The sequence below is a fragment of the Novosphingobium sp. genome (assembly GCF_027489515.1).
GTDB lineage: Bacteria > Pseudomonadota > Alphaproteobacteria > Sphingomonadales > Sphingomonadaceae > Novosphingobium.
Map to the genome: position 1 here is coordinate 1 of NZ_JAIXZS010000083.1, position 115,343 is coordinate 115,343.

The window sequence follows — 115,343 nt, forward strand, 5'->3', positions numbered from 1 at the left end:
AGCGACTGGTTGAGCGCGTTGAAGCCGATGTAGGTGAACAGCGCGACGATCCACACCAGCAGCGCGCCGATATAGCCGAACTGCGGGCGCGACTGGATCATCTGCGGCAGGCCGAGGTGGGGCCCCTGTGTGCAATGGAGCGCCATCAGCACCGTGCCGAAGGCGCAGCCGCCGATCACCGCAAGGCTCGACCAGAACAGGTCCAGCCCGCCGACCACACTGATTGCGCCCGTCGCCAGCGTGGCGAGGTGGGCATCACCCATGAACCACACCGGCCAGAGATGGTGCACCTTGCCGCGCCGTTCGGCGAGGGGAATGTAGTCGATCGAGCGCGTTTCAACCAAGGCCATGCAGAATGCGTCTCCCCCCTGTGCTGACGCCTGTCTTCAGCCTGGCATCCGGATCTGGCGGCCCTGTCCCTCGGGCAGTGGCAGATGCGCCTGGCCTGCGACAAGGGCCTGGGCGGCCCGCAGCATTCCCTCGGGTGCCGGCGCCGATTTCTCAGCCGCCGCATCGACGTGAACCAGCATGTGCTCGGCGGTGGCGATCACCACTTCCTCGGCACCGCGCATCATTTCGTGGAAGAGGTGAAGCCGCTTGCCATCGGCGGCAAGCGCCCGGGTGCGCACTTCGACGCTATCGCCCAGCCGGGCCTGGCCGAGGTGGCGGATATGCGTCTCGACGGTGTACCACGAATGGCCCGTTGCAACGTAGTCTGCGCCCGCACCGATGGCCGCGAGCACGACATCGGTGCCGTCACCGAAGAGCTTGAGGTAGCAATATTCAGTGAGGTGTTCGTTATAGTCGATCCACCCGGGCTGGACCGGGGAAGCGATGGTCAGCATCCGCCCGTCGGCACGGATCGAACCGATGGCAGGCGCCGCACTTTTGCCCGCTTCCGCCAGCCGTGCCCGGTGCGCGCGGGCGATCTGGCCCGAGGCGAAGTCATTGCGTTCAAGCGCGTGGGTCAGGTCGACAAGGCAATCGTCGCGCAGCTTTTCGTAGGTACGCAGGTCGATCCCGCCGGCCTGCTCGTCCGACTGGCGGGCGATCGTCTCGATCAGCTCGTCCGTCAGCTTCGGGCCGATCAGCTTGGTCCACGGCCATTCCATCGAGGGCCCGAACTGGTGCAGGAAGTGGCGCATGCCCTCCTCGCCGCCCGCCAGCCGATAGACGAGGAACGTGCCCATGAACGACCAGCGCATGCCCGCACCGAAGCGCACGGCGTCGTCGATTTCGGAAGCCGTTGCGATTCCGTCGTTGATCAGCCAGAGCGCCTCGCGCCAGACGGCCTCGAGCAGTCGGTCAGCGATGAAGCCGTCGATCTCCTTGCGGACATGGAGGACCTTCATGCCGATGCGCGTGTAGACGGCGGCGGCGATGTCCCTGGTCTGCTGGCTGGTCTGGTCGCCGCCGCAGATCTCGACGAGGGGGAGGAGATAGACGGGGTTGAAGGGATGGCCGACGACGAGCCGGTCAGGCCGCGCCATGCCCGATTGCAGCTTGGAAGGGAGCAGGCCCGAGGTGGATGAGCCGATCACCGCATGTGCGGGCATCGCCGCATCCATTTCAGCGAGCAGGCGGATCTTTAGATCCTCGCGCTCGGGCAGGCTTTCCTGAATGAAATCAGCCTCTCGCACCGCATCCTGCAGGTTGGTTGCGAAGGTGATGGAGCCCTCTGGTGGCAGCGCATTGCCGAACAGCCGTGTCAGCGCGCGGCGGGCATTGGCAACGACGGCAGCGGTCTTGCGCTCGATTTCGGGATCGGGGTCGTAGATCGAAACGTCGATGCCGTTGAGCACGAAGCGCGCGGCCCAGCCGGCGCCGATAACGCCGCCGCCGACAATGCCGACCTTACGGATGTCTGGGGTCATCGGGCCGGTCCTTCAGCGCTTCTGCAGCTTGAGCTTGGTGCGGACTTCGGCAGGGGTGAGGATGCGCGCGCCCATGCCCGTCAGGATTTGCACCGCGCGCTCGGTGAGCTGCCCGTTGGTGGCAAGCTGACCGCGCCCGAGATAGAGGTTGTCCTCCAGCCCCACGCGCACGTTGCCGCCAGCGAGTGCCGCCATGGCGACGAAGGGCAGCTGGTTGCGCCCGATGGAAAAGCCGCTGAACACTGCGCCCGGCGGCAGCTGGTGGACCATTGCCATCGTGGTGAGTGGATCATCGGGCGCGCCATAGGGGATGCCCATGCACAGCTGGATCATCACCGGATCGTCGAGCAGCCCGTCGCGGATCATTTCCTTCACGAACACGAGGTGGCCGGTATCGAACACTTCGAGCTCTGGCCGCACGCCGAGGCGCTGCACTTCGGCCGCCATCGTGCGCAGCATGCCCGGCGTGTTGGTCATCACGTAATCGGCTTCGGCGAAGTTCATCGTGCCGCAGTCGAGCGTGCAGATCTCGGGCAGCAGTTCCTGCACATGGAGCAGCCGCTCCATCGGGCCGACCATGTCGGTGCCGGCAGGATCGAGCGGGAAGGGGTTCTCGCCCGGCCCGAACACGATGTCGCCGCCCATGCCGGCGGTGAGGTTGATGACGACATCGGTATCGCTCGCGCGGATGCGTTCGACCACCTCGCCGTAGAGCGCGACATCGCGGCTACCCTTGCCAGTCTCCGGATCGCGCACGTGGATATGGGCGATGGCGGCGCCGGCCTTCGCCGCCTCGATCGCGGCATCGGCGATCTGCGCGGGCGTGATCGGCAGGCCGGGGTGCTTGTCTGCCGTGTTTCCCGAGCCGGTAACGGCGCAGGTGATGAACGTCTCGAAATTCATGGGGCTCCCTCTCGGCCTTTACCGAAGAGCTTAATGGGGACGGGCCGGATTGGAATGCCGAATTGTGGGGATGCCGGAAATTCGGGGACGCTGTGAGTTTTTGTAATACTGCGCCCTGGCCAGATGATTACACCCGCAGCATGCGCGCCATCGCGCCGAGCAGATCGCGGGTGAAGGCCTTGGCAGTCGCGGCCTCGGCCATCGCATTGAAAGCGTGGATCGCGCCCGGATAGGAATGAAGTTCGACCGGGACACCCGCCTTCACGAGGCGCCGGGCATAATCGAGGTCCTCGTCGAGGAACAGGTCGAGGCTGCCGGTGCCGATCCATGTCGGCGGGAGGCCAGCGAGGTCTTCGGCGAGCGAAGGGGAGAACCAGCCCTTGCGGGGATCATCGGCGGCGTATTCGCCCCGCAGGCATTCCCAGCCGAACCGGTTGTGCGCGCGGGTCCAGACGAATTCGCCGGTGACCGGATTGCCATAAGGGCAGGCCTCGCTGCCGGTGCGGTGATCGAGCATCGGATAGGTGAGGAACTGGGCGGCAAGTGCCGGGCCGCCCAGATCGCGGGCCATGAGCGCGGTTGCCGCAGCCAGCCCGCCGCCCGCGCTTTCGCCGGTAATGCCGATGCGCGCGGAATCGATGCCGAGTTCGCCGGCGCTGGCGGCCAGCCATGTGAGCGCGGCGTAGCAATCCTGCTGCGGGGCGGGGAAGGGGTGCTCTGGCGCGAGGCGGTACTCGACCGAGGCGACCGGAATGCCGAGCGCTGCCGCCATGCCCGATGGCGCCTGCTGCATCGAGCGGGCCGAACCGATCACCATGCCGCCGCCGTGGACGTGGAGCAGGGCCGGGCGGTCTTTCGCGCCGGGCGCAGGATCATACCAATAGACTTCGAGCGGACCGCCTTCGCCCTCAATCACCTTCACCTCGGGCGCGATCGGTGGCGCACCCACGAAGGCGAAACGACCCTCGGATTCGATGCGGATCGCCGGCAGCGCCTCGCGCGTGAAGGCGTTGTCAGGCAGCACGTCGATCAACGGCAGAAAATCCGGATCGACCAGATGGCGGGTGTTCATGCAGGCATCCTCGCGTGATGGGCTTTGCGCTCCTTCCCCTTTCATCGCGGGGTGGCTGCCGCTCGGCAAGGGCAAACTGCGGGGTCGATGGCGTGCGTGCGTTTCGCACCGTGACGCGGCGTTTTGCGGCGGTTGTCTTTGTGCGGGCGGCGGCGCACAATTGGCGCGCAGCCGGCAAGCGGCTCGCCCGGGAGAGACCATGACGACCGTTCGCCAGGCGACTTTCGCCCTGCTCGAAGCCTATGGAATGACGACGGTGTTCGGCAATCCGGGATCGACCGAACTGCCGATGTTTCGCGATTTTCCGGATCATTTCCGCTACGTCCTGGGTCTGCAGGAATCGGTCGTGCTGGCGATGGCCGATGGCTTTGCGCAGGCGAGCCGCAATGCCGCGCTGGTCAATCTCCACAGCTCGGCGGGGACCGGCCACGCGCTCGGCAATCTCTTCACCGCCTACAAGAACCAGACGCCGCTGGTGGTGACGGCAGGCCAGCAGGCGCGCTCGATCCTGCCCTACGAGCCGTTCCTCTTCGCGCAGCAAGCGACCGAATTTCCGCAGCCCTTCGTGAAATGGGCGTGCGAGCCCGCGCGTGCCGAGGATGTCCCGGCAGCGATTGCGCGTGCCTATCACGTTGCCATGGAGCCGCCGTGGGGGCCGACCTTCGTTTCGGTGCCGATCGACGATTGGGACCGCGAATGCGATTTCGTCCCCGCGCGGCGGATGTTCGCCCGCAATCCCGGCGATCCGGCGGCGCTGACCGAGGTGGCGGCAGCGCTGGCGAAGGCGGAGCGGCCGGTAATCGTGGTCGGCGCGGGTGTCGGCCGAGATGGCGCGTGGGATCAGGTGATCACGCTCGCTGAACGCCATCAGGCGGGCGTCTGGGTAGCGCCGCTTTCCTCGCAGTGCAGCTTCCCGGAAAACCATCCGCTGTTCCGAGGCTTCCTCACTGCCGGGCGTGAGGCGATTGTCGAAAGCCTTGCCGGGCATGACCTGATCCTCGTGCTGGGCGGGCCGATGTCGCTCTATCATGTCGAGGGTTTCGGGCCGCATGTGCCGGAGGGTGCGGCCCTGTGGTTCATCGGCGATAATCCGGTCCATGCAGCGTGGCTCCCCGAAGGCAATGCGGCGGTCGCCAATTGCAGGCTGGCGCTGGAGACCTTGCTCGTGGGCCCGGCGCCATCGAAGCGCGCTGCGCCGCCTTTGCTGGCGCCTCGGCCAAGGCTCGACGGCCGCGTGATGACTGATGCCTACCTGCTCCAGCAGATCGCGGAGCTGCGCCCCGCCGGCTCGATCATCGTGGAGGAAGCCGCCTCGAGCCGGGGCGCGATGCACGACCGGCTGCCGATCCTTGCGCGCGACACCTTCTACACAACCGCAAGCGGCGGGCTGGGCTACGGCCTTCCGGCGGCGATCGGCACGGCACTGGCGCGAACGGGCGAGAAGGTCATTGCGGTGCTGGGCGACGGGGCCAGCATGTACGCGATCCAAGGGCTTCATGCCGCCGCGCAGATCGGCACGCCGGTGAGCTTCCTGATCATCAGGAACGGCCGCTACGAGGCGCTGCACAGCTTCGGCCGCCGCTTCGGCATGCAGTCGCTACCGGGAACGCAGCTGCCCGAACTCGACTTCTGCGCCTTGGCGCAGGCGCAAGGCGTGGCGGCGCGGCGGGCGGAAACGGCAGCCGAGCTTGATGAAGCCCTCGCCTGGTCGTTTGCTGCCGAATTCCCCAGCCTCGTGGAGGCCGTGGTCGACTAGGGAGAACCTTGCCATGACGGTGCCGAGCCCAATACCCACGGGAGCGTTCATTCAGGTCTGCCATGTGGTGGACAATCTCGAGGCAGCCTGCGCGCGCTACAACACGCTGTTCGGCATGGGGCCGTTCATTGGCGGCGGGAACGGCGTGCTCGGCAACCACGTCTATCGCGGCCAGCCGGCAGAGCCGATCCGCATCCGCGGCGTGTTCGCACAGAGCGGCGATCTCAACATCGAGCTGGTCGAGCTGGTCTCGACCGGACCAAGCGCGTTCCATGACATGTACCCCAATGGCTAGCAGGGCATCCACCATATGGCGGTGTTCTGCGAGGATTATGAGGGGACGCGCGATCGCTACGTCGCGGCTGGGATGCCGGTGGCGAGCGAGTTCGTCGTCAGTTTCGGTGCGCAGATCTGCTACATCGATGCGCGCGCCACCATGGGGCACATGATCGAGCTATACCCGGAGAGCGAGATCATTCGCGGCATGTATGCCAGGGCGCGCCATGAGGCCGAGACCTGGGACGGCAAGCAGCTGATCATTCCCTGGTAGGCCAGCAGCCCTCGGCGAGGAAACGCGCCATGCGCGCTTCTTCCGCGCCGACATCCATGCCCTGCGCGGCCAGCCATTCATCGCTGTAGAGTGTTGAGGCATAGCGCTCGCCGGAATCGCACAGGATCGAGACGATCGCCCCGTCTTCGCCGCGAGCGGCCATCTCGCTCGCGATGCGCGCGCAGGCGACAAGGTTGGTGCCGGTCGAGCCGCCCACGCGCCGCCCGAGATGGCGGGACAGGGCGCGGACTGCGCCGATCGAGGCGGCGTCGGTCACCACTTCGGCGCGGTCGATCACGCTGGGCACGAACGAGGCCTCGACGCGGGGGCGGCCGATGCCCTCGATAAGGCAGGCCTCCCCACTGCCGGTGTGCGCTGCGCGGTCGTGCCAGTTGCGGTGAAACGCGGACGATGCCGGATCGGCAAGGCACAGGCGGGTAGAATGGCGATAGTAGCGCAGGAAGCGGCCAATCGTCGCCGATGTGCCGCCCGTACCCGCCCCGCAGACGATCCATGTCGGCACAGGATGCGGTTCGCGGCGCATCTGCGTGAAGATGCTCTCGGCGATGTTGTTGTTGCCGCGCCAGTCGGTCGCGCGCTCGGCAAAGGTGAACTGGTCGATGTGATGTCCGCCGCATTCGGCTGCGATGCGTGCCGCAACCGCGTGGACGGTGCCGGGATCGGAAACGGGATGGCACGTGCCGCCAAGTGCCTCGATCGCGGCGATCTTCTCGCGCGCGGTCCGTTCAGGGATCACCGCGATGAAGCGCAGACCGAGCATGCGGGCGAAATAGGCTTCGGAAACGGCGGTCGAACCGGAGGAGGCCTCGACCACGGTGGTTTCCGGCCCGATCCAGCCGCTGCACAGCGCATGGAGAAACAGCGAGCGCGCGAGGCGGTGCTTGAGGCTGCCGGTGGGGTGGCTGCTCTCGTCCTTCAGATAGATCGCGATGCCCGGAAGCGCCGGCAGCGGCACCGGCAGAAGGTGCGTATCGGCCGAGCGCGCATAGTCCGCCTCGATCCGCTCGATGGCCCAATGCACCCACGGCTGGTTCTGGCGCGCTATGGGCGGCGATTGCGGGGCCTGCATGTTCGATCCTTCTGCCTGTTACAGCAGGTGCCCGCTTAGGCGAGGGGCGAGGGCGGCTCAAGGCCGGTTGCGGACTTCCATGCGCTCTGCAGCGCTGCGGGCGTGCCCGTGCCGAAGACATGCCGGTCAGGCCGCACAAGTACGGCCTCAGCCTTGTGGCGGTCGAGCCATGCGGCAAGCGCGCCAGCAAAGGGCATGAGAGCAGCGGCTTCCAGCCCGCCGCGCGCGATCAGCACGGCACCATGTCCCAGCCGGTCATCCAGCTTCGTACCGTCGCTTGCCACGCCTTGCGGGAAATAGCTTCCTGCCCCGGCGCTGCCAGCGAGGATCGCACCGGCCAGAATCGGCGGATAGCCCGGCGGGCCCGACGGCAACTTGCCCAGCGCACGGCCGATGCGCAGCTTGGTGTCGCGCAGGAAGGCGGCCCAGCGGCTGGTGGTGCAGACCATGCGGCCCATCATGATCGCCATGCTTATGGTCGCGCGCAAGTGCGGTTCGCGCTCGGGCTGGTAGCTTTCGAGCAGCCGCTCCGGCGCGCCGTCCCGGATCACGGCGGCCAGCTTCCAGGCAAGGTTCGCCGCATCGCGCAGGCCCGAGCACAGGCCTTGCCCGGCAAATGGCGGGGTCTGGTGCGCGGCATCGCCAGCAAGGCAGACGCGGCCCTTGCGCCATTCGCGGGCGATCCGCGCGCGGAAGGTATAGACCGCCTTGCGCTCGATGCGCACCGCGCCTTCGACATTCCACGGCTTCATCAGCTTGGCGATGAAGGCATCCTCGCTCACTTGCTCCGGCGTTTCGCCCGGCAGGATCCTGAACTCCCAGCGGTGGCGGCCTTCGCCCATCAGCACGCACGTTGTCGGGCGCTTCGGATCGCAGATCTGGAGATTGGCGGTGGGTAGCCGCGCGGGATCGTTGACCAGCGTATCGACCACCAGCCAGGGTTCCTCGAAATCGAGATCTTCGAATACGATCCCGATCGCCTTGCGCACGGGCGAGCGCGCACCGTCCGCGCCGATAAGCCATCGGCTGCGGATGGTGCGCGGACCCTCGGGCGTGGCAAGTTCAGCGGTGACGCCTTCCGCATCCTCGATAAAGCGGCCAAGTTCCCAGCCGCCATGGAGTGCGGCCTGCGGGCAGGATGCAAGGCTGGCGCGCAATGCACGTTCGACCGAAGGCTGGTGGATCATGTTGGCGCCCGGCCAGCCGCCGGGGCCGATGCGGTCCGAGCCTTCAAAGCACAGCAGCAGGTGGCCGCGCGCATTGCGGAATTCATAGCGCGCGGCACGGCGGCTGGTCGCCATGACGGCATCGGCAGCACCAGCTTCCTGAAGGATGCGCATGCCTTCGTGATCGATGTGCGCGGCGCGGGGGAGTGGGTAGATATCCCGCTCCTTCTCGGCGACGATCACCGTTACGCCGCGCTGCGCCAGCAGGATGGCCAGCGTAATGCCAGTCGGTCCGCCCCCGGCGATCAGGACATCGCAATCGAAGGCCACGGTCCCGTCAGCCCTCGGCGACCATGGTGGCCTCGATATGGCCCAGCTTGTCGATCTCGCAGCGCACCACATCGCCAGCCTTGAGGAACTGGCGCGGGTCCATCGCCGCGCCGACACCGCCGGGGGTGCCGGTGAACAGGCAGTCGCCCGGCTCCAGTGTCATGCCGACGGAGAGGTGCTCGACCTTCTGCCACACATTGAAAACGAGGCGCAAGGTATTGGAATCCTGCCGCTTTTCGCCATTCACGAAGCAGCGCAGGCCAAGCTCGTGCGGATCGCCAACTTCATCTGCGGTGACGATCCAAGGGCCCATCGGCGCGTGCGTATCGAAGCTCTTGCCCAGCGACCACTGCGGCGAGGCGTGCTGCCACATGCGCTCGGTCACATCATTACCGACGCAATAGCCGAAGATGGCCGCAGGGGCATCGGCGGCAGAGACATGTTTGCCGCCACTGCCGACCACCGCGACGAGTTCGACTTCGTAGTCGGTAGTCATCTGGTCCCTGGCGATGACGATGTCGGCATAGGGCGCATTCACGCTGGTCTGCGCCTTGGTAAACCACACCTGCCGTTCAGGGGTCTTCATATTGGATTCAGCGATATGATCCGCATAGTTCAGGCCGATTGCGAAGATCTTGCCAGGGCGCGGGACGGGGGCTTCGAGCGTAACCTCGGTGAGCGGCAAGCCGCCACCTGCTGCCGCCTTGGCGGCGAGGCTCTCCTTGAGTGCGTGCCAATCGCGGATCAGGTCGATCATCGTACCCTCTACGCCCGTGTCGATGATCCGGTCGTCGACGACGATGCCGGTGCGGGTGCGGCCATCGGCGGTATAGGTGGCGAGCTTCATGCGGGGGTTCCTTCGGGGTTGCGGCGGAAGAGGCGGAGCACGCGCAGGCGCAGCGCCATGATGAAAGCGACGAGGCCGACTGGCGGTGCGAGTCGGCCAACCTGCATGGGATGAGGCGCGCCCCATTGCACCGCAAGCAGCGCCTTCATGGTCTGCTTGTTGGGCGGATCGGCAGCGGTATAGAGATCACCGTCGGTCCAGTGTTCAAGCTCGTTGCCGAAGGGATCGAGCCAGTAATCGAAGATCTGGCTGCCCATGATATGGCGCCCCACGCCCCACGCGGGTTTGCGGCCCGCGGCCTTGAGGTACTGATGGCCGAGCATCAGATCGTCGAGATGCGCGACCTCGAATGCGGCGTGGAGCAGTCCGGGCGGGCCCGGCAATTGCGCGAGGAACAGGGTGTGGTGATCGCTGGGCTGATCGCCGCGATCACAGCGCAGAAAGGCGCCGAGGGGCACGCCCTTGGCCGCTTCCACTTCGTCCGAAGTCAGCAGGCCGAAGCGCGCCTTGTACCAGGCTTCCGAAGCGCGGAAGTTGCGCACACGCAGCACCGCGTGGCCGATGCGCTGGATATGCGCTGGCGCGCTTTTGAGCCGCACCGGCGTACCCAGGCGGGGCTTGGCTGCGGCGCTGTTGCGCGGTGGATCGGCGCAGGAGAGGTCGGGGGCAGCGCTGTCCTGCCCGGCCACGACTTCGACCCGGTATCCATCCGGATCGACGAGCCGCACGATGTGGCCGCCGCCGGGTTCATCCAGGGTTTCGACAGGAACGCCTTCGGCGCTGGAAAGCGCTTCGAGATCGGCGAGCGATGCGGCGCGCAGACCGACGGCAAGAAAGCGCGCTTCGCCGGGTTCCGTGACATGCAGGAAGGGCCTGCCGTCGCGGCCACGGCCATAGAGTCTGCCGCCTTCCTCGAATGTTTCGAAGCCGAAGTCTTTCAAAAAGCTGCGCATTTCCGCCAGATTCGGCGCAGCGAAGCGGACATGTGCGATGTCTTCGATTCTGATCACCGCCACGGTGGATTCTCCCGGCTGGCTCGCGGTTGGTGCGATGCGAGTCGCAGTTGACTATATGGTCAAATATCTTGCTTTTGACCATATAGTCAAGTAGAGGAGGTACATGACCTCGCATTCCACGTCCTCTTCCCCCGCGCTCTCGCCCCGGGCAGCGCGCACCCGCGCTGCGCTGATCGCTGCCGGCTTCGAACTGCTCGCCGAAAAGCCGATCGATGCCATTCCGATCGATGATGTCGTGGCGCGGGCATGTGTGGCAAAGGGTAGTTTTTTCAACCACTTCTTGGATAAAGCTGCCTTTGCTTCCGCCATCGGAGACGAGGTCCGGCTCGAACTGGAAGCGCGGATCACCGCAGCCAATGCCGGCGTGGCCGATCCGCTCGCTCGGATCGCCGGGGGGATGCGCACGGGCGCGCTGTTTGCGCTGGCCGAGCCCAAGCGCACGATTGTCCTGCTGCGCAGCCATGCAAGCTCGACGCTGAGCAGCCACCCCCTGAACCGCGGGCTGGTTGAGGACATGGCCGCAGCGCTCGCGGCGGGTCTGGTGCGCGAGGAAGCGCACAGCGGCGGCGTGCTCTACTGGCTGGGCCTGTGCCAGATCCTCATGGCCAATCTCGTCGAGCAACGGCCCGCAGGCGATGCGGCGCGCGCGGCGCTGGGCACGATGCTGGTGCTGGGGCTTACCGGGCTGGGCGCAGCGCCGGAGCGCGCGAAGGCCATTGCGGGCGAGGCCTGTGCCAGCCTCTAGGTACTGACGGGGTCGCGCAGCACGACAGTGAGGTGGACCTTGAGCATCTCGACGGCATCGGCATTGGCAAGCCCGCGCGCCATATCGAGCGGGGCGTGCCAGTAATCACCGGCCGCGACAGGGTACGCTGCGTCTCCCAGGGTGGCGAGGCCGCGACCTGAGATCACGTAGTAGAACTCCTCATAAGCGCCGGTCCCATTGCGGTCGTCGGCATAGTGGACATGGCTGCCCTCGGCTGCGCCGGGCGGGATTTCGAGGATGAGAAAGCGTGTGGGCGCGCCCTTTCCGTCGAAACGGAAATGGCGCAGGGTGACGCTGCCGGGGCCGCCGCGCATACCCTGCAGCACTTCGCAGCCGTCGCGCTCGTTCTCGATCGGCCCGGTGGGCATGCGCTCAGATCGAGCCGAGCTTCATGAAGAACGACCAGCGGTCCGTGCGCAATTCATCCGCGGTCATCGACGCAAGGTCCTGCAATTCCGCCCGCAGCGCGGTGCCGAGGCGCTTGATCGTCTCGGCGTGGTTGCGATGCGCGCCGCCGACGGGTTCGTAGATCACGCGGTGGATCACGCCGAGTTGCATGAGATCGGGCGCTGTCATCTTCATCGCTTCGGCGGCATCCGGCGCGCGGTCGTTGCCGCGCCACAGGATCGAGGCGCAACCTTCGGGTGAGATGACTGAATAGACCGAGTGTTCGAGCATGAGTACGCGGTTGGCGCTGGCGAGCGCGACGGCACCGCCCGAGCCGCCTTCGCCGACGATCACTGCGATGAGCGGCACGCCGATCTCGAGGCACTTCTCGGTGCTGCGCGCGATGGCCTCAGCCTGTCCGCGCGCCTCGGCATCAACGCCGGGGAAAGCACCGGGCGTGTCGACCAACGTGATCACCGGCAGGCCGAAGCGATCGGCAATGTCCATCAGGCGGATCGCCTTGCGATAGCCTTCGGGCCGCGCCATGCCGAAATTGTGGCGCAGGCGCGTGGTGGTGTCCTCGCCTTTGGCATGGCCGATGACCATGACTGCCCGCCCGCCAAGCCGCGCGAAGCCGCCGATGATCGCTTGATCGTTGCCGTACAGGCGGTCGCCGCCCAGCGGCTGGAATTCCTCGAAGAGGCCCTGAATATAGTGGACAAAGTGTGGTCGCGACGGATGCCGCGCCACTTGCGTGCGCTGCCAGGGCGTGAGGCGCGCATAAAGATCGGCGAGCTGGCGATGCGCCCGCTCGTCGAGCATCAGGGCTTCAGCTTCCCCGCTGCCACTCTCGCGAAGCGCTGCAGCGCGCTTCGCGAGAGCTTCGATCGGCTTTTCGAACGCAAGGTATTCCATCAAACCGTCATCGACATCCCGCGATAGATGCGCGCACGATAGCGCGAATCCTCGGCATCCGGGAGGGGGGTGCCGACAAGCAGCACGGCGCGGGCAAAACGCTTCACTTCTTCCAGATGTTCGTCGAGGTCGCGCGGCTCTTCCGAGCGGACTCGGCGGGTGAGGTTGATCTGGTTGACTGGCGCGCCGTGGACGAGGCGCTCGTTCTCCACCGCGAGCGTAGCGGTGAACGAGTGCAGGGTCGTCTTGATGAAGTTGGCAAGCGCGAAGGCCGGGCTCTTGTCACCCATCGGCACATCGGGCGAGACGAGGACAAGCTGGCAATCATCATAGAGCGAGGCCTTGCGGGCAACGCGGAAGTGATTGGTCAGATTGTCACCAACCAGTGCGCGGAATTCCTCGGGCGTCAGCAGCGCATCGGTGGCGAAGAGCCGGTTCGGCAAGGGCTGCATCGGGGTCGAAACGATCGTGGTGGGATGGCCCCAGCGGCGGATCGCCTCGTCCATTGCGGCCTCGACACCGCCTTCCAGCCCGACGTACTCAAGCGGCGGGTTCTCGATATCGTCGAGCTGGTCCTTCAGCGCGGTGAAGGCGCCTTCGGTGCCTGTCATCATCACCACGCGCGCGACGTGGCAATCAGCGATGAACTGGCGCGCGGTCTCTGCGAGGTAGTCGGTGAGGTGCTCACCGATCATCCACACAGTGCGGCCGCGCATCTGGTCGAGCCGTTCCTGCTTGGGGCTTCCGAACAGTTCGCGCTCGGTGGTCGAGCGTTCGACGCTGAGGCCGCCCGATGGCATGAACGTCTCGCCCGAGACGGCGCGGTCGGCGAGGAAGAATACCGTCGCCTGCGCCACATCGGTCTCGGTCGGCATCTTGCCAAGGAACAGCTGCGAGAGCACGCCCGTGCCGACCTTCTTGGCTTCGACCGCGATCTTGTCGCCGGGGAGGAAGGGCTGGTCTTCGGGCGGGGTCTTGAGCAGCCAGTCGCGGTCGGCTTCGGGCGTGGCGGGCCGCTCGCTCCATTCCGGGCTGTCGAGGAAGTAGCCCGCGCCGCGCAGGCGCGCCACGAGCTTGGCCGCGATATCCGGGGTCATCAGATAGCGATCCCAGGTGCACACGCCGTCACCTTCGCGCGCGCACGCCAGAGCCAGTTCGCGGATCTCGCGGGGGTTGTTGGTATCGTGCGACATGCGGACGGTGTCGTTGCGCGCAAGGCGGCTTAGCAGCGCCTCGACCCGCACCCCGCGCCGGAGCGACTTCACCGCCGCCGCGTGGATCGCATTGAGCCGCTTGTTGGCTAGGATCAGCTTGCCGCGCCGCTCGAACAGGCCCGGCTTGCCGCCGGTGCCGGCAAGGCGGTCACCATCAACAGGGCCGGGGGCGATCGCGTTGAACTGCACTTCAGGCCCCAGGTAGCGGGCCATCGATTCCACCATCGCGCGCTGGCCGGATTTGGAAACGGCGTAGTCGGCGCGGTTGGGATAGGCGACCGCGAGGTACTTCTCGCCGCCGAAGTAGGACGAGACGTTGAGCACGTAGCCCGACCCCTGCGCCTTCATGATCGGCACCACGTGGTGCATCAGGATGAAGTTCGAGATGAGGTTCGCGTCGAGCGTGTAATTCCAGGCGTCGAGGCTCATGTCGACGACCATCTCTTCCGCGCCCGCAACACCGGCGTTGTTGATCAGGTAGTCGATCCGCCCGAAGGCCTTGATCGTGGCATCGACAGCGGCTTTTAGGCTGTCGAGGTTGCTCACGTCCATGCCGGCCATGGTCTGCACGCGGCGTTCAACGCCCGCAAAGCCGATGTCCTCCAGTTCGCTGACGATGCGCGCGCGGGCAACCGCGAGTTCGCTCTCGCGCCGGGCGACCATCATCACCTTGCCACCGGCAAGCGCGAGGAGGCGCGCAACCTGGCCGCCGATGCCAGCAGAACCGCCGGTGATCAGCGCCACCTTGCCGAGGTGGAGGCCGGTGATGTTCTCGCTGAAGCCCGCCATCGCCTTGCGCGCACCCGTCGCCTCGCCAATGCTGCGCGGCACGTAGAGCGTGACTTCGGCGATCTTGCTTTCCTTGATCAGTACGCGTGCGGCATGCCCGGCAGCAAAGCGGGTGTTCTCGCTCTCCGCATTGGTGAAGCGCACGATCTGGTTGCCCCATTCGCCCTGGCGGCGGCGACCATGGGCCACGTCGATCTCGCTCTCGTCGCGCCAGATGCGGATCAGCTGCTCGATCGCGGCGCGCAGCACGTTGGCATAGACGTTGTCCTTGCCGTCGCTGGCGTTCGACATGAAGATGAAACGCGGCGGCTGCAGCAGCGAGCCATGGCGCTTCCAGTAGCGGCTGAGTGTCCGGGCAAGCGCCATCGCGCCGACGAGTTCGACATCCATGAAGGTGTCGATCATGTCATCCTCGGCATCGACGAGGCGCCCGCCGAATTCCTGCAGGCCATAGACCGGCATGAAGATCGCGCCGGTGATCGGCGTGTTGTTCTCGGTGTAAGCCGCGAGCGCCGCCTCGATCGTGGCGGGTTCGGTGCGGTTGAAGCGCACGATGGTGAGCGCGTCCCCGATCCCTTCCGCCTTGGCGCGCGCCTGTGCGATGGCAACGTCGGCCTGGCGCGGCACGCCGAGGAGCACGCTGGTGCCGCAGTTGATCTGGATCTTGGCGATCTCGAGCGCTTCTTCCCAGCCTTCACCGGCTGCGATGAGGATCGCGAGGCCCGCGCCGTCCATCGAGCGCATGGTCGGGCGCGCAAGGTAGGTCGAGCGCTCTTCCTTGCGCACGGTCATGCCGTGGGTCACTTCGAAATCGTGCCCGTTGTAGGCAGCGGATTCGTCGCTGCCGAGGAACACGCAGGTCGTCGCGATATCGTCCGGCACCGGGAACGTCTTGGCCTTGGGCGCGCCGCCGGTGCTGCGCTCCAGCGACATCATGTCGAAGAACGTGTTCGCCGTGGTGCCCTGCTCATCGCCGCGCATCGTATCCATCGCCGCGAAGACGGTGCGGATCCGCTCGCTCTCGATGGGGCCGGGGAAGACGAGATTGACGCGGATGCCCCGGGGGCCGAGTTCCAGCGAGAGCTCGCGCGACCACGCGTTCATCGCTGCCTTGGGGACGACATAGGCCGCACGCGCATAGTAGGGCGTGCGCGAGAAGATCGTCGAGACGTTGATGATCGAGCCGCCTTCTGGCATCGCCGCAGCGACGGTGCGGGCAAGGTTCCAGGCAACCCCGAAGATGTTGCGCATGGCGGCGGGGACAGTCTCGCTGTCGGTCGATCCGCGCTTCTGCAAGGCAGCGAGTTCCTCCTCGTCGAACGGCAGTTGCTCGATCGGCTGCTTCGGGCCGGCGGAACCAGCGTTGTTGACGAGAATGTCGATGCGGCCAAAGCGGCGGACGACATCGGCGACGGCATCGCGCACCGATTGCGGATTGCCGCCATCGAGAATGACCGTGGCAAGGCGCGTCGCATCGACGCCGCTTGCCGCGCGCATCGCTTCCGCTGCGGCTTCGAGGCGGGCCTCGGTGCGGCCGGTCATGACGACGGTGGCGCCCTCGGCGAGGTAGTGGCGCACGATGTAGCCGCCGAGATTGCCGGCGGCGCCGGTCACGAGGGCGATCTTGCCGGCGAGACGGCCAGTAGCCGTGGTCGTGGCTTGCGGTGCGGGATCGATGGTCTTTGCCTTGGCCATGTCACTCTCCTGAAAAATGCGCGCGACGTGCAGCGCTGGATTGAGGTGGAATCTGGCCTGGGGAGGGCAGCTGGGAGGTGGGTGCCGCGCTAATGCGGCGCGGTCGATCGGTGGGGCCTGTTATGCATCCGCGCCCTCCGCCTGTGTGACCGCCCAGGCTTCGAGCAGCGCATCGCGGCTGCGCAGGCCCATGGCGGGAAGGGCGTGGTTGACGACATAGGTCGCGCCGGAGTGGCGGTTGTCCCACATCGACTGGTGGGCTTCGGGGAGACCGTCCCAGCTGACGACTTCGGGTTCGGTCACTTCGAGGAGGCCCGCCGCGATCATGTCGTTCATGCGCGCAACTTCGAAGGCGTTGCACAAGTGCGTGCCGAGGATCGAGGCAGTGGGCATGAGGATCTTGCGCTGGCGGGTCCAGACCTGCGGCGCGTAGAAGGTGAACCGGCTGCCGGTCAGGTCTTCGGCGAAGACGACGCGGCCGGTGAAGGGCTTCACCAGCGAGGTCGAAACGCCGAGCGTGTCCTGCCCGGTCCGCTCGAACACCAGATCGGGCGCGCCGCGCGGGTTGTCTGCCGAGCGCAGGATCTTGCCGATGGCCGAGCCGAACGGCTTCATCACGCGGTCCTGATAGTCGCGCACTGCGGCCTTGAAGACTTCGATATCGGCCTTGGCATCCGGCAGGCGCGGCATCGTATCGGGCCAGAGGAAGTTGCCCCCCTCGCGCCGCCGGATGCTCTCGAGGCTGACGATGCCTTCGATCGCGTCTTCGAGGCCCAATGAGCCGAGGAACTCGCGCTGGCCGTCGGTCGTGGTGGCGACAACGCTGCGTGCGTTGAAGCGGCGGGCGGCCTCGATGATTTCGAGGCCCATATCATCGAGCAGCGCGTCGGAGCCGGGGCCGTAGTAGATCAGCACCGCCTCGCCGCCGCGCAGGGCAGCGCGGCGCAACATCTCTTCGGGGCTCGCCTTGCCGGGCTTGCCCATGAAGCTGAAGTGATAGCCCGAAGACGCGCCGTAGAAAGCGAGCGTGCCGTTTTCGGCAAGGAGCTGGAAGCTGCGCGGGAAGGCCGTCTCGCCTGCATGGCTGACGACGTAATCCGCCAGCTTGCCGCCGTTGAGCGCCTTGTATTCTTCGACGAGCGGGGCGCCAGCGGCTTCCCACGCGCGAGCCTCGGAGGCGTCTTCCGGCACCGTGGTGTAGAGATCGGCGAAGCGCGGGTCCTTGCGGTTGATCGCGCCGACGGCTCCCTGCTGGCCGGTGATGAAGGCGGCACGGTCCGGGCTCGAGACGAGACCGCTGACCTGAAGACCGGTGCGCACCGAGGAGCGCAGCGCATCAAGCCCGGTGCCGGTGGCGGCGCCTTCAACGAACAGCGTGCGGCCCGGCGCGATCTGCAGCGTGGTGAACAGGCAGCGCGAGATCGTGCCCAGGTTCAGCACATAGCTGCCAGCCTGCTCCAGCGTGAGGTTCGGCGGGACCTTGTGCATTTGCGGTGCCTGCACCGTCAGGAACTGTGCGTGGCTGCCCGTTTCGGTCTCGTAGCCCTGGATCGAGAAGTCCGCGAACATCGGATCGTTGCCGACAGCGGGCGAGAGCAGATCGTTGGTGCCCGAATAAACGGTGACGAGATCGCCGACCTTGACGCGGCCCTCGGCGCGGGTCTCGCTGCCGAGCGCGGCGACGAGTGCGATGCCGCCCGATCCGGTGATCTGGACGTCCTCTTCGTGGCTATCGAAGGGAGAAACGGGAATGCCGGTCAGCGCCCAGATGTCGTTAAAGTTGACCTCGCTGGTCAGCATGTAGAGCAGCGCTTCGTTGGGCGCGGGCTCTGGCACTTTCACGATCAGCTCGCGCTCATGCGTCGCGGGTGGGCCGAAGCGCGGTGCGCCGGTATCGGGATCGCGCGCGATGCCGAAGGCATATTGCCATTCGGGGATCGCGGTGACGCCGGGATAGAACGGTGCGCCGACCGGGAGCAGATCGCCGCTTGCTTCGAGATGCGCGGCGCGGGTCTCGTGCTCGCTGTCGATCCACACGCCGTCGCGGCGGACGGGGAGCGGGGGGCTGACTTTGTCCATGAACTGGCGGATGCCGGTCTTGCCGCCTTCGGGATCGATGATCGCCTCGGCGAATAGCTGTGCCTCACGCGCCAGTCCTGCCGACATGCCTTGTTCAAGGCCGGTCCGAACGGCGTCGAGCGCGCGTTCTCCTGCCTTGCCGCGTCCTGCCCATTCAAGCTGGCGGAGGATGCGCTGAACATGGGTTCCTTCGCTCAGCGCCTTATCAAGGCTGACTGGTGATGGTTGTTCCCATCTTTCTATGGCCTCTTTGCGCTTGGCAAAGGCTTCCCCAAGCACACTGGACTCGCCTTCTTGCACGTAGCCGCGGATGAACCAATGGGCGACGCTCAAGGCGTCCAAAGTCCCGCCAGCAACGCAATCGACCAATCCGATCTCGCCCGCTTCGTCGGCGCTGATCGATCGCCCGCCCAGGATAAGTTCGAGAGCATCAATCAAACCATCATTGATATCAGCCCTATCGCAAAGCAGGCGCGGCAGCCGCTGCGTGCCGCCATACCCGGGCAGCAGGCGCAGGCGGATTTCGGGCTGCCCGAAGCGCGCGGTCGGCTCTGCGATGCAGAAATGGCAGGCTAGCGCAAACTCCATGCCGCCGCCCAGCGCCACACCTTGCACCGCCGCGATGCAGGGCTTGCCCATCTGTTCGATCTTGCGGAAGGCGAGCTGCGCGTTGTTGGGCAGGACCAGCGCTTCGTCGTGGCTGTGGATTTCCTCCAGCATCTGCCGGATATCCGCGCCCGCGACGAACGAACTCGTGCCTTCGCCGGTGAACACGACTGCGACGACATCGTCCTTGCGGCTGAGATGCTCGACCACGATCACCAGTTCGTCGATTGCGCGTTCGTTGAGCGCATTGACCGGCGGATTGGTGACGGTGACCGTGGCGACACGCTTGCCGGGGGCTACGGCGTTGTACTGGATCAGGAAGTAGCGATAGCGCTCGAATAGCGATTGCTCTTCGGAAAGGCGCTGCTGGCGCTGCCAGGCGTCGATCGCGGTCTTGAGCTCGGTCAGGCTTTCGGGGTTGCGCAAGGTGGTGACATCGCCCAGCTCGCCGCCCTCGACCAGCGCGCGGACCATGCGGCGCATGTATTTGCCCGAGCGGGTTTCGGGGAACTGGCTGACCTCGATGAAATCGGCCGGCACCGCGACCGCGCCCTTTTCGGTGCGGACGAGATTGAACAGACGCTGGCGGTCTTCCTCGGTCAGCTTGCGGCCTGCAACGGGGACGACGAAGGCAAGTGGGGTCAGCCCCTTCTCGCGGTGCGGCGCGCCGACGACGAGAACATTGCCGACCGGCGAATTGGGATCGAGCGCCTTGTCGCGCAGGACCGCGCCTTCGATTTCCTCGGTGCCCATGCGGTGGCCCGAGACGTTGATGACGTCATCCGAGCGGCCGTGGAACGAGAACGAGCCATCGGGATGGGCAATGGCGAAATCGCCCTGGGTATAGGCCCAGGCGCCCTGCCAGCGGCCCCAGTAACCGTTCTCCCAGCGGCCAGCATCGCCCTTCCAGTTGCCCTGGACGGAGCCATCCTTGACGTGGAAGTTCTCGACATCGCCCCAGATCGTGCGGGCGAGATAAGGGTAAGGCGCGGCGATGACGATTTCGCCCTTTTCGCCCGGTTCGGCGCGGCGCCAGCTGACGCCTTCGCTGCCGGCACGGGTGAACGGGGACGTGCCGGGGGCGGCGTTCTCATCCTCGACCCACACGTCGCCGACGATCCACGGCAGCGGGAAGGCGTGGGCGTCGGGCTTTAGCGGGTAATCCGCGTTGCCGTAGAAATGCGTCCAGGCGATGCCGCCGTGTTCGGTGGCCCAGTAGCTGTTGATGTACTGGCGGGTCACGTGCTCCATTCCGAAGGCCTGCACGGAGGGGCTGGTCGGCTCGGCGCAGAAGGTTGCCACGCGCAGGTGGCTCATGTCGTAGCGCTGCACGTCCGCGAGGTTCGACGGATCGGACATGATCGACTTGAGGAAGGTGACGCCGGCCTTGAAGATCGTGATCTTGTGGCGCTCGATCATCGAGGCGAAGCGGCCCGCGTGCGGGAATACAGGCGAGCCTTCGGAGACGACCGTGGTGACCCGCGACAGGAGTGAGGCGGAGATCTGGTAGCTTTGGCCGGTGATCCAGCCCGGATCGGCGACGACGAACATCGTGTCGCCCGGGCGCGCATCGAAGGCAACGCGCATCGATTCCGCGATGCCTGCGGTGTAGCCGCCATGGACGTGGACGATGCCCTTGGGCTTTCCGGTCGAGCCCGAGGTGTAGATGAAGAACAGCGGGTATTCGGAATCGACCGGGAGCGGCTTCGAGGAGGCCCAGATCGCGCGGACGAAATCGGCATCCGGGAGCGCCATCAGCGCGTCTTCGCTGGTAACGCCTGCTTTCTCGAGGATCTTCTCGAGCGCCGCGTCGGTGAGCTCGTGGCTCCAGCGGTCACGCTCGGTGCGCCAGACGATGTCGGGCTGTGCGGTGTGGCGCACGACGATCACGGTATCGACGCGCGGCGGCAGAGTGACGAGGCTGGAGGCGATCGCGAGGCGCACGCGCGCGGCATCGCTGGCGCCAATTCGGCCGGTTTCGCCGAGCTTGATCAGCGCCCGGCCCACGCCGCGCATCACGTCCGAGCGTTCAACGGTGACTTCGCCCGCCAGCGTTTCGGCGACCGTGTCGGTGATGACGGCAGCATCCGCCGCATCGAGGCCAAGGTCGGTGGCAGCAAGGACCGCAAGCGCGGTCGAAACAGGCACGTAGTTGTCCAGCGCGGGATCGGTGTAGGCGGTCTTGAACGCGGCAACCTGCGCATTGCGGTAGCTGCCGTCCGAGGTGACGATCACGCGCGCCCCGGCGTCCGCAATTCGGTCTGACAGGGTCTTGTCGCTGAAGCCGCCGAACACGGCGGTGTAGACGATGCCCAGCCGCTTGGCTGCTTCGGTCCAGAAGATCTGCGGCACGATGCTCGGCATGTTGAGCGCGATGCGGTCGCCCGCCTTGAGGCCGAGCCCTTCCAGGGCAACGGCGCACTTGGCGACTTCAAGCAGCAAGCGTTTGCGGCTGACGGTGAAAGTATCGACCGGGGCGCCGCGCCCGCCATCCGCGGCCATGTCCCAGCGGTCGCCTTCAAAGATCAGCGCGGCTTCGGCGCCGTGTCCCGAAAGGACATGGCGGTCGATCTCGTTGAAGGCGGCATTCGTGCGCGCGCCGGTGAACCAGCGCCAATGCGGCGGCGTGCTATCGTCGAACGCCTTGGTCCAGGGAACGAATGTAGCGGGGAGTTCGGGCGTGACGGGGGCGCCGCTACCGGCATCCCATCCGGTCCATGTGCCGCTCTCGCTCTTCGTAAGCCACGCGCCATCTGGCCCGCAATTGGCGACGAACCAGTGAATGCGCCGGGCGGCGATATCGCCGTGAAACGCGCCGGGATCGGCGAGCGCGGCAGCGCGCATGGCTTCCCAATCCGCGCGGGTACGCACTGGATTGATTTCGGCCTGCGGGGCCCTCTCGATGATCTGGGCCTCGGTCATAGCCGAATCGCCTCTCCCTTTTTGATATGCCGAAAGAGAGGGAGCCTCATCCTCGAAGACTTGGCAATATCATCACCCTTAGGGGCTGGAACCCGCAAGAAACTGCGAAAAAACGGGCAAAATGGGAAATATCGTTTGTTTTTCGCACCATGCCCGAAATGGAGGTTTCAGGCAGACTGGTTCGCGCTTCAGGTTATGTTATAACCATATGGGTTATGTTCAGGCATGTCCGAGCAAGCCCTGTCGCAGCTGTTATCCACAGGATAAGTGACGCTATTTTGTCCGGAATGTAACTTTGCATTGTCGTGCTCCGGCGCGGCATGGGCACCCATCCACGCACCGAAATCGAAGGGTCCGGTTCGTTTCCGCCCGGTAAAAATGCCCCTTGGGGCATGTGCGACGAGCTGAGCGAATTACGCCGTCTGTTGCAGCATAGACGCACTTTTCAGCCGCGATCAGCGTGTTTCGATCCCGAGCTCGGCCTCCATCATCCGCCGCATTTCGAACTTCTGCGCCTTCCCGGTAACCGTCATCGCAAAACTTTCGACCACACGGACGTAGCGCGGGACCTTGTAGTGCGCGATCCGGCCCCGGCAGTGCGCGAGGATGCCGTCCGGCGCGAGAGCGGCACCTGCGCGGGCTATCACCCAGGCGCAAACTTCCTCACCGTACTTCTCGTCGCTGACCCCGAAGACCTGCGCATCGGCAATGTCTGCATGGGTCAGCAGGAACTCCTCGATCTCGCGCGGGTAGATGTTCTCGCCGCCGCGAATGATCATGTCCTTGATACGGCCTGTGATGCGCACATAGCCCGCTGCATCCATCGTCGCGAGATCGCCCGAATGCATCCAGCCATCGGCGTCGATCGCCTCGGCGGTCTTGGCCGGATCGTCCCAGTAGCCGAGCATCACGGCATAGCCGCGCGAGCAGTATTCGCCCTGCTCGCCGATCGGCAGCGTCTGTCCGTCCGGCCCGACGATCTTCGCTTCGGCATGCGGGTGTACGCGCCCGACAGTGCCGACGCGCTCTTCCAGAGGATCATCACGTGCGGTCTGGGTGGTGAGCGGGCTCGTCTCGGTCATGCCGTAGCCGATGGTGACTTCGCGCATGTTGAGCCGCCCGATGACCTCGCGCATCACGGTGACGGGGCAGGGGGACCCGGCCATGATGCCGGTCCGCAAGGTCGAGACATCGGTGGTTTCGAGTGCGGGCTGGCCGAGTACGGCAATGAACATCGTCGGCACGCCATAGAGCGCTGTGCAGCCTTCGGCGGCGACAGCCTCAAGCACGGCGGCGGGATCGAAGGCTTCACCGGGATAGACCATGGCCGCGCCGCTGGTGAGTGCGGCGAGATTGCCCAGCACCATGCCGAAGCAGTGGTAGAGCGGCACGGGAATGCAGATGCGGTCGGCCTCAGTCAGGGCGATCGTCTGCGCGGTGAAGTAGCCGTTGTTGAGGATGTTGCGGTGGGTGAGTGTGGCGCCCTTGGGAAAACCGGTCGTACCGCTGGTGAACTGGATGTTGATCGCGTCATCCGGCAGGAGCGGTGCGGCCGCGGCGGCGAGCGCTTCCGCATCCGCCGGAACATCGAGCGCGGACCACGGGAGGAAGCCTTCATGCACCTCAGCGCCGATGGCGACGATGGCGCGAAGCTGCGGTAGCCGCGCCGGGCCGATCTCGCGCAGCATGGCGAGATAATCACTGCTCTTGAAGCGCGCGGCGGTGACGAGCACGCTGCAGCCGACCTTGTTCAGTGCATATTCGACCTCGCTTGCCCGGTAGGCCGGGTTGATCGTCACGAGCACGGCGCCGATCCGCGCGGTGGCAAACTGGATCAGCGTCCATTCCGCGCAATTGGGCGCCCAGATGCCGACGCGGTCGCCCGCTGCCACGCCGAGGCGCAGCAGACCGGTCGCGATCCGATCTACCGCCGCATCGAGCTCGGCCCAGGTGAAGTGCAGGTCCTGATGGCGCGAGACGAGCGCCAGTCCATCGGCCCAGCGCGTCGCCGCCTCGCGCAGCGCCGTGCCGATGGTGGTCTCGAGGAGAGGCCGGTCGGTCGGCCCCTTGGCATAGGACAAACCGTTCACGCCTTACGTCCTCAGAACTTTACGCCCGCCGTCACGCCGTACATCCGCGGATTGCCGACGTGGTTGTAATCGAGCCCGAAGCCGGTGAGATCGATCCGCGAGGTAAAGTAGAACTTGTTGCCCAGATTGCGGGCCCAGGCCGAGAGGCTGTAGCGCCCATCAGTGCTGTTCCAGTCAAGATGGCCGCCGAACAGCGCATAGGACTGCTGGCGCAGGCGCGGGATGTTGATGTTCTCGAAGAACTGGCTCGACTGGTAGGCCACTTCCGGGTGGAACGAGATCGCGCCGAAACCGCCCTCGACCACCGTCCAGTCGAAGCTGGCGTTGAAGGTCAGCGACGGGGCATTCGACAGACGGTTGCCGGCGACATTCACGCCGCTGACGATGCCGTCCTGGATCCGGGTCGAAAGCAGGCCGAGACCGCCGTGGAAGGTGAAGCTGTCGGTGGCGCGCACCGTCAGCTCGGCCTCGGCGCCATAGAGGCGGGACTTGGGAATGTTGAGCAGCTGCTGCGAAGCATCCGCCGGGTTGACGTTGATGAACTGCTGGTTCTTGTAGTTGTAGTAGAACGCTGCCGTGTTGAGCGTAATGCGGCGGTCCCAAAACTGCATCTTGGCGCCGGCTTCGAACGCGGTGACCTGTTCGGCCTTAGCCACGCCGAGCTCGGCCGGGCTGAAGAAGGCCTGCGCGTTGAAGCTGGGTGCGCGGTAGCCGCGGCTCACGCTGGCATAGAGCAGATCGCCGCTGGCGAGCTTGTAATCGAGCCCGATCTTGCCCGAGACGTTGTCCTGCTTGAACCCGAGGTTCGACAGCGGGATGAGATTGGCGATGAAGCGCTTGTCGATGCCGAGCGCGTCCGAGCGGAAGCCGGTCTGCTCGCCGTCATCGTGGGTATAGCGCAGGCCGCCGCGCAGGGTGAGCGCGTCGGTGAGCTTGTACTTGAGGTCCGAATAGAGCGCGTAGCTCTTCTTGATCTGGTCGAACTGGTTGCGGACGCGGCAGGCGACCGGGAGGCCAGCTGCGCAGTCCGCCGAGGTGACCTGGCCATCGCCGTCGAAATCGGTATCGAGCAGGACTTCGAGCGTGCTCTGGTTGTAGACCTTCTCGCGGTTGAAATAGGCCCCGATGATGAAATCGAACGGCCCGCCGGTGTTGCTCGTCAGGCGCAGGTCCTGCGCGAACTGGCTGGCCTGATCGAAGTAAGGCACCTCGAGCACGCGGGCGGCGATGCCATCGGTATCTTCCTTAAAGAACAGATAGCCCTTGTCGTAACTGGTGATGCTCGTGATCGCGAGAGTGTCGCTCACGTCGATGTTTGCCGTCAGCGCCACCGAGGTGGTCTGCGCGCGGCGCTTCTGCGGGACGTTGGAGGCGATCTGCCACTGCGACAGGCCGGGCCGGTTGACCGCTTCGGGCTGGGCATAGATGCCGTAGTTCTGCGGGCTCTGGCGGCTGTGCGAGGCGCGCAGGGTGAGCTTCACGCCATCGGTCGGCTCCCACTTCAGCGTGCCGCGGACCGCCCATTCGTTGGTGCTGGCAAGATCGGGATTGCCCTTCACGACGTTCTTGAACCAGCCATCGGCGTTGGCGTACGTCGCCGCCACGCGCAGCGCCGCCTTGTCGCCCAGCGGAACGTTGACCGCGCCGTTCACATCGACACGGTTGTAGTTGCCATAGCCGAAGTTGACGTAGCCGCTCGTTTCGCCAAGCTTGGCATCGCGGCTGATCAGATTGACCGCGCCGCCGGTGGTGTTCTTGCCGTACAGCGTGCCCTGCGGCCCGCGCAGCACCTCGACCCGCTCGATATCGTAGAGCGCGATGCCCAGGAACGCGAAGTTGCCCTTGTAAACTTCGTCGTAATACGTTGCGACCGGGCTCGACTGGTTGAGGCTGAAGTCTGACATCGAGACGCCGCGCAGCGCGAAGATCGGCGTGTTGTCGCCCACGGTCGAGGTGAGCTGAAGGTTGGCGACCTTGTTGACGAGGCTGTCGACGCTGGTGATGCGCGACTTGGAGAGGGTATCGCCGCCGATCGCCGAGATCGAGATCGGCACGGACTGCAGGTTTTCCGAGCGCTTGGCGGCGGTCACGACGATCTCGCCGGCGTCCTGGACGTCGGTTGCGGTGCCAGCCTGCGCGGCCTGTTGGGCAAGGGCGGGCTGCGCCGCCACCATCAGCGCCAATGGGGCAGCCAGCGCGGCGCTGGCAAGAAAGACGGTCCTCATGATCATTCCCTCGCTTCTTTTAAATTTACCCTGATTATTGTTATTGGCGTCCATGCGTCTTGGCAAAACCGGCCACCAGACGCGCTCTTGTCGCGGCGCGTTCGAGGCGGAGCGGATTCTGGCGCAGGCGCCCGATTTCTTCGGCTGTGTAGGGCTGGAAATCCTGCGGCACATGCGCGGGATCGAACCGGAACAAGGTCCAGTTGACGAGATTGGCGAGGCGGTCGTCGGGCAGATCGACGGTGGCCACGCCCGGCACGCGGCCGATGAATTCGCGCCCGCCCAGCACGGTGAGGAAACGCGCGACGGTCCCCTTCATCGGCGGGTTGGACCGGTCGTCGCCGCTGCCATCGGGGCGGTGGCAGCCCTGGCACTTGAGCTGGTAGTCGGTGCGCGCCTGATAGGCATCGCGCACGCCCGGGATGGCCGCTTCATCCGCCCTCACTGCCGCGCTCGCCGCCAGCGCAAGGCCGAGCGGCGCAGCGGTGACAAGGGCGAGGCGGCCGAACGTCATTGGCCGCCGGCGCCTGCGTGAAGCTTGCCGACATCCTGCGCGGAGAGCGCGGCGCCGCTGGCCCGGATCGCGGCGAGTTCGCCTTCCGCGAAGGGCTTGAAAGCAGGGCCGGTCCGGGCAATTTCGGTGCCGACGTGGTTGAGCACGGCCGCCACCGAGGCATCATCCAGCGTCGCCTGCGCGGGCATGACCCCCGCATAAGGCTTGCCGCCGACCTTGATCGGGCCGCTCACACCGCGGGTGACGACGAGCGCGAGATAGCGGCGGCCCGCTTCGCTCGCGGCCATCACGCGAAAGTCCTCGCCCAGCGGCGGAAACACGCCGGGCACGCCCGCACCCGTTTTCGTGTGGCACGCCGCGCAGCGGGCGTAGATCGCCGCGCCGTCGGGTGCTGCACGCACCGGCAGCGTCAGGCCGGCAGCGAGCGCGGCTGTGGTCGCCGCAAATGCGAGAGCCGCGCGCTTCACTTGGCTGCCGGAAGCGCGACGCCGATGACCGCGGCCACCGAGCAGTTGTAGACCGAGCTCTCCGAGCCGAGGCACCAGTTGTAGTCGTTGTTCGACTGCGGGCGGACCTGCGGGCGGTCGCCCTCGTTGCGGTTGCACAGGCACTGCCCGCAGCTGGAGACGCCGCAGCAATCATTGTAGCTGATCACATAGGCGCGGCCGTCTGCCGGATTGGTGCAAGTGCCGATCTAGGTGATCGGCGACATTTCGGTGCCCGGCGGGCAGGTGTTGACCGAGCCGCCGCAGCACGAGCAGAGGAACCCGTCGATTGCGCAATAGCGCCAGTAATCGCACGAGGCCTGATCGCCCAGGTCCTGCTCGAGGCCGGAGACGATAGCCGGGCGCGATGCACCTGCTCCATGCGGGCCATGGGGTGCTTCGGGGGCAGGCGGAGTGGCTGCGCGGGCGACGGGCAGCAGCGGAATGGATGCCGCGCCCGTCATCCCGGCGCCCAACCACGCAAGCAGCGAGCGGCGCGATGTTCCCCGGGCAATCCCGCGCGCAAGGTTTTCAGTCAGCTTGTCGAAACGCGCCATGGATCAGGCCTCCTGAGTAGCTTGGCGGCGGGCGAGAAATTCCTGGATCGAGGCGACGCCCCGCTCCTTGGCCTCGAAGAGGCTTTCGAGATGTTCGCGGCTGTTGACGAGGCCCAGGGAGGCGACGCGGCCTTCTTCATCGAGCAGCACGGCATACGGCAGCTTGGAGACCCCGAAGGCGCGGCCGAGCGCTTCGGAAAGGACCACCGGCATCGTTTCGAGACCGTGATCGCGCACCATCGCAAGATAGCCCGGCTTGCCGCCGTCCCCGGCCACAACGATATCGAGCCAGCCCGCTTCGGCGCGCGCGGCGCTGCGCACGATCGGGAGCAGCGACTTGCACATCGGGCAATCGGGCGATGCGAAGAACAGCAGCTGGCTGCGCCCATCGCGCTGGCCGCCGATCGCAACGCCGATACCGTTCATGTCGGCAAGCGTCATCGGCGTAGCCTTTTCGCCCAGCGCCACCTTCTGGTGCAAGGTAAGCGCGCCGGCGGGGGCGATCCGTTCATGCAGCACTCCGACCTGACGCGCGAGCGCGGCGATCAGCAGGGCCTGTGCGATCACGGCTGTCCACAGCAGGATCTGGCTGGTCAGCATCATGCGGTTCTCCAGTATGCTGTGGGGATGGCGATGAGTTCACTGGCCCCGAGGTAGAGTGCGAGGAGCCCGGCTGCCGCAAAGGGCGCATCGAGCGTGAAGGGGGCAGCAGGGAACAGCGCGATGATCCCCGCGAGCGCGGCAAGCCCAGCAGCACGCAGCACGAGCGCTGTGGTCACCGGCTTCGTGCGCGCCGCAAGATCGCAGCCGCAATCAAGGCTTTCGCCGCGCCGGCGGGCGAGGGCGAGAGCATAAGCACTCCACACCAGCGCCGCGATCAGCGCGCCGACCATGCGCAGCGGCGCAGCGACGAGGCAGGCGGCCGCGACCAGTTCGAGCGTTCCGGCGAGGATCAGCAGCAGCTGGCCCGGCACCGGACCAACGCCCGCCAGTCGCGCCGCCGCCCCGGCCAGCCGCTCGCGCGCGGTGGCCTTGTGTAGCGCCGAGGCGGCCAGCAGCGCCGCGCAGAACAGGACCAGCGCGGCCATCATGGCACCTGGATCAGGATCGGATTGGCCGCCACGGTCGCTCCCAGCGAGCGCACGAAGGCGCCGCTTGCCGCGTCATAGACATCGATTTCCCCGCTCGCCTGCGCGGCCACCAGATGCGGCGTGGTTTCCTTCGTCACTGCGATGGCGAGGGTCTGCCCTTTCAACGGAATGCGCAGGGTGCGCGCCTTCTTCGCCGGATCGACGACCCAGACTTCGGTGCCGCCATCCTTGTGGCTGCCTTCCTTGCCGTAGGGGCTCATCAGCACATAGAGCTTGCCGGAAGCATCGGCATTGATGACCTGCCAACCGCCGGGGCGCCATTCGGGCGCGCCGCCATCGGCGGTGCCGACGCTGAACGAACCCGGCAGTGGTCTCGCGACGGTGCCGGAAAGGTCAAAGCCCTGGATCATGCCGTGGAAGCTGACGAACCACGCCGTCGTGCCGACCATGGCTGGCGTGCCAAACAGCGGCTGGTTGTCGATATCCTGCACCTTGGGCACCGACTTCGACGATGCGGTGGCGCCGTTGGCATCCAGCGTCACGCTGAACAGCGAACCATCGGCGCAGAGGCTGGTGAAGCCGCGCGCGCCGGTGGGATAGATCTGCGAACAGCCGGGAAGATCGATTTCGCCCAGCACCTTGCGGGCATCGAGATCGACCACGGTGACCGATTGCGCGGGAGTGAAGTTGGCAACAAGCGCCCACTTGCCGCCATTGGTCAGCTGGAACAGGTGCGGGTACGTGACCGACTGCTGGCGCTTGCCGCCGGGCAGCACTATCTCGCCCTTGGGCTGGAGCGTCGTCATGTCCCAGATGGTGATCGCGTCGGTCCGCTCGCCGCGGGTCAGCCGGGTGTAGAATGTCTCGGCCGTGTAGATCTCGCCCTTGTCCTTGGCGATGAACGCGTTGGCAAACTGCGCCGCGCGGACGAGACCTTTGAGCGGCTGGACCGGATTGGCCGTATCCACCACTGCGATGCGGCCATCCATGATCGCGTTGAAATGGAAATCGTGCACCGTCACCCAGCTCTGCGGCCAGACGGTGGGAAGCTTCGCGACGCTCGGCAGGCTTTCTTCCGCCAGCGGCTGCGGGAAACGGCTGTCGGCCGCTGCAGCAGGCGAGGCGAGCGCTGCGGAGAGGCACAGAGCAGATGCGAAAACAGGCGCGATCAATCGCATTCTATTCCCCTTTCAAAACGGGCGGACCCCGCTTTCCCTGCTGCAGGATGGCCCCTTGGGCATAAAATTGTCAACTGTCCTAAATTGGACGATGGACATAAATTCGTCTTGCGTTAGGTTGATCCCAATCTGGCAAGGAAATGCGGGAGTAACGGATGGATGGCATGCCGAAGCTGGTCACCGATCTGCTCATGCCCGATCGCGATGGCGGCTATGCCAAGGGCTATGAGACGCGCGAGCTTATCCTTCGCACCGCGCTGCACATCCTGATCGAAGAGGGCTACCGCGCCATGTCGATGCGCCGGATCGCGGCTGCTTGCGGCATGCGCCTCGGCAACCTGACGTACCATTATCCGACGCGTGAGGATCTCGTTCGTGAACTGCTGAATGCAGTGATCAGTAGCTACGAGTTGGAGTTTGGTGCGATTGTCCATGCACCGGGGCTCGCGCCGGAAGAACGGCTTATGCGGCTATGCAGCCTCATCATCGAGGACATCGGCAGCAAGAAAACGACGCGGCTGTTCCCGGAGCTGTGGGCACTCGCGAACCATGACGCGTTTGTCTACGAACGCGTCCACGAGCTTTACGACCGCGCCCGCGCGCCACTGGTGGAAATCATCGCGGAAATGCGGCCCGATCTGTCGGAAGCGCACCGGCTGGATCTCGCGCTGTTCATCTCCGCCTCGATGGAAGGCCTCACCGTTTTCGCAGGATACCAGATGCCGTTTGCGCAGCGGATGCCGGCGGTGGAGCAGATCGCGATCCGCTCGTTCATCGATATCGTGCGAAGCTACCTTCCCGTGCTCTGAAAGCACAGGTGGCCCCGATGCGGTGAAAGCATCGGAGCCACCGTGGTTGGCTGAATGACAGGGGATCAGAGAACCAGATCGGCAAGCTCCAGCGGGGTTGTCCCGTCGATGCGGATGGCGAAATCGGCCGTCCCGTCGCCGTCGGTGTCACCCAGAAGCAGCATCTTCGAGGTGCTGATCTTGAGCATCAGTTCCCCTGCAGCGCCCGTGAAGCGGTCGGTGCCGATGAAGCTGAACGCCTGATCCCCGGCAGTGCCGCTGTCGGCATCGATGCCCGAAAGATCGATCACATCGCCCTGCGCGTGGCTGAAGTCGGTAATGCGATCCACGTTCCTGAGGCCAAGGGCATCATTGCCGTTGAAGATGAACTGATCGGCGCCGAGGCCCCCGGTCAGCCGGTCCGCTCCGGTGCCGCCCGCAAGTGTGTCGTTGCCGTCACCGCCGTTCAGCCGGTCATCGCCCGCGTTCCCGTTCAGCGTGTCATTGCCCAGATCACCGTTGATCCGGTCGTTGTCCGCGCCGCCGGAGATGCTGTCATCGCCAGCGCCGCCGAAGATCTTGTCGTTGCCTCGATCGCCGCGCAGCGTGTCGTCACCGAGGTCACCCTTGATCGTGTCGTCGCCCGATCCGCCCGAGGCATCGTCGTCGCCTGAACCACCGGTGACGACATCGTCGCCACTGTCGCCCGAGAGATGATCGTCTCCGTTGCCGCCAGAAACCGAATCGTCGCCCGTGCCGCCGCTCACGATATCGTCGTCATCGCCGCCACTGACCCGGTCATCTCCGCGCCCGCCGTGGATATCATCGAAACCGCTACCACCGGAGAGAGTATCGTTGCCGAGATCGCCCGAGAGCGTGTCGTCACCGGCATCACCGCGCAGATGATCATCGCCGCCACCACCGCGGATGTGGTCATCGCCGAAGCCGCCACGGGTGTCGTCGTTGCCGTCGGTGCCATCTACGCTGTCGTCGTCGCTGCCGTCTTCATCAAGGTTATGGCGTCCGCCATGCTGGTGCAGTTCAGGGATCAGATCATCGCCGCCGTGACCGCCGCCACCACCGCCGCCGCCGTTACCCGTGTCGATGGGCGTTCCATCCAGCGTCGTGAAGCTCGTCACCGGCTTGGTATAGAGCGAGGGATCATCGGTTGTATCGGCGGTCTGCCGGAACACCTGGAGCCGGATGTAGTTCGCAAAGGTCGAAGTCAGCGTAACGTCGCCGGTGCCCGCGTCGAACGACAGCGTCTGGTTGAGCTTGAGATCCTCGGCCTCGAACGTGCCGGCATCGTTCTGCTCGAACCAGTTGATCGTGTCGCCATTGACGACAAACTTGTAGAGATCGGACATTGCGTGGTTCCCCTTCCAAAAACGGCCCGGTGGCGAGGAAGCCCTCCTGGCGCGGTGTTCGCAGCTACAACGCGGCGCGCCGCCGACTTATTCCGGCCCGATCTGCATTTTTTGCGTGGCGATTGGTCTATTATGGTGCCATTCTGGTTAACGGCCCTTCTCGGAAATCGCATATTTGCGTTCTTTATCATAAACTTGCGTTGTCCGTCGCGCCGTCACTCGGGTAAAGTTTGTAAATTTATCTTTGCACCCCGCGAATAGACAGGCCGCCCATTCGTTGAGACAAACGGAGGCATGATGGGTGTAGCGACAGAGAGATGCGGAGCAGACGCGGTGCGCACGCGCATTGTCGCGTTTCTGCCGCGCCTTCGCCGCTTCTGCCGCGGCCTGTGCGGCGGCGACGTCGACCGCGGCGATGATCTGCTGCAGGCCGCAGTCGAACGCGCGCTGGCGCGGATCGAACAGTGGCAGGAGGGCACCAGCCTCGAGAACTGGCTGTTTCGACTGACCACGAACTTGCACATCGACCAGTTTCGCAGCCAGAAGAGCAAGGGGATCAAGGTCGATGTTGAAGCGGCGTTTGAACTGCCGGGCGATGACGAACTGGAGCGTCTTGAATTCCGCTCCGAGCTCGAAGCGGTGCGCGACGCGCTGGCGGCGATGGCGCCGGAGCTCAATGCGGTGATGACGGCGGTTGTGCTCGATGGGCAGAGCTACCGGGAAGCGGCCGATCTGCTCGGCATCCCGATCGGTACGGTGATGAGCCGGCTCTCTCGCGCGCGGCACTTTGTCGAGGTCTACGTGCGGCGGGGACCCGAAAGGATGGTGGCGGCATGACGCGTGATGAACTGAACCCGGAAGGCGCAATGCCCGATGACGAAACACTGGCCGCCTGGCTGGACGGCGCGCTGGATGCGGAAGGAGCTCGACGCATGACCGAACTTGCAGCGCGGCATGAAGCCCTCGCCCGGCGGGTGGAGCGGATGCGCCATGTCGATGATCTCGTGCGGCTGGCCGTGCCCGCTGAAGAGGCGGTGCCTCCTGCGCTGCTGGAGCGGCTAGGGCTCGCTCCCGCGGGAGAAGCGAAGGTCGTCAGCCTTGCCGATGCCCGGGCAGCGCGTGCGCAACCTGCGGTCGCGCGGCGATCGGGGGGCGTGCTGCTGCGGATGGCTGCGCAGTTGGCGCTGGTAGCAGGCGTCGGGCTGGCGGTGCTCGTCCTCGCGCGTCCCGCCGAGCGCGTGCAGGATCCGGCTGCGGCCTATCGCGCGCTGGGTACGTCGCCCGGTGCCGCAGCCCGCTCGGCAAACGCGCTGATCCGCTTTGCCCCCGGTATCGCGGCGTCCGAGGCAGACCGGATCGCCCGAGGCGCAGGGATCAGGCTGATCGGCGAGCCCAATGCCGCCGGCGCGTGGAAGGCGGTGGTTGAACCGGGGCGCCGTGCGGCTTCGCTGGAGGCGCTGCGCGCCGACACCCGAGTGATGATGGCCGAACCGATTGACGGTAAAACCCCGTGATCCGCAGCCTCGCCTTGCTCGCCGCGATGCTGCTGGCCTTCGGCACCGCAGTGACCGTCAGGGCGGCCGAAGCACCGGCGGCAGCGGACGTGGCCGGAACCGGACGGGTCATGGTGATGCTGCGGCTGGGAGCGGAGCATTACCGTGCCGGCGGTGACTATGGCGGCGCCTATGGCGATGCGATGGGCGAGCAGGCGCGGCTGCGGCTTGCCCGCAGGATCGCGCGCGAGCACGGCCTCAACGTGGTCGAGGCCTGGCCCATGCAGCTGGTCGGGGTCGATTGCGTCGTCATGGAAATCCGCGACGGGCGGAGCCCTGATGCGGTTGCGGCCGAGCTGACGGCTTTGCCGGGCGTCGCCTGGTCGCAGCCGCTCAACGAATTTCACATGCAGGCCGCCGCGCCTGCGCCCGTCTACAACGATCGGCTGGCGGCGGCGCAGCCCTGGCACCTTGCGCCGCTACACAAGCTGGCAACCGGCAAGGGCGAGACTATCGCGATCATCGACAGCCGGATCGATACGAGCCACCCGGATCTTGCCGGCCAGATCGCGACCATGCGCGATTTCACGCCGCCAGGCCGCGCTGCGCCCGAGCGGCATGGCACCGGCATAGCCGGGATCATCGGCGCGCGCGCGGGCAACGGCATGGGCATAGCGGGCGTCGCGCCCGGCGCGCGGATCCTTGGCCTGAGGGCCTGCTGGGAGCGGCCCTATGGCGGCACGACCGTGTGTGACACACTCAGCCTTGCCAAGGCGCTCACCTTTGCGATCGAGAACCGCGCCGACGTGATCAACCTCTCGCTGACGGGGCCGCAGGACCGCCTGCTCGAAGGCCTGATCGGACTGGGTCTAGCGCGCGGAGCCACGATTGTTGCGGCGGTGGACGCGCAGAATCCGCGCGCCAGTTTTCCCGCTTTTGTTCCCGGCGTGGTTCCGGTTGCGGCGGCGCGCTTGTCAGGCGGTGAACCGCCTGTCTACATTGCACCGGGGCAGGATGTGCCGACCACGGAGCCGGAGGGGAAATGGAGCGTCGTCAGCGGCAGTTCGTTTGCTGCGGCTCATGTCAGCGGGCTGGCCGCCTTGCTGCGCCAGCTTTCGCGCAGCGGGCGAGGCGCAGCTTCGGGTTTGCTGCTCGGACCGCGCGGCGTGATCGATGCCTGCTTGCTCGTCGGACGGACCGCGCGGCTTGATGTCGCGGCGTGCGAGGTTGGGCACTGAGGCAGGGCTGGTCCTGATCGGCCTGCTGGCGCTTGCCACGCCCGCACGGGCGCAGCTGGCAGGCTCGGTCAGTGCCTCGTCAAGCGAGATGTTTCGCGGCGAGAGTATCAGCAGCGGCGATCCGGTGCTGGCCGCCGGGATCAGCTTCGATACGCCGGGCGGCTTCTTCGCCGGGGCAAGCGCAAGCCTTGCGCTCAACACCGAAGTGCCGCGCATAAGCGCCATGGTGCAATACGCGGGCTTTGCCACAAGGCGCGGGGCGGTTTCGCTGGAGCTGGGGCTGATCCACCGCAGCTATGCCCGGATCGTCGATACCGATTACCGGCGTGGGTTCTTCGAAGGCTATGTCGGTGCTGGCGTGGGCGGGGTTCGCGCGCGAGTTTATGTTTCGCCCGATTACCTGCGCGATGGCCGCGCTTCCTATTATGCCGAGGTAGGTGCTCCGCTGCTGCGCCATGAGAAATGGCGGCTTGAGGGCCATGCCGGGCTTTCACTGATCCCCTATGACAAGGGGACTGGTCGGCGCGGCTTGCGCCGCTATCGCGACTGGCGCCTGACCTTGTCGCGACCGGTCGGGCCGTTGTTCCTCACGCTCGGCGTCAATGGCACCAACTATCCGGTCTATAGCGAGACCGGGCGGGGGCGCGTGTTCGGCTCGGTGGCTTATGCGTTTTAGGGTCAGGACCTACTAATCGCGCCTTCGAGGTTTGAGGCAAAATGGCTCAGTGCGAGGAAGGAAGGCGCAGGAATATGTCGATATTTCAAGGCTTCCTGACGAAACAATGAGCCATTTTGGTCAAATCCCGGAGGGACGCTGGAATGGCTTCCATCTCAGGCAGATACTTGCTTGGAAAGGCAACCAGCCTTCCCTGCGCAAGTATCCGCCCGATATGTTCGCCATTCCAGCGCCTCGACGGCGCGATTAGTAGGTCCTGACCCTAGGATGTGCTGCCTTCAAGGATCTGCAGCGTCTTGAGATCCGAGTGGAAGTCGAGTGCATAGTCGCCGCCTTCGCGCCCGATGCCCGAGATGCCGATGCCGCCGAACGGTGCGGTAAGATCGCGCACGAGGAAGGTATTCACCCAAACCGTACCGCCGCGCACCGCACGGCCGACGCGGTTCGCGCGCTCCTCGCTGCCGGTATAGACGATGCCGGAGAGGCCATAGGCGGTCGAGTTGGCCAGAGCGATGCCTTCGGCTTCATCCCGGAAGGTCTGGAAGGTAAGCACGGGGCCGAAGACTTCATTCTGAACGACTTCACTCTGGTTGTCCCTGGGCACGATCAGCGTCGGCTCGATCCAGTTGGCGCCCTCCTTCCAGCGCTTGCCACCGCGTACGATGGTATCGCCAGCTGCCCGGGCCCGTTCAATGAAGCCGAGTACGCGCTCGGCATGGACGGGATGGATCAGAGCGGACATCGTTGTGGCGGGATCGCGGCTGTCACCCATGACATGCGCGTCGGTATAGGCGTGGAACTTCGCGAGGAATTCATCTTTCACGCTTTCCTCGACGATGATCCGCGTGCCGGCCATGCAGACCTGTCCGCTGTCGTCGAACTGGCCCGCAGCCTTCTTCGCCGCCGCATCGATATCCGCATCGGCGAACACGAGCAGCGGCGATTTGCCGCCCAGTTCGGCGGTGAACGGTACGATGTTCTCCGCCGCCGCCTTGCCGATGATCCGCGCTGTGGGGACCGAGCCGGTGAAGCTGATGCGCTTGATCCGGGGATCGGAGGTGAGTGCATTGCCAAGCTCTGCACCCAGGCCCTGCAAGATGTTGAACACGCCTGCCGGGAAGCCTGCTTCCTCGATCAGGTCTGCCAGCACGGAGGCGGAGAGCGGCGACCAGTCGGCGGGCTTCAGGATCACCGTATTGCCAGCCGCCAGCGCCGGGGCGCACTTCCAGGTGGAAAGCATGAACGGCGCGTTCCACGGCGTGATGATCAGCGCCGGACCTGCGGGCATGCGGATCACCCGGTTGAGCGTGCCGCGCGAAGACCAGACACGTTCTTCACGGCCCGTCGCAAGGTCCGCATAGTTCCGGAAATTGGCCGCGCCGCGCAGGATTACGCGCAGGCGCAGGCTTTCCAGAAGCATGCCCATGTCGAGGCATTCGACCATGGCGAGCTTTTCGACATTGGCCTCGATCAGGTCCGCCAGCCGGTGCAGAAAGACACCGCGCTCTGCAGCCGACAGTGCCGCCCAGGCCGGAAATGCTGCGCTTGCCGCATCTGCAGCAAGCGCAGCCGTCTGCGCGTTCCCGCGCGCCATGTCAGCCAGTTTGCGCGACCATTCGAACGGACAGCGCGTCTCGAAGGTTCCGGGCGAGGTAACTCGCTTGCCGCCGATGAAATGGTCGGGCGAGACGGAAACCCCGTCGATATCGATGCGGCCAGCCATGGGGGTCCCGTCAGATGTAGTGGATGTAATAGGCGAGCTGCTCGTCATCGCTCTTTTCGGAGACGATGCGCACTTCCTCGCGCTTGATGGCGATGAAGTTGTCGATCAGCTCCTGCCCGATTGCAGCGGAGAGCACGGTATCAGCCTCCAGTGCATCGAGCGCGGCGGTGAGGTTGTGCGGAGTGTGGCGATCGGTGCTGATCGTCTCCAGCCCGTCGTTCACTTCCTCCGGCGGCAGCTCGTAACAGTGTTCGAGGCCGAGCAAGCCTGCCTGAAGCATGGCTGCCATTGCGAAATAGGGGCTGGCCGCGCAATCGGCCATACGGTGCTCGATCCGCGCCGCAGGGCCCGTTTCGGCCGAGACGCGCACGGTCACGCTGCGATGGTCGATGCCCCAGTTTGCCCAGTAGCCCGAAAGGCTGGCGGGCTGGAGGCGGGCGTAGCTCTGGGTGATCGGTGCCATGATCGCTGCGAGGGCTTCGTGATGCTGCAGCATGCCAGCGATGCAGGCCTTCATCGTGTCCGAAAGCGTGCCGCTGGCGACATCGTTGGCAAACGCGTTGCTGCCGTCAGCCTGCGTGAAGCTCAGGTTGAAATGCAGCCCGCTGCCGCTCTTGTCCGCAAAGGGCTTGGGCAGGAACGAGAGCAGGTAGCCGCGCTTGTAGAGCACCTCGCGCGCCATTTGGCGGAAGAGGAAGGCATCGTCTGCTGCCTTCATCGCGTCCGCAAAGCGCAAGGTAAGCTCGAACTGCGGGGCATCGTATTCCGCGTTGATCGATTCGATCGGAATGCCGCAGGCGGCCGCCGTTGCCCAGATTTCCTCGATGAGGCCGGCGGGATCGGCGAAGGGGCCGGTGCCGTAGACGAAGGCGCCGGGGGTGTCATAGGGAACCCAACCGCCATCCGGCCCACGCTGGAAGACGTAGCCTTCCATCTCGATGCCAACCATCGGATCGAGCCCGCGCGCGCGCCATGCTTCGATCGCGCGCTGCAGGGCGCTGCGGCCGCACAGCGCAAAAGGCTCGCCTTGAAAGCGCAGCGCGCCCAGCGCGATCTGCGTGTTCGGCTCCCACGAGGGGCGCAGGTCTGCCGGGTCGAACGTCACTTCCATGTCAGGCAAGCCGGTCAGCAACCCGCCGCCGGGCGCGGCCACCAGCGCCTTGTCATACGTCACCGCGAAGGTGCCGACGCACATGCGCGCATGGCCCTTTGCCGCTTCGCTCATCGGCACATATTTGCCGCGCGCAAGATTGAGCTGATCGGCAAAGAGAATGCGGCAGCGCTCGAAGCCTTCAGCGCGCACCTGACCCGGTTCGATCTTGGACATGCGGTTCATCTCTCTCCCCTTCAGCGCGCGCTCACGCGGACCGGCAGATGTTTTATGCCGTGAATGAAATTGCTGCGCAGATAGGCATGGTCGGCCACCTGTTCGATGCCCGTCAGCCGCTTCGCCAGTTCCTGCATGACGATAGCGACTTCAAGCTTCGCGAGCCACATGCCGAGGCAGATATGCGGCCCGCCCTGGCCGAACGAGAGGAACGGATTGCGCTCGCGGCCAAGGTCGATGCGGTAGGGATCGGCAATCGCCGTCTCGTCGCGGTTACCGGAGATGAACCACAGCAGCACCTTGTCACCCTCGCGCACGTGCTTGCCGTGAAACGTGAAATCGCGCGTGGCGGTGCGGCGGAAATGGGTGGTGGGGGAGGCATAGCGGATCATTTCGTCCGCTGCGCCTTCCCAGCTTGCGAAGTCGCCGGTCTGCAGGCGCGTGAGCAGCGCGGGATCGTTGGCCAGCGCGTGGATGGTCGCCGAAATCGAGTAGCGGGTGGTGTCGTTTCCGGCGGCAACAAGCAGGCAGAAGAAGTTGCGAAACTCGTCGCGCGACATCTGCGTGCCGCTGTTGGTGGGCTGTCGCACGAGATTGAGCACGCCTATTTCCTCGCCCGCATCCATGCGGTCGAGCAACTTGTTGGCATAGTCGAACAGGTCCATCGCGGCGGGCGAGCGGAACGGCAGCATGCGGTAGGCATCGCTATCCAGCTGATCTACCACGAAATCGGTATAGTCGGGATCGGCGTTGGAGATCAGCGCATCGCCTTTTTCGACGAGCCATGGTCCGTCCTCCTGCGGCACGCCCATGATCTGCGCGAGCATCTGCATCGGCAGGCGCCGCGCGATGCGGTCGACTGCGTCGAACTCGCCTTCCTCCAGCGCAACATCGAGCAGATTGGTCACGATGCTGCGGATCTGGTCCTCGAACTGGGCGACGGTCCCCTTGGCGAAGGCCTTGGAGACGAGCGCGCGAAAGCCCCGGTGGTGGGGCGAGTCGGTTTCCTGAAAGGTCTTGCGCGCTTCGACTTCCTCGGGGCTTTGGTCTTCCATGCGGATGCCGCGCGCGGAGGAGAGCAGGTCAGCTTGCCGGTTGAGTTCGAGCAGATCGGCGTGGCGGGTGACCGACCAGTAGCCCTTGTCGCCATTTGCCATTTCCGACCACGCCATCGGGTCTTCGCGGCGCATGCGCTCGAAAGTGGCAAACGGCGCGCCGTCGTTGAAGGCATCGAGCGAGGACAGATCGACATGGGCGTCGGTCTGGCGCGAGAATGCAAAGGGCATGGGAACCTCTCCTGTTCGTCTGCCGTGCTAGTCCCGGGTCGCTCACGGGACTTGGCATAACCGGACAGAGTGGGGTGAGGGCCTTCTGGTCGGGGCGAGAGGAGCCTATTGAGGCCACGTCAACAACCGCAGGGAGCCGCAACATGGGCGAAATCATCGGAGCCGGTCTGGTCGCGCATGCGCCAACCATCATGATGTCGGAGGCGGATCGCTACGAACTCAACGAAGGCAAGGAAATCAGCCTTGTGCCGGGATTGCGGAGATTGAAGAGCGAAGTGCTCGATGTGCTGAAGCCCGATGTGATCGTGCTATTCGATACGCACTGGTTCACTATCGTCGAGTTCTGCATCGCGGCCCATGCGCGGCGGACGGGGCTCTATACATCCGACGAATTGCCGCGCGGGATGAAGCAGATTCCCTACGACATTCCGGGTTGCCCGGAACTGGCCCATGCAATGGCGCAGCGCGCCAGCGAACACGGCGTGCGCACCACTGCGAACGATGATCCCTATCTGCCGATGCACTACCCCACGGTGAACCTCTCGACCTTCCTGCAGGGCGAGGAGAAGTGGATCTCGGTCAGCCACGCCTATTCGGCCGAGCCGCACAATTTTCTCGGAGTCGGTGCCGGGATCGGACAGGCGATCCGCGAATCCGACAAGCGCGTGGTGCTGATCGCAAGTGGTTCGATGAGCCACCGCTTCTGGCCCTTCGACCAGATCGCCCAGCATGAAGCTTCGGACCCGATCCACATTTCTTCGGCAGAAGCGCGCGAGGCGGACCTCGAACGCCTGCGCTGGTTTGCGGAAGGCAATCACGCCGCAGTGATCGACACGATGCCCGACTACCTTCGCCATGCGCCCGAAGCGCGCTTCGGCCACTACCTGATGATGGCAGCGGCCTGCGGCGGGCACGAATGGAAGGCCAAGGGGCGCCAATTCTCGGACTACGAGAACGCGACTGGCACCAGCCAGGTGCATGTGTGGTTTGATGTCTGAGGTCCGAGACCTCACCGCTTCTTCATTCCCGCCTTCGTGGGAATGAAGAAGCGGGAAATCAGAGAACTTTCGCCTCGATCCACGCCAGTATCTCAGCACGGCGGGTGCGGTCGTCAAGTACGTCCTCGTCAACGCCAAGCTGCCATGCGAGGCCTGCGTTCGCCGGATCTGCCGCCAGCGCTTCCAGCTTCTCGCGGTATGCCACGAGCTCCGCCTCATCGGCAAAGAACCCCTGTGCGACCATGTCTTCGGCATAGAGCGTGTAAAGCTGCACAAGCTGCCCCAGATCAAACTCGGGGTGATACTGCACCGCCCAGACTTCGCTGTTTGCCAATGGAATGACGGCCGCCTGTATCTCGCTGTGCGCGTTGGAGGCGAGGAGCGTCGCACATTCCGGCAGGCGGATCACCTCGTCGTAGTGGATGCAGGGCGCATCGAACACAGGCGCCTTGCCCTTGAACATCGGGTGGGTGCGGCCCGTATCGTTGAGTAGGATCTTGCGCGCAAAGCCCACTTCGCGGCCCTTGGGATTGAAGGCGACCTCGCCGCCCGCCGCGACAGCCGCGATCTGCAGGCCCCAGCAGGAACCGAAGATCGGCAGGCCCGCCTCGGCGGCTTCCTTGAGCAGCGCAATCTGGTTGGTGACGGCAAACTCGTCGTCGTAGGCATGGAGCGCCGAACCAGTCACGACAAAGCCCGCGTAATCTGCCCAGGTACGCCCGTCCGGGATCGTCTCGCCCTCGTCGGCGCCGTTCAGCACGTCGAGCGCGATATCGGGGTAATGCGCGGCAATCGCTTCGATGTAGATCTCGCTCGAGGTACGTACGCCGAGTTCATGGGCGCGGGCGCGTTTTGGCGCGGTGTTGCCTTCAAGCAGCAGCAGTCGGGTCATATGAGGTCCTGCAAATCAGTGCGCGGTGCCGGCAAGCTTTGCGCGGAACGCCTGCGGGGAAATCCCGCTCCAGCGGTGGAAGGCGCGGGTGAAGTTGCTGTGCTCGGCATAGCCCAGCCTTAGCGCGATCTGTGCGATCGACAAATCTGGCCGCACGCGAAACTCGAACACCGCCTGCCGCATCCGGCATTCATCGAGCACTTGCTGGAATGAAGAGCCCTGTTCGGTGAGCTTGCGGCGCAAGGTGCGGCTCGACATGCCCATCTCGCGCGCAAAGCGTTCCTGTTCGATGGCGCAGGAATTGAGATCGCGCAGCACCATCTGGCTCAGGCGGTCGACCAGCGGCGTCTCGCGCCGCTTGGTGACGATCGAGCGGGTGAGCTGGCGCACATCGCAGGCACCTGGCTGCGCGGATGGCAGCGCCAGATCGAGCAACGCCGCCGGAAAGCGAATCTGGTTGGTATCCGCGCCGAACGTGCAGGGCGCGCAGACGACCTTGCCGATATCGCCGCGCATTTCGTGGCTTTCGGCCTCGAACGCGAATTCGATCTTGTCCCAGCCGCCACGCGTCCCGCGCTTCAGAATCTGGCTGACGATCCCCAGCGTGAACATCGCATCGTGATGGCGCGGCCAGATATCGGGATCGAGAATGCGATAGCTGACCGAGGCCATGTCGTCTTCGAGGCCGAGGCGGATATCGGTGCAATCCTGCAGCAGCGAGAAGTAATCGACCAGCCGCCGTAGCGCCGAACCTACGCGTCCCGCCGTGTTGATCGCATCACCCAGCGGCCCCAGCGCGGCGAGATCGTAATTGCCACCCGCCAGCCACGGGATCGCGACATCGCGGGTGCGGGCGACGACGTCTTCGGAAAAACGCACGAATTCCGCAAGCGGCATCGAATCCGGCGGCGGGCCATCGCCGAGCATGGGTGCAGTGCCCCGCTCATCCGGCGTGATGTCTTTGAGAAAGCTCTCCCAGCCGTTCATTGCGGCTGCGCGTACGGTCGCTGGTGCCATGCTGTCTCCCCGGGCACTCGTGGACTTCTTGTCGTGAGCCGAGGCTAAGCGATTCGGCCTTGTATGATATTGATCCAAATCATCAAATCATGATCAAAAAATTCGTGGGTTTGGGAATGGACGCAGCCCCCGGAATGTCCGATCCTGCCAAGCGGGCGCGCTCCTGCCATGCAAGGGCACCGAAGACAGACGGGGAGACACATTGCAGATGGCGACAGCAACGCCCGTTCGGCGCGACATTGACGTCAATGGCTGGCCTGCGATCCTCTGTGCGGTGATCCTCGGCACGATCGGCGTGCTCTCGTTCATCATCCAGCCCGGGATCGTGCAGGGTTATGTCACGCAGCTCAAGGTAGACGAGGCGACTGCGGTCAATCTGGCGGGCGTCGAGATGCTCGGCGTTGCGCTGGCTACGATCATCATGGCGGTGTGGGGTACGCGGATCAATTGGCGCTGGGTCGTCGCCGGCGGGCTCTTCGTCGCTGCGGCGGGTGATCTGGCCTCGCTCGCTGCACCGCTGGGTGGGCGCTTCGAGTTGGCGCGCTTTGTTGCCGGACTTGGCGAGGGGACAATCACCTCGATCAGCTTCACCTTCGTCGGCGTCACCATCCGCGCCGAGCGCAACCTTGCGCTCTATCTCACTCTGCTGCTGACGTATGGCGCGTTCGGGCTGTGGTATCTGCCCGAGTTTCTGGGCAGTCATGGCCTCGATGCCATGTTCATCGGCTTTGCCGTGCTCTCGCTCGCCGCGCTCGGCACCCTGCCATTCCTGCCGCATGCCTATTCGGCGGAGGAAATGGTCAATCCGGAGGCGCGGCAGCTGGCAACGCCGCTACTGGTCGTCGCGCTGGCCGGCGTGCTCGCCTACAACGTCGCGCAAGGGATCGCCTGGGCAGTGCTGTTCCTTGTGGGGATAGGCGCAGGGCTGGCGGAGCAGTCGGTGGCCGATGCCCTGTTCCTTTCGCAGATCCTTGCAGTCGGCGGCGCGCTCGCCTCGGTTTTCCTCGCCGGACGGGTCAACCGCAATGGCGCGATCGCCTTCGGCATTCTTGCGGGTGCGGCGAGTATCGCGCTGCTCATCGGCAGGCCCAGCCTCATGCTGTTCGTGGTGGGCGTCTGCGGCTTCAACGTGCTGTGGAACTTCGTCTTGCCGTTCATTCTCGGGCGCGTCTGCGATTTCGACGAGAGCGGGCGGATGATGTCGTTCGCGATCATGATGCAGATGATCGGCCTTGGCGGCGGCCCGCTGATCGCGGCGCAGCTTCTCGATGGCAGCGGCTATCGTTCGGCGGAGCTGCTGTGCGTCGCGCTGTTTGTCGTCAGCTATGCCTTGCTGCTTGTTCCCATTCGCAGACATCAAGCGCTATCCGCGCTGCCTGCAACCTGATTTTTGCCCGGAGACTTGTTCGTGTTTGAAACCGTGCCCGAAGGCACCGGCCTTGCTGTCCACAACCCCGCCACTGGCGCGCTGATCGCGACCGTGCGCGATTACGCTGCTGCGGAAATCAGCGCGATCATCGATGCTGCGGATGCCGCGCGCCCCGCGTGGGCCGCCGAAACCGCCAAGGCGCGCGCGGCGGTGTTGCGCCGCTGGTACGGCCTGATCATGGAGCAGCAGGAAGAGCTCGCCGCGCTGATCACCGCCGAATGCGGCAAGCCACTGGCGGAGGCGCGGGGCGAGGTGGCCTATGGCGCTTCGTTCATCGAATGGTTCGCCGAGGAAGCCAAGCGCGCCTATGGCGAGACGGTGCCGACCTTTGCGAACGGCAAGCGCGTGCTGACGATCAAGCAGCCGGTGGGCACCTGCGCGGCAATCACGCCGTGGAACTTTCCGATTGCGATGATCACCCGCAAGGTCGGCCCGGCGCTCGCGGCTGGGTGCTCGATCGTGGTCAAGCCCGCCGAAGCGACGCCGCTGTCCGCGCTCGCGCTGGAGACGCTGGCGCGCGAGGCCGGCATTCCCGCAGACCTGTTCCGTGTAACCCCTTCCAATGATCCGGCAGGTGTTGGAACCCTGTTCTGCCGTCATCCCAAGGTGCGCAAGTTGAGCTTCACCGGCTCGACCCGCGTCGGCAAGATCCTGATGGCGCAGGCGGCCGAGAATGTGACGCGGCTCAGCCTCGAGCTCGGCGGCAACGCGCCCTTCATCGTGTTCGATGATGCCGATCTCGATGCCGCAGCCGATGGCTTGATGGCCTCGAAGTTCCGCAACGCCGGGCAGACCTGCGTCTGCGCCAACCGCGTGCTGGTGCAGGAAGGTGTCTACGATGCCTTTGTCGAGAAGGTCCGCGCCAAGGTCGCCGCGCTGGTGGTCGGTGACGGCGCCGCGCCGGGCACGACCATCGGGCCGCTGATCAATGCGGCGGCAGTGGAAAAGGTCGACAGCCTCGTGCGCGATGCCCTGGCTGGTGGCGCGACCGCGCTCATGGGCGGCAATCGTTCGAATGCGGGTGCGGGCTTCTTCGAACCAACGGTGCTCACCGGCGTGCGCGGTGACATGGCGATTGCCACGTCCGAAATCTTCGGCCCTGTCGTGCCATTGATCCGCTTCAGCGACGAGGCTGACGCCGTGCGCCTCGCGAACGATACGCCCTATGGCCTCGCTGCCTACTTCTACGCCCGAGATGTGGGCCGCTTCTGGCGAGTGATGGAAGGCCTCGAGTACGGCATGGTGGGCGTCAACGACGGCATCCTGTCAACCGAAGTCGCGCCGTTTGGTGGCATCAAGCAATCCGGCATGGGGCGCGAAGGATCGCGCCACGGCCTCGATGAATATCTCGAACTCAAATACTGCCTCATGGGAGGAATTGGCGCATGACCAGCAACACCGAGCTTTGGGCCCGCCGCGAAGCCGCCGTGCCGCGCGGGGTCTCCTCGATCCATTCGCGCTTCTTCGAGCGCGGCGTGAATGCCGAAGCGTTTGACGCGGAAGGCAACCGCTACATCGATTTCGCGACCGGCATTGCGGTATGCAACACTGGTCATTCGGACCCACGCATTGTCGAGGCGGTGAAGCGGCAGCTCGATCAGTTCTCGCACTGTTCGTTCCAGGTGACACCCTACGAGAGCTACATTTCGCTCGCCGAGCAACTGAACGAGGCTGCGCCCATCGAAGGGCCGGTCAAGACGATCTTCCTGACGACCGGTGCCGAGGCACTCGAAAACGCAGTGAAGATCGCGCGCATGGCGACCGGGCGGCGCGGCATCGTGACGTTCCAGGGTGGCTATCATGGCCGCACCTTGCTGACGCTGGCGATGACGGGCAAAGTACTCCCCTACAAGGCCGGGTTCGGCCCGCTGCCCGGCGATGTGTTCCACACGCGCTTCCCGATCCCCTATCATGGGTTTGACGAGAAGCAGGCGGTGGCCGGGCTGGATGCGCTGTTCGCCTCGACCATCGAGCCGAGTGCAGTGGCGGCCATCGTGCTCGAGCCGGTGCTGGGCGAGGGCGGCTTCTATACGGCGAGCTACGCCTTCTTCCGCGCGCTGCGCGCGATCTGCGACAAGCATGGCATCCTGCTGATTGCCGACGAGGTCCAGTCGGGCTTTGCGCGGACCGGACGCCTCTTTGCCATGGACTGGGTGCGCGAGGCGACGGGCGTGACGCCGGATATCATGACCATCGCCAAGGCCATGGCGGGAGGCTTCCCGATCTCGGGCGTGATGGGCAGAGCGGACATCATGGATGCACCCGATGCGGGCGGGCTCGGCGGCACGTACGGCGGCTCGCCGCTAGGCTGTGTAGCTGGGCTCGAAGTGCTCAAGATCATCAAGGAGGACAACCTCTGCGAACGCGCCGTCACCATCGGCGACACGATCAAGGGCACGCTACGCGCGCTGCAGCAGGGCGGCATGCGTGTGATCGGTGATGTGCGTGGGCCCGGCGCGATGGTCGCGATGGAACTGGTCCACGATGGCGACCCTGATCGGCCCAATCCGGAATTGACCAAGGCCATCGTGCAGGAAGGTGCAAGGGACGGGCTGCTGCTGCTCTCCTGCGGGATGCGCGGCAATGTCGTGCGATTCCTCCCAGCGCTGACCATGCCGGATGACCTGCTGGGCGAGGCGATGGACCGACTGACCGGCCTGATGCGGCGGGTGGCCGGCTAACCATATTGGAAAGAGGGACTGTCCCTATTTTTCGCTGAGACGCTCACCTTTGCGGTAACGTCCGGGGGAAAGACCGAAATGCCGGGCGAAGGCGCGGGTGAAGCTCGCGCTTTCGGCAAAGCCCACGTCGAGCGCGATCATGCTCACGTTGCGGCGGCTGGTGCGCAGCAGGCGCGCGGCGGTTTCCATGCGGTGGGCTGCCACCAGCGCGCGCCAGCCGCTGCCTTCGGCGGCAAGGCGGCGGTTGAGCGTGGGCACCGACAGGTCCAGCTGCTGCGCCACATCGGCAAGGCTTGGCGGAGCATCGAACGGCGCCGCTTCGATCATGGTCTTGACCTGTTCGGCTAGCGATGCATCGCTTCCGCGGCCCGCGAGGCGCTGGAGGTGCTCTTCGATGATCGGATGGAGGCTCGAGCTGAGCACCCGGCCGCGCAGTCCAAGGTAACGGTCTTCGAGCGTGAGCGTGTTGCAGTCCTGCTCGAAGAACACGTCGCACCCAAAGTAGTCGCGGTAGCGCGCGTAATCGCCAACGCGTTCGTGTTCGAAGCGGACTTCGCTGAGTTCGACATCGCCCCCGGTGAACTGGCGCGCCAGATTGAACATGGCGGCGATCGAATATTCGGCATCCTGCCGGCGCCGGGTGAGCGACTGGTCGAGCACCTGATAGGTGAAGGTCGCCCAGCCGCCCTCATCGGCGAAGTGGTTGCGGCTCGCCTGCTGCATGGTCGAGAGATAGCGGGTGAAACTCGCAAAGGCCGTGCGCAGATCGGGCGCGCTCAAGAACAGAAAGCTGAGCGGGCCGAGGCTTTCCGAACCGGCAAGGCGCCCGGTGTGGAGCCCGAAGTGGGGGTTGCGCACCAGCTCCGCCGCATCCTCGAAGAACGAAATGAAATGCGCGAGCGGGATGAGGCCGTCGGGGTCCTCGAGAACCTCACGCGTCACACCGATGCGCGCAAGCAGGCCTGCCGCCGAATGACCGGTCAGCTCGACACAATTGGCCACATGGCGCAGGAACTGCGCGGCGATCTTTGGCTCGGCCATGGGGCCCAGCCTATCAGCCGCGCCGGTACTGGCAAGGCACCGCTACTTCTTGTCGAGCGCTGACTCATAGAACGCGGCGCCCTGGCCGCCTGCGGCGCGGATGCCGCGGAATTCCCAATCGCCGCCCATCGCGGTGGAGATCACTTCCTCGGATTCGGTCGGCTGAGCACCGCAATCGTCGCGGATCGGGGTGGGGCCGTGGACGATCGTGTTGGTGAGTTTGCCGAGGCCTTCGACTTCCACTTCCACGACATCGCCGGGCTGCACGGGCCGGCTATTGGCGGGGGTGCCGGAAAGCAGCACGTCGCCTGGCTCCAGCGTGATCGTGCGGGCGATATCGGCGACGAGGTAGTGCATGTCCCACTCCATCTCGCTGGTATTGCCGTCCTGCTTGACCTCGCCGTTGACCAAGGTGCGGATCTGCTTGTTCCGGAAATCCCAGCCCGTCACGAGGCCGGGGCCGATCGGGCAGAGCGTGTCCGAGCCTTTCACGCGCAGCATCGAGCCTGCGTCGGTATCGCGGAAATCGTGGAGACCGTAGTCGTTGGCGACCGAATAGCCGAGGATGTAGTCTGCGGCTTCCTCGGGTGAGATGTTGCGGCACGAGCGGCCGATGACGATGGCGATCTCGCCCTCGTAGTTGAGGTACTTGCAGCGTTCGGGCCGCACGACCGCGGCCTTGTGGGTGTTGAGCGCCGTGATCGGCTTGTGGAAATAGGTGGGCGCAGGCGGGAGCTTGGTGATGAACTCGTTCACGCGGCTTTCGTAGTTCAGGTGCACGCAGATGATCTTGCTGGGGTTGCAGGGCGCGAGGTGTACCGCTTCGTCAACACCCACGCTGCGGCCATCCTTCGTGACGAGTTCGTCACCGTGGCGGGTGGTCAGGATGGGGTAGCCATCGAGCAGGATGCGGCGGTATTCGGTGGTCATGGTGAGGCCCTCTGATACTTGCTTGATCTAGCCCCTAGCGCGCCCGGCCGCCACAGGCATTGGCCGCTGCGGCCAAGCTTGGCCGGAGAAGCGCGCTAGAAGCACTGACACGCATCGAGACGAGGTAATGATGAGCAACCTGAAGGGCCTGTTCTATCCGCGCACGCCGACCGGCAAGGCGAGCATCGTGCCGCCGGTGCCGTGGCACTATTCTGGCGAGCTCATCACGCTGGAATACCGCACGGACCCCGCGAAGATCGCGGCGCTGCTGCCCGAAGGCTTCACGCTGGCCGAGGAAGACCCCGGCGCCGTCGCGGCGATCTGGGCGGACTGGCAATCGACCTCCGACGATCCCGCTCAGATCCTCGACCCGGTGCGGGTGCAGTACAAGGAGATGTTCATCGTCGTGCGCTGCCAGTTCCAGGGCAAGACCTGGTCGCGCTGCGTCTACATCTGGGTGGACAAGGAATTCGCCATGCTGCGCGGTCAGCATCAGGGCTATCCGAAGAAGCTCGGTTCGATCCAGATGAGCCGCCCGGTCTACGTTGGCAAGGCGGGGCCGCGCCTCCAGCCGGGCGGGATGTTCGGCGTGACGCTGGCGGCGTTCGACCGGCGGCTCGCGGAAGGGCGCTTCACGATCACCGAGACGGCGGAGAAGCCCGGCTTCGTCAACGGTCTGCCGATGGTGCACAACCGCTGGATGCCCGCCATAGAAACCGACGGAACCCAGAGCCTCGACGAAGTCGTCACGATGTCGAGCTACGACGTGGACTTCGGGCGCTGCTTCAAGGGCGACTTCGACCTCACCTACTTCGATTCCCCGGTCGAGGAACTGCTCGATATCGCGCCGCAGGAGAAGATCGCCGGGTACTGGCACGAAGTCGGCGTCTCATGGCGGGCGGGGACGACTTTGGCGCGCAACAATCTCGCCTGATCAACGCATTACCGCACCTCCCTTCATCACCAGTTTGATGGAGTGAAGGGCGGTGAGGTCGCGGGTTGGGTCACCCTCCACGGCGATCAGATCGGCAAGAAGACCAGTCCTCACCGCGCCGCGATCCTTGAGGTGGAAGGCCGCAGCATTGCCCGAAGTGGCGGCGATGAGGACGGCTGCGGGGCTCATGCCTTCGGCGGCCATCGCGGTCATTTCGCGCATGTTTTCGCCGTGGGCGAAGACGCCGACGTCGCCGCCCATGCAGATCGGAACCCCGGCGGCGAGCGCGGCGCGGAAGGCGGTGCGGCCTTCGGCGACTCCGGCGGGCGGGTGTTCAGGATCGGTCCAGCCGCGATAGCGGGCGATGGCCTCGCCAGCCGCGAGCGTGGGGCAGAAGGCGATGCGCTTGGCGGCCATCGCCTTGAACACGGCTGGCGTGCCTTCATCGCCGTGTTCGATCGTATCGACCCCGGCGGCGATGGCGCGGCGCATGCCCTCCGCCGTCACGGCGTGGACGGCGACGGTGCGGCCAGCATCGTGTGCGGCGGCGGTGGCAGCGTCCATTTCGGCTTGGCTGAAGGTCGGCAGGCTCGGTTCGCCCGGTCGGTAGTGGTAATCGGCATAGAGCTTCACGACGTCTGCCCCGGCGGCGATCTGGCCGCGCACCGCGCGCACAACGCCTTCGACGCCGCTCGCTTCCTCGGCGCCCTGGGGGACCGCGACGCCGGGTTCGAAGCCCTTGGGGCCATAAGCCCCCTCAGCGACGATGGCGCGGGTGGCGACGAGGAGGCGCGGGCCGGGGGTGAGGCCGCTGTCGATGGCTTTCTTGAGCCCCACATCGGCGTACCCTGCGCCTTCGGTGCCGAGATCGCGCTCGGTGGTGAAGCCCGCGCGCAGCGTGGTTTCGGCGGCTTTGGCCGCGCGGATGGTGCGCAGCGCAAGCGGCTCGTGGAGGACCTGATCGTCCCACGGCGTTTCGTTGTAGGGGTGGAGGAACAAGTGGCCGTGGCCCTCGATCATGCCGGGCATGAGCGTCTGGCCGGGCAAGTCGATGGTCGCGGTGCCGGGCGGGACGGTGAGGTTGGGGCCGACGGCGGCGATCCGGCCATCCTCCACCAGCACCTGCCAGCCCGGGTGGGGTGCAGGATCGGTGCCATCGAAGACTTGCGCGGGGCGCAGCAGGGTGCGCTGTGGTTCGGCGTTTGCAGTGGCGGGGAAGGCGAGAGCCAGTGCCAGGGCAGTCGAGGTCAAGGCTTTCATGCGCGGCGCTCCCCGTTCGAATTCAGGTCAGGTTGACACAGTTGACACAGTCCTGAGGGAAAACTCCGGAGGGCGCTTCCGGCGGGTGTGCTCCCGGCTCGGCGAGGCGTGCGAGTGGCAGAATTGCGCGGGTTTCTGGTCATGCGCGCAGTGTACCGCAGTGTCGGCGTGTAGGACAGAGGCGTCGGGGGGATGCTTGGCTGCGGAGTACGGGGCGGCGGGGGGCTGCTTTGGATGGTTTCAGAGCAATCGCGGTCATTCAGCTAGCACCCCCATTGCGGTCGTGAGCTAGGTTCGGCAAACCTGTGCGAATGGAAAAACAGATAGCAAAACGCTTGATTGACGCAGTGCTGGCGCTTGACCCCCTTCTTGGCGAAATCGATGTAGTGATCTCTGACGTTTCGGACGAAACCGAACGGAGGGCTTTGGCAAAAAGGCTTGGCGACATTTTCCGCCAGTTGAATGAGGCATTCATCATTCCTGTCGGTCGTGCGTATCCTGACTTGGCTGAGCGGGACTGATTAGATCAACCGACCCATTTCCGCTTTCCACCCAATAGCTGCCTTCCGGCCTTTAAGTACTGCTACCCAAAACCGGCCGTCACACCGGACTTGATCCGGGGTCCCGCTTCCTCGGCATACGGCGGGTTGTGGCGAAGAACCGGGACCGCGCGTGAAACTCGGGGGTGATGGTTGTGGCGGCTGCTCTGATGCTGTGTGAGCCGCGAGAGCCCACCCCAAACCCCTCCCGCATGCGGGAGGGGCTTCAGAGCTTGTTGCGGCGTTCGGGCTTTGGCTCGAGACGCCAAGGGGATGCAAGGGTGATAACCCTTGCCCGCCGGAGGCTTACGGCAATGGCCCGTCCGGTAGACCCAGCGCCGCGCGATCGGCGGTGGCGCCGGCGAGGTCTATGCCTGCCAGCGCCGCGCGGGCCTGTGCATCGAGCAGGCGCACGCGGGCGTCGGTGGCGGCTTCCTCGCGCATGTTGAGCAGGAAGAAGTCGCTCGCGCCAAGGTCGAAGCGGCGGCGTTCCGCGGCGGCGAGGTCGTCGGCGAGGCGGGCTTCGTCGTCGGCGAGGCGGGCGGTTTTGGCGGCGCCGTCGACGGCGATGGCGATGCCTTTGACCTCGACCGCGATCTGCTCGCGCACGAGTTGCTGGCGGGTGCGCAGGCCGTCAATTTCGGCGCGGGCCTCGGCGATCTTGCCCTTGGCGCTGCGGCGCTGGAGCGGGACGGTGAAGCGCACGCCGACGATGGCTTCCTCGCCGTCGCGCGATTTGCCGCCGGGGCCGGTAGCGCCGACATCGTAGGATAGCTCGCCGCGCAGATCGAGGCGGGGCTTCAGTTCGTTTTCGGCGAGTGCGAGCTTGAGTTCGGACTGGGCGAGGCGGGCGCTGAGGGTCTGGACATCGGGGCGGTCCATCGGCTGGCCAGGGCGCGTGGGCTTGAAGCCGGGGAGGCTGGCGGGCAGGCGCTCGGGGCCGGGGACGATGCGCTCGCCGTTCTCATCACGGTAGAAGAACGAGAGCGCGTTGGCGGCGGCGCCGAATTCCTGTTCGGAGCGTACGACGAGCGCGCGGCGGCGGACAATGTTGGTATCGGCCTCGGTGAGGAGGATGGCCGGGCGGGCGCCCAGCTGGACTTGCCGCGCAATGCCGGCGCGGCGCTGTTCGGCCAGATCGAGGAGCGCCTGATAGGCCTTGAGGCGCAGGCCGGCGGCGACCCAGTTCTGGTAGGTGGCGGCGGCGCGCGCCTGCACGCCGATGGCGACCATCTCGCGTTCGAGCCGCGCGGCGTCGATATCGCGCGCGGCGATGGCGATGCGGCCGCGGCGCTCATCGATGGCGCGGTCGCGCAGGAGCGAGAACAGGCCGCCGATCTTCAGCTCGCCGAGCCGGTCGGTGTAGGCCTTGTCCTCGTAGATCGGGAATGTACCGCTGCTGACGCGGTAGCCGCCGTAGATCGAGCCGCCGTTCTGCGTGAGCGGGCGGCTCGCCTTGCCTTCAAGATAGGAGCCCGAATAGTAGCCGAGGACGCGGCTCTGCGCGTCGATATCGAACACGGTGTCGAATGCGCCTTCGGCCGACAGTGCGCGGCCTTCGGCCTGGCGGACGCGGGCCATGGCCTCGACGATCTGCGGTGCCTGCAAGGCTGAGCTCGCGAGGACCTCTCCAATCGTCAGCGGGCCGGAGGCGGGAATTGCCGCCGGTGCAAGCTCGGGCGAAGTCTGCGCGGCGAGCGGCCATGCGCAGCCTAACGCGAGCGCCGCGAGGAGGGGACGGATCACGCGCATGTCAGGCAGGCCCCGTCACTTGGGCTTGCCGGCCTTGCGCACCGTGGCATCTTCGTCCTTCGAGACGCCGTAGTCGTCGCCGCCCTTGGCGCCCTTGCCGCTGATCGAATCCTTGATGTCCTTGCTGAATTCGAGCGGGAAGTCGTTGAGCTGGCGCCACAGTTCGTAGCCGACGCGGACGGTTTCCATCTGGATCCAGCCGCGCACCTTGGCGCCGAGCTTGGTGAAGCGCAGGTCTGGCCAGGGCTTCTTGCCGGGTGCGGGTTCGACAAGGACGCGGAACAGGCCGCCCGCGTTGGAGGTTGGATCGACCGCGCGGACGCGGCCATCGAAGATACCCTGTGCGACCGAGGGCCAGCCGCTGAACTGGATCGCGGGCCAGCCTTCGAATTCGAGGCGGACCTGCTGGCCGGGGCGGACCAGCGCGATGTCGCGGCCGTCGATATAGAGCGCGACGGCGCGGGTTGCGGTTTCGGGGGCGACGGTGGCGAGGATCGAGCCGGGCGAGACGACGCCGCCGCTGAGCGCGGCGTTGACCGTCTGGATGCGGCCATCGCGGGGCGCGCGGACGACCTGCGAGGACTGGCGGGCGAGCTGGACGTCGATGCGCTGGAGCTTGGCGCGCGATTCGGCGAGCTTGGCGCCGCCCTCGGCCACCTTGATCTGCGCCAGTTCGACATCGCGGCGGGCGATGAGGCCTTCGCGCCACAGCGCCGACGCGCGATTGACATCGAGCTGGGCGGTTGCGCGCGACTGCGTGACGGCGGCGATCTCGGCCTCGATCTGCGCGCGTTCGGCGGCGAGGCGGGTGAGGTAGTCCGGATCGAGATCGACGACGCGCGCGATGGGCTGGCCGGCCTTCACCTGCTCGCCATCCTTGACGTACCATTCGGTAATGCGCCCGGAGACGAGGCTGGATACATCGGCGGCGCGATCATCGGGATTGAGCGCGACGACGAGACCATCGCCGTTGGCGGTCTGGACCCACGGCACGAAGGCCATGACGAGCGCCGCGGCGGTGATGGCGAGCGCGACCAGCCAGGCGGTGATCACCACCACGCGCGGCGCCTTCATGCCCGCGAGCGTCGGGAAATGATCGATATGCTCAAGGCGATACGGCACGCCCATCTCCCTTCAACCGGTCTTCCCGTTCCTTGACATGGGCCGCGAGTTCGGCGGCGGACGCAAAGCGGATCTGCTGCTGGCGGCCAAGCCACAGCCAGCCATCGAGCGAAAAGGCGCCGGGGCGCGCGGTGCACTGGAGCACGGTGGTGCCGGCTGCCTTGAGGCGTTCGAGCACGCCGAACAGCTGGGCGGGCGGCATGACATCGAACACCGGCGCCAGCACGAGCACCTTGGGGCAGGCGAGGAGCGCGTTGGCGAGCTTCAATTCCATCACCTCGCCCACGGTGAGCGGCCAGCCGGACGAGGCGAGCGGCGTATCGAGCCCTTCCGGCAGGCTGGCGATGCGCTCGCTGAGGCCGACGGCGTCAATCGCATCGAGGATGCTTTCGGATGTGGCATCCGAGATCGCCAGATTGAGGTATTCGCGGATGGTGACTTCGACGATCGTCGGGCGGTCAAGGACGATGATCTCGGAGCGCAGCATGTACATGTTGAGGCCGCCGAGATCCGAGCCGCCGACAGTGACAAGGCCGTGTTCGGGCGCGACGTGGCGCTTGAGCAGCATCGAGAGCGTGCGTTCGACGCCGGGCTCGGGCACGGTGACGAGGCGTTCGCCGGCAGCAAGCGAGAAGTTGAGGTGCGTTTCGCCGAGCTTCACATCCCGCAGCGCAATCGCGCCGTCGCGCGGGCCCTGGGTGCTGGGGCGCGGGAGCTTCTCTTGCGTGATGGCATAGAGCAGCGAAAGCTCCTCGCACGAAGCGACGAGATCGTAGAACGTGTCGAGATACCAGCCGAGCTGGCCGACGCCGTAAAACACGCTGGAGAGGATGAGCTCGGCACCGACGAGCTGGCCGATGGTGAGCTCGCCCCCGAGGATCAGGTTTCCGCCGAGCGCCAGCAGCGCCGCCGAGGCGGTCGCATAGAGCATGAAGAAGGCCAGCGTCTGCGCAAAGCTGTAGCGGAAATACGCCTTGTGCTTGCTGATATAGTTGGCGGTCATCGCCTCCGATCGGTCCATCGCGAAGCCGACATGGCGGCTCGACTTGTAGAAGCCGTTGGAGCCGCCGACGCTTTCGAGCCAGCGCGCGGTATCGTGCTTGGCGTGGCTGAGCGCGACCGCGCTGGTCATCGAGCCGCGCGACCAGAGCAGCCAGATGACGAGGAGCGCGAGCAGCAGCACCACGTTGAAGGCGAGGAAGAAGGGGTGGTAAAAACTGGTGACTATCAGACCCACCGCTGATTGCAGGACGATGGTGAAGCCGCCGATGAGGAGGCTCGGCACCGATTTCTGCACCACGGTGAGATCGAAAAAGCGGTTGAACAGGTCCGCCCGGCGCGCGTCTCCGAAAAAGGGATCGCGCGCGTGGACGGCGCGAATGGTGATTTCGGCGACGATGCGGGCGAAAAGGCGGCGCTCGAACAGCGTCATGATGTAGACGCGCAGCGTGCTCAGCATCGCCACCACGAACAGCAGCGTGAAGAGCAGGCCCGCCAGCGTCCACAGCTGCGCGGGGAGCGCGGTGTAGGCCACGCTGTTGATCAGGAGCTGGACCGAGATGGGGGTGGCGAGCGACAGCAGGCCGATGGCAATGCCATAGACCGCCGCCAGCCGCAGATAGCCGGCGTCCGGCCCGATGATTTCGGCCAGCCAGCGTATTGCGTCGCGCAGTTCGACCCGCGATGGTGCCGCCATGAAGTTCCCTGAGAGCTCTGTGATCCGATACCGGTAGACCGTATCTAGGACATTGTGCGCTGCAGCGCCAATTACAACTCTTGTCTGTGAGCTATAGGCTGTGGTTATATCCCCCGATGATCACGGTCCGCCAGCTGCAGTATCTCGTCGCGCTCGCGGATGAGGGCTCGTTTGCCGAGGCGGCGCGGATCAGCCATGTCTCGCAGCCAGCGCTGAGCCAGCAGGTCAAGGCGCTGGAGGAGCGGTTGGGGGTGCGGCTGCTGGAGCGTTCGACCACAGGCGCGATCCTGACCCCGATCGGGCGCAGCATCGTCTCCAAGGCGCGCGGCATTCTCGGCGAAGTGCGCGGGATCGAGGAACTGGCGCGCTCTGCGGCGACGGGGCTGACCGGCACGCTGCGGATGGGAACGACGCCGACGCTGGGGCCCTACCTGCTTTCGCCGATCATCGCCGATCTCCACCGCGCCGCGCCCGGCCTCAGGCTCTATGTGCGCGAGGGGATACCGGACGAGCAGGCGCTGCAGGTCTCGCGCGGGGAGCTTGACGTCATGCTGGGGCCGCTGCCGATCCGGGGTGATGATCTTGAGATCGAGCCCTTGTTCCGCGAGCCGCTCGATCTGGTGGTGGCGGTGGACAGCCCCTTGGCGCAAGGGCCGGTGGCGCCGGCGGCGCTGGCGGGGCAGGTGCTGCTCTCGCTCGACACGCGCCACCACCTGCACCGCGAGACGCGCGAAATCGCCGAGGCGCACGCCATGGCACTGAGCCCTGACTACGAGGGCACGAGCCTTGACAGCCTTCACATGATGGCGGCCTCCGGCCTTGGCCTCACCGTGCTGCCGCGGCTCTATCTGCAGAGCGATGTGGGCGGGCTATCCGGGCTTGCGGTCGTCGATGTCGAGGGCTGGCGCGCGCACCGCTCGGTGGCGCTGGCCTGGCGCCGCGGCACGAGCATGGAAGCGGCGTTCCGCGTGATCGCAGAACACGTTCAGCGCTCGGCGCGGCGGATGCTCGAGCGAGAGCTGGGTTAGGGTTGCGCCGGGGCCTGGGGTGCTTGCCACCCGCCGCCGAGCGCTTTGAACACGCTGATCTGGGCGTCCGCACGGTCGGCCTCGGCTTGCGCCAGCGCGGCGCGTGTCTGCGCGCGCTGGCGTTCGGCGTCGAGCAACTGGAGGAAGCTGTCCGCCCCGTAGTCGAAGCGAGTGCGCGAGAGGCGGGCGGCGTCGGTGCTGGCAGTCATCGCGCGGCGCAGGGCGCCTTCGCGCGAGGTGGCGCCGCCGGCGCGGGCGAGGGCTTGTTCGGCTTCCTTGAGCGCATTGAGGATCGCAGCGTCGAAGCGCGCAAGCGAGCCTTCGGCCACTGCCTTGCTCTGCTCGACCCGGGCGCGTGCCGCGCCATTCAGCGGGAAGTTCCAGCTGATCAGCGGGCCGACCGAATAACCGACCGAGCCCGAGTTGCCGAGATTGCTGAAGCGCGTGGCGCCCAGGGATACGCTGCCAAGCAGCGTGATCGAGGGATAGAGCGCGGCAGTTGCGACGCCGATGCGCGCGGTATCGGCAGCGAGCGCGCGTTCGGCTTGCCGCACATCGGGGCGGCGGGCGAGAAGCGCCTGCCCGTCACCGACAGGTAGCGGTTCGCTTACGGTAGGTACGGCACGGCACTTGGCGGCAGCGCTGTCGAGGATTGCGGCGGGGGGATCGCCGGTGAGAACCGCGAGCGCATAGAGTGCGGCGCGGCGTTCAGCTTCGAACACCGGGACTTGCGCGCGGGCCTGTTCGACGAGAACGGTCGCCTGATCGACTTCGGCGCGGGTGCCGCGTCCTGCGGCAAGGCGGCGCTCGGTAAGATCGAGCGTGCGGGCCTGCAGCGCCTCGGTCTCACGCGCGACATCGGCCTGTTCGCCGAATCCGCAGGCCGAAGCATAAGCTCGTGCGGTTTCAGCGGCGACCGAGACACGCGCGGCATCGACGGCGGCTTGCGCGGACGCTGCATCGGCGCGCGCGGCCTCGATCGAGCGGCTGACACCGCCGAAGAGATCGGCTTCGTAGGATGCGTCGAAGCCCACGGTGAAGAAATCGTTGGTGATCGCGCGCCCGAATGCGGGGATGACCTGACGGCTGTGGCTGTACTGTGCGCTGGTGGTCGACGTGGGCAGGCGCGCGGCGCCCACTTCGGCAAGTGCCGCACGGGCCCGCTGGAGATTGGCGGCGGCGATGCGCAGATCGGTGTTCTTGGCCAGCGCCTGCGTGACGAGGCGGTCCAGCTCGGGATCCTTGAACAGCTGCCACCATTGGTCCGGCAGCGGCGAGGGCGTGACCGTGCCGTTTTCGAGCGCTTCGGTGAGGCGCACTTGTTCGGGCGGTAGCGCGGCAGGACGCTGGTAGTCCGGCCCCACCGCGCAGGCCGAGAGGATCAGCGCAGGGAGCAAGGCGGCAAGACGCTTCATGCCTCGCTCTCCGGAGCGGCAGGAAGCTCGGCCGCGGGCTTCGGCTTGCGGCGCAGCCAGCGCCCGACGCGCTCACCGAAATTGCGGCTGATGATGTAGAACGAGGGCGTGAAGAGAAGGCCGAAGCCGGTCACTCCGATCATCCCGAAGAACACCGCGATACCGAGCGCCTGGCGCATTTCCGCGCCGGGGCCGGTGGCGATCACGAGCGGCAGGGTGCCGAGGATGAACGCAATAGAGGTCATAAGGATCGGGCGCAGGCGCTGGTGTGCGGCGCGTTCGGCCGCGGCGCGGGGTTCCAGCCCGTCGTCTTCGCCCTGCCGGGCGAACTCGACGATCAGGATCGCATTCTTGGCGGCAAGGCCGATCAGCACGACGAGACCGATCTGCGTCAGGATGTTGTTGTCGCGCCCCATGATGCCGACGCCGACGATGGCGGCAAGCAGGCACATCGGCACGATCAGGATCACCGCCAAAGGCAGCACAAGGCTTTCATACTGCGCGGCAAGCAGAAGGAATACGAAGACAACTGCGAGGCCGAAGACGAGGCTGCCGGTGTTGCCCGCCTGCTGCTGCTGGAAGGCAAGCTCGGTCCATTCATAAGTGAACCCGGCGGGCAAGTTGGCCTTGGCGAGCTTGTCCATCGTGATGAGCGACTGGCCCGAGGAAAAGCCGCGCGTGGTATCGCCCTGAAGTTCGGCAGCGGGATAGAGATTGAAGCGCACGACGCGGTAGGGACCGCTATCGTTCTTGAGCGTCATCACCGCTGCGAGCGGGACCATCGTCCCCGAAGAAGCACGCGTCTTGAGGCGGAGGATATCGCCAATATCGTCGCGGTAGGGCGCGTCCGCCTCTGCCGTTACGCGGAAGGTGCGGCCGAGGAAGTTGAAATCGTTGACGTAGGTGCTGCCGAGATAGGTGCCGAGCGTGGAGAACACGCGCTCCACCGGCACACCGATCTGCTCGGCGCGCTCGCGGTCGATATCGGCCTTGAGACGCGGGGTCTTGGTGTTGAAGGTGGTAAAGACCGAATTGAGCCCGGGCTCCTGATTGGCGGCCATCATCATCTTGAATGCGGCGCCTTCGAGCGCGGCATAGCCGGCGCCGGAGCGATCCTCGATCATCATCTTGAAGCCGCCGCCAGTGCCGATACCGCGCACCGGAGGCGGCGGCACGACGATGACATTGCCCGCGGTAATGCTGCCGTAGGCCTTGCGCAGCTCGTTCGCGACCTGATCGGCAGAAACGCTGCGGTGGTCGAAATCCTTGAGCGTGATGAAGATCGCGCCGGCGTTGGGAGCCGTTGTGAAGGTCGCGCCGTCAAAACCGGCGAAGGCAATGGTGGCCTTCACTGCCGGGTTGTCACGCGCGATCTTGGCGGCGGCCTGCACGATCTCGTCGGTGCGCTGGAGCGAGCTGCCCGGCGGGAGCTGGACGACGCCGATCAGGTAACTCTGGTCTTGCGCCGGGATGAAGCCGGTGGGCGTTTCGTAGAACCGCCAGCCGGCGATGGCGAGCAGCAGGACATAGGCCACGCCGATCATGCCCAGCGAGCGCACCAGCCGCGCGGTGAGGCGGCCGTAACGCTGCGACAGCGTTTCGAAGCGTTGATTGAAGCCGCGCGCGAAGCGGACGGGTAGGCCGCGCCAGCCCTTCGGGCATGGCGTTTCATCATGATCGCGGGGCTTGAGGATCAGCGCGGCGAGCGCGGGCGAGAGGGTCAACGAAACGAAGGCCGAGATCGCGGTGGCGCTGACGATGGTGAGCGCAAACTGCTTGTAAAACGCGCCCGAGATGCCGGGGATAAAGGCGGTGGGGATGAACACCCCGCAGAGCACCAGCGCGATGGCGATGAGCGCGCCGGAGACTTCATCCATCGTCTTGTGCGCAGCCTCGCGCGGGGAAAGGCCTTCCTCCTCCATCAGGCGCTCGATGTTCTCGACCACGACGATCGCGTCGTCGACGACGATGCCGATGGCAAGGACAAGGCCGAACAGCGAGAGGTTGTTGAGGCTGAACCCGAATGCCGCCATCGCCGCGAAGCTGCCGACGAGCGAGACCGGGATCGCGAGGATCGGGATGATCGAGGCGCGCCAGCTCTGCAGGAACACCAGCACCACCAGCGCGACGAGCACGATCGCTTCGAGCAGGGTGTGCTGCACGGCCTCGATCGAGGCGCTGATGTACTCGGTAGGGTGGAACGGCACCGAGTAGACGAGACCGGGCGGGAACGACTTGGAGAGCTCGGCCAGTTCGGCATCGACCGCCGCGGCCGTCTTGAGTGCGTTCGAGCCGGGAAGCTGGGTGACTGCCAGACCGAACGAGGGGTAGCCGTCGCGATAGGCGTTAGTGCCGTAATCCTGCGCGCCAAGCTCGATGCGCGCGATATCGCGCAAGCGGGTAAGCCGGCCCTCGTCGTCGCGCTTGATGATGATATCGCCAAACTCGTCGGTGGTGGTGAGCCGTCCGGTGGTCTGGATGCCAAGCTGGAACGCAGTGCCGCCCTGGTTGAACGGGGGCTGCCCGACCGAGCCTGCGGCGACCTGCGCGTTCTGGGCACGGATCGCGGCAATGATCTCGTCCACCGTAAGGTTGCGGCTGGCGGCGGCATCGGGATCGATCCACACGCGCATGTTGTAATCGCGCCCGCCGATGATGCGCACGCCGCCGACGCCGGGAATGCGGCTCAGCCGGTCGAGCACCTGCAAGGTCGCGTAGTTCGAGACATACTGCTGGCTGAGCGACTTGTCGGGCGAGTAGAGGTTCACGACCATGAGGAGATCGGGCGAGTTCTTGCGCACCGTCACGCCGATCTGGCGCACTTCCTCGGGCAGGCGCGGCTCTGCCGTGGCGACGCGGTTCTGCACCAGCACCTGTGCCTGATCGACGTTGGTGCCGGCCTTGAAGGTGACGGTGATCGAGACATTGCCGTCGCCCGTGGAGGACGACTGCATGTAGATCATGTTCTCGACGCCGTTGATCGATTCCTCGAGCGGGGCGGCGATGGTTTCAGCAAGCGTTTCGGCGGTCGCGCCCGGGTAGTTGGCCGAGACGACCACGGTGGGCGGCGCGATTTCCGGATACTGGCCGACGGGCAGCGAAGGATAGGCGATCGCCCCGACGATGACGATCAGGATCGACAGCACCGCCGCGAAGATCGGACGGTCGATGAAGAAATGCGGCAGACGCATTACTTGGCCGTCGCCTCGGCCGCAGCAGGTGCCTTGATGGCGTTGGAGGCAGGGGAATCCGCCGCCGCGCGGGGCTTCAGCGGGATGACCTTGGCATCGACGTCCATGCCCGGCTGGAGCCGCGCAAGGCCATCGAGCACGACCTTCTCCGTCGGCGCAAGGCCGGTCTTGATCACGCGCAGACCTTCGACCAGCGGCCCGGTTTCGACATTGCGCTGCACTGTCTTGCCGTCCTTGCCAATCACATAGACGAAGCGGCGCGTCTGGTCGGTGACAATGGATTCATCGGGCACAAGCAGCGCGCTGTACATGCCCGAGCCCAGCAGGCGGGCGCGGCCGAACATGCCGGGGACGAGAAATCCGGAAGGATTGCTCACCTCGGCAAAGGCGCGGATTGTGCCGGAATTGCGGTCGATCGCATTGTCGACGAACTTCATGAGGCCGTGCCAACGGTAGCTCGTCTCGTCCGCCAGCTTGATGTCCACCGGGTTGGGGGCATAACGCGAGGATTCGCGCTCACCGGCCTGCGCCTGGCGGACGTACTTGAGGTAGAAGGTTTCCGCGCCTTCGAAGGCGAAGCGGATCGGATTGACCGTGACGACGCGGGTCAGCACCGTCTGCCCGGCGGCCACATAGGTGCCGATCGACACGCGCTTGTCCGAGACCCGGCCACTGATTGGCGAACGGATCGTTGTGAAGGACAGGTCGAGCGTCTTCGCTTCAAGGCTGGCGCGGGCGGCCCCGGTGGCGGCGACGGCGCTGCGCAGGTTCGCTTCCTTGGTCTCGAACTCTTCGCGGCTGATTGCCTGCGCATCGACGAGTTTCTGCGCGCGGGCCAGTTCGGTGCGGGCGTTGGTGAGGGCGGCCTGCGCCTTGGCGAGATCGGCGCGCGCCTGTTCGGCTGCGGCGCGATAGGGGCGCGGATCGATAGTGAAGAGCACCTGACCCTTCGACACTTCGACGCCCTCGCGGAAGTTCACGCTGACCACCGTTCCCGAAATGCGCGGGCGGATCTCGACGTCCTGTACTGCCTCGAACCGGCCGACATAGTCGTCCCAATCGACCACCTGACGCTTAAGCGGCACGGCGACGGAAACGTGGGGCTTGGGCGGAGGCGGCGGGGCTGATGGGGAGCAAGCGGCGAGCGCCGCAGTTGCGAGAAGGGGGGGGAGGATGATTCGGCGCACGTAACCTAAGTATGGGCACGCCGGTATGTAAGCAACCGTTGCTGCGGTGCAGCGACGAGAGCAGAGTCGGAGGGAGCAAGAATGGCTCAAAGAGGCAAGATTAGTCTTGCCAGTGGCGCAGGCGCAAATCCGTTGCTAAAAGCGACCTATTGCGACACGCAGGCTGGTGCCTGCATGCTGGGGAGTGGTTAACGTGGCGATCGAGGCAAAGGTTAACGGAAAGCCGGTCAGCTTTGCGGTCGAGCCGGACACGCCGCTGCTCTGGGCGATTCGCGAGGAGCTGGGGATGACCGGCACCAAGTTCGGCTGCGGGATCGCCGCCTGCGGGGCCTGCAGTGTCCATATCGATGGCGAGGTCATGCGTTCCTGCAGCGTTCCCATCAGCGATGTGGCGGGCAAGTCGATCACCACCATCGAAGGCCTCTCCGGCGCGGATGGCACGCTGACAGCCTTGCAGCAGGCGTGGATCGCGCATCAGGTGCCGCAATGCGGCTATTGCCAATCGGGGCAGATCATGGCGGCGGCCGCGCTGCTGGCGAAGACGCCCAAGCCGACCGATGCCGACATCGATGCGGCGATGACCAATATCTGCCGCTGCGGCACCTATCCCCGCATCCGCGCCGCAATTCACGATGTGGCCGGCACGGCTGCAGCGCCTGCCGCGGCCCCCGCCACGCCCGCCACCAACCCGGCCTGAGGAGCAAGCACATGGGCATGATCCGCAGAACATTCCTGATTGGCGGCGCGGCACTGGTCGGCGGCGGCATCTTCGCGGTCCAGTATGGCGACAGCTCGGCCAAATCGCAGGCAGCCAAGCTGACCGACGGCAAGGGCGGGCACAACTTCGGCACCTGGCTGCGCATCGGCGAGGACGACACCGTCACCATCTATTCGCCGCACACCGATATCGGGCAGGGCTCGAACACCGGCCTTGCGCAGATGCTGGCCGAAGAGCTTGATGCCGACTGGAGCAAGCTCTCGGTCGTCTCGGCGCCAGCGGAGGCGGCGTTTGCCAACGCGGTGCTCGGCAAGGGCTTCCTTTCCGAGATGAGCGGCTATCCCGGCATCATCGGCGCAATGCCGATGTCGCTGCTCGGCATGGTGGCGCGGCAGATGAACCTGCAGATCACCGGCGGTTCCTCGGCGCTGCGCTTTACCGGGCAGCAGGGGCTGCGCGTGCTCGGCGCGGGCACGCGGGCCGCGCTGATGGAAACCGCAGCGGGGCGCATGGGCGTGCCGGCGGACGAGCTGACGACGGCGGACGGCAAGGTTGTCCACGCCAAGAGCGGAAAGTCGCTGCGCTATGGCGAACTGGCGGCCGAGGCGGCGACCCGCAGCCTTTCGACCAAGGTAGCGCTGAAGGATCCCAAAGACTTCAAGCACATGGGCAAGTCGATCCCGCGGTTCGACATTCCCGCCAAGGTCAATGGCACCGCGCAGTATGGCATGGACGTGATCAAGCCCGGCATGCGGGTGGCGACGGTGATCGCGGCGCCGGTGCGCGGGGGTAAGCTGGAATCCGTCGATCCCAAGCCGGCGCTGGCGATTGCCGGCGTCGAGAAGGTCATCAACCTTGAAAGCGCTGTCGTCGTGGTCGCCAAGGGCTACTGGCAGGCGCTGAAAGGTGCGCGCGCGCTGGCGCCCAAGTTCAGCGATGGTGGGCATGGTCTGATGTCCACGGCAACAATCTTTGCCGAGCAGGACAAGCTGCGCGCCGATGGCAAGCCGGACAAGACCGTGGGCGAAGGCGATGTCGATGCCGCGCTCAAGGCCGATAACGTGAAGCTGCTCGACGCCGACTACAAGATGCCGTTCCTCCACCACGCGATGATGGAGCCCTTTGCGCTGACCGCGCACTACAAGGATGGGCACCTCGACGTGTGGGGAGGGATGCAGGATCCGCTCGGCGCTAAGGCGGCGGCAGCCAGTGCGGCGGGCCTCGGCGCGGACAAGGTCACGTTCCATCCGATGCTGATCGGCGGCAGCTTCGGCCGCCGCCTGCCGATGTATATGGAGATCGTCGATCAGGTGGCACGGGTGGCCATGCAGGTGCCCTTTCCGGTCAAGCTGATCTGGTCGCGCGAGGAGGAAGTCTCGCAAGGAGCGTACCGCCCGCAGAGCTCGGCCAAGCTGACGGCAGCGCTTGGGCCTGATGGCAAGATCACCGCATGGCGCAACGATTTCGCCCAGCCGGAAGACGGCCTACGCGAAGTTCCGTTCTTTTATGACGTGCCCGCCGTTGCGCGGCGCCACTTCAAGCAGGTCTCGAACCAGACCGTCGGCGCGTGGCGCTCGGTCAATGCGACGCAGCACGGGTTCACGACCGAGAGCTTCATGGACGAACTGGCCCACCTTGCCGGCGCCGATCCGGTCGAGTTCCGCCTCAAGCACCTCAAGCCCGGGAGGCACCGCACCGTGCTGGAGGAAGTGGCAAAGCGCAGCGGCTGGGGCTCGCCGCTCGAACCGGGCCGCGCGCGGGGCGTGGCGGTCGTCGAGTGCTTCAACACCATCGTCGGGCAGGTGATCGAAGCCTCGCTCGCCGAAGACGGCACGCCGAAGGTCCACAAGGCCTGGGCCGTGGTCGATTGCGGCATGGTGGTGAACCCGACCGCCGCCGAGGGGCAAATCCTTGGCGGACTGGTGATGGGGCTCTCCTCCGGCATCGGCGAGGCGATCACGCTCGACAAGGGCGCGGTTCTGCAGAGCAATTTCAGCGACTACGAGGTGCTGAAGCTGGCGAACGCGCCGACGGTTGATGTCCACTTCATCAACAGCGGCGCGGAGATGGGCGGCATTGGCGAGCCGGGTCTGCCACCGGCGACGCCTGCACTCACCAACGCGCTGTTTGCGCTGACGGGCAAGCGGGTGCGCTCGCTGCCGATCAAGGATCAGGCGAAGGCCTGAGCGAGCGGGAAGCGGGACCCCGGATCAAGCCCGGGGTGACGTAGTTTGCCCGTAGTGTGCCGACCGGTGCCTTCGTCATTCCCGCGAAGGCGGGAATCCAGAGCCCAAAGCGCTGCGTCTGCCGCTCTGGATTCCCGCCTTCGCGGGAATGACGAGGGTAGTGGACGGGTTCTGATTTTCGTTCTGGTTCTGGGCCGGCTTCAGGAGGCCTGTCTGTCCCCTACGGCGCGATCTTTACCGCGCTTTCCAGTGTGTTCCAGCCCCGGAGCGCAATGCTGGCGGGCTTGGCAGTGGCGGGTACTCGGACAGTCAGCGTGCGCGTCTCACCCGGCATCAGCGCGACGTAATTGTCCTCGAAGTAGGCCGGAAGCACGCGCTTTCCCGCCTTGTCGAGCACGGTAAGCTTGATCGCGAGCGCAGGAGTCTTGCCGATATTGGCAAGGGTTAGTGTGAGCGGGCGGTCGCTGCCTTGGGGCTGGCCAGAGGTAGCCCTGAGGCTGATCGCGGCGGCTGGCATCGCGTTCAGCGCTCGATAGGCGGATGGATCGCGGCCGCGCCAGTAGAGGTTGCGGCTGAGCGGCGCGCCTTTTGCATCGGTCAGTTCCAGCGCGACGAGCACCATGCTGCCATCGGCCATCAGCGAGGCGAGATCGATTTGCGGCAGCGCGGTTGCGGTGTTGGCTGGGGCCACCAACGGGTTCTCGCGCTGCAGCAGGGTCCGGCCCGTGAGATCGGTTACGCGCACTTTCGCGATGAGGCCCGGCAGATCCTGCCGCGTGGTGTTGATCACCGTGAGCTGATTGTCGGGCAGATTGAGCTGCACATGCACCGGCTCGGCCCCGGCGCGGGCGCCGTAGTAGGCGGCGTGGGTGTCCATGTCGGAGCTGTAGAGCTGCCACGCGTTGGAGGGCCACGAGGGGTGGGTCATCCAGAACAGGCGGCCCGAGTTCTTCGTCCAGAGGTGGCCGACAAAGCCCTCCATCATCGCCTTGTGCGTTTCGAGGTTCATCATCTGCGCCTTGCGCTCGAAATCGGCGAGGCTGGTGCCAGAATCCGAAATTGGACCGAACATCGCAGCCAGCGTATCCATGAAGGTGCGGGTGTCGCCGTTCCCGCTGAAGTGCCAGTCGTGGTAGGCCATCGTATCGCCGAGCGGCCAACGGTCAGCGGCGGGCACGCTGGCTTCAATGGCTTCGCGGGTGGCGAGCGAAGGCGTGCCGGTTTCGACCGAGAAGCCCGAGGCGAGATCGGTGAAATAGCCTTCCGGCGGACGGTAGTTGTAGGGGCCGGAGCCTTGCAGGTTCACCACGTTGGAGGAGCCGGTGTACCAGCGGGTGCCATCCAGCCTTGTGACCAGCGCATCGAGGCCTTCATTGAGCGCGGGGTAGGGCACGCCCTCGTTGCGGCCGAACCAGACCACGATGCTGGGGTGGTTGCGAAAGCGCGCGATGGTGTCTGCCGCGTTGGCGAGAAAGAGCTGCGGGTCCTCGGGCTCGATCTGGAAATCCTGTGTGGACTGCCAGAAATCATTGAGGATCATCATGCCGTTCTCGTCGGCCAGATCGTAGAAGGCGGGCTCGGTGTTGTTGCCCATCCAGTTGCGGATCACGTTCATGTGCGCCTCGCGTTCGAGGCGGAAATACGGTTCGAGCTCGGCGCGGCCGAAGCGCTTCATCGCATCGTCCATGCCCCAGCTACCGCCGCGCGCGGCGATGCGGACGCCGTTGACGCGCAGAGTGAGGTGCGGGAGCGCGATGGAGGGCGGGACGGGGCGGACGGCGGGGGACTTCTCGCCTGCGGGCGTGAGGCTTTGCGCCCAGCCGAGCGGGGTCTGCTTGATCGCCTGGTGGCGCACATCGATCAGCGGCAGTTCGCCAGGCCTTGCGTCGGTGGGATCGACTTCGACGCGGTTCAATCGGCTTTCGTGATCGAACAGCGAGAGTTCGTAGCTGACCTCGCGGATGCCGAAGCGCAAGGATCTGGTGTCTGACGGCTGGCCCCCTGCGGCGGCGCTGAGGGTGAGCGTGTAGAGCGCGGGGTCACCATAGCCGTTGGGCCACCACAGGCGCGGATTTGCGATGCGGAGCGCGGGGTCGGTTTGCGGCGAGAAGGTGACGGTGGTTTCGCCGGGGGCGGCGGTGACCGTGCGGGTGAGGGTGATCTCGCCGATCTTTGCCGTCACCGTAAGCGAAACTTGTGCAGTGCCGGGGTTGAGAACCGGGACGGTGATCGTGACGTCCGCGCTGTCGGTGCGCGGAAGGGGAAGGTCCGTGACAACGTGGGGATCGCCGAGGCGGATGGGGCCAGTCGCCTCAAGCGTGACGCCTTGCCACAGGCCGGTGTTGCGGTCGCGGATGCCGGGGATCCAGTCCCAGCCTTCGGTGGCGACGAAAGTGGGGCCATCGATGGCGAGCTGGCCGCCGTTTTCGCCGACGCCGCCCTTGACCGACTGTTCGTGGGGGATGCCGGGATGCGGCGGCGGGCTGACGCGCACGGCGACGATGTTTTCGCCGGGCCGCGGGGTGAAGGCGAAGCGGCCGCGGGTGAAGGCGCCTTTGGTTGCGCCCATGCGGGTGCCGTTGATCCAGACTTCGGCGGCGTAGTTGATGCCGTCGAAGCGCAAGGCGAGAGACTTGCCGGCAGCCTCTGGCGGGACGGTGAATGCGGCGCGATACCAGTAGTCCTGCCGGGCGAGGCTTTCCGGGATCGCGAGGTTGTTCAAGCCGTAATAGGGATCGGGATAGATGCCGCGGTCGACCATCGTGGCGAGCACGGTGCCGGGGACGCGGGCGGCGAGCCACTTCGCGGTATCGACGCCGGGGCGGGAGAGCGCGGCGCCATCTGGTGCAGCGAGATCGGGAGCGGGGATCAGTTTCCAGCCGTTTACTTGCCACTGGCCGGGGGCGGTGGGGACGAGCGCGGGCTGGGGCGTGACCGGAACGGCGCGCGGGATGCTGGGAGGGGTCTCGCTGCGAGGCAGCAACCAGGGGTCCTGCTGTTCGGTAAGGCCGATATTGGCCTTGCGCTGGAACGGCCAGCCCACACCGACATCGTGGAACTGGACCGTGGCGAAATCCGGACGCGCGGCGAAAAGTGCGCCGGGATCGCGCGGGGTGTCATCGATCTGGGCAGAGGCGAGGGCGCCGGCGAAATGCGGCATACCCGGGAGCGGCGGCGCGATGGCGATACGCCGATCGGCAGCGGAAAGCGCGGCAGCCTGCTGGATAGCGGGTTTGCCGTCTATGTAGAGGCCTGCGGTCTTGCCATCGAACGTGGCGGCGAGATGGCTCCAGCGTCCGGGGGCCAGCGGCGCCGCGCTCGACAGCAGCGTCTTGCCGAGGCGCAGGGCAGGGCGGCCATCCACGAGCACGAGCGCTCGGCACGGTGCGCAATCGGCGCGGCCGTGCTGGATCAGCGTGACTTCGCCAGGCTGAATTCGCGCAGGCTGGACCCACGCCGAGAGCGTGAAGGTGGCCTTCGCGCTGGCGCTCTGCACTTCGCGCTCGATCCCGATGCCACCTTCGAGGATCCGGACGTTGTAGGGCCCGCCATTGACCGGAGTTTCGGCGCACAGCGGTGCCGGGGCCAGTGCGCTGGCGGCAAGGAAAAGCGGCGCCAGGCGGCGCTGGGACTTGGGCATGGCGTACTTCTCTCCCCGCACCCGGGTCTGTCATGCCCGGATATCTGACAACGCAATCAATTGCAGTCAGTATAGCCAACTTATAATGCATAATAAATGCATTATTTGACCATAGCCTTGCACCCGGCGAGGATATCGCCCTTCGTGCCCAGCGTCACGCTTGCCAGCCCGAGCGAGAGCGCGCCACGGGTGCTCAATACGAGCGGGCTGGAAACCGCATTGCTGGCCGATCCGGCTGGCAGGAGGCACTTGAGCGGAACGGCGAGGGTCAGCCATGTGCCGACCGGCATCGTGGCAAGCTCGGGCAACGGCACCGACGCGCCGCAAGGGCCGTTGCCGCAGCGGGCGGACACCGTAACGGGTGCGCCGGGCTTGGCATCGAGCAGCATGTTGAGCAGCAGCAGGACATCGCCGTTGGTCTCGCGCGAGAGATCGTGCGGGGTGGCGGCTTCGAGCGCGATCATGGCGGGCTGGTGGCCAGCGGCGACCACGATCCGGCGGGCGCCTTCTTGCACATCCTTGTCGATGGCCGCGATGGAGATGCGGCCGCCGGGGGTAGCGGCAGGGACCGGGCCGACGACATGCGGGGCGGCATAGGCATCGGTAAGGACCAGCGACCAGCCCGTAGCGGCCTGCCCGCGTTGGAGATAGACGCCGGGGACGGCCTCTGCCGCGACGCCCGGATCTTCGGGCAGCGATGTCCACGCTGCAGCACCTCCGGCCATCGAAAGCCCGTAGCCATAGGCGAAGAGCGGATCATCGCCGGTCCGCGCCGTGCGCGGCCATGCGGTGGGGAGCCGGCCGGTGAAGTCTGCGCCGTCCTTGCCGTAGAGCACATCGGCGACGCCGCCGCCTTCCGAACCCGGCAGCCACGCCACGACAAAGGCATCGGCGGCATTGAGCTCCGGGTTCACGAAAAGTGGCCTGCCGGTGAGCATGACCGCAATGACGGGGATGCCCTGCGCCTTCAGCGCCTTCATCGTGGCGAGGGGGGCAGTGAGGTCGCTGCGAAGTTGCTGCGAGCGGATGTCGCCCTGAAACTCAGCGTATGGCGTTTCGCCGAAAACGACGATTGCCGCATCGGGCTTGTCCTTGAAGTGGCCATCGGGCGCGAGTTGCGCGCTGCCGCCGCTGGCTTCGGCCGCGGCCTTGAGGCCCTCCCACAGCGTGGTCGCGCCGGGGAACTGTTCGCGCGTGAGGCCGGTGCCCTGCCAGGTGATCGTCCAGCCGCCAGACTGGCGGGCAACATCATCAGCGCCGTCACCCGCGACGAGCAGGCGCGCGCCTTTCTTCAGCGGCAGGACGCCGGTGTTCTTGAGCAGGACCAGCGATTTGCGCACGGCTTCGCGGGCGATCGCGCGGTGTTCTGGGCTGCCAAGGAGGTTCCATTGGCCCGCGAGTGGCCGGGTTGATGGCGCGCCCATCTCAAACAGGCCGAGGCGGAGCTTGACCCGCAGGATGCGGCTTACGGCATCATCAAGGCGGGACATCGGCACGGTGCCGTCCTGAACCTGCTTGAGCAGGCTTTGGTAGAGCGGCTTCCAGCTGTCGGGTGCCATGTACATGTCGACCCCGGCGAGAAGCGCCTGCGGGCAACTGGCGTTCGTGCAGCCGGCGATCTGGCCGTGCGCGTTCCAGTCGGTCACGACGAAGCCGCCGAAGCCGAGGCGGTCCTTGAGCACATCGGTAACGAGGCCCTTGTTGCCGGCGATCTTGACGCCGTTCCAGCTCGAAAAGCTGGTCATTACCGTGGCGACGCCGTTCTCGATCGCGGGGAGATACGGCGCGCCGTGGACCAGGCGGAGCGTGGTCTCGTCGATCTCGGCGTCGCCCTGATCGTGCCCGTCCTTGGTGCCGCCATCGGCGAGGAAGTGCTTGGTGCTGGCGATGACATGGGGGCCGGCGAGCACGCGGTCCTTCGTCGGTGGACCCTGCAGGCCGCGAACCATGCGGCCGACATAGCTGGCGACGAGCGCGGGATCGGACGAGTAGCCTTCGTATGCACGGCCCCAGCGCCAGTCCTGCGGGACGGTGACGGTGGGAGCGAAGGTCCATTCCTGCCCGGTCGCGCGGATTTCGGCGGCAGTGGCGGCGCCGATCTTCTCGATCAGATCGGGATCGCGCATCGCACCGAGGCCGACGTTGTGCGGAAAGAGGGTGGCGCCGATGATGTTGCTGTGGCCGTGGACGGCGTCGGTGCCCCAGATCATCGGAATGCCCGGGCAGCCGGGCCGGCCGCGCATCGAGGCGTTGTAGAACAGGTCCGCGAATCGGAGCCATTCGGAAGCCGGGGCGAGGTCATTGCCGCCGGGTCCGGAATTGCCGCCGTTGAGCACCGAGCCGAGATTGTAGCGCGCGACATCTTCGGGCGTGAGGCTGGCGATATCGCCCTGGATGACTTGCCCGACCTTGCAGGCTGCATCCATCTGCTTGAGAAGCTGGGTGATTTTGGTCTCGTCCGCGTAAGTGACGACGGTGGGCCAGGCGATTCGCGGCCACTGTTCCGGGTGAACGTTCGCAGCCGACTCGGGCGCGGCCACTGCCGGTGCCGCAAGCGGGGTAGTGGGCGCGAAACAGGCCGTGAGAGCCATCATGCAGGCCATGGCGGCCTTGGGGCCGGCAAGGTGCGAAATCCGCTTCATTCCTTGGCTTTCCTCTCCGTTTCCCGTCTCTGGTTGACCATGTCGGGATACTTTAATAATGAAGGATGGTGATATAAAATGAATGACAACGTTGACAATACGGACAAGATGATCGTATTTCAACCGTGCCACACGCTTCCGGCCAAATCTGCATCGCAGAACGGCCGGACAACCGGAAAGGCGGCGAGACCCCGTTGAAAGCGGGGCTCGCCGCTCAACTTGCAAGGGGAGAGACCATGACTGATCGTTTCGTGCGTCCACGGACGCTGTTGTCCAAGACGGGGCTTATGGGCGCAGCGTCGATCGTGGCGCTGCTGGCCGCAGGCAACGCCGCCGCGCAGGCTGCACCGCAGCAGACCGCGCAGGCTGATGCCACTGCAGCCGATGACGGCGCCGCGCCGATCGTCGTCACCGGCTTCCGCCAGTCTCTGGCCGCCGCGCTTGATGCCAAGCGCAATTCCAATCTCATTCTCGAATCGGTGAGCGCTGAGGACATCGGCAAGTTCCCCGATCAGAACATCACCGAATCGCTGCAGCGCCTGCCTGGCATCCAGATCGACCGCGAAAACGGCCAGGGTACCAAGGTGCGCATCCGCGGCCTCGAGCAGAACCTCACCGTGCTCAACGGCGAGCTGTTCGTGACGGGCCAGGAAGTGTTCAAGGTCGGCGAAGGCAACTTCACCCGCACCGACAGCCTTGAAAGCGTGCCATCCGAACTCATCGGCGGTGTCGAGGTGTTCAAGTCGCCCAACGCCTCGCTGCTCGAAGGTGGCCTTGGCGGTATCGTCAACCTGAAGACCCGCAATCCGCTCGATCTCAAGAACGGCCTGACCGTCGCGGGCAACGCGCGGCTCAACAAGGCCAACGGCATCGACGGTTGGAAGCCGACCGGCGCTGTGGTCGCGAGCTACAACTTCAACGACAAGTTCGGCATCATCGTCTCGGGCAGCTACAGCAAGACGAACGCCCACTTCGACATTCTGGGCGGCGAGAACCGCGGCAACTGGGCCTTCGGCGCCGGCCGCCGCGATACCGCCACGGTGCCGACCAACTATTACGCGCCAGAATACCGCTATCTGACCGACCGCGACCAGTACCGCACGCGCTGGGGTGTCTCGGTGGGGCTTGCTTATCGTCCGACCGACACCTTGAGCCTCGACCTTCAGTATTTCCACTCCGATCTCAAGGTGGACACGCGCGAAGGCTCGGTGAAGTTCCCGTTCGGCCAGGGCGAATCGCTCGGTCTGCTGCCCGGTTACAAGATCAACAGCAACGGCGTCCTTGAAAGCGGCACGGTGCGGGCGCAGTCGGCCGAGGCGATCTCGGTGGTCGACGAGTCCAACATCAAGTCAGACAACGTGCAGTTCGGCACCAAGTTCGACAACGGCTCGAACTTCCGCGCCAATGTCGAGGCGACCTATTCAAACGGTTCGCTGTTCCGCGATGTGGCCAACAACGACGTGCGCTTCACCAAGTACACGGTGCGGCAGGGCGCAGTCGGCGGTGCGCTGCAGAACGGTGTTGCGCTCAACAGCGCGGCGCCTGCCACCTTCGACTTCACCTACAGCAACGGCGAACTGCCGCGCTTCGGCATTGCGCCGGGCAGCCCGCAGGACCTGTTCAGCAACCCGGCTTACGGCTTCTTCAAATCGCACTGGGCCTTCGGCGACCGCTCGAAGATCAAGGGCCACTCGATCCGCACCGATCTTGCCTGGGATGTCGATCCTTCGGAGAAAGGCAAGATCACGCTGAGCGCCGGCTTCCGCTATGGCCAGCGCACGGTGGACTTCACCTCGGGCCGTTATCTGGCCGATTATTCGGGCAAGGGCGAGATCGACGCGACCAAGATCCCGCTCGCCGAACGCGATCCGACCTTCAACTACAACTATACGCCCTATGGCTACTTCCAGGACGGCGCGATCGGCTACAAGATCTGCGACCTTCCGGAAGCGAACAAGCCGGCGGCGTTCAAGGGTTGCAGCCGCTTTGGCAATTCGCCGGCGCTGATCACGCCCTACGATACCTTCACGAGCAGTTCGGGCCGCGTCGAGACGCTGGTCAATCCCAACATTCCGGGCGGCAAGGCGCTGATCCAGAACCGCGCGCAGATGGTGAATGCGCTCAAGTGGATCCAGAACCTCTACCCCTCGACGCCGTTCAGCTTCTTCGAGGATCCGCTGCAGACCTTCTTCGTGAAGGAAGAGACCAAGACCGGTTACGTGATGGCCGACATCGGCGGCAAGGATGACAGCTTCCATGTCAACGTGGGCCTGCGCATTGTCGATACCAAGCTGAAGGTGGACCAGAACCAGGGCACCGCGAACCCGACGTACTGGGGCACGGACAGCTGGAACGGCGTGGTCAAGGACTTCGACACCTCGAGCGTCGAGCGGTCCTACACCGACTTCCTGCCGAGCGTGAACGTGGTCGTCGATGCGACGCAGGACATCAAGGTGCGCGCCTCGGCCGCCCGCGTGACTTCGCGCCAGCCGCTGTTCGATCTCGGCCGCGGGTTCGCGACCGATTTCACCCGCGATGCGGCGACCGACAAGTTCCTGTTCACCAGCGGCAGCCGCGGCAACGCGACGCTCGATCCGTTCCGCGCCTACCAGTTCGATCTGGGCGTCGAATACTACTTCGGCCGGCAGGGTCTGCTTTCGGCCGGCGTGTTCTGGAAGGAAGTCGACAGCTTCGTCGTGACGCAGACCGTGCCGGTCTTCGTCAACGACCAGGGCGGCGGGCGTGTCGGTCCGGTGTCGCAGCCGGTCAACGGAAAGGGCGGCCGGGTCAAGGGCTTCGAACTGGCGGCGCAGTATGCCTTCCCGTTCGGTCTCGGCTTCACCGCGAACTACACGTTCTCGGATACGAGCACCGAGTTCAGCAACGACTTCGAGACGGGTCTGCCGCTGCCGGGCGTTTCCAAGCACTCGTTCAACGGGCAGGTCTACTTCGAGAAGAGCGGGTTCGCGGCGCGTGCCTCGTACTCTTGGCGCTCGAAGTCGTACCTCGGCAACTTCGGATTTGGTGATGGCGGCGTGACGCGCACGCTCGGCATCTACCAGAAGCCCTATGGCCAGCTCGACGGACAGATTTCCTACCAGGTGACGCCGAACTTCAACGTGTTCCTCGAAGGCATCAACCTGAACAAGGAAAACACCAAGACCTACCTGCAGTTCCCCGAACTGCCGTTCCGATATGAATCGGGCTCGCGCCGCATCTTCGCGGGCGTGAAGTTCAACTTCTGACGGATTGCTCCACCTCCCTCGGAGCCTCTTGGGGGGAGGGCCTTCGCGGGCCTTCCCCCCTTTCTTGTCCGGCGGGCCGCGTGAGGCCTTGTTTCGAGGCCGGATGACCGCCAGCATCGAACCGGACCCATGATGACCCCTGAACCCTTGCGCTCCATTCTGATTGTCGGCGGCGGCACGGCGGGCTGGTCTGCAGCGGCGCTGCTTTCCGCGGTGCTCGCGCCGTCTGGCTGCAGGATCACGCTGATCGAATCGAGCGACGTGCCCACTGTCGGTGTGGGCGAGGCGACGATCCCGCCGATCTTCGAGTTTCTTGCCCATTGCGGCATCGATGAAATTGATTTTATTCGTCATTGCCAGGCAACGTTCAAGCTGGCGATCCGCTTTGACGACTGGCTCGAGCGCGGCCATTCCTACTGGCACCCGTTCGGCAACCTGGGCGTGACGATCAACCAGCGGCCGTTTCACCACTACTGGTGGAAGAACAAGGCGGCGGGCCACGGTGAAAGCATGGCCGATCTGTGCCCGGCTATCGCGCTGGCGGAGGACGGCAAGTTCGCGTTCCCGCCGCCGGACGGGAGCTATCCGGGTGGGGCGCTCAACTACGCGCTGCATTTCGATGCGGGACTTGTGGCGGAGTACTTGCGGAGGCATTCCACCGCGCGCGGGGTGAAGCATGTGGACGCCCGGATCGCGGGCTGCGAGATGGCCGAAGACGGCGCGATTGCTGCGGTCCGGCTCGAGGATGGGCGGCGCGTCGAGGCCGATTTCTTCATCGATTGCTCCGGCTTTCGCGGGCTGCTGATCGAGGAGGCGCTCCACGCCGGCTACGAGGATTGGACGAGGTGGCTGCCCTGCGACCGCGCGGTGGCGATGCCGACGGCGACCGTGGGGCCGCCCGCGCCCTACACGATCTCCGCAGCGCACGAGGCAGGCTGGCGCTGGCGCATCCCGCTGCAATCGCGGGTGGGCAATGGCTATGTCTATTCGAGCCGGTTCATCAGCGACGACATGGCGGCCGAGACGCTGCGCATTGCGGCATCGGGAGAGGGCAAGGGCGAGGCACTGGCCGAGCCGCGCTTCCTGCGCTTCACCGCAGGGCACCGCAAGGCGATGTGGGTGAAAAACTGCCTCGCCGTCGGGCTTTCGAGCGGGTTTCTGGAACCGCTGGAATCGACGAGCATTCATCTCATTCACACCGCGCTCAACCGGCTGCTCGATTTTTTCCCGGACTGGACCTGCGATCCTGCGCTGGCGGCGGCGTATAACCGTGAGGCGGCGGATGAGTATGCGCATATCCGCGATTTCCTGTTGCTGCATTATGTGCCCAACCGGCGGCACGGCGAGCCGTTCTGGGACGAGGTGCGCTCCAATCCGCTGCCGGACAGTCTGGCCGCCAAGCTCGAGCTGTTCCGCCGGACAGGGCGCATCGTCTCGCGGCGGCGTGAACTGTTTGCCGATATCAGCTGGTTCTTCGTGGGCGCTGGCATGGGCATCGTGCCGGACGCGCTTGATCCGCTGGCCGATGCGGCCGATTTCGGCGAGGTGCGGCGCGTGATCGGGCAGATCAGCGAGGTCATGGGCCGCTATCGCCGTGCGGCGCCCACGCATCAGGACATGCTGGCGCGGCTGCTTGATCCTGCACTCAAAGGTCGGCCCAACTTCAAGCAGACCTGGGGTGGTTCTGCGGGGGGCGGCGCATGATCGCAGGGCTTGAACTCGGCGGCACCAAGTGCGTGGCCACGCTGGCTGATGGCGCCGAGGTGATCGATCAGCACCGCGTGCCGACGCGCGATGCGCAGTCCACGGTTGGCGATCTGGTTGCGATCCTCGATCGATGGATGGCAGCATACGGCGTGGAGGCCATCGGCGTGGCTGCCTTCGGGCCGATCCGTACCGACCGGACTGCGGCCGATTTCGGCACTTTCCTCGCGACGCCCAAGCCGGGCTGGCAGGGCTTCGGCCTCGCCGCGCATTTGAAGGATCGCTACCACCTGCCGGTCGGGCTCGACAGCGACGTGAACGGCGCGGCACTGGCGGAAGGCCGCTGGGGCGGCGCGGTCGGCATGGCGAATCACGCCTATGTCACGGTCGGCACCGGGGTCGGCGTGGGGCTGGTCGTGGGCGGACGGACGATGGCAGGCCGCGCACACAGTGAAATGGGGCATGTTTTCGTCGACCGCCTGCCGGGCGACGATGCGCCTGGCACATGCCCGTTTCACGGCGGCTGCGTGGAGGGCTTGATCGCCGGACCGGCCCTCGCGGCGAGGTCCGGCGTGGCCGGGGAGGCACTGGACGAATTGCATCCGATATGGAATCCATTCGTCCATGTTCTTGCACGGCTCGTCCATACCATCGTGCTCACCGGGGCACCCGAGCGCGTCGCGCTGGGCGGCGGCGTGCTGACCGGCCGGCCCGAACTCGTGGCGCGGGTTGATGCGGCCGTGCGGGCAAGCCTGGGCGGCTATGCGCAGGCGGCTTTCAGCGTCGGCGCGCCGGTGCTGGGTGATCAGGCCGGGCCGATGGGAGCGGTGGCGATCGCACTCGATGTGCTGGAGGGCGCTGGATCGTGAATCTGGGCCTGCCGCGCAGCGGCTATCGCGGCGCGACCATCGAGGACGCTGGCGCACACAACACGCGTATCGTGCTGCGCGCCATCCGCGCCCAAGGCACGCTGACCAAGGCGGAACTGGCGCGGCAGACCGGCCTTGCCCATCCCACCGTCACCAATATCACCCGGCGCCTGATGGAGCGCGGGCTGCTGCGCACCGCGGGCATGCAGCGCGGCGGGCGCGGACAGCCGGCGACGCGGCTCGTAATCAATGCCGAGGGCGCGCATGCCATCGGTCTGAATGTAGACCGCGATCATATCACGATGGTGCTCGCCGATTTTGCCGGGACGGTGAAGGCGCGGCTCGATCAGGAAATTGCCTTTGCGCTGCCCGAACAGGTGCGCAGCTTCTATCGCCGCAATCTTGAAAAGCTGCTGGCAATGGCGGGTGTGGAGGCCGAAGCGATCACCGGGATTGGTCTCGCGCTGCCCGATGGCCTCGGCGTGATCGATCTGCCGGGGATGCCGGGGGACTATGCGCAGTGGTCCGCCACAAACCTCGAGGCACTGTTTGCCGAACCGCTGGGCAAGCCCATCTTCATCGAGAACGACGCTGCCGCCGCCGCCATCGGCGAGATGCAGTTCGGGCGCGGGCAGAAGGAGGCGAGCTTCTTTTATGTGCTGATCAGCTATGGCCTTGGCGGCGGGCTGGTCGTGGGCGGGCAATATGACCGCGGTGCGGACGGGCGGAGCGGCGAGATCGGCTTCATGTCCGTGCCGGGAGAAGGCGGAACCATGGTGCCGCTGCAGTCCATCGTCTCGATCGCCGGTCTCAACCGGCGGCTGACGCAGGCGGGCCGATCACCCTTCGCGCATGGCGAGGCGATCTCCGGCGACGCGGCGCTGCAGCGCATCCATGATGAGTGGATCGAGGAATGCGCGCGCGCAATGGTGCAGCCGCTGGTGGCGGTAAACCTGCTGATCAATCCGGGCGTGGTGCTGGTGGGCGGGCGGCTGCCAATGCCGCTGCTAGAACGCCTGACGCAGCGGACCAACCTCTTCCTGCGCAGCGGCGGGCGCGATTGCCCGGCGATTGCACCGGTCATGCCTGCCGCGCTGGCCGAAGATGCCTCGGCGGTGGGCGCGGCGCTGCTTTCGTTCGACGACCTCGCGCTGGTGGCCGAGGCTGTTTCCTGAACCCGCCCCATACGAACTTCGTCATTGCGAGCGCAGCGAAGCAATCCAGAGCGTAACGCGCGATCGCTCTGGATTGCTTCGCTACGCTCGCAATGACAAGTGAGGGGTGAAGGGAGGCCTGTTCAGCCAGCCCGCGGCGGGGCGGTGCTGCGGCGGATCAGCAGCTCGTGGGCAAGGTGGATGTCACCGCCTTCGGGCTCGCCCTTAAGCACATGGAGCAGCATGTCCATCGCGCGGTAGGCCATGTCCTCGACCGGCTGGCGGATCGTCGTGAGCGGCGGCCAGACGACACGGGATATATCTGAATCGTCGAAGCCGACGACCGAGAGATCCTCCGGCACATGGAGCCCGCATTCGCGCGCGGCGGCGACGGTAGCGGCGGCCATGTCGTCGTTCTGGGCGAGGATGGCGGTCGGCGGCGGATCGAGCGCAAGCAGGCGGCGCGCGGCGGCAAGGCCGGAATCGAAGGTGAACAGCCCGGACTCGATGAGTTCCGGATGCAGCGTAATGCCCGCCTTCGCCAGCGCCTGCATCGTGCCGACCAGGCGCGCATCGGAAGCGGCGTGGCTGGGGTCGCCCTTGATCACGCCGATGCGCTTGTGGCCGAGCGAAACGATATGCTCGGCCGCTTCCTGCGCGGCGGCGACATCGTCCATTGCGACCGAGGGGCCATTGCCAAGGAGGCGCGTGGGCGAGATGCGCGCAAACGGCATCCCGGCCTCGCGCAGTTCGGCCATGAGGCCGGCATGATCGGAAGCCGGCGGGGCCAACAGCACGGCGTCGAGCGCGGCAGAGCGCAGCAGGGCGATGATCTCGTCCTCGCGCTCGGTGACGGATTCAACCGGCAGCACGACAAGGCGGAAGCGCTCGCCATGCAGTCGCTCGAGCGCGCCCTTCTGCAGTTCGACGACGTAAGAGGGACTTGGCTTTTCGTAGACAAGGCCGATGAGATAGGAGCGGCTGCGCACGAGGCCTTGTGCCGCGACATTGGGATGATAGCGCAGCGCGCGCATCGCCTCGCGCACGCGGGTTTTCACCGCTTCGGTTACGTGAGGTTCGTTGTTGACGACGCGGCTGACCGTCTTCGCCGAAACCTCGGCCATGCGCGCAACGTCGACAATGGTGGCCCGCTTGGGTCTGCTCATAGGTGTGGGGCCGCCTCGTGGTGGGAACGTTTCCCTGATCCTACACCCGGGCGGCCCGGAAATGCTAGGCCTTCACGACCTCCTGATCGATCTGGCCGAAGGGCGCGCGGCCAGTGCTGCCAACCGCCGTCATTCGCACGGTATCGCCGAAGGCCAGGAACGGGGTCTGCGGCGCGCCGTGGGCGATGATCTCGATCGCGCGGATTTCCGAAATGCAGCTGGACCCGACCTCGGCATAATTGGCGTTCGAGACGGTGCCTGAGCCGATCACCGTTCCGGCGACAAGATCGCGGGTGAGTGCGGCGTGTGCGACGAGTTCGTGGAACCCGAAGGCCATCGCGGCGCCGTTGGCGCGGCCGACCTCGCGGCCATTCCAGTCGATGATGAGATCGAGACCAACGCGGCCGTCCTTCCATGCCTCGCCCAGTTCATCGGGCGTGACGGCAAAGGGGGCCATCGAGCACGCAGGTTTGGCCTGGACCCAGCCGAAGCCGGTTTTCATTTCGATGGGCGCAATGGCGCGCAACGACCAGTCGTTGATCTGGACGATGAGGCGGATGTGCTTCAGCGCATCGGCGGCGCTGGTGCCCATCGGCACGGCATCGACCACCACGCCGAACTCGCCTTCGAAATCGATGCCGTGCTCCATCGCGGGGAAGGGCACGGGATCGGCCGGGCCGTAGAACCGGTCGGAGAGGCCCTGGTACATCAGCGGGCGCTCGTTGCCGAGCGGGTCATGATTGAACGCGATCGCCATGAGATCGCCGTGTGTGGTGAATGCCGAGCCATCGAGCCATTGCCAGCTTCGCGGCATCGGCGCGGCGAACTCCACGTCGTCGGTCGGTTCGCCTTCGCCGGCTTCGAGGCGGGCTTCGGCGGCGGCGAGCCGGGCCTGCGTCGCGGCCCAGTCTTCCATCGCGCCGAGCAGGTTGCCACCGACGCGGAGTGCGCGGGTGCCGTCCGCCGAGACCAGCGCGAGCGCTCCATCGGGCGAACCATCGCGAATTGTGGCGAGCCTCATGCCTTGAGCTCGGGCGCGAATTCGCCGTCGATCAGCACGAAGACGATGCGGCAGTTCCTGTCGCTGCGGTTGGCCCAGCCGTGGTTGGTGCCGCGCTGGATCACGATGTCGCCGGGGTAAACGGTCGTTTCGCCTTCATCCATGATCAGCACGAGTTCGCCTTCGATGACGATGCCGTAATCGATGGTTTCAGTGCGGTGCATCAGGGCGTGGCGCGCGCCTTCCTTGGACGCGTTGGAAGCGTGGCCAGCGCCGATTTCGGCGAAGTGTGCGGCAGCTTCTTCCGGCGACATGTTGCGAATGCCATCGCCTTCGGGCGGAATATCGAGCACGCGGATGCGGGTGCCGTTCTTCGGGGGTGCCAGGACGATGCCGGCCTCGGCGGGTTCGCCAGAGGCTGCGTCGATGGGCGCGGGCGTGGCCTGCGTGTTCCACACTTCATGAAACATCGGCCCGATCGCACCGCCAACCTGCTGGACGCGGGGAGGGGCACCGTCTTCCTGGATGATCGCGCGGCCCCCGGCATCGTGGCCGGTGACAATGCGGCGCACTGGTTTCATGTCCATATAATCTCCCGCGATGGTTATCTATCTGATTGACAGATAGGTTTAATTCTATTCCAATTGATAATGCCGATATTGTGATACCCGGTCAATCCGCGACAGGCTTGCGCTCGGCGGCGAACAGCGTGGCGGGCAGGCGCGAAACAGCGAGGACCGCGACGGCAAGCAGCGCCGCGACCATGATCGCCCCGGGGACCAAACCGGCGAGGCGCGCGGCGGCATCGTTTCCGCCGACTGCAAAATAGGCCGAACCGACCAGTGCAATGCCGAGGGCGCCGCCCAGTTGCTGCGCTGTGCGCATCGTGGCGCTGGCAGTGCCAGCGTGGGTGCGCGGGACTTCGGAAACGACGATGGGGCCGAGCGGCCCCGAGAGGGTGCCGAAGCCGATCCCGGCCAGCGCCAGCGTGGCGATCAGGACCGGCCCGCCCTCGACCGCTGCATGGATCAGCGCGAGGGTGCTGACGATGCCGCCCGCCATCAGCAGGCCTCCCGCCATCGGCAGTCGCCGTCCGAACCGGGGCAGCAGGCGCGGGACGATGAGGCCGACCGCGATCATCACACCAAGTCCGAAGGGTATGTGGATCAGCGCGGTCTGGAGCGGGCTGAGCGCTAGGCCCTGCTGGAGCGCAACGGCGAAGATCATCAGAAAGCCAACCGAGCCGCTGTTGAATGCCATTGCGGCCATGACGCCCCAGCGGAAGGTGGGGAGCGCAAACAGGCTCGGCTCGATCATCGCCGGAAGCCCGGCCGCGCGGCGGGTGCTCGCGCGGTGCCAGCCAAGCCCTACTCCAGCGATCCCGCCAACGAGGATCGAGGCGGCCTGGGCGAGGGGCATATCCTCGTGCGATTGGATCAGCGCAAGGAGGATCATGCCGAAGCCAGCGGCGAAGAGCGCGGCGCCGGCAAGATCAATTGCGAGGCCGTGGTGCTCCTCGCCGGTGCGCGGCAGCGTGATGCGGCCCATGGTGAGCGCGAACAGGCCGACCGGCAAGTTGATCAGGAAGATCAGGCGCCAGCCGAGTCCGAAGAGATCAAGCTCGATCAGGAAGCCGCCTAGAATCGGGCCGATGATCGCGGCAAGGCCAATGATCATGCCGAAAAAAGCAAGGCGCTTCACGCGTTCGAGCGGGGTATAGAGCAGCTGGACGATGGCCATGGTCTGCGGCCCCATCATTGCGCCCGCCGCGCCTTGCAGCACGCGGGCCAGGACGAGGACGCCCGCCGAAGGGGCAAGGCCGCACAGCGCCGAGGCGGCGACAAAGCCTGCCACGCCCAGAAGGAACAGACGGCGGTGGCCGAAGGCATCGCCCAGCCGCCCGCCGAGCAAGAGCAGCGAGCCGAGTGTGAGCAGATAGCCCGCGACGATCCACTGCATCGCGGAAGGTGATGCGCCAAGGCCGGTGCGGATCGCCGGCAGCGCCGTATTGACGATGGTGGTGTCCGCGACTTCGAGGACTACAGCCGTCAGCACGGTGAAGAAGGCCAGGGCGCGCTGCCGGTCATCAAGTTCGTGCGGCAGCTTGCTGCCTGTGGCGAGGGCCGGGGCTGCCGGTTGCGCTGTCATGAGCTCTTTTTTCCGATGTTCTGGCCGCCGCTGTCCAGCGGATAATAGGTGCCGGGCGGAGCTGCTCGGCAAAATTAAAATCTAGCTTCTATTATGATCACATGTCGCCTATGGTCAAGCGCACGGCGCAGGGTAACAAGGGAACCACAGCCCGCCACGCGCAGATAAGTTGTTTGGGGAGAATACCTTGGCAAGCACACCCACGGCCGGGCGCATGGCTGGGCAGCAAGCGGGTCTGGCACAGGGCCTGACGGTCATCATCGCTGGATTCCTGCCGATTCTGGCCATTGTGACGATGTTTCCAGCGATCCCGGCGATCATCGGTCATTTTGCTCCGACTGATCCGACCGCGCCGACCAAAGTACCTTCGATGGTCACCGCGCCGGGGCTGACGATTGCGCTCGTTGCGCTGTTTGCCGGGCTGATGGTCGACCGCTTCGGGCGGCGTACATTGCTGCTTGTGTCGACGTTCTTCTACGGATTGATCGGTGCAGCGCCGTTCTTCCTCGAGAATCTCGATACGATCTACGGCTCGCGCCTCCTGCTGGGCCTGTGCGAAGCGGTGATCCTCACCACGGTCAACACGCTGATCGCCGATTACTGGCCCGATGAGGGCCGCCGCAAGTGGCTGGCGCTGCAGGGCCTCGTCGGCCCGGCGCTCTCCTCGATCATGATCTTCTTTGCCGGCACGATGACGGCGTGGCGCTGGAACGGAATTTTCCTGCTCTACCTCCTTGCCATTCCGATCTGGGCGGCGATGGTGCGCTGGATGTTCGAGCCTTCGAGCGATGCCAGCGCGCGCATGATGCTGGGTATGGACGAGAAGGAAACCGATGGCTTCCCGTGGCGCGCGATGCTCGGGATTGCCGGGCTGACGCTGTTCTCCTCGGCGATCTACTATGTCTTCATCGTCAACGGCGCGACCGTGTGGCAAGAGCTTGGCGTCACCGATCCGCAGAGCATCGGCCAGATCACCGCACTCCCGACGCTGTTCATCCTTGTCGGCGCGACGCTGTTCTGGTGGCTGGGCGCGAAGGGTCTTGGCTCGCCGGCGCTGATCGCGATCTTCCTTGGCTTCCTCGGCGCGGGCCTTGCCGCGATGGGGCTGGCGCATGACTGGAAGGGCATGATCCTCGGCATGGCGCTGCAGCAGACGGGCGCGGGCATGGCGATCCCGACGCTGATCGCCTGGGCGCAGAGCCAGCTGCCGTTCCAGCACCGCGGCCGCGGCATGGGTATCTGGACGGCGACGTTCTTCTTCGGCCAGTTTTCCTCGCCGCTGCTGGTCAGTGTGCTGCGCGGCGCGCTGGGCACGATGCAGGGTGCATTCCTTGTTGCCGGTATCGTCAGCGCAGCGGGCGCGATCGTGCTGTTGGTGCTGCTTTCACGCGGTGGTGAAAAGGGACTGTCCGCATGAGGCGTATGCTTGCCGCCGCGCTGCTGGGTTGGACGGCGCTGGGCGCGAGCGCCCATGCCCAGATGGAGATCGCCCGCACCACAATACCCGCGCCGCCGCAGCCGGGCGTGATCGCTCTGTCGACGGCAGGGTGCGATCCTGCCAGCGAGGTATGGCATCCTGACGGTGGAAAGCCCGCGGTGCGTAATGTGACGTGCCCCACGTTGCAGCCTTTCCTGCCCGGAAGCGGGGCGACCGGTGCGGCAGTGATCGTGGCGCCGGGTGGCGGTTTCCTGGGCCTCGCCATCGACAAGGAAGGCTACCAGATCGCAAAGTGGCTGGCGGACCATGGTGTCGCCGCCTTCGTGCTCAAGTACCGCACGCTGCCGACACCGAAGGATCAGGGCGTGTTTGTGGACGAGCTTACCAAGCTGGTCCACGGCCAGCCTTCGGGGATGAAGCTGCCGGACGATACGCCCGACATCGCGCGCGAGGATGGGCTGGCGGCGCTGCGGCTGGTGCGCGCCAATGCGGCCAGGTACGGCGTTGATCCGGCGCGGCTGGGTTTCATGGGCTTTTCGGCAGGCGGGTTCCTCAGCCGCACGATGGTGCTCGCGGACAAGGCCGACCGACCCGCCTTCACCGCACCGATCTATCCGAACATGGCGCCGCTTGCCGTCCCGGCCGATGCGCCGCCGATGTTCGTCGCCATCGCCGAGGACGATTTCCTTCTGGCGCGCGAGAAGGGCTTCCCGCTGATAGAGAGCTACCGCGCGGCGGGACGCCCGATCGAGTTCCATCTGTTCCCTAGCGGCGGGCACGGTTTCGGCATTGGCCAGCCGGGTACCCCCGAAGAGGGCTGGATCAATCTGCTCTACATGTGGCTCGGTACATCGGGCTTTCTGACGAAGGCGCGCTGAGCGCCTAGACGTAGAGAGTCGTGTCCTCTGCCTTGCGCATCTGCATCAGCGCGCGGCGGGCACGGATTGCGCCGGCATCGGTCTTGAGGATCGCGGGGCGCGCTTCCCAGAAGTCCTGATCACCCAGAGCGCGCTGGGCAGCTTCGATCATCGGCTCGTCTTCTTCGGTGAACACGCGGCGGGCCATTTCGGCGGCTTGTTCGTTGTCTTCGTGATCGTAGAAATAGTGCGACGAGGTTTCGGTCTCGGGCGTGATGATGTGCGGGTTGATCATGGGCGGGACGATCAGATCCGCGCGCTGTGTCCCCGATTTGGCGAGGCCAACGGTGAGAGCCATCGCGGCTGGTGCATGCCAGCGCATATGCAGCCACTGATCGATTTTCGCGCCTTGCTCGAGCATGGGCTTCGACCATTCGGGCGGCTCTGCGCAGGTCATGTCCCAATTGTTCCAGATCGCGCCGCCGGCTGTGTTGTCGTCATCGTGGCGGACGGTCTGCTCGCCGTGGAAGATCGAACCGTTGACGCCGAAGGTCTCGACGTGGAGGAACTCGGCGTGGGTCAGGTCCATCAAGTTGTCGGTGATGAGCTCGTAGTTGCCCTCGATGCGCAAGACACCGCGGTGCATGCCGCGGTCCTCGTCAAGGAAGCCGAAATCGGGGATTCTTGCCGGGTCCGCCAGCGCCGGATCGCCCGGCCAGAACCACAAGCCGCGATGCTTCTCCACGATGGGCATTGCAGGCGCAGTGACATGAGCCGGCGGATCGCCGGGGAAGGGCGAGTGGACACAGGAGCCCTGTCCATCGAAGCCGAGGCCGTGGTAGGCACACTGGACGGTATCGCCCATGCGCTTGCCCATCGAAAGCGGCACGAAGCGGTGCGGGCATCGGTCGGCGATCATCGCGTAAGTGCCATCGGCCTTGCGCCACATCAGCCAGGGTTTGCCGAGCAGGGTGCGCGAGAGCAGCGCCTCGCCCTCGATCTCGTCGGCCCAGGCGGCCATGTACCAGACGTTCTTCACATAGGCGGTCATATTGCACTCGACTTGAGGAGGGAGACGGCGTGCGCGGCAGCTCGCGCGGTCAGCGCCATGTAGGTCAGCGAAGGGTTCTGGCTGGCGCTGGAAGCCATTTGCGCGCCGTCGGTCACGAAGAGATTGGCGACGTCATGCGCCTGGCTCCACTTGTTGAGCACCGAGGTCGCGGGATCGAGCCCCATGCGCGCGCCGCCCATTTCGTGGATCGCGGTGCCGCCGGGGCCGGGGCGGTCGAAGCCAAACATGACCTGTCCGCCTGCCTTGGTGAGCATTTCGGTCGCATCAGCCTTGGCCTGGGCGAGCGCGGCGTGTTCCTCTGCTCCGAAGGCGAATTCGATGTGCAACTGAGGGATGCCGTTGCTGTCGGTCTTCGTGCGGTCAAGCGTGAGGCGGTTGGTGGCGCGGGGGACGCAATCGGCAAAGCCGACGAGAACCATGCGCCATGGGCCAGGCTTCCGAAGGCTGTTCTTGTAGTCCTTGCCGATGCCCGCCGCTCTCTTGCCGGCGGTCCATGTCGATTGCAGCGCGCCGCCCTGAAACGAGAAGCCGCGGGTGTGGCCCACACCGTCCATGGTTTCCATGTTGCGATAGCGCGGGATCACCGCACCGGTGGGGCGGTTGCCGAAGCTGGTCCACTGCTCGAAGCCGGGCATGATCGCGGCGGCGGAAAGCGTGTTGGCGTGGTCCATGATGTGGGTGCCGAGCACGCCGCTGCTGTTGGCGAGACCGTTAGGCATGGCCTCGCTGGCGGAATTGAGCAGCAGGTGGACCGAGTTGAAGGCGCCGGCATTGAGGAAGACCATCCGGGCGGTGGCCTGATGTCGCGTCTTCGTCTTGCTATCCACCCAGCGCACGCCCGTCACCCGGCGGGTCGCTGGATCGTAGTCGACATGCTCGACGGCAGCATCGGTGATCAGCGTGAGGTTGCCGGTGGCCTGCGCCGCCGGGAGCGTGCTTGATTGCGTCGAAAAGTAGGCACCGTAGGAGCAGCCGCGCGCGCAGATCGAGCGGCTCTGGCACAGGCCCCGGCCATCCTTTTCTGCCGTGAGATTGGCGGTGCGGCCAATCGTGAGGCGGCGTTCGGGCCAGGTGGCCATGATCCGTTCGCGCGCAGCCTGTTCGACCACGTTGAGCGCGAATGGAGGCTGGAACTTGCCATCGGGCAGTTGCGGCAGGCCTTCCGCCGCGCCCGCGACGCCGATGAACTCTTCCACCTTGTCATACCACGGGGCGAGATCGGCGTAGCGGATCGGCCAATCGGTGCCGTGGCCGTCGCGCTTGTTGGCGCCGAAGTCGTAGTCCGACCAGCGGTAGCACTGGCGGCCCCAGGTGAGCGAGCGGCCGCCGAGCTGGTAGCTGCGGAACCACGTGAAGGCGGTGTCTGCGCCCGTCTGATAAGGGTTCTCGGCATCGTTCACGAAGTGGCCCTGCGTGAACTCGGTGAAGTGGCGGTTGAGGCTTTGCACCGCATAGTCGCGGGCGTAGAGCTCGGCATCGCCTTCGCCGCGAAACGGCATGTCCCACGGGGCCTTCACTTCAGTCTCGTAATCGACCTGATGCTCGATCTTGCGGCCGCGTTCGAGCAGCAGGACCTTGAGGCCGGCCTCGGTCAGTTCCTTGGCCGCCCAGCCGCCGGTGATGCCGGAGCCGACGACGATCACGTCAAAGTTCATGTTCTCGTCCATCAGCCGAAGTCCACCGCTGTCCAGTCGCTGGAATAGGCGCGCGTTTCAGGGGCGACGGGCACCTTGGGATCGAACCGGCCGGGGACCAGTTCGTAATTGAGTTCCTTCGATCCGCCGATCTCGCTGGTGTAGTAACCGGTGAGGATCAGGCCCTTGATCGCGCGCCACGGGGCGGCGGCAGCATCGCCCTTGTAGGCGGCGGCATCGAGTGCGGCGAGCTGCCCGTGGCGGCGGTCGGCGGGCAGGGTGAGCCAGTTCGGCTTCAGCGTTGCCTCCAGCCATGCGGCATGATCGAGGCTGCCATCGGCACGCAGGAAGGGTGCAAAGGCGGGATTGGCGGTGGGTGGTTTGCGCGTACCTTCGAGGCCGTGGGCGAGCGCGACGAGAACGAAATCGCCAGCGCCGACGGTGCCAGCGCCCGGCGTACCGGTCGACGGGATCACGTGATCAGCGACCATGCGCATCAACTTGCGGCGGCGGGGGGAGGGGGCATCCTTCGGGTCGAGCTTGCCGAGCACCGCAGCGCCTCCCGGCACAGCGGCCTGGACAGCGACGAGGGCGGCTGCGCCAAGGAAGTGGCGTCTGCTCCAGCCGGTCATTCGGCAATTCCCATCAGGCGGCGATTGAGTGCGCGGTCGGCGCCGCCTGCGGCAAAATCGTCGAAGGCGTGGTCGGTCACCGTGATGATGTGCCGTGCAATGAAGGGCGCGCCTTCCGCAGCGCCAACTTCGGGGTGCTTCAGCGCGCATTCCCATTCGAGCACGGCCCATCCGGCAAAATCGTTGGCGGCCATCTTGCTGAAGATCGCGCCGAAATCGGTCTGGCCGTCACCCAGCGAGCGGAAGCGACCGGGGCGGTCGACCCAGCCTTGATAGCCGCCGTAGACGCCCGAGCGGCCATTGGGGCGGAATTCGGCGTCCTTCACGTGGAAGCATTTGATGCGTTCGCGGTAGATGTCGATGAACTGCAGGTAATCGAGGCATTGCAGCACGAAGTGGCTGGGATCGTAGAGAATGTTGGCGCGCGGGTGATTGCCGACAGCTTCGAGAAAGCGCTCGAAGGTGACGCCGTCGTGGAGGTCCTCGCCGGGGTGGATTTCATAGGCAGCATCGACGCCATTGTCCTCGAACACATCGAGGATAGGCTTCCAGCGGCGGGCAAGCTCGGCGAAGGCATCCTCGACGAGGCCGGCGGGACGGGCGGGCCAGGGGTAGAAGTACGGCCAGGCGAGCGCGCCGGAGAATGTGGCGTGCGCGGTGAGGCCAAGGCGGCGGCTGGCGATGGCGGCATTCTTGACCTGTTGCACCGCCCATGCCTGCCGCGCTGCGGGATTGCCGTGGACCTGGGCGGGCGCGAAGCCATCAAACTGCGCATCGAATGCAGGGTGGACGGCGACGAGCTGGCCTTGCAGGTGCGTCGATAGCTCGGTCACTTCGAGGCCCTTGTCGGCGAGCATGCCCTTGATCTCGTCGCAGTAAGTCTGGCTTTCCGCGGCGAGATCGAGGTTGAACAGGCGTGCGTCCCAGCTGGGGATCTGGAGGCCCTTGTAGCCGAGACCTGCCATGTAATCAGCGATGGCGGGGAGGCTGTTGAACGGAGCGCTGTCGCCCGCGAACTGTGCGAGGAAGATGCCGGGGCCTTTGATCGTCTTCATGACAAGGATCCTCAGAGTGTGAGCGGCGTCCAGCCCGCGCGGGAAGCGCTGGCGCGGACGGCAGTGTCGATAAAGGCCATGGAGCGCAGGCCCTCGGCCGCGCCCGGGAGCAGTGGGGCGCTGCCACCGCGCAGGACTTCGGCTAAATCGCGGTAGAGGTTGGCGAAGGCTTCGAGGTAGCCCTCCGGGTGGCCACCGGGGGTGCGGGTGCGGCGCGCGGCATCGGGGCCGAGCAGGCCTGTGCCGGCGCGGATCACTTCGCTGCGGCCATCGAGGTGGTGGAGCGTGAGCGTGTTCGGCTCCTCCTGCTTCCACACGAGTCCGCCCTGTTCGCCGTAGACGCGGATGCGCAGGCCGTTGAGTTCGCCCACTTCGATCTGGCTGGCGAGGAGGACCCCGCGCGCGCCGTTCGCAAAGCGGAGCAGCACGCTGCAATCATCGTCAAGCTGGCGGCCCGGGACGACCGCGCCGAGATCGGCAAGGAGTTCGGTGACATGGAGGCCGGTTACGAACTCGGCGAGCTGAAAGGCGTGGACGCCGATATCGCCGATGCAGCCGCCCGCCCCGGCGCGCGCCGGGTCCACGCGCCATTCGGCCTGCTTGCCCTCCGCCGGGCCCGCGAGCCAGCCTTGCGGGTATTCGACAACGACCTTGCGGACTGCGCCAAGGGCCCCGGCTGCGATGCGGGCACGAGCTTCGCGCACCAGGGGATAGCCGGAGTAGGTGTAGGTGAGGGCGAAGGGGAGACCGGCGGCTTCGACGGCTGCGGCAAGTTCATGCGCTTCGGCCAAAGTGGCGGTCATCGGCTTGTCGCTGATGACAGGGAAGCCGGCGGCAAGCGCGGCGCATGCGGATGGCAAGTGATCGTGGTTGGGGGTGACGACTGCGACGAATTCAGCTCCATCCACCCGGGCGCGTTCGGCGGTGAGCAGCTCCGCAAGGCTGCCATAGGCGCGTGCGGGATCGAGGCCATAAGCCAGGCCCCCAGCACGGCTGCGGGCAGGATCGGCGGAAAATACTCCGGCGACCAGTTCGATCTCGCGGTCCAGTTCTGCCGCGATCCGGTGCACGGGGCCGATGAAGGCACCCGGTCCACCGCCGATCATGGCCATGCGCAGCCGACTCAAGCTGACTTCTCCCGTTCTATTTGTAATTAGCGTTCTAATTTATTAGAGCTGCGGTTTCAAGCACCTGATCGGATGCTGAAAGGGAGAACTTGTCGATGGCGGACCTTGATCTCGACCGGCGGTCGCTGTTTGCGCTGGGCAGTGTGGCACTGGCGAGCGGTTCGATGCCGCGTGTGGCCGGTGGAGCGACACCGCAATGGGGACGTGGCATCGAAGGGCAGCGCAAGGCGGACCTCGGCAATGGCATGTTCCGCAATCCGGTCCTCGCGGGCGACTATCCCGATCCTTCGATCCTCAAGGACGGCGACGACTACTACCTGACGCATTCGAGCTTCGATGCGGCGCCCGGCCTCCTGATCTGGCATTCGCGCGATCTGGTGAACTGGGTGCCGGTCGGTCCCGCGCTTGCGAATCCGGCGGCCATCGGCTTCGCGGTGGATCTGGTGAAGCATGGCGGGCGCTATTTCATCTATATCCCTTTCATCCCGGCGCCGTGGTCGGACAAGGTGAAGGACGCGCCGCAGATCTGGGTGATCCATGCGGACAAGATCACCGGGCCGTGGAGCGAGCCGATCGACCTTGGCATTCTCGGCTACATCGATCCCGGCCATATCGTGGGCGAGGACGGCAAGCGCTATCTGTTCCTTTCGGGCGTGGCACGGGTCGAACTGGCGGACGACGGGCTCTCCGCGGTGGGACCGGTGAGCCATGCTTTCGATGGCTGGAAGTACCCCGAAGAATGGGTGACCGAGGCCTATGCACTGGAAGGCCCCAAGCTCTTGCGGCGGGGCGGCTGGTTCTACCTGGTAACGGCGGTGGGCGGGACGAGCGGGCCGCCGACAGGGCACATGGTGACGGCGGCGCGTGCGCGCTCGGTCCATGGGCCGTGGGAGAATTGCCCGCACAATCCCATCGTGCGCACACGCGACGCGAGCGAAGCCTGGTGGTCGCGCGGGCATGCGACAGCGGTCGAGGGGCCGGGCGGGCAATGGTACTTCGTCTACCACGGCTACGAGAATGGCTACCGTACGCTGGGGCGCCAGACCTTGCTGGAGCCTTTCGTGTGGACGGCGGATGGCTGGCCCAAGGCGCTGGGCGGTGACTTGTCGCGCGCGCTGCCAATGCCGGGCGGCAAGTCGGGCGGGCCGCACGGGATGGCGCGGTCCGATGCCTTTGCCGCATCCTCGCTCGGCACGCGCTGGACGGCCTATGGCGTATCGCCGGACGAAGCCGGGCGGATCGCCATGGGCGGCGGCAGGCTGGTGCTGCCTGGCAAGGGCAGTGGGCCGGGCGATGGCAGTGTGCTGACGCAGATGGTCGGCGACCGGGCTTACGAGATCACTGTCACGGTGGAGCTTGAGGGTGAGGGCGAGGCTGGGCTGCTGTTGTTCTACAACCGGCGGCTGTTCCTCGGCATGGGAATCACCGGCTCCGGGATGGCGAGCTATCGCGGCGGCACGCCGATGTATTGGCGTGAACCGGCGCCGGCCGCGCGCAAATTGTGGCTGCGGATCGTCAACGATCACCAGATCGTGACCTTCTACTACAGCGCTGATGGCGAGCGCTGGACGCGGCACGAGGTGCGCTCGGAAGTCTCCGGCTACAACGCGAATACCATGGACGAGCTTGCCAGCCTGCGGCCCGCGCTGTTTGCTGCGGGCAAGGGGCAGGGGGTGTTCCGCGACTTCCGCTACCGCGCGCTGGACTGACCGTCAGAGGCCGCTGTCAGGAAGGGTGCCGACGTCCAGCTCGAGCCTGAAGCCGGGGTCTTCAGCGTTTCGCGCGATGCGGATGGCCGTCTGGCCAGGGAGCAACTGCCAGCCGCGGTCGCTCCAGACCGAGAGGCGGCGGCGCGTAAGCGGAACCGTGACTGGCGCGGCCTTGCCGGGATCGAGCCAGACTTTGGCGAAGCCGATCAAGGTGGGCTCGGGCGTGTCGCGGTAGACCTGCACGACTTCGGCGCCGGCGCGGCCTGAAAGGTTGGTCACGGTGATGGCGACGCCCTCTGCCGTGACGAGCGGGTGCGACCATTCAAAGCGTGCGTAGCCTTGCCCGGCGCCCAGCGTATGGCGCGCGCGCTTGCCCGCCGCGATCACGCCGCGATAGCCGATGCGGGTGCCGTCGGTATAGTGCAGCGCGCCGTCGACCTGCGGCTTGAGGCTGTAGCCCGGATAATCGGCTTCGGTGTGCGCGATGGTGACAGGCATGCGGCCGCCCGGTTCGCGGTCTCCGGCCAGCACGGCGGCAAGCGCGGCGGCGAAGCCTTCGCCGGGGTACCAGGTGGCGATGTGCGCGGCGGCCGCGTCTTCCCACGAAGCATCATAGGCGTGGCCGACATTTGTGACGACGGCAACGCGGGAATTGGCGGCGGTGACGCGGGCGATGAGTTCGAGCTGGCCCGCAGCAAGGCGGGTGTCGGGCCGGTCCTTGCTTTCGACCGAACTGTCCGAGGTCTCGCCGACGATGAGGACCACGGCATCGGCAGTGCGGGCGGTGGCTTCAGCGGCGGCGAGCAGTTCCTCGCCGCTGCCGGGAGCGCGGATACCGTACCACAGGCCGTGGACGCGCGCGCCAGTGAAGGTGAATTCGGCCACGACCTCGACCGTCTGCCCGGCGGCGAGTTCGACGGGGGCGCTCTCGCTGTCGCCGGCCTTGAGCACGCCCATGGTGTCACCCGGCGGACACTCGGTGGTGGTCAGGACTTCGCGGCCGTCGACCAGCATCCGCGAGACGCCGGTCGCGCCGAGGTGGAAGCAGTGGGTGCCGGCCTTTTCGGCGGTGAAGCGGCCCGAGGCGCGGATCGAACCGCCCTGCGCGAAGGGGGCCTGATCGTGCATCCCGGCGAACCAGACGAGCGAATTGGTATCGCGCGTCTCGCGGGTAAGCGGATCGCCGCTGCAATCCGGGCTGGCGAAATACTCCAGCGTCATGCCGCTTGTGCAGCCATCGCCGATATTCTGCGCCGGGGTGACCGGCATGAAAGGCAGGCGCGGAGCGGGATCGACGCCGGGCTCGAACAGGACCGTGCAGTGTGCGCCGAAGCGGGCGCGGATCGCTTCGATGGGCGAGGCAAGGTCTGGCCGGACCGAGATCTTGGCGAAGGTTCCACCCTGGAAGCACGGGGCGGCGGCATTGGGGCCGATCACGGCGAGGGTTTTGATGCCGCCAGGATCGAGCGGGAGTAGCGCGCCTTCGTTCCTGAGGAGGACCATTCCGGCGGCGGCGGCTTCTTCGAGCAGCGCAGTGACATCGGCTTCGTGGGCCAGCGGCTGCGATTTCGGGCCGGTCACACGCTTTGCCGCGTTTGCAACGCGGGCGGCGGCATCATGGACCCGGGTCTCGGCAAGCGTGCCTTCGCCAACCGCTGAGGCCGCCTTGGCGCCGAGAAAGCGCGCGGGGCCGGGCATTTCGAGATCGAGCCCGGCGGCAAGTGTCGGCACGGTGGAATGGGTGCCGAACCAGTCGGACATGATCACGCCCTGATAGCCCCAGTCGCCTTTGACGACCTCGGTCAGGACATGGTGCTGCTCGGCGCAGTACTGGCCGTTGACCCGGTTGTAGGCCGCCAGCATCCCGGCGCAGCCTGCAGCCGCAGCGAACTCGAAGGGGAGCAGATAGACCTCGCGCAAGGTGCGCTCGTCGACCTGGACATTCATGGTATCGCGCGCGGTTTCGCTGTCATTGCAGACAAGGTGCTTGGCGCAGGAGCCGGTACCGGTGGACTGGAGGCCGCCGATCCATGCGGCGCCAAGCACGCCGGCGAGCAACGGGTCCTCGGAGAAATACTCAAACGCACGGCCGGCGAGCGGGCTGCGCGCAAGGTTGATGTTGGGGGCAAGCACCATGTCGATGCCGCGACCCACCGCTTCCTGCCCGACCAGAGTGCCCACGCGCCGCACAAGATCTATATCCCAGCTTGCCCCGAGCGCCGTGGCGCAAGGGGAAAGCCGGGCGATATCGCGTTCATCGACCTTGCCGCTGGCGATGCCCATCGGCCCGTCGCTCATCGTGAACGAAGGGATTCCGGCTTCGGGAAAAGCGGGTGTGGCCCACATCGCGGCACCCGCCGTGAGCAGGGCGGCCTGGTCGAGAGTAAGCTTCGTCATGTCAGGCGGCGAGCGCGAGGACCTTGGTGTCCTTCGTCGTCGGCACGAAGGGCAGGTAGGAAACGCGCATGCGCACGGCGAACTCGATCTTGTGATCGCCTGCGGGGAGGCCGCCGGGCTTCATCGCGATGATCTTGGCCTTCTCGCCGAAGTTCCAGCGATCATCGTAGACCGTTTCCATCTGGTCGAGCGTGTAGGTCTTGCCGCGAACGTGAAAGCGCACGTCCTCGCGGGGGATCGCTTCGCCATCGGCGGTGATCTGGATATCCTCGATCATCGAGAGGCCGAGGCCGCGGTAGTAGGGGAGGCGGCCATAGAAGGCGAAGCCCTTGTCGCTGGTTTCGAGGCTGCCCTCGACGATCATCTTGTTGTCCATCATGGCGTGTTATCCTTTCAGGCAGCAGCGCGAAGCTGGGGGGCGGGCTCACCGAGGAGTGTGGCCAGCATGACCTGCTGGCGACGGACCTGCTCGACGCTGTCGGGCTCCATCGCATCCTCGATCCAGCGGTTGCCTTCGTATTCCGAGCAGATGTAGCCATCGTAGCCGCCCTGCTTCAGGACCGCGACGATCTCGTCGTAAGGGATCGAGGGTTCGACGTAGTCAGCCGTCATCTCGTAGAACTTGCCGTGGATGTTGTGGATGCGCGGCATGTAATCGAGCATGCGCTTGGGTTCGAACGCGGCGTTGTGGCGCAGCGTTTCGGCCATGCCGATGGCGGGGCCGACGCCGCCCATCTGCTGGACATTGAGGATGACGTATTCCGACAGGACGCGGTCGGCGTAGGCTTTCTCGATGTAGTCGGCGATGTTCTGCGGCACGCCGATGCGCAGGAACTTCTCCTTCCAGACCGGCGGGAAGGCATGGAGGAACATGCCCATGTCGGGCAGGAAGCCGAGCGCGTCGGAGCCCGACTTTTCGAAGGCTTCGGCGTGGCGGATGATCCACGGATGATCGAAGTGCAGCGGGGCGTGAACCTCGATCAGGATCTTGATGCCCTTCTCTTCGGCATAGGGCGCGGCGGCAACGAGCACTTCGGGCGCGATCGAGACGAGCGCGCGGATGAACTTCATGCCGAGGCGGGCGCCGAACTCGATGTCCTTCTTCACGCTGGCGACCTGCTCGGCGAAGGGCATCTCGCGGCCCTTGTAGCGCTTGTAATCGAGCATGAAGTCGTGGCTCACGGGCACGCAATCGTACTTGGCGATGAGGCTGTGCCAGTTCGCGATCTCGGCATCGTCAACGCCGACTTCCGGCCAGCCCCAGAAGGTCTGCTCGCCGATGATCTCGATCCCGTTAGCGCCCATTTCGGCGCAAGTGCGGATGCAGTCTTCAAGGGTCATCTTGCCCTGGAAGGTCTCGTTCTGAAAGCTGTACAGGCTTACGCCGCGCTTGATCGGCATCTGGCTGTCTCCCCTGAGGCAGCTGCCAAAGCGCTGCCCTGATTGTGAAAAGGAACCGCGTGGCTGCCTGCGATTCTCTGTGAAAATATTAGAATATAAATTCTATTAATTACCATGCGAAGTCAAGGGGGCACGTCATGTCATCACTGGGGCCAGACGCTCGCGCCAGGTGCCGTCCATCGGCCATAACCAGACGACGGCCGCCTGCAGCGCCAGCAGGCCGCCCGCGACGAGAAAGTAGGCGCTGCGAATATCGCTGCGAGCGGCTTCGCTTACCGCATCGGGCTGGTAGCCAGCCCATGCGAGGACGAAGGCACCGAGCGCGCTGCCGAGAGCCATGCCGACCTTGGTCGAGGTGCTGATGCCGGAGGACAACAGCCCTTCATGGCGCACACCGAACAGGGCCTGATGATAGTCCGCCGTCGCCGCCGCCATCGAGAAGATCCCGGTTATGGTGACCGAGGTGACGATCGAGAAGGCGAAGTAGGGCAGCAGCAGGGGCGGCACAGCGAGCGTGCCGATCTGCACGTCCGCAGCGTGATCCAGCCCCGCCATGGCCGCAAGAAGCGCAAGCGAGAGTGCTATGGCGCCGACGCAGCCCTTGCGGATGCCGGTGCGCGCGAGGATCGGCGGCGCGATGAAGGCGGAAATGAGGAGCCCGCCCGAGACCATCGGCAGCATGACCGGGATCAGCCACGGCTTCTGCACGACGTCCTTGGCGTAGAAGATGGTGAGCCCGAGCATCGCGCCGAAGCGGATGAAGTAGAGCAGGCAGAAGCCGAAGCAGACAGCCCAGGCACGGTTGCGCAGCATCTGGCCCATGGCGGGAAGCACGCGGAAGGCCGATGCGGCTGCCTCGTCGGCAATGCGCTCGCGGCAATTGCGGAAGAGCATTGCGAGCGCGACAAGCGAGAGGGCGCCGAACAGCAGCGTGACGGCGAAGAAGCCATGCGCCTCGTTCCCGCCGCCGAGCGCTCCGACGAGCGGCATGGTCGCGGCCGTACCAAGGATCACGCCGACCGAGGTGCCGATCGAACGCCATCCGCCGAGGCGCAGGCGGTCCGCCGGATCGTCCGTCATCATCGGCATCAGCGCGGTATAGGGGATCGAGCCGAGGCTCATGATGATCCCGAGCGCCTTGAAGGTGAGGAAGGCGTAGACGAGCTGCGCGCCCTCGCTCCAGTGCGGGACACTGAACGTGGCGATGAATATCGCAACGTAGGGCACAGCGGTGAACAGGAAATAGGGCCGGGTGCGGCCCCACCGGCTGCGCGTCTTGTCGACGGCCACGCCGACCAGCGGATCGATCACCGCATCGAGCAGACGCGCGACGAGGAAGATCGTACCCACCGCCGCCGCCGGGAGCCCGACGACGGTGGTGTAGTAGTAAAGCAGGAACGCGCCCGCCATGTTGTAGGCTAGGCTGTAGCCGAAATCGCCGAAGCCGTAGCTCGCGCGCTCGGCCAGCGAGAGGCGCGCCCTAGACACCGAGCGCGGCCCGCGTCGCGGAGAGCGAGGCGGTGGCTTCCTGCGTCGGCCGGTATTCGAGACCGAGTGCGCCGGTATAGCCGAGTTCGCGCAGGGTCTGGATCGCGGCCGGCCAGTCGATTGTGCCGGTGCCAGGTTCATTGCGCCCGGGGCTGTCTGCCACCTGCACGTGCTCGACAAGGTGGATACGGCCCGCAAGAACGCTGCGCATGTCCTCGCCCATCACGTGGCTGTGGTAGACATCATAGAGCAGCTTGAGGCGCGGGCTGCCCACGGCTTCGATGATATCGAGCGCGAGGGTCGTATCGACGAGGTACATGCCGGGATGCTCGACGCGGTCGTTGAGCGGTTCGAGCACGAGGGTGACTTCGGCGGCTTCGGCAAGATCGGCGGCGCGGCGCAGGACCAAGACGGCCTCGGCCTTGTGTTCCTCAGCCGAAACGCCTTCGCGGGTGAAACCCGAGGCGACGATCAGCGGCGGCGAGCCGACGGTTTTCGCTACGGCCAGCGTATCGGCGACCGCCTGCAGCATTTCCTCATGCTGCGCAGGGTCGACGATTGACCGGCGCGGATCGACGCAGAAGCCGGTGAGCATGACGCCGGTTTCATCGAGCGCGGCGGCGAGCCCCGCCATATCCTTGTCGCGCCAGAGGTGGAATTCGCACATGGCGAGCCCAGCTGCCTTCGCAGCGCGGACCCGATTGGCGAGATTGTCATTACCTTCGGCAAACTGCCATTCGATGCAGGCGGACAGTTGCATGTCCGGACTCCTTTTCGATCGGCTGGCTGCCGGTTGTCGGGGGCGGTCGCCAACCGCCCCCTCTTGGATCAGGCTTTAGAACTTCACGCTGAGGCGAACGCCATAGGTGCGCGGCGCGCCGAACTGCCAGTTGAACACGTCGTCCGGCCCTGCCGAAACGAAGCTGCCGTAGGTCAAAGGACGGTTGTTCTCGAGGTTCTTCACGAAGCCGATCAGCGAGTACATCTTGTTCGCCGACTGGTACTCGAGGCTGAGGTCGCTCTGCGTGAAGGCGCTCTGCGTACCGTCGCGGTAGTTGTAGAAGTCGGTGAAGTACGAGGACTTGAAGGTCGTGTCCGCCCGCGCCGTCAGGCTGCCGAAACTGCCCAGCGGGAAGGTGTGATCGATCCCGGCAGTGATGATGAACTTGGGCGAGAAGGCCGGACGGTTGCCCGCGAAGTTCGGCTGCTGGACGCCCGGCGTAGTCGGATCGAGATCGCCGATGCCGTTGAGCTGGCCGGTGGTGTCGAACACGTTGAACTGCGCCAGCAGCTCCTTGTACTCGGCGTTCAGGTAATTCACCGAGGTGTGGAAGTTGGTGTTGTCATCGAGCTGGATGCTGCCCGATGCTTCCAGACCCCAGATCTTGGCCTTGCCCGCGTTGAAGGTCTGCCCGCCGACGGTGGTGTCGAGCAGCACGGAAACCTGCAGGTCCTTGTAGTCGTAATAGAAGCCGCCGAGGTTGAACTGGTGCTGGCGGTGATCGCCGAAGGTCTGCTTCCAGCCGCCTTCGAAAGCCGTGTTGGTTTCGGGCTTGTAGGTGCCGACGGCATCAAAGCCGCCGCCCTTGAAGCCGGTCGAGGCCTTCACATAGATGAGCGTGTCCGCATTGGGCTTGTAGTTCAGCCCGGCGAGCCAGGTGACCTTGTTGTCCTTGCTGCCCAGCGGCAGCTTCTGCGCGTTGATCGCGTTGAGGTCCTTGCGGCCCGGGCCTGCGCCAAGCAGGGTGAAGTTGGGGCCGGTCGGGTCGACGGTAACGCCATCGGCCTTGAACTTCACGAACGGCGTGCCGTTGATGTAAAGCGCATCGCGCTTGTTGTCGGTGTAGCGCAGGCCGCCGACGGCGGTCAGCGTATCACCCAGCGGCACTTCGATCTGGCCGAAGAGCGACTTGCTGTCGCTGGAGATCTTGCGGCCGAAGTAGGACAGGTAGGTACCCGCCGGCGGGGCGATCGGGCCGAGGAAGAAGCCGTTCTCGCGGTTCTGCTTCTCCTTGAAGTAGAATCCGCCGATCTGGTAAATCACGCCGCCGATCTTGCCGTTGAGGCGCAGTTCGTGGCTCTGCGTTTCGGCATCGTCCTGGAACGAGAACGACTGGTAGATCACCGGCAAGGTGATCCGGTTCTTGGGATCGCCCGAGAAGTTGCGATAGCCGCCGATGTAGGTGAGCGTGGCAGCATCGCTGAATTCGTAGGCAATGCGCCCGCGTACCGCCCACGTGTCCTGCTTGAGGAAGCCGAGACCATAGAGCGGGGCGACGTATTCATTGCGGTCGATCTTGCCCAGCAGCGCGGTGTTGCTCGGGACGCACAGGGTCTGGGTGTAGGCCGGTGCGACACGCGTGAAGCCGTTGTTGCAGGCGCCGCCGGTGGGACGATTGCCCGCACCGTTGAGATCGGCCACCGCGAAGATGCCGGGGGTGAACTTGCGGGTCGCATACTCGGCAGCGAGATTGACCGAAAGCTTGTCGGTCGGATCGAGACGCAGCGAGACACGGCCGCCATAGGCGTCGTTGTCGTCCGAGCGGCCCGCGGCAAAGGCGGGGAACACGAAGAAACCGCCGCCGGCCGGGTGCTTGTTGTAGCCGTCACGGTTCTCGTAGAAGCCCGAAATGCGCACCGCCGCATTGCTGCCGAGCGGCACATTGACGCCGGCATCGGCGCGGACCGCGTTGTAGTTGCCATAGCTGATGGTGCCGTCGGCGCCGAATTCGCGGCCCGGCTTGCGGGTGATGAAGTTGATCGCGCCGCCGGTCGAGTTGCGGCCATAGAGCGTGCCCTGCGGCCCGCGCAGCACTTCGACGCGCTCCATGTCGAACAGCGACATGCCCATGACGTTCGGGCGGTTGATGTATTCGCCGTCGATGTTGATGACGACCGAGGTATCCTGCGCTTCGTCGTTCGAGGTGGTGCCGACGCCGCGGACGGTGATCTTGACCGTGCCCTGATCCTGGTTGAGCTGGACGACCGGCGCGATCTTGTCGATGTCGTTGAGGTTCGAGAAGCCGACCTTCTTGAGCTCGTCACCGGTGATCACGTTGATCGCGATGGGAACGTCGTTGACGCTTTGCGTGCGGTTCTGCGCAGTGACGACGATCTCGGTGGGGGTGGCTTCAGCCTCGGCGTCGGCCGGTGCGGCCTGCTGGGCCTGGGCCTGAAGCGGAGCGAGCGCGGCGACGGCGATGATCGCGGTGCCGGCAAGCAGACTGAACCCTTTGATGGTGGTGCGCATGATCCCTCCCTTGATGCACTCCGCTTGATCCGGAGTGTCTGGCTTGCAGTTTTGCGCCACGGACCGGCTACAGACCGTGGCATTCAGTTTGACTTCGCGGCGGACCCCATCAGCCTTGCGGCGGAACTGGATCCGGACCGGACTTCGAGTGGCAAAGTTCCTGCCTGATCGGGTCCATTAAGTGAAATAGTATGTTTTCATCGATATCCATTCACCAGATTGATGAATGGTCTAATCAGTGCATAGATTAAGCTAATGCCGGCATCACTTCGCGCGCCAGCAGGTCGAGTGTCTGGTTGCCCAGCGCCAAGCGTTTCTCAGTGAGCGGACCGGTGGTCGTGCCGCACAGCACGTTGCCGATGCCGAGCTCCTTGTAGGGGGTGAGGTGCTCGATCACCGTCTCGGGCGAGCCATAGAGGCACCAGGTGCCGATCCAGTCCTCGGTAAGCGCATTGGGGGTGCGGTCGGTCTTTGCGTTTTCGGCGTTGCTCTCGGCGCGGGCGTTGAACTCGGCCTCGCGCTCGACAGCGGCCTGATAGGCCTTGAGGATGACTTCGAGCTCTTCGCGAGCCTTGTCGTCGCTCTCCGCCACATGGACGCACTGGTAGGTGTGCGTGGTCCAGTCGAGCGCGCTGGCGACGACCTCGTCGGAATGGCCGGCCGAGGTCAGCATGCCGTGGTAGATATCGAAGAACTTCTTCACGTGGACGAACGGTTCGGTGCCGCCGATCTTGGGCGGGGTGAAGGCGGGGATGAAGGCGGGCCAGCCGTGCGTCGCAGCGCGGCGGGCGCTCGCTTCCTTCATCGCCACCGGCATCAGCCGCGCGTGGCAGGGCGTGTAGGCGGCCGGCGCAATGCGCTGGAGTACGCGGCCCTGATGCGGCCCGTTGTCGATCTCGATAGCCGGGTCTTCCATAGCCTTGGCCCAGAGCGCCTCGGCGAGTTCGAGATTGCGCTCCGAGATGGCGCCGGCGTCCTTGTAGGTAACGCCGAAGCCGATCATTTCCTCCGGCGTGGTGCCGCTGCCAATGCCGACGAGCAACTTGCCGTCCGTCAGCTGGTCGAGAATGTTGATGCGCTCGGCAAAGCGCACCGGGTGGTGCAGCGGGACCGAGACGACCGAGAAGCCGAAATGCATCTGCGGCATCTTGGCGGCGAGGTAGGCGGCAAAGATGAAGCTGTCGCTCGCCACGGGCATGTAGCCGTTGAAGTGGTGGTCGGGCATGAAGATCGCCGAGAAACCGAGCTCACCGGCGCGCAGTGCGTGCGTCTCGAGATCTTTCATGAGCTGCCGGTCGTCTTCCGGGCGCATGGTGCGCGCGTTGAGGAACACCGAGAAACGCATTGCGGTACCTTCTCCCCCTTCGGCCTCGCTGCCCCACACCGGCCGCCCGGTCCGGGACGTTTTGGTATAGGTATGCCGAATCAAATTAGAATTGACGTTCCTGTTTTAGTAGGGTCTACAAAGGCAATGTCAACTGCCACTCGCCACACCGAAGCACTCGCGCTCCAGGCGCTCAGCCGCAAACCGCGCCAGGGGCGCAGCCTCGCATCGTTCGAGCGCATGCTCGAGGCGACCAAGTCACTGATGATCGAGACGGGCGGAGACAGCTTCACGCTGCAGGATGTGAGCGAGCGCGGGCAGGTCTCGATCGGCTCGATCTACCTGCGCTTTGAAAGCAAGGATCGGCTGCTCCACGCCGTGATCGCCGAGGAACTGCAATCGATCCTCGCCAAGGAAAGCGCGATGATCGAGGCAACCTTGGCGGAATCGCCGACGCTTGCCGATTTCCTGCCGCGCTACATCACCCGGTACAGCGCGTTCCTGCAGGAACATGCCGCCCTTCTCGGGACGATCATGAACCGCGCCGCCATCGATCCGGCCGTGTCCGAACCGGGCAAGGAGACCGCGCGGCGCTCGTCCGAGCAATCGGTCGCCGCGATCCTGACCTATCGCGACGAAATCAAGTCCGCCGATGCCGAGGCCAAGGCGCTCACCGTGTTCCAGATCGTCTTCGCCACGATTGCACGCCAGTTCGGCCTGGGTTCGACGCCGGAATCGAGCGATCCGCACCTATGGGGCGTGATCAAGGACGAGCTTGCCAAGATGGCGCTCGCGTACTTGCGCCACGCGGATTAGCCCAAAGCTGCCTCAACAAATCGTCATTGCGAGCGTAGCAGAGCGTCCAGAATTGCGCGCATATCGGCTCTGGATTGCTTCGCTATGCTCGCAATGACGCGTGGATCGATGGTGATCAGGTAGCCTATCAGAAGGGCCCGGCAAGCCGGTGCAGCGCTGTGCCCATGATGCCGCCGATTTCCTCGCCCGGACGCCCGGCGAGCTGTGCCGCGCCGATCGAGACGCTGGTCTCGACCACATCGCGGCACCGTTCGTAGCGGCGCTCTTCGTACGCGGCCAGTGCCGCCTCGGCGGTTCCGGCCCGCGCCAGTTCCTCTGCCAGCACGAGCGCGCTTTCTACCGCGATACCGGCGCCTGAGGCGAGGTGCGGGGTGGTCGCATGGACCGCGTCACCCAACAGCACGATGCGGCCGTCGGACCAGGGGCGCGGCTGGATTTTCGCGGCGAGCGGGCGATAGTTCACCCAGTCTTCGGCGCTCATGCTTTCGCGCACCCAGCCGGCGTTGCCGCCGAAATCGGCAAGGTGGGTCTTCATCTGCGCCACAAGGGCCTCGCCCTCGAGGCGCTCTCCGGTTTCCTCGTGCGGGGTGAGCAGCCAGAGGTAGATCCGGTCCTCGCCGCAGCGGGTGATACCGACCATGTAGCGGTGGCCGAAGAACATCTCGCCGCGCTCAAGCGTCGGCGGCTTCTTCATAGAGACGCGCCAGCAGCCCTGACCAGTGCGCTCGGCATCGCCCATGTGCGGGAAAGCGAGTTCGCGCACACGCGAGCGGACGCTGTCGGCGCCGATGACGAGATCATAGCGGCCATTGGTGCCGTCGGAGAAGGTAACATCGACACCGCCGTCGCGGTTGGCAAGCGTGTCGACCGTGATGCCGAGCCGCACGGGGATGCCGGCTGCGGCAACACGCTGCTGCATGAGGTGGTGGAGCACCGGGCGCATGATGCCGCCAGTGGCAGGGAGGCCCTCTTCGATCGGCGGCTCGTCAAGATCGCGCAAGTGCATGCCGTTGAACAGGAACATCGAGGAGCCCGCCACGATGGCCCCTTCGCGCGCGATGTCCTCGACCATGCCGAGCCGCTGGTAGGCGCGCAGCGTCGGGCCGGTGATGGTGATGCCCGCGCCGTAGACGCGCCATTCGGGATCGAGATCGATCAGCGTGACCGCGACGCCGCGCGCCGCGAGATCGATGGCGGCCGCCATGCCGCCGATGCCGCCGCCGACGACGAGCGCCGTGCCGATGGAAGTGATGGGGCCAAGACCAGGCGCGTGTTCAGTCATGCGGCTTCGTTCCTCTTTGTCCCATGGCCCAGGCAATGCCTTCGGCCAGCAGTGCCGCAGCGTGCGGCTCGTCATAGTTTTCCGGTCGGTGGCCGATGGCGGTGTAGAACATGCGACCGGCTGTCGGGCCTTGGCCGAAGGCCTTGCGCCACGCGATCGGATGGTAGCCCATCGAGAGGCTTTCGCTGCGATAGCCGATCTGCTGGTAGTCCTTCTCGTCGATGGTCGCGACGGCGACAGCGCCGCCGGCCACCGGGTTCCGATCAAAGGAATACCATTCCTCCAGCAGCGGGAAGGCCTTGGCGCCGCCGGCGCCGATGGTGCCCTGCGGATCGACAAGGCTGACCGTGGCGGTCTGGAATTGCGGCCGGCCGGGATGGCCGATGAAGCGGGCGCCAAGCAGGGTGTCGGCGTACCAGTCCCAGAACCACACGGGATCGCCGCCCGCGCCGTGGATGCCGGCATAGCCGCCGCCGTGCTCAAGGTAGGCGCGGAAGGCGGCACGCTGCGGCAAGGTCAGCGCATCGCCGCTGGTGTTGTTCCACACGACGACGGCGAAGCGGGCAAGGTCTGCTTCGTTCATCACTCCGCCGCGATCGGTGAAGACGATCTGCCAGCCGCGCGCCTCGGCGATGGTGCGGAGGCGGGCGCGGGCGGCATCGACGGACGGATTGTCGCGGAAGCCGTTGATCTTTTCGAAGACGAGAACCTGCGGCCGGCCATCCGCCGGGGGCAGGGCCGGGCGATCATGATCGTAGCGCGCGCAGCGGGCGATGGTGAAGGCATCGTCGATGGGCAGCACCGAGAGTTTGGCCGCCAGCGCCGGGCGCAAGCTCCCGCCATCGGGGCGCACTTCGAGCAGCGAGCCGACGCTGAGGATATTGGCAAAGCCTGGCGGCAGTCCGCCCCCGCCGAAATTGCGAGTGAAGCCGGATACGAGATCTGGCGCCACCGACTCCAGCGCTGCCGGGCCTTGCGGGTGCATCAGCACGTCGGAGAGAGGGGATGCCACACTGAGCGGTGCCGTTGCCAGCGGGCAATCGCGCACTGGTTCGGCGGCCAGCGCTGGGGTGCCTGCAAGCAGCAGGGCAGCGGCGGTGAATGCCCGCAGCATCGTCACTGCACCGCCAGCCAATCGATATACTGGTCGATCCAGCGGTCGCTCGTGGTGCCCTTGGGCATCATGCCGAACCCGTGCTCGCCGCCATAGTAGAGGTGGAACTCGACTGCGTTGCTTTCCTTGAGCCACGTATCGACGAGCTTGAGCCCGCCTTGCTTGAACAGCGGATCGCCTGCCGCAATCGCAAGGAACAAGGGCGGGCGCGGGCCGCCGGTCACGGTCTGGGTCATCGGGGGGTAGATCAGGCCGACATGGTGCAGCAGCGCGGCTTCCTTCTTCTGCTCGAGCAGGCGGATGAGCGTGCGCGAGCCGGCGGAGAAGCCGATGGCGCCGATCTGCCTGGAGTCGAGCTTCCATTCCGCCGCGCGCGCCGAGACGACCGCGACGGCGGCGGCAAGATCATCGACCGCCGGGGGCAGTTCTGGCAGTTCGCCCTTGCCGAGCTGGCCGAATTTCGAGGCCATGTCGGCCATGAAGGCATCAGGCGCAGGCGGCGTGTGGTTCACGCGGTACTTGAGGACAAAGGCCGTGTATCCCTGCGCTGCGAGCCGGTCCGCCACGCGGAAGCCCTCGCTGTCGATCGAGACGAACATGTACCCGCCGCCCGGCACCACGATCACGGACTTGCCATTGGCGCGTCCGTTCTTCGGCCGGATCACATAGAGGCTCGAGCGCTCGACATTGCGCGCCCAGACCTGCCCGAACACGCGGTTCCACGTCTCGCCGCCCACCGGCACATCGCGGAGCACGATTTCCTCGCCGCGGACCGCAGGTACGGGATCGGCGGAAAAGTCGGGTGCCTGGGCCCGGGCTGTCGCACCTGCGAAGGCCATCATTGCGGTCAGGAACGCGAGGGTCTTGCGCATGGCTTCAGGCTCCTGCCGTGTGGCTCTTGATGTAGTCGCGGTAGACGAGCGCGCTGGGCTTGGGCGTGCGCACGAACGTCTGACGGTCGAAGCTGTGAAGGCCGAACCGGGGTTTGTAGCCGAAGACCCACTCGAAGTTGTCGATCAGCGACCAGTGGCAATAGCCCTTGACCGGCACGCCATCGGCCATTGCGGCGCGCAGGTGATCCAGCGCTTCGGGGATCATCCAGGCGCGTATGCTATCGTCGTCGGTGCCGACGCCGTGTTCGGTGACCATGATCGGCACCTTGGCGACTTCATGGGCATATCGCACCGCGCCTGCGAGCGAGGCGGGATAGACTTCCGAACCGATGTAGTTGCGGCGGGCATCGGTGGGGGCGGGCAGCTTGCCTGTCTTGCCCCAGAGCGCGCGCTCGTAGTTCTGGACGCCCAGGAAGTCGTCCGCCTGCGCGAGGCGCAGCCACGAATTGTAGAATTTCTCCCGCATGGCATCGCGCACCGATCCACGCTCCGCTTCCTGATCGTCGATCATGGCAAGGCTCACGCCGACTGGGAGATCGCTGCGCACGGCCTTGATCGCGGCCTTGCCGAGGGTGTGGGCGGCCTGAAGGTGCGCCTGAACCTTGGCCGGATCGGGCTGGTAGAGCGCATTGCCTGCAAGGAATAGCGGCACGCCGAGCTTCTTTGCTGCCGCTTCGACCATGACCTTGTCCTGATCAAGCAGGAACGGGGGCAGAAGATACTGGAGCACGCCGGCCAGGTTGGGTTCGTTGAGCGTGGTGGCGTGATCGATCCCGGCTGCAAGGTGGCGCGCGGCCTTGTCGCAGAACCGGGCGAAAAGCTGCGGGCCCTCGTCGTTCATCCAGCCCCCTCTCGCGGCAAACCAGATCGGCGTGGTGAAGTGGTTGAAGGTGACGATGGGCCTCAGACCCACAGCGCGCGCGCCATCGATCATCGCCTTGTAGTGATCGAGCATGGCGATCGAGAACTGGCCCGGCTCGGGTTCGATCCGGGCCCACTCAAGGCTGAAGCGATAGGCGTTGAGGCCAAGGTTCTTCGCAAGCTGCAGATCGGTACGCCAAAGCTCGAAGCTGTTCGCCGCATCGCCAGAAGGCTCGACGAATGCGGTCGGCTTGATGTTCTCGAGCAGCCAGCAATCGGCGTTGATGTTGTTGCCCTCAACCTGATGGCCGGCCGTGGCGGCGCCCCAGATGAAGTCTGCGGGGAAGGGCGTGGGCGCGATTGCCTTTGCAGCCTTGGCAACGGCGCGCGGCGTTGCACCCAGCGCGAGGCCTGCTGCGGTGGCCGCCACAAATGTGCGCCGATCGATTGCCATTTCACCTTCTCCCATCTGTTTGATGCTGATCTGGGCGAAATCATCAATCAAGTAAAATTGTCATGATGCATAAATTCATATAAGATTGCTGGATACATGAAGCGGTGACGGCTTCGTTGGGGAGTGGGCAGGATGCGCTTCAAGGGTCTCGATCTCAACCTCCTCGTCGCGTTCGACGCGCTGATGACAACGCGCAGCGTGAGCCGGTCGGCGGAGCGGCTGAACCTCAGCCAGCCGGCGATGAGCGCCGCGCTTTCGCGGCTGCGCGAGTATTTCGGCGATGAGTTGCTGCAATTGCAGGGCAAGCGCATGCACCCGACGCCCTTTGCCGACGAATTGATGCCGCAAGTGCGCGAAAGCCTGCTCGGGCTGGAGGTGATGCTTTCGCGCTCGCCCCATTTCGATCCCGCCACCTCGCAGCGCAGCTTCAAGGTGGTGACGTCCGATTATGTGTTCGCCTCGCTGATCGTGCCGCTGGTGGCTGAGCTGGCCGAGGAAGCGCCCGGCATTCGCGTGGATTGCGGGCTGCCGCAGCCCAGCACGGTGCAGGAGCTGGAGGAGGGCAAGATCGATATCACGATCACGCCCGAATACGTCATCGGCGGCAATCACCTCTCCTATGTGCTCTATCACGAGCCGCAGGTGGTGGTCGGCTGGAGCGGCAACCCTGCCATCGCCGACGGGACGATCACCGAGGAAGCGTTCTTTGCGGCGGGGCACGTTGCGGTCGTGCTGGGGGGCGGGCAGACGCTTTCCTACGCGGACCGCACGCTCGAACTGATGGGCCGCAGCCGCAATATCGAGGCGACCGTGGCGATCTTCACGGCTGTGCCGTGGCTGATCGAGGGAACCAACCGGCTTTCGGTGATGCATTCGCGGCTGGCCGAGCAGCTCAAGGGGCGTTTCGCCATCACCAGCGCGCCGGCGCCGTTCGAGATTCCGGCGATGAAGCAGATGCTGAGCTACCATCCGGGGCGCAAGGACGACGCCGGGCTGACCTGGCTGCGGGGGCGGATCGAGACGATTGCGCGCAAAGGTGAACCTGCGAATGCATAAAATCTGTTGATGGATACGCATCCAAAGAAGCATTTTTACAGATCGATCGTCCGTCAGCAGAAGAGTGCCGGGAGAGAGACCGGGACATGCTGACCTTAGCGCACGCACTTACCATCGCCATGGAAACGCTGGCGGAAGGTCGCCGTCGGGGCTTTGCGCCGCTGGCATGCGTGGTGCTGGACCGCGGCGGGCACATCCTTGCGTTGCTGCGCGACGAGAATGCTTCGATCTATCGGCCGGAAATCGCGATGGGCAAGGCGGCGGGCTGCCTCGGTATGGGCTTCGGCGGGCGCGAGCTCGCCAAGCGCGCGGCGGCAATGCCGATGTTCTTCAATGGCTTGCAGGCGGCTTTTCCGAAGGGGATGCTGCCGGTGCCCGGCGGCGTGCTGATCCGGGACGCCGATGGCGCGATCCTCGGTGCGGTGGGCGTGACGGGCGACACGTCGGACAACGATGAAGTCTGCGCGCTCGCCGGCATCGCCGCGACGGGCCTTGTTGCGGATACCGGCGCATGACAGGCACGCTGTTCACCGATGTGATGGTCTTTGACGGGAGCGGCGCGCGGTTGTTTCCGGGCGAAGTCCTGGTGCGCGGCGAGCGTATCGAAGCAGTAGCGAAGGGCGACGAGCGCCTGCCGCGTGACGGCGTGTCGGTGGTCGCGGGACTCGGTCGCACGCTTATGCCCGGCATGGTCGAGGCGCATGGCCACCTGACCTGGCCGACGAGTGTCGAGCGCGTGATCAACACGATGAAGCCGCTGCCGATCGAGCAGCATGTTCTGGTGACGGCGCAAAATGCCCGGATCACGCTCGATCACGGGTTTACGAGCGTTTATTCTGCGGGCTCACTGGGCGAGCGGATCGAACCGGCGCTGCGCGACATGATCGATGGCGGGTTCTTGCCGGGTCCGCGCCTGCGCGCTTCCGCGCTGGAAAAGGGCGCGGAAGGTGTGCTCGGTGTGCCGGCGGGGCACGATCCCACACACCAGCGCGATATTCCGCACCTTCGCGAGTACATCGCGCAGAAGAAGGCGGACGGCTGCGACACGATCAAGTTTCTGATGTCGAGCGACGATGCGTTTCAGCCGGGCGGCTCGCAGACGCTGATGTATTCGGAAGAAGAAGCCCAAGCGATTGGCGCGGCGGCGCGCGAGGCGGGGATCTGGCTCGCATGCCATGCACAAGGCGCCGAAGCCGTGAAGCGCGCGCTGCGCGCCGGGTTCCGGGCGATTTACCACTGCACCTATGCCGACGAGGAAGCCCTCGATCTGTTCGAGGCGAAGAAGGAGCAGACTTTCACCGCACCGGCGGTCGGCCTGCTCTGGGCGCGTGCCTATGAGGCGCAGGATTTTGGCATCGGTCCCAAGGAAGCGGCCGAACTCGGCGCGCTGCGCGGGATCGAACTTGGACAGCAGGTGATTCCCGAGATGCGCAAGCGCGGGATCCGCGTGCTGCCCGGCGGGGACTATGGCTTCCCCTACAATCCGCACGGCCGCAACGCGCGGGATATTGAGCATTTCGTCAATCTCTTCGGCTTTTCGCCAGTCGAAGCGCTGGTAGCCGCGACGAAGCAGGGCGGCGAGCTGGTCGGCTGGGATGTCGGGCAGGTGCGCGCCGGCTATCTCGCCGATCTGCTGCTGGTCGATGGCGATCCCACCGCCGATGTCCGCATACTGCAGGACAAGCACAACCTTGCCGCCATCATGAAGGGCGGGCAATTCTACAAATCACTGCTCAACACTCCAATGGGCGACACGAGAGAGGCCACACAATGAGCCGCGTTACCGAAATCCGCTATGTCGGCTATGCCGTCACTGATCTTGCTGCCGAGCGCGCATTCTATGCCGATAACTGGAAGCTCAAGGAAGTTTGCGAAGCCGACGGCATGGTCTACTTCGCTGCCGAGGGGCATGACGAACTCTATGTCGTGCGGCTGCGGCAAGACGCGGTGCAGCGGATCGATGTGATCGCGCTGGCGGCGGATACGCCGGCCGATGTCGATGCGCTCTACGCCAAGGTGCGGGACTATGGCTGCCAGATCGTCTGGGAGCCGCAGGAGCTGGCGCAGTTCGGCGGCGGCTACGGCTTCCGCTTCTTCTCGAAGGACGGCCTGCCCTACGAGATTTCCGCCGGTGTCGCGCGTGGTACGGCGCGTCAGCTCGCCCCGCGCGAGGCGATCCCCGAGCGCATCAGCCATATCGTGATGCACTCGCCGCGCCACCATGAGGAGCTGGCGTTCTTCATCGACGTGCTGGGCTTCAAGCTGAGCGACTGGCTGGGCGATTTCATGTGCTTCCTGCGCTGCAACGAGGCGCATCACCGCATTGCCTTCCTCCCTGGGCCGCCCTGCCTCAACCACGTCGCGTACGATATGCCCAATGTCGACGAGATGATGCGCGGGATCGCGCGGCTGAAGCGGCAGAAGATCGATATCCGCTGGGGCCCCGGCCGTCACACCGCGGGCAACAACACCTTCAGCTACTTCACCACGCCGGCCGGCTTCGCGATCGAATACACGTCCGAGCTGGAAAAGGTCGATTTCGAGAACCACGTGGCGCAAGTAATCGCGCCCGCGCCGGAGATCATGGACCAGTGGGGCGTCGGCGTCGGCGGTCCGCAGACCATGCCGCATCCTGCGCCCGACGCGGCGCTATTCCAGCCGGCAGGGGTCTGAGCCATGGCGCTGTTCGAGCCCTTTCCCAACTACATCTGGAACCTCTCGGTCGCGATCGCGATGGAGAACGGCGGTCGGATCGGCGAGATCGTCGACATGATCAAGCCGTTGCTTGAGAAGGCGCAGAGCGGCGCCGATGCGGGAACCGCCGACTTCATGGCCGAATGGGTCAAGATGGGCGACAAGCTGGTGGGCCTCGCCGACGAGGATCTCGCGCTCGGCCGCGAGTATTCGGCCGGAACCAAGCTGAAGCGCGCGACGATCTACTACCTGACGGGTGAGCGCATGCAGGCGCATGGATCGGCGGGGCGCGAGCAGACTTATGCCAAGGCGCTCGACAGCTTCCAGCGCGGGACGACGTTTTCGGCTGATCCGGTGGAGCGGGTGGAAATCCCCTACCAAGGCAAGTCGATTGCTGCCTATTTCCACCGCGCGAATGTCGAGGGGCCGGCGCCATGCGTCGTCTACTGCAACGGGCTGGACAGCATGAAGGAAATGCTGTGGCTCGGCGGATTCCCCGAAGCGCTCGCCAAGCGCGGCATTCACACGCTCTGCGTCGATCAGCCTGGCACGGGTGAGGCGCTGCGGCTGCAGGGACTGAATGCGACGCCCTATTCCGAGCAGTGGGCCTCGAAGTGGGTCGACTGGTTGGAGACGCGAGGCGAGGTGGACCCCAAGCGTATCGGCATGACCGGCATTTCGCTTGGCGGCCATTTTGCTCCGCGCGCGGTTGCCTATGAGCCGCGCTTTGCAAGCGGCGCGGCCTGGGGCGCGAACCACAATTGGCGCGAAGTGCAGGACAAGCGCATGGCGCGCGAGGGTGAAAACCCCGTCCCTCACTACTGGGGCCACGTCTACTGGGTGTTCGGCGCGAAGGATCATGCGGACTTCCTCGCCAAGAGCAACGACATGAACCTCAACGGTCACCTCGACCGGATCAAGGTGCCGTTTCTGGTAACGCACGGCGCGACCGACCGGCAGATCAGCGTGGACTATGCCCACCAGAGCTATGCGCAGCTGGTCAACTCGCCGCGGCGGGAGCTCAAGATCTTCACCGCGCGCGAAGGCGGGGTCGAGCACGTGGGTGCGGACAACATGAGTTTCGGCAATGATTACATAGCCGACTGGTTCGCCGATACGCTGGGTGGCCACACCAAGGGCTGAAATGCGCCATTCCCGAACAGACAGGCTACTATTGCGGGCCTGTTTCTGGCATTAACCCTGCGCGCAAGTCTCGTGCGCGGGGGGAAATGCGCGTGCCGGATCAGAAGACGCAGATTGTTGTCGTGGGCGGCGGCGCCGGCGGGCTTGAGCTCGTGCGCAAGCTCGGCGCGAAGTACGGGCGCAAGAAGCACGACATCATCCTGATCGACCGCAACCTGACGCATATCTGGAAGCCGCTGCTGCACGAAGTTGCGGCCGGATCGCTCGACGCCAATCTCGACGAGGTCGGCTATGGCGGCCATGCAGTGCGCTGGGGCTACCGCTTCTTCCAGGGCAGTATCGAGAGCATCGACCGTGCGGCACGCATGATCACCACAGCCCCGCTCCTCGATGAACGCGGCGAGGAAGTGATCGGGCGGCATACCATCCGCTATGATTATCTGGTGCTGGCAATAGGCGGCATTTCCAACGATTTCGGCGTACCGGGCGTGCGCGAACACGCGATGTTCCTCGAAGACCGGCCGCAGGCGGACAAGTTCCGCCAGAAGCTTTTGAACGCCTGCTTGCGCACCAACCATGCGCACCACACCGGCAATCCCGATGCGCGCGTGCGGGTGAGCATCGTCGGCGGCGGGGCGACGGGCGTGGAACTCGCAGCGGAGCTCTACAACGCGGCCAAGGCGCTGCGGCACTACGGACTTGAGGTGTTCGACGAGACCAAGCTCGAGGTCTCGCTGCTTGAGGCTGGCCCGCGCATCCTGCCCGCGCTGGACGAGGTGCTGGCGACGACCGCTCGCGAGGAGCTCGAGAAGCTCGGCGTGAAAGTGTTGGAGCGCACACAGGTCGTGCGGCTGGAGGACCGGGAAGTCCATACCGGCGACGGCACGGTCATCCCGTCGGACCTCATCGTCTGGGCGGCTGGCGTCAAGGGCGCCGAGGAGATCAAGGGCATGAGCGACCTCGCGCTCACCCGCGGCAACCAGATTATCGTCCGCCCGACGCTGCAGACCGAAACTGATGACCGCATCTATGCTCTGGGCGATTGCGCTTCGTGCCTGCTTCCGGGCAAGGAGCGCCCGGTCCCGCCGCGCGCGCAGTCCGCGCACCAGATGGCAAGCCTCGTGTTCACCAACCTCGTGCGCGCGCAGGCCGGGCAGCCGCTCAAGGACTTTGCCTATGCCGACCACGGCTCGCTGGTTTCGCTGAGCCGGTTCTCGACGGTGGGGAGCCTGATGGGCAACCTCGTCGGCGGGCGCATGCGCGTGGAAGGGCGGATCGCGCGGATGGTCTACATGTCGCTCTACCGCATGCACCTCATCGCCATTCATGGCTGGTGGCGGGGGATCACGCTGATCGTGATCGGACATGTGAACCAGATCGTGCGGCCAAGGCTCAAGCTGCACTGAAGGCTGAGGCCAGCACGGACCTCGCAATGACGAAGGATGGATTTAGCGTTCGACCTGAAGCCTAACCGGGCCGATCAGGCCAGAAGGCCGCAAGGGTGCGTCGGCACGATACGTTTTCAGCGTGGTGAAGGTAATTGGCTTGGCACCGGGCTGCGCGTCACCGATCAGGCGGTTGACCCAGAGGTTGGTGACCCGGATCTCGATCTCATTGATGCCCGGGCGGGTGAGGCCGGTGACGTCCGCCTCGTAGGGCGGCTTCCACAGGATGCCAGCGGATTTCCCGTTTACCAGCACTTCGGCAAGATCGCGCACTTCGCCAAGATCGAGGATCAGGCGCTGGCCCTGCCTTTTGGCGGGGGCCTTGAGCGTCTGGTGATAGGAGGCCGTGCCGGAAAAGTAGCGCACACCGGGATCGGCGCTCTGCGTCCAGTCGGCCAGCGCGGGGAGAGTCATGCTGGCCGGAGCGCCGCGGCCGGGCTGGAAAGTGAGTAACCACGGGCCAGTGACCATAGCGAGCGGGGTTCGGGTGGTTGTCGGCACATCGACACTTGCTGGTCCGGCCTTGCGGAACACGACGAAGCCCGATTGCCACGGTGTGAGGGTCAGCGTGATTGAAGTGCGGCCATCCGCAGTGGTGTAGC

89 protein-coding genes and 1 pseudogene (1 of these 90 running past the window's edge) are annotated in these 115,343 nt (G+C 65.6%); 32 read left to right on the plus strand and 58 right to left on the minus strand.

Features of this window, described 5'->3' with window-relative positions; genetic code table 11:
* The 4 genes from Q0082_RS14125 to Q0082_RS14140 form a co-directional block, all read right to left on the minus strand.
* On the minus strand, nt 1-350 hold a 350-nt coding region (locus Q0082_RS14125; RefSeq protein ID WP_298193747.1), incomplete at its 3' end, for a cytosine permease.
* A 36-nt stretch (nt 351-386) separates the two neighbouring features.
* Nucleotides 387-1,874, minus strand: coding sequence for a carnitine 3-dehydrogenase (locus Q0082_RS14130; RefSeq protein WP_298193750.1), 1,488 nt, complete (start codon nt 1,872-1,874; stop codon nt 387-389).
* A gap of 12 nt (nt 1,875-1,886) precedes the next feature.
* Nucleotides 1,887-2,777 carry a 3-keto-5-aminohexanoate cleavage protein gene (locus Q0082_RS14135; protein ID WP_298193752.1) on the minus strand — a complete coding sequence of 297 codons (891 nt, stop codon included), beginning with the start codon at nt 2,775-2,777 and terminating at the stop codon, nt 1,887-1,889.
* 127 nt (nt 2,778-2,904) lie between these two features.
* A complete protein-coding gene (locus tag Q0082_RS14140) occupies nt 2,905-3,849 on the minus strand; it encodes an alpha/beta hydrolase (protein ID WP_298193755.1) in 945 nt (314 codons plus the stop codon).
* A 199-nt stretch (nt 3,850-4,048) separates the two neighbouring features.
* Between Q0082_RS14140 and mdlC the strand changes: the two genes are divergently transcribed.
* Genes mdlC through Q0082_RS14155 form a run of 3 tightly spaced genes read left to right on the plus strand, consistent with a single transcriptional unit; the run spans nt 4,049 to nt 6,155 of the window.
* A complete protein-coding gene (mdlC, locus tag Q0082_RS14145; RefSeq protein ID WP_298193757.1) occupies nt 4,049-5,605 on the plus strand; it encodes a benzoylformate decarboxylase in 1,557 nt (518 codons plus the stop codon).
* Between the two features lie 13 nt (nt 5,606-5,618).
* Nucleotides 5,619-5,900, plus strand: coding sequence for a VOC family protein (locus Q0082_RS14150; protein ID WP_298193759.1), 282 nt, complete (start codon nt 5,619-5,621; stop codon nt 5,898-5,900).
* Nucleotides 5,901-5,915: 15 nt separating this feature from the next.
* Complete coding sequence (locus tag Q0082_RS14155) at nt 5,916-6,155, plus strand: hypothetical protein (RefSeq protein WP_298193761.1); 240 nt, start codon at nt 5,916-5,918, stop codon at nt 6,153-6,155.
* On the opposite strand, the gene Q0082_RS14160 is transcribed toward Q0082_RS14155, so the two are convergent.
* The 4 genes from Q0082_RS14160 to Q0082_RS14175 are packed head-to-tail and all read right to left on the minus strand — an operon-like array spanning nt 6,142 to nt 10,604.
* Nucleotides 6,142-7,245: a PLP-dependent cysteine synthase family protein gene (locus Q0082_RS14160; protein WP_298193763.1), complete on the minus strand. Its 1,104-nt coding sequence runs from the start codon at nt 7,243-7,245 to the stop codon at nt 6,142-6,144. The genes Q0082_RS14155 and Q0082_RS14160 overlap by 14 nt on opposite strands.
* 35 nt (nt 7,246-7,280) lie before the next feature.
* Nucleotides 7,281-8,741, minus strand: coding sequence for a bifunctional 3-(3-hydroxy-phenyl)propionate/3-hydroxycinnamic acid hydroxylase (locus tag Q0082_RS14165; protein ID WP_298193765.1), 1,461 nt, complete (start codon nt 8,739-8,741; stop codon nt 7,281-7,283).
* 7 nt (nt 8,742-8,748) lie between these two features.
* Nucleotides 8,749-9,588 carry a fumarylacetoacetate hydrolase family protein gene (locus tag Q0082_RS14170; protein ID WP_298193767.1) on the minus strand — a complete coding sequence of 280 codons (840 nt, stop codon included), beginning with the start codon at nt 9,586-9,588 and terminating at the stop codon, nt 8,749-8,751.
* A complete protein-coding gene (locus Q0082_RS14175; RefSeq protein WP_298193769.1) occupies nt 9,585-10,604 on the minus strand; it encodes a VOC family protein in 1,020 nt (339 codons plus the stop codon). Before Q0082_RS14175 ends, Q0082_RS14170 begins: the two co-directional genes overlap by 4 nt.
* Nucleotides 10,605-10,707: 103 nt before the next feature.
* Here Q0082_RS14175 and Q0082_RS14180 point away from each other — a divergent pair, with 103 nt between their 5' ends.
* A complete protein-coding gene (locus tag Q0082_RS14180; RefSeq protein ID WP_298193770.1) occupies nt 10,708-11,349 on the plus strand; it encodes a TetR family transcriptional regulator in 642 nt (213 codons plus the stop codon).
* On the opposite strand, the gene Q0082_RS14185 is transcribed toward Q0082_RS14180, so the two are convergent.
* The 12 genes and pseudogenes from Q0082_RS14185 to Q0082_RS14240 form a co-directional block, all read right to left on the minus strand.
* Nucleotides 11,346-11,738, minus strand: coding sequence for a cupin domain-containing protein (locus Q0082_RS14185; protein ID WP_298193772.1), 393 nt, complete (start codon nt 11,736-11,738; stop codon nt 11,346-11,348). The genes Q0082_RS14180 and Q0082_RS14185 overlap by 4 nt on opposite strands.
* Nucleotides 11,739-11,742: 4 nt before the next feature.
* Complete coding sequence (locus Q0082_RS14190) at nt 11,743-12,675, minus strand: acetyl-CoA carboxylase carboxyltransferase subunit alpha (protein WP_298193774.1); 933 nt, start codon at nt 12,673-12,675, stop codon at nt 11,743-11,745.
* Nucleotides 12,672-16,370 (minus strand): SDR family oxidoreductase, encoded by a 3,699-nt coding sequence (locus tag Q0082_RS14195; RefSeq protein ID WP_298193776.1) that lies wholly within the window; start codon nt 16,368-16,370, stop codon nt 12,672-12,674. The genes Q0082_RS14190 and Q0082_RS14195 overlap by 4 nt, the downstream gene beginning before the upstream one ends.
* Nucleotides 16,371-16,490: 120 nt before the next feature.
* On the minus strand, nt 16,491-21,977 hold the full coding sequence (locus Q0082_RS14200) for an AMP-binding protein (protein ID WP_298193779.1): 5,487 nt from the start codon (nt 21,975-21,977) through the stop codon (nt 16,491-16,493).
* A 455-nt stretch (nt 21,978-22,432) separates the two neighbouring features.
* Complete coding sequence (locus tag Q0082_RS14205; protein ID WP_298193781.1) at nt 22,433-24,067, minus strand: AMP-binding protein; 1,635 nt, start codon at nt 24,065-24,067, stop codon at nt 22,433-22,435.
* A gap of 11 nt (nt 24,068-24,078) precedes the next feature.
* The gene (locus Q0082_RS14210; protein WP_298193784.1) at nt 24,079-26,292 is read right to left on the minus strand and encodes a TonB-dependent receptor; all 2,214 of its coding nucleotides are present in this window, start codon (nt 26,290-26,292) and stop codon (nt 24,079-24,081) included.
* A gap of 40 nt (nt 26,293-26,332) precedes the next feature.
* Nucleotides 26,333-26,806, minus strand: a complete 474-nt coding sequence (locus Q0082_RS14215; RefSeq protein WP_298193786.1) for a cytochrome C — start codon at nt 26,804-26,806, stop codon at nt 26,333-26,335.
* On the minus strand, nt 26,803-27,273 hold the full coding sequence (locus tag Q0082_RS14220; protein WP_298193789.1) for a cytochrome c: 471 nt from the start codon (nt 27,271-27,273) through the stop codon (nt 26,803-26,805). The genes Q0082_RS14215 and Q0082_RS14220 overlap by 4 nt, the downstream gene beginning before the upstream one ends.
* Nucleotides 27,270-27,848: pseudogene (locus Q0082_RS14225) on the minus strand (methylamine dehydrogenase light chain). Before Q0082_RS14225 ends, Q0082_RS14220 begins: the two are co-directional and overlap by 4 nt.
* A gap of 3 nt (nt 27,849-27,851) precedes the next feature.
* Nucleotides 27,852-28,451 carry a methylamine dehydrogenase gene (locus Q0082_RS14230; RefSeq protein ID WP_298193792.1) on the minus strand — a complete coding sequence of 200 codons (600 nt, stop codon included), beginning with the start codon at nt 28,449-28,451 and terminating at the stop codon, nt 27,852-27,854.
* Nucleotides 28,448-28,939 (minus strand): MauE/DoxX family redox-associated membrane protein, encoded by a 492-nt coding sequence (locus Q0082_RS14235; RefSeq protein WP_298193794.1) that lies wholly within the window; start codon nt 28,937-28,939, stop codon nt 28,448-28,450. The genes Q0082_RS14230 and Q0082_RS14235 overlap by 4 nt, the downstream gene beginning before the upstream one ends.
* Complete coding sequence (locus tag Q0082_RS14240; RefSeq protein WP_298193797.1) at nt 28,936-30,117, minus strand: amine dehydrogenase large subunit; 1,182 nt, start codon at nt 30,115-30,117, stop codon at nt 28,936-28,938. Before Q0082_RS14240 ends, Q0082_RS14235 begins: the two co-directional genes overlap by 4 nt.
* 155 nt (nt 30,118-30,272) lie before the next feature.
* On the opposite strand from Q0082_RS14240, the gene Q0082_RS14245 reads away from it, so the two are divergent.
* Nucleotides 30,273-30,926: a TetR/AcrR family transcriptional regulator gene (locus tag Q0082_RS14245; protein ID WP_298193800.1), complete on the plus strand. Its 654-nt coding sequence runs from the start codon at nt 30,273-30,275 to the stop codon at nt 30,924-30,926.
* Between the two features lie 65 nt (nt 30,927-30,991).
* On the opposite strand, the gene Q0082_RS14250 is transcribed toward Q0082_RS14245, so the two are convergent.
* Complete coding sequence (locus Q0082_RS14250) at nt 30,992-32,272, minus strand: calcium-binding protein (protein WP_298193803.1); 1,281 nt, start codon at nt 32,270-32,272, stop codon at nt 30,992-30,994.
* Between the two features lie 333 nt (nt 32,273-32,605).
* Here Q0082_RS14250 and Q0082_RS14255 point away from each other — a divergent pair, with 333 nt between their 5' ends.
* Genes Q0082_RS14255 through Q0082_RS14270 form a run of 4 tightly spaced genes read left to right on the plus strand, consistent with a single transcriptional unit; the run spans nt 32,606 to nt 35,679 of the window.
* The gene (locus Q0082_RS14255) at nt 32,606-33,109 is read left to right on the plus strand and encodes an RNA polymerase sigma factor (RefSeq protein WP_298193806.1); all 504 of its coding nucleotides are present in this window, start codon (nt 32,606-32,608) and stop codon (nt 33,107-33,109) included.
* The gene (locus Q0082_RS14260; protein ID WP_298193808.1) at nt 33,106-33,786 is read left to right on the plus strand and encodes a hypothetical protein; all 681 of its coding nucleotides are present in this window, start codon (nt 33,106-33,108) and stop codon (nt 33,784-33,786) included. The genes Q0082_RS14255 and Q0082_RS14260 overlap by 4 nt, the downstream gene beginning before the upstream one ends.
* A complete protein-coding gene (locus Q0082_RS14265; protein ID WP_298193810.1) occupies nt 33,783-35,003 on the plus strand; it encodes a S8 family serine peptidase in 1,221 nt (406 codons plus the stop codon). Before Q0082_RS14260 ends, Q0082_RS14265 begins: the two co-directional genes overlap by 4 nt.
* The gene (locus Q0082_RS14270) at nt 34,993-35,679 is read left to right on the plus strand and encodes a TorF family putative porin (protein WP_298193812.1); all 687 of its coding nucleotides are present in this window, start codon (nt 34,993-34,995) and stop codon (nt 35,677-35,679) included. The genes Q0082_RS14265 and Q0082_RS14270 overlap by 11 nt, the downstream gene beginning before the upstream one ends.
* Before the next feature lie 262 nt (nt 35,680-35,941).
* Here Q0082_RS14270 and Q0082_RS14275 read toward each other — a convergent pair whose 3' ends face one another.
* Genes Q0082_RS14275 through Q0082_RS14285 form a run of 3 tightly spaced genes read right to left on the minus strand, consistent with a single transcriptional unit; the run spans nt 35,942 to nt 40,015 of the window.
* On the minus strand, nt 35,942-37,402 hold the full coding sequence (locus tag Q0082_RS14275) for an aldehyde dehydrogenase family protein (protein ID WP_298193815.1): 1,461 nt from the start codon (nt 37,400-37,402) through the stop codon (nt 35,942-35,944).
* Between the two features lie 10 nt (nt 37,403-37,412).
* Nucleotides 37,413-38,738, minus strand: coding sequence for a glutamine synthetase family protein (locus Q0082_RS14280; RefSeq protein ID WP_298193819.1), 1,326 nt, complete (start codon nt 38,736-38,738; stop codon nt 37,413-37,415).
* An 11-nt stretch (nt 38,739-38,749) separates the two neighbouring features.
* Nucleotides 38,750-40,015: a cytochrome P450 gene (locus Q0082_RS14285; protein WP_298193821.1), complete on the minus strand. Its 1,266-nt coding sequence runs from the start codon at nt 40,013-40,015 to the stop codon at nt 38,750-38,752.
* A 143-nt stretch (nt 40,016-40,158) separates the two neighbouring features.
* Here Q0082_RS14285 and Q0082_RS14290 point away from each other — a divergent pair, with 143 nt between their 5' ends.
* The gene (locus tag Q0082_RS14290) at nt 40,159-41,013 is read left to right on the plus strand and encodes a 3,4-dihydroxyphenylacetate 2,3-dioxygenase (protein WP_298193823.1); all 855 of its coding nucleotides are present in this window, start codon (nt 40,159-40,161) and stop codon (nt 41,011-41,013) included.
* Nucleotides 41,014-41,071: 58 nt separating this feature from the next.
* Here Q0082_RS14290 and Q0082_RS14295 read toward each other — a convergent pair whose 3' ends face one another.
* Both Q0082_RS14295 and Q0082_RS14300 read right to left on the minus strand, forming a co-directional pair.
* A complete protein-coding gene (locus Q0082_RS14295) occupies nt 41,072-41,905 on the minus strand; it encodes a type 1 glutamine amidotransferase (protein ID WP_298193825.1) in 834 nt (277 codons plus the stop codon).
* Nucleotides 41,906-41,920: 15 nt separating this feature from the next.
* Nucleotides 41,921-42,922, minus strand: coding sequence for an AraC family transcriptional regulator (locus Q0082_RS14300; RefSeq protein ID WP_298193827.1), 1,002 nt, complete (start codon nt 42,920-42,922; stop codon nt 41,921-41,923).
* 208 nt (nt 42,923-43,130) lie between these two features.
* Here Q0082_RS14300 and Q0082_RS14305 point away from each other — a divergent pair, with 208 nt between their 5' ends.
* The 3 genes from Q0082_RS14305 to gabT are packed head-to-tail and all read left to right on the plus strand — an operon-like array spanning nt 43,131 to nt 47,032.
* Complete coding sequence (locus tag Q0082_RS14305; RefSeq protein ID WP_298193830.1) at nt 43,131-44,309, plus strand: hypothetical protein; 1,179 nt, start codon at nt 43,131-43,133, stop codon at nt 44,307-44,309.
* A gap of 21 nt (nt 44,310-44,330) precedes the next feature.
* Nucleotides 44,331-45,740, plus strand: a complete 1,410-nt coding sequence (locus Q0082_RS14310) for an NAD-dependent succinate-semialdehyde dehydrogenase (protein ID WP_366522569.1) — start codon at nt 44,331-44,333, stop codon at nt 45,738-45,740.
* A complete protein-coding gene (gene gabT, locus Q0082_RS14315) occupies nt 45,737-47,032 on the plus strand; it encodes a 4-aminobutyrate--2-oxoglutarate transaminase (protein ID WP_298193834.1) in 1,296 nt (431 codons plus the stop codon). The genes Q0082_RS14310 and gabT overlap by 4 nt, the downstream gene beginning before the upstream one ends.
* 24 nt (nt 47,033-47,056) lie before the next feature.
* Here the strand turns inward: gabT and Q0082_RS14320 are convergent, their stop codons facing one another.
* Together Q0082_RS14320 and Q0082_RS14325 are read right to left on the minus strand one after the other, a co-directional pair.
* Nucleotides 47,057-48,073: an AraC family transcriptional regulator gene (locus Q0082_RS14320; protein WP_298193837.1), complete on the minus strand. Its 1,017-nt coding sequence runs from the start codon at nt 48,071-48,073 to the stop codon at nt 47,057-47,059.
* A 42-nt stretch (nt 48,074-48,115) separates the two neighbouring features.
* Entirely contained in the window at nt 48,116-49,003 is an 888-nt protein-coding gene (locus Q0082_RS14325) for a fumarylacetoacetate hydrolase family protein (RefSeq protein ID WP_298193840.1), read from the minus strand.
* 127 nt (nt 49,004-49,130) lie between these two features.
* On the opposite strand from Q0082_RS14325, the gene Q0082_RS14330 reads away from it, so the two are divergent.
* Complete coding sequence (locus Q0082_RS14330; RefSeq protein ID WP_298193843.1) at nt 49,131-49,937, plus strand: acetoacetate decarboxylase family protein; 807 nt, start codon at nt 49,131-49,133, stop codon at nt 49,935-49,937.
* On the opposite strand, the gene Q0082_RS14335 is transcribed toward Q0082_RS14330, so the two are convergent.
* Complete coding sequence (locus Q0082_RS14335) at nt 49,938-51,197, minus strand: amidohydrolase family protein (RefSeq protein ID WP_298193846.1); 1,260 nt, start codon at nt 51,195-51,197, stop codon at nt 49,938-49,940.
* 311 nt (nt 51,198-51,508) lie between these two features.
* On the opposite strand from Q0082_RS14335, the gene Q0082_RS14340 reads away from it, so the two are divergent.
* Complete coding sequence (locus Q0082_RS14340) at nt 51,509-51,718, plus strand: hypothetical protein (protein WP_298193849.1); 210 nt, start codon at nt 51,509-51,511, stop codon at nt 51,716-51,718.
* A gap of 324 nt (nt 51,719-52,042) precedes the next feature.
* Here Q0082_RS14340 and Q0082_RS14345 read toward each other — a convergent pair whose 3' ends face one another.
* The 3 genes from Q0082_RS14345 to Q0082_RS14355 are packed head-to-tail and all read right to left on the minus strand — an operon-like array spanning nt 52,043 to nt 56,306.
* Complete coding sequence (locus Q0082_RS14345) at nt 52,043-53,488, minus strand: TolC family protein (RefSeq protein ID WP_298193851.1); 1,446 nt, start codon at nt 53,486-53,488, stop codon at nt 52,043-52,045.
* 15 nt (nt 53,489-53,503) lie between these two features.
* Nucleotides 53,504-54,562, minus strand: coding sequence for an HlyD family efflux transporter periplasmic adaptor subunit (locus Q0082_RS14350; RefSeq protein WP_298194191.1), 1,059 nt, complete (start codon nt 54,560-54,562; stop codon nt 53,504-53,506).
* A 31-nt stretch (nt 54,563-54,593) separates the two neighbouring features.
* Complete coding sequence (locus tag Q0082_RS14355) at nt 54,594-56,306, minus strand: ABC transporter ATP-binding protein (RefSeq protein ID WP_298193854.1); 1,713 nt, start codon at nt 56,304-56,306, stop codon at nt 54,594-54,596.
* Nucleotides 56,307-56,422: 116 nt separating this feature from the next.
* Between Q0082_RS14355 and Q0082_RS14360 the strand changes: the two genes are divergently transcribed.
* Entirely contained in the window at nt 56,423-57,334 is a 912-nt protein-coding gene (locus Q0082_RS14360) for a hydrogen peroxide-inducible genes activator (RefSeq protein ID WP_298193856.1), read from the plus strand.
* On the opposite strand, the gene Q0082_RS14365 is transcribed toward Q0082_RS14360, so the two are convergent.
* The 3 genes from Q0082_RS14365 to Q0082_RS14375 are packed head-to-tail and all read right to left on the minus strand — an operon-like array spanning nt 57,331 to nt 63,025.
* Nucleotides 57,331-58,749 (minus strand): TolC family protein, encoded by a 1,419-nt coding sequence (locus Q0082_RS14365; RefSeq protein ID WP_298193858.1) that lies wholly within the window; start codon nt 58,747-58,749, stop codon nt 57,331-57,333. The two genes, Q0082_RS14360 and Q0082_RS14365, sit on opposite strands and share 4 nt — an antisense overlap.
* A complete protein-coding gene (locus Q0082_RS14370) occupies nt 58,746-61,940 on the minus strand; it encodes a multidrug efflux RND transporter permease subunit (protein WP_298193861.1) in 3,195 nt (1,064 codons plus the stop codon). Before Q0082_RS14370 ends, Q0082_RS14365 begins: the two co-directional genes overlap by 4 nt.
* Nucleotides 61,940-63,025, minus strand: coding sequence for an efflux RND transporter periplasmic adaptor subunit (locus Q0082_RS14375; RefSeq protein ID WP_298193864.1), 1,086 nt, complete (start codon nt 63,023-63,025; stop codon nt 61,940-61,942). The genes Q0082_RS14370 and Q0082_RS14375 overlap by 1 nt, the downstream gene beginning before the upstream one ends.
* Nucleotides 63,026-63,320: 295 nt before the next feature.
* Here Q0082_RS14375 and Q0082_RS14380 point away from each other — a divergent pair, with 295 nt between their 5' ends.
* Together Q0082_RS14380 and Q0082_RS14385 are read left to right on the plus strand one after the other, a co-directional pair.
* Complete coding sequence (locus tag Q0082_RS14380) at nt 63,321-63,824, plus strand: (2Fe-2S)-binding protein (RefSeq protein WP_298193867.1); 504 nt, start codon at nt 63,321-63,323, stop codon at nt 63,822-63,824.
* Nucleotides 63,825-63,841: 17 nt separating this feature from the next.
* Nucleotides 63,842-66,031, plus strand: a complete 2,190-nt coding sequence (locus tag Q0082_RS14385) for a molybdopterin cofactor-binding domain-containing protein (protein WP_298193870.1) — start codon at nt 63,842-63,844, stop codon at nt 66,029-66,031.
* Between the two features lie 220 nt (nt 66,032-66,251).
* Here the strand turns inward: Q0082_RS14385 and Q0082_RS14390 are convergent, their stop codons facing one another.
* A complete protein-coding gene (locus Q0082_RS14390; protein ID WP_298193872.1) occupies nt 66,252-69,671 on the minus strand; it encodes a LamG-like jellyroll fold domain-containing protein in 3,420 nt (1,139 codons plus the stop codon).
* Between the two features lie 101 nt (nt 69,672-69,772).
* Complete coding sequence (locus tag Q0082_RS14395; RefSeq protein WP_298193874.1) at nt 69,773-72,313, minus strand: glycoside hydrolase family 3 protein; 2,541 nt, start codon at nt 72,311-72,313, stop codon at nt 69,773-69,775.
* 236 nt (nt 72,314-72,549) lie between these two features.
* Here Q0082_RS14395 and Q0082_RS14400 point away from each other — a divergent pair, with 236 nt between their 5' ends.
* From Q0082_RS14400 to Q0082_RS14415, 4 genes are all read left to right on the plus strand, one after another.
* Nucleotides 72,550-75,558: a TonB-dependent receptor gene (locus Q0082_RS14400; protein ID WP_298193877.1), complete on the plus strand. Its 3,009-nt coding sequence runs from the start codon at nt 72,550-72,552 to the stop codon at nt 75,556-75,558.
* Nucleotides 75,559-75,687: 129 nt separating this feature from the next.
* Nucleotides 75,688-77,262 carry a tryptophan halogenase family protein gene (locus Q0082_RS14405; protein WP_298193880.1) on the plus strand — a complete coding sequence of 525 codons (1,575 nt, stop codon included), beginning with the start codon at nt 75,688-75,690 and terminating at the stop codon, nt 77,260-77,262.
* Nucleotides 77,259-78,131, plus strand: a complete 873-nt coding sequence (locus Q0082_RS14410; protein ID WP_298193882.1) for an ROK family protein — start codon at nt 77,259-77,261, stop codon at nt 78,129-78,131. The genes Q0082_RS14405 and Q0082_RS14410 overlap by 4 nt, the downstream gene beginning before the upstream one ends.
* Nucleotides 78,128-79,306 (plus strand): ROK family transcriptional regulator, encoded by a 1,179-nt coding sequence (locus tag Q0082_RS14415; protein WP_298193885.1) that lies wholly within the window; start codon nt 78,128-78,130, stop codon nt 79,304-79,306. Before Q0082_RS14410 ends, Q0082_RS14415 begins: the two co-directional genes overlap by 4 nt.
* Nucleotides 79,307-79,428: 122 nt before the next feature.
* Here Q0082_RS14415 and Q0082_RS14420 read toward each other — a convergent pair whose 3' ends face one another.
* The 4 genes from Q0082_RS14420 to Q0082_RS14435 all read right to left on the minus strand — a co-directional run bounded on the left by Q0082_RS14420 (nt 79,429) and on the right by Q0082_RS14435 (nt 83,599).
* Nucleotides 79,429-80,451: a LacI family DNA-binding transcriptional regulator gene (locus tag Q0082_RS14420; protein ID WP_298193886.1), complete on the minus strand. Its 1,023-nt coding sequence runs from the start codon at nt 80,449-80,451 to the stop codon at nt 79,429-79,431.
* Between the two features lie 64 nt (nt 80,452-80,515).
* Nucleotides 80,516-81,472 carry a fumarylacetoacetate hydrolase family protein gene (locus tag Q0082_RS14425; RefSeq protein WP_298193889.1) on the minus strand — a complete coding sequence of 319 codons (957 nt, stop codon included), beginning with the start codon at nt 81,470-81,472 and terminating at the stop codon, nt 80,516-80,518.
* On the minus strand, nt 81,469-82,038 hold the full coding sequence (locus Q0082_RS14430) for a cupin domain-containing protein (protein ID WP_298193890.1): 570 nt from the start codon (nt 82,036-82,038) through the stop codon (nt 81,469-81,471). Before Q0082_RS14430 ends, Q0082_RS14425 begins: the two co-directional genes overlap by 4 nt.
* Nucleotides 82,039-82,123: 85 nt before the next feature.
* A complete protein-coding gene (locus tag Q0082_RS14435) occupies nt 82,124-83,599 on the minus strand; it encodes an MFS transporter (protein WP_298193893.1) in 1,476 nt (491 codons plus the stop codon).
* Between the two features lie 214 nt (nt 83,600-83,813).
* Between Q0082_RS14435 and Q0082_RS14440 the strand changes: the two genes are divergently transcribed.
* Nucleotides 83,814-85,016, plus strand: a complete 1,203-nt coding sequence (locus Q0082_RS14440; protein WP_298193895.1) for an MFS transporter — start codon at nt 83,814-83,816, stop codon at nt 85,014-85,016.
* A complete protein-coding gene (locus Q0082_RS14445) occupies nt 85,013-85,915 on the plus strand; it encodes an alpha/beta hydrolase (RefSeq protein WP_298193900.1) in 903 nt (300 codons plus the stop codon). Before Q0082_RS14440 ends, Q0082_RS14445 begins: the two co-directional genes overlap by 4 nt.
* A gap of 4 nt (nt 85,916-85,919) precedes the next feature.
* On the opposite strand, the gene Q0082_RS14450 is transcribed toward Q0082_RS14445, so the two are convergent.
* Genes Q0082_RS14450 through Q0082_RS14470 form a run of 5 tightly spaced genes read right to left on the minus strand, consistent with a single transcriptional unit; the run spans nt 85,920 to nt 91,399 of the window.
* A complete protein-coding gene (locus Q0082_RS14450; protein ID WP_298193903.1) occupies nt 85,920-86,945 on the minus strand; it encodes an aromatic ring-hydroxylating dioxygenase subunit alpha in 1,026 nt (341 codons plus the stop codon).
* Complete coding sequence (locus Q0082_RS14455; protein WP_298193905.1) at nt 86,942-88,633, minus strand: GMC family oxidoreductase; 1,692 nt, start codon at nt 88,631-88,633, stop codon at nt 86,942-86,944. Before Q0082_RS14455 ends, Q0082_RS14450 begins: the two co-directional genes overlap by 4 nt.
* Nucleotides 88,633-89,232 carry a gluconate 2-dehydrogenase subunit 3 family protein gene (locus tag Q0082_RS14460; protein WP_298193908.1) on the minus strand — a complete coding sequence of 200 codons (600 nt, stop codon included), beginning with the start codon at nt 89,230-89,232 and terminating at the stop codon, nt 88,633-88,635. Before Q0082_RS14460 ends, Q0082_RS14455 begins: the two co-directional genes overlap by 1 nt.
* Nucleotides 89,229-90,287: a sugar phosphate isomerase/epimerase gene (locus tag Q0082_RS14465; RefSeq protein ID WP_298193911.1), complete on the minus strand. Its 1,059-nt coding sequence runs from the start codon at nt 90,285-90,287 to the stop codon at nt 89,229-89,231. Before Q0082_RS14465 ends, Q0082_RS14460 begins: the two co-directional genes overlap by 4 nt.
* An 11-nt stretch (nt 90,288-90,298) precedes the next feature.
* Nucleotides 90,299-91,399, minus strand: a complete 1,101-nt coding sequence (locus Q0082_RS14470; protein WP_298193913.1) for a Gfo/Idh/MocA family oxidoreductase — start codon at nt 91,397-91,399, stop codon at nt 90,299-90,301.
* Between the two features lie 110 nt (nt 91,400-91,509).
* On the opposite strand from Q0082_RS14470, the gene Q0082_RS14475 reads away from it, so the two are divergent.
* A complete protein-coding gene (locus Q0082_RS14475) occupies nt 91,510-93,123 on the plus strand; it encodes a family 43 glycosylhydrolase (RefSeq protein ID WP_298193915.1) in 1,614 nt (537 codons plus the stop codon).
* A 3-nt stretch (nt 93,124-93,126) separates the two neighbouring features.
* On the opposite strand, the gene Q0082_RS14480 is transcribed toward Q0082_RS14475, so the two are convergent.
* From Q0082_RS14480 to Q0082_RS14510, 7 genes are all read right to left on the minus strand, one after another.
* Nucleotides 93,127-95,520 carry a glycoside hydrolase family 3 C-terminal domain-containing protein gene (locus tag Q0082_RS14480; RefSeq protein ID WP_298193918.1) on the minus strand — a complete coding sequence of 798 codons (2,394 nt, stop codon included), beginning with the start codon at nt 95,518-95,520 and terminating at the stop codon, nt 93,127-93,129.
* A 1-nt stretch (nt 95,521) separates the two neighbouring features.
* Nucleotides 95,522-95,899 (minus strand): DUF6379 domain-containing protein, encoded by a 378-nt coding sequence (locus Q0082_RS14485; RefSeq protein ID WP_298193921.1) that lies wholly within the window; start codon nt 95,897-95,899, stop codon nt 95,522-95,524.
* Nucleotides 95,900-95,913: 14 nt separating this feature from the next.
* Nucleotides 95,914-96,921, minus strand: a complete 1,008-nt coding sequence (locus Q0082_RS14490) for a TIM barrel protein (protein WP_298193923.1) — start codon at nt 96,919-96,921, stop codon at nt 95,914-95,916.
* A gap of 135 nt (nt 96,922-97,056) precedes the next feature.
* Nucleotides 97,057-98,409, minus strand: a complete 1,353-nt coding sequence (locus Q0082_RS14495; RefSeq protein ID WP_298193927.1) for a glycoside-pentoside-hexuronide (GPH):cation symporter — start codon at nt 98,407-98,409, stop codon at nt 97,057-97,059.
* Nucleotides 98,402-99,169, minus strand: coding sequence for a TIM barrel protein (locus Q0082_RS14500; protein ID WP_298193930.1), 768 nt, complete (start codon nt 99,167-99,169; stop codon nt 98,402-98,404). Before Q0082_RS14500 ends, Q0082_RS14495 begins: the two co-directional genes overlap by 8 nt.
* A gap of 75 nt (nt 99,170-99,244) precedes the next feature.
* A complete protein-coding gene (locus Q0082_RS14505; protein WP_298193932.1) occupies nt 99,245-101,659 on the minus strand; it encodes a TonB-dependent receptor in 2,415 nt (804 codons plus the stop codon).
* Between the two features lie 247 nt (nt 101,660-101,906).
* Entirely contained in the window at nt 101,907-103,004 is a 1,098-nt protein-coding gene (locus Q0082_RS14510) for an LLM class flavin-dependent oxidoreductase (protein WP_298193935.1), read from the minus strand.
* Between the two features lie 126 nt (nt 103,005-103,130).
* On the opposite strand from Q0082_RS14510, the gene Q0082_RS14515 reads away from it, so the two are divergent.
* On the plus strand, nt 103,131-103,799 hold the full coding sequence (locus Q0082_RS14515; protein WP_298193936.1) for a TetR/AcrR family transcriptional regulator: 669 nt from the start codon (nt 103,131-103,133) through the stop codon (nt 103,797-103,799).
* A 127-nt stretch (nt 103,800-103,926) separates the two neighbouring features.
* Here Q0082_RS14515 and Q0082_RS14520 read toward each other — a convergent pair whose 3' ends face one another.
* The 4 genes from Q0082_RS14520 to Q0082_RS14535 are packed head-to-tail and all read right to left on the minus strand — an operon-like array spanning nt 103,927 to nt 108,403.
* Nucleotides 103,927-105,081 (minus strand): FAD-dependent monooxygenase, encoded by a 1,155-nt coding sequence (locus tag Q0082_RS14520; RefSeq protein ID WP_298193937.1) that lies wholly within the window; start codon nt 105,079-105,081, stop codon nt 103,927-103,929.
* A complete protein-coding gene (locus tag Q0082_RS14525) occupies nt 105,074-106,195 on the minus strand; it encodes a ThuA domain-containing protein (RefSeq protein ID WP_298193939.1) in 1,122 nt (373 codons plus the stop codon). The genes Q0082_RS14520 and Q0082_RS14525 overlap by 8 nt, the downstream gene beginning before the upstream one ends.
* A gap of 2 nt (nt 106,196-106,197) precedes the next feature.
* On the minus strand, nt 106,198-107,067 hold the full coding sequence (locus Q0082_RS14530; RefSeq protein WP_298193942.1) for a dienelactone hydrolase family protein: 870 nt from the start codon (nt 107,065-107,067) through the stop codon (nt 106,198-106,200).
* A 4-nt stretch (nt 107,068-107,071) separates the two neighbouring features.
* On the minus strand, nt 107,072-108,403 hold the full coding sequence (locus Q0082_RS14535; RefSeq protein WP_298193944.1) for a family 1 glycosylhydrolase: 1,332 nt from the start codon (nt 108,401-108,403) through the stop codon (nt 107,072-107,074).
* 132 nt (nt 108,404-108,535) lie between these two features.
* Here Q0082_RS14535 and Q0082_RS14540 point away from each other — a divergent pair, with 132 nt between their 5' ends.
* From Q0082_RS14540 to Q0082_RS14565, 6 genes are all read left to right on the plus strand, one after another.
* Complete coding sequence (locus tag Q0082_RS14540) at nt 108,536-109,459, plus strand: LysR family transcriptional regulator (RefSeq protein WP_298193946.1); 924 nt, start codon at nt 108,536-108,538, stop codon at nt 109,457-109,459.
* Nucleotides 109,460-109,545: 86 nt separating this feature from the next.
* A complete protein-coding gene (locus tag Q0082_RS14545; protein ID WP_298193947.1) occupies nt 109,546-109,974 on the plus strand; it encodes a heme-binding protein in 429 nt (142 codons plus the stop codon).
* On the plus strand, nt 109,971-111,233 hold the full coding sequence (locus tag Q0082_RS14550; RefSeq protein WP_298193949.1) for an amidohydrolase family protein: 1,263 nt from the start codon (nt 109,971-109,973) through the stop codon (nt 111,231-111,233). The genes Q0082_RS14545 and Q0082_RS14550 overlap by 4 nt, the downstream gene beginning before the upstream one ends.
* Nucleotides 111,230-112,132: a VOC family protein gene (locus Q0082_RS14555; RefSeq protein WP_298193951.1), complete on the plus strand. Its 903-nt coding sequence runs from the start codon at nt 111,230-111,232 to the stop codon at nt 112,130-112,132. The genes Q0082_RS14550 and Q0082_RS14555 overlap by 4 nt, the downstream gene beginning before the upstream one ends.
* 3 nt (nt 112,133-112,135) lie before the next feature.
* Nucleotides 112,136-113,296 carry an alpha/beta fold hydrolase gene (locus Q0082_RS14560; RefSeq protein ID WP_298193954.1) on the plus strand — a complete coding sequence of 387 codons (1,161 nt, stop codon included), beginning with the start codon at nt 112,136-112,138 and terminating at the stop codon, nt 113,294-113,296.
* An 86-nt stretch (nt 113,297-113,382) separates the two neighbouring features.
* Nucleotides 113,383-114,702, plus strand: a complete 1,320-nt coding sequence (locus Q0082_RS14565; RefSeq protein ID WP_298193955.1) for an NAD(P)/FAD-dependent oxidoreductase — start codon at nt 113,383-113,385, stop codon at nt 114,700-114,702.
* Nucleotides 114,703-114,744: 42 nt separating this feature from the next.
* Here Q0082_RS14565 and Q0082_RS14570 read toward each other — a convergent pair whose 3' ends face one another.
* On the minus strand, nt 114,745-115,343 hold the 3' portion of the coding sequence (locus Q0082_RS14570) for a glycosyl hydrolase (protein WP_298194194.1). It continues 2,725 nt past the right edge of the window; only the last 599 of its 3,324 coding nucleotides appear in the window; its start codon lies off the right edge, out of view; its stop codon occupies nt 114,745-114,747.

Excerpts from the sequence above, each read along its gene's own strand:
- Q0082_RS14130 (WP_298193750.1), bottom strand. The coding sequence starts at position 1,874 with ATGACCCCAGACATCCGTAAGGTCGGCATTGTCGGCGGCGGCGTTATC.
- Q0082_RS14135 (WP_298193752.1), bottom strand. The coding sequence starts at position 2,777 with ATGAATTTCGAGACGTTCATCACCTGCGCCGTTACCGGCTCGGGAAAC.
- Q0082_RS14140 (WP_298193755.1), bottom strand. The coding sequence starts at position 3,849 with ATGAACACCCGCCATCTGGTCGATCCGGATTTTCTGCCGTTGATCGAC.
- mdlC (WP_298193757.1), top strand. The coding sequence starts at position 4,049 with ATGACGACCGTTCGCCAGGCGACTTTCGCCCTGCTCGAAGCCTATGGA.
- Q0082_RS14150 (WP_298193759.1), top strand. The coding sequence starts at position 5,619 with ATGACGGTGCCGAGCCCAATACCCACGGGAGCGTTCATTCAGGTCTGC.
- Q0082_RS14155 (WP_298193761.1), top strand. The coding sequence starts at position 5,916 with ATGGCGGTGTTCTGCGAGGATTATGAGGGGACGCGCGATCGCTACGTC.
- Q0082_RS14160 (WP_298193763.1), bottom strand. The coding sequence starts at position 7,245 with ATGCAGGCCCCGCAATCGCCGCCCATAGCGCGCCAGAACCAGCCGTGG.
- Q0082_RS14170 (WP_298193767.1), bottom strand. The coding sequence starts at position 9,588 with ATGAAGCTCGCCACCTATACCGCCGATGGCCGCACCCGCACCGGCATC.
- Q0082_RS14180 (WP_298193770.1), top strand. The coding sequence starts at position 10,708 with ATGACCTCGCATTCCACGTCCTCTTCCCCCGCGCTCTCGCCCCGGGCA.
- Q0082_RS14185 (WP_298193772.1), bottom strand. The coding sequence starts at position 11,738 with ATGCCCACCGGGCCGATCGAGAACGAGCGCGACGGCTGCGAAGTGCTG.
- Q0082_RS14195 (WP_298193776.1), bottom strand. The coding sequence starts at position 16,370 with ATGGCCAAGGCAAAGACCATCGATCCCGCACCGCAAGCCACGACCACG.
- Q0082_RS14200 (WP_298193779.1), bottom strand. The coding sequence starts at position 21,977 with ATGACCGAGGCCCAGATCATCGAGAGGGCCCCGCAGGCCGAAATCAAT.
- Q0082_RS14210 (WP_298193784.1), bottom strand. The coding sequence starts at position 26,292 with ATGAGGACCGTCTTTCTTGCCAGCGCCGCGCTGGCTGCCCCATTGGCG.
- Q0082_RS14215 (WP_298193786.1), bottom strand. The coding sequence starts at position 26,806 with ATGACGTTCGGCCGCCTCGCCCTTGTCACCGCTGCGCCGCTCGGCCTT.
- Q0082_RS14230 (WP_298193792.1), bottom strand. The coding sequence starts at position 28,451 with ATGATGCTGACCAGCCAGATCCTGCTGTGGACAGCCGTGATCGCACAG.
- Q0082_RS14235 (WP_298193794.1), bottom strand. The coding sequence starts at position 28,939 with ATGATGGCCGCGCTGGTCCTGTTCTGCGCGGCGCTGCTGGCCGCCTCG.
- Q0082_RS14240 (WP_298193797.1), bottom strand. The coding sequence starts at position 30,117 with ATGCGATTGATCGCGCCTGTTTTCGCATCTGCTCTGTGCCTCTCCGCA.
- Q0082_RS14245 (WP_298193800.1), top strand. The coding sequence starts at position 30,273 with ATGGATGGCATGCCGAAGCTGGTCACCGATCTGCTCATGCCCGATCGC.
- Q0082_RS14250 (WP_298193803.1), bottom strand. The coding sequence starts at position 32,272 with ATGTCCGATCTCTACAAGTTTGTCGTCAATGGCGACACGATCAACTGG.
- Q0082_RS14260 (WP_298193808.1), top strand. The coding sequence starts at position 33,106 with ATGACGCGTGATGAACTGAACCCGGAAGGCGCAATGCCCGATGACGAA.
- Q0082_RS14275 (WP_298193815.1), bottom strand. The coding sequence starts at position 37,402 with ATGGCTGGCCGCATCGATATCGACGGGGTTTCCGTCTCGCCCGACCAT.
- Q0082_RS14280 (WP_298193819.1), bottom strand. The coding sequence starts at position 38,738 with ATGAACCGCATGTCCAAGATCGAACCGGGTCAGGTGCGCGCTGAAGGC.
- Q0082_RS14285 (WP_298193821.1), bottom strand. The coding sequence starts at position 40,015 with ATGCCCTTTGCATTCTCGCGCCAGACCGACGCCCATGTCGATCTGTCC.
- Q0082_RS14290 (WP_298193823.1), top strand. The coding sequence starts at position 40,159 with ATGGGCGAAATCATCGGAGCCGGTCTGGTCGCGCATGCGCCAACCATC.
- Q0082_RS14295 (WP_298193825.1), bottom strand. The coding sequence starts at position 41,905 with ATGACCCGACTGCTGCTGCTTGAAGGCAACACCGCGCCAAAACGCGCC.
- Q0082_RS14300 (WP_298193827.1), bottom strand. The coding sequence starts at position 42,922 with ATGGCACCAGCGACCGTACGCGCAGCCGCAATGAACGGCTGGGAGAGC.
- Q0082_RS14305 (WP_298193830.1), top strand. The coding sequence starts at position 43,131 with ATGGCGACAGCAACGCCCGTTCGGCGCGACATTGACGTCAATGGCTGG.
- gabT (WP_298193834.1), top strand. The coding sequence starts at position 45,737 with ATGACCAGCAACACCGAGCTTTGGGCCCGCCGCGAAGCCGCCGTGCCG.
- Q0082_RS14320 (WP_298193837.1), bottom strand. The coding sequence starts at position 48,073 with ATGGCCGAGCCAAAGATCGCCGCGCAGTTCCTGCGCCATGTGGCCAAT.
- Q0082_RS14325 (WP_298193840.1), bottom strand. The coding sequence starts at position 49,003 with ATGACCACCGAATACCGCCGCATCCTGCTCGATGGCTACCCCATCCTG.
- Q0082_RS14330 (WP_298193843.1), top strand. The coding sequence starts at position 49,131 with ATGATGAGCAACCTGAAGGGCCTGTTCTATCCGCGCACGCCGACCGGC.
- Q0082_RS14335 (WP_298193846.1), bottom strand. The coding sequence starts at position 51,197 with ATGAAAGCCTTGACCTCGACTGCCCTGGCACTGGCTCTCGCCTTCCCC.
- Q0082_RS14340 (WP_298193849.1), top strand. The coding sequence starts at position 51,509 with ATGGAAAAACAGATAGCAAAACGCTTGATTGACGCAGTGCTGGCGCTT.
- Q0082_RS14345 (WP_298193851.1), bottom strand. The coding sequence starts at position 53,488 with ATGCGCGTGATCCGTCCCCTCCTCGCGGCGCTCGCGTTAGGCTGCGCA.
- Q0082_RS14350 (WP_298194191.1), bottom strand. The coding sequence starts at position 54,562 with ATGAAGGCGCCGCGCGTGGTGGTGATCACCGCCTGGCTGGTCGCGCTC.
- Q0082_RS14355 (WP_298193854.1), bottom strand. The coding sequence starts at position 56,306 with ATGGCGGCACCATCGCGGGTCGAACTGCGCGACGCAATACGCTGGCTG.
- Q0082_RS14360 (WP_298193856.1), top strand. The coding sequence starts at position 56,423 with ATGATCACGGTCCGCCAGCTGCAGTATCTCGTCGCGCTCGCGGATGAG.
- Q0082_RS14365 (WP_298193858.1), bottom strand. The coding sequence starts at position 58,749 with ATGAAGCGTCTTGCCGCCTTGCTCCCTGCGCTGATCCTCTCGGCCTGC.
- Q0082_RS14370 (WP_298193861.1), bottom strand. The coding sequence starts at position 61,940 with ATGCGTCTGCCGCATTTCTTCATCGACCGTCCGATCTTCGCGGCGGTG.
- Q0082_RS14385 (WP_298193870.1), top strand. The coding sequence starts at position 63,842 with ATGATCCGCAGAACATTCCTGATTGGCGGCGCGGCACTGGTCGGCGGC.
- Q0082_RS14390 (WP_298193872.1), bottom strand. The coding sequence starts at position 69,671 with ATGCCCAAGTCCCAGCGCCGCCTGGCGCCGCTTTTCCTTGCCGCCAGC.
- Q0082_RS14395 (WP_298193874.1), bottom strand. The coding sequence starts at position 72,313 with ATGAAGCGGATTTCGCACCTTGCCGGCCCCAAGGCCGCCATGGCCTGC.
- Q0082_RS14400 (WP_298193877.1), top strand. The coding sequence starts at position 72,550 with ATGACTGATCGTTTCGTGCGTCCACGGACGCTGTTGTCCAAGACGGGG.
- Q0082_RS14405 (WP_298193880.1), top strand. The coding sequence starts at position 75,688 with ATGATGACCCCTGAACCCTTGCGCTCCATTCTGATTGTCGGCGGCGGC.
- Q0082_RS14410 (WP_298193882.1), top strand. The coding sequence starts at position 77,259 with ATGATCGCAGGGCTTGAACTCGGCGGCACCAAGTGCGTGGCCACGCTG.
- Q0082_RS14420 (WP_298193886.1), bottom strand. The coding sequence starts at position 80,451 with ATGAGCAGACCCAAGCGGGCCACCATTGTCGACGTTGCGCGCATGGCC.
- Q0082_RS14425 (WP_298193889.1), bottom strand. The coding sequence starts at position 81,472 with ATGAGGCTCGCCACAATTCGCGATGGTTCGCCCGATGGAGCGCTCGCG.
- Q0082_RS14430 (WP_298193890.1), bottom strand. The coding sequence starts at position 82,038 with ATGGACATGAAACCAGTGCGCCGCATTGTCACCGGCCACGATGCCGGG.
- Q0082_RS14435 (WP_298193893.1), bottom strand. The coding sequence starts at position 83,599 with ATGACAGCGCAACCGGCAGCCCCGGCCCTCGCCACAGGCAGCAAGCTG.
- Q0082_RS14440 (WP_298193895.1), top strand. The coding sequence starts at position 83,814 with ATGGCTGGGCAGCAAGCGGGTCTGGCACAGGGCCTGACGGTCATCATC.
- Q0082_RS14445 (WP_298193900.1), top strand. The coding sequence starts at position 85,013 with ATGAGGCGTATGCTTGCCGCCGCGCTGCTGGGTTGGACGGCGCTGGGC.
- Q0082_RS14450 (WP_298193903.1), bottom strand. The coding sequence starts at position 86,945 with ATGACCGCCTATGTGAAGAACGTCTGGTACATGGCCGCCTGGGCCGAC.
- Q0082_RS14455 (WP_298193905.1), bottom strand. The coding sequence starts at position 88,633 with ATGGACGAGAACATGAACTTTGACGTGATCGTCGTCGGCTCCGGCATC.
- Q0082_RS14460 (WP_298193908.1), bottom strand. The coding sequence starts at position 89,232 with ATGACCGGCTGGAGCAGACGCCACTTCCTTGGCGCAGCCGCCCTCGTC.
- Q0082_RS14465 (WP_298193911.1), bottom strand. The coding sequence starts at position 90,287 with ATGAAGACGATCAAAGGCCCCGGCATCTTCCTCGCACAGTTCGCGGGC.
- Q0082_RS14470 (WP_298193913.1), bottom strand. The coding sequence starts at position 91,399 with ATGGCCATGATCGGCGGTGGACCGGGTGCCTTCATCGGCCCCGTGCAC.
- Q0082_RS14475 (WP_298193915.1), top strand. The coding sequence starts at position 91,510 with ATGGCGGACCTTGATCTCGACCGGCGGTCGCTGTTTGCGCTGGGCAGT.
- Q0082_RS14480 (WP_298193918.1), bottom strand. The coding sequence starts at position 95,520 with ATGACGAAGCTTACTCTCGACCAGGCCGCCCTGCTCACGGCGGGTGCC.
- Q0082_RS14485 (WP_298193921.1), bottom strand. The coding sequence starts at position 95,899 with ATGATGGACAACAAGATGATCGTCGAGGGCAGCCTCGAAACCAGCGAC.
- Q0082_RS14490 (WP_298193923.1), bottom strand. The coding sequence starts at position 96,921 with ATGCCGATCAAGCGCGGCGTAAGCCTGTACAGCTTTCAGAACGAGACC.
- Q0082_RS14500 (WP_298193930.1), bottom strand. The coding sequence starts at position 99,169 with ATGCAACTGTCCGCCTGCATCGAATGGCAGTTTGCCGAAGGTAATGAC.
- Q0082_RS14505 (WP_298193932.1), bottom strand. The coding sequence starts at position 101,659 with ATGCGCACCACCATCAAAGGGTTCAGTCTGCTTGCCGGCACCGCGATC.
- Q0082_RS14510 (WP_298193935.1), bottom strand. The coding sequence starts at position 103,004 with ATGCGTTTCTCGGTGTTCCTCAACGCGCGCACCATGCGCCCGGAAGAC.
- Q0082_RS14515 (WP_298193936.1), top strand. The coding sequence starts at position 103,131 with ATGTCAACTGCCACTCGCCACACCGAAGCACTCGCGCTCCAGGCGCTC.
- Q0082_RS14520 (WP_298193937.1), bottom strand. The coding sequence starts at position 105,081 with ATGACTGAACACGCGCCTGGTCTTGGCCCCATCACTTCCATCGGCACG.
- Q0082_RS14525 (WP_298193939.1), bottom strand. The coding sequence starts at position 106,195 with ATGCTGCGGGCATTCACCGCCGCTGCCCTGCTGCTTGCAGGCACCCCA.
- Q0082_RS14530 (WP_298193942.1), bottom strand. The coding sequence starts at position 107,067 with ATGCGCAAGACCCTCGCGTTCCTGACCGCAATGATGGCCTTCGCAGGT.
- Q0082_RS14535 (WP_298193944.1), bottom strand. The coding sequence starts at position 108,403 with ATGGCAATCGATCGGCGCACATTTGTGGCGGCCACCGCAGCAGGCCTC.
- Q0082_RS14540 (WP_298193946.1), top strand. The coding sequence starts at position 108,536 with ATGCGCTTCAAGGGTCTCGATCTCAACCTCCTCGTCGCGTTCGACGCG.
- Q0082_RS14545 (WP_298193947.1), top strand. The coding sequence starts at position 109,546 with ATGCTGACCTTAGCGCACGCACTTACCATCGCCATGGAAACGCTGGCG.
- Q0082_RS14550 (WP_298193949.1), top strand. The coding sequence starts at position 109,971 with ATGACAGGCACGCTGTTCACCGATGTGATGGTCTTTGACGGGAGCGGC.
- Q0082_RS14555 (WP_298193951.1), top strand. The coding sequence starts at position 111,230 with ATGAGCCGCGTTACCGAAATCCGCTATGTCGGCTATGCCGTCACTGAT.
- Q0082_RS14560 (WP_298193954.1), top strand. The coding sequence starts at position 112,136 with ATGGCGCTGTTCGAGCCCTTTCCCAACTACATCTGGAACCTCTCGGTC.
- Q0082_RS14565 (WP_298193955.1), top strand. The coding sequence starts at position 113,383 with ATGCGCGTGCCGGATCAGAAGACGCAGATTGTTGTCGTGGGCGGCGGC.